At 64.4% G+C, this 103,244-nt stretch carries 104 protein-coding genes; 55 read left to right on the top strand and 49 right to left on the bottom strand.

Annotated features, from left to right (window positions below; translation table 11 throughout):
- The 4 genes from AUL36_RS07370 to AUL36_RS23180 all read right to left on the bottom strand — a co-directional run.
- The coding region (locus tag AUL36_RS07370) for an efflux RND transporter permease subunit (RefSeq protein WP_062219390.1) at nucleotides 1–3,040 on the bottom strand (3,040 nt) is incomplete at its 3' end.
- A complete protein-coding gene (locus tag AUL36_RS07365) occupies nucleotides 3,037–4,281 on the bottom strand; it encodes an efflux RND transporter periplasmic adaptor subunit (protein ID WP_062219364.1) in 1,245 nt (414 codons plus the stop codon). The genes AUL36_RS07370 and AUL36_RS07365, both read right to left, overlap by 4 nt.
- A 198-nt stretch (nucleotides 4,282–4,479) precedes the next feature.
- Nucleotides 4,480–6,000 carry a PRC-barrel domain-containing protein gene (locus tag AUL36_RS07360; protein WP_062219362.1) on the bottom strand — a complete coding sequence of 507 codons (1,521 nt, stop codon included), beginning with the start codon at nucleotides 5,998–6,000 and terminating at the stop codon, nucleotides 4,480–4,482.
- A gap of 130 nt (nucleotides 6,001–6,130) precedes the next feature.
- Nucleotides 6,131–6,295, bottom strand: coding sequence for a DUF1328 domain-containing protein (locus tag AUL36_RS23180; RefSeq protein WP_082640304.1), 165 nt, complete (start codon nucleotides 6,293–6,295; stop codon nucleotides 6,131–6,133).
- Nucleotides 6,296–6,469: 174 nt separating this feature from the next.
- Between AUL36_RS23180 and AUL36_RS07350 the strand changes: the two genes are divergently transcribed.
- Entirely contained in the window at nucleotides 6,470–7,381 is a 912-nt protein-coding gene (locus tag AUL36_RS07350) for a diacylglycerol/lipid kinase family protein (RefSeq protein WP_062219360.1), read from the top strand.
- A gap of 43 nt (nucleotides 7,382–7,424) precedes the next feature.
- Here AUL36_RS07350 and AUL36_RS07345 read toward each other — a convergent pair whose 3' ends face one another.
- From AUL36_RS07345 to AUL36_RS07320, 6 genes are all read right to left on the bottom strand, one after another.
- Nucleotides 7,425–7,796 (bottom strand): hypothetical protein, encoded by a 372-nt coding sequence (locus AUL36_RS07345; protein ID WP_244497065.1) that lies wholly within the window; start codon nucleotides 7,794–7,796, stop codon nucleotides 7,425–7,427.
- A 147-nt stretch (nucleotides 7,797–7,943) separates the two neighbouring features.
- Nucleotides 7,944–8,210: a hypothetical protein gene (locus tag AUL36_RS07340; RefSeq protein ID WP_058602586.1), complete on the bottom strand. Its 267-nt coding sequence runs from the start codon at nucleotides 8,208–8,210 to the stop codon at nucleotides 7,944–7,946.
- 112 nt (nucleotides 8,211–8,322) lie between these two features.
- A complete protein-coding gene (locus tag AUL36_RS07335; protein ID WP_058602587.1) occupies nucleotides 8,323–8,763 on the bottom strand; it encodes a hypothetical protein in 441 nt (146 codons plus the stop codon).
- Nucleotides 8,760–9,101, bottom strand: a complete 342-nt coding sequence (locus AUL36_RS07330) for a DUF883 family protein (RefSeq protein WP_058602588.1) — start codon at nucleotides 9,099–9,101, stop codon at nucleotides 8,760–8,762. Before AUL36_RS07330 ends, AUL36_RS07335 begins: the two co-directional genes overlap by 4 nt.
- A gap of 145 nt (nucleotides 9,102–9,246) precedes the next feature.
- On the bottom strand, nucleotides 9,247–9,798 hold the full coding sequence (locus AUL36_RS07325) for a sigma-70 family RNA polymerase sigma factor (protein WP_058636925.1): 552 nt from the start codon (nucleotides 9,796–9,798) through the stop codon (nucleotides 9,247–9,249).
- Between the two features lie 6 nt (nucleotides 9,799–9,804).
- Nucleotides 9,805–10,023, bottom strand: a complete 219-nt coding sequence (locus AUL36_RS07320) for a NepR family anti-sigma factor (RefSeq protein WP_058636924.1) — start codon at nucleotides 10,021–10,023, stop codon at nucleotides 9,805–9,807.
- A gap of 292 nt (nucleotides 10,024–10,315) precedes the next feature.
- Between AUL36_RS07320 and AUL36_RS07315 the strand changes: the two genes are divergently transcribed.
- The 5 genes from AUL36_RS07315 (at nucleotide 10,316) to AUL36_RS23710 (ending at nucleotide 13,581) form a co-directional block, all read left to right on the top strand.
- Nucleotides 10,316–11,107: a response regulator gene (locus AUL36_RS07315; protein ID WP_058636923.1), complete on the top strand. Its 792-nt coding sequence runs from the start codon at nucleotides 10,316–10,318 to the stop codon at nucleotides 11,105–11,107.
- Nucleotides 11,108–11,485: 378 nt separating this feature from the next.
- Nucleotides 11,486–12,454, top strand: coding sequence for a sensor histidine kinase (locus AUL36_RS07310; RefSeq protein WP_062219359.1), 969 nt, complete (start codon nucleotides 11,486–11,488; stop codon nucleotides 12,452–12,454).
- A 118-nt stretch (nucleotides 12,455–12,572) separates the two neighbouring features.
- On the top strand, nucleotides 12,573–12,863 hold the full coding sequence (locus AUL36_RS07305; RefSeq protein ID WP_062219357.1) for a hypothetical protein: 291 nt from the start codon (nucleotides 12,573–12,575) through the stop codon (nucleotides 12,861–12,863).
- 72 nt (nucleotides 12,864–12,935) lie between these two features.
- Nucleotides 12,936–13,217, top strand: a complete 282-nt coding sequence (locus tag AUL36_RS07300; protein ID WP_058601805.1) for a glycine zipper domain-containing protein — start codon at nucleotides 12,936–12,938, stop codon at nucleotides 13,215–13,217.
- Nucleotides 13,218–13,362: 145 nt separating this feature from the next.
- Nucleotides 13,363–13,581, top strand: a complete 219-nt coding sequence (locus AUL36_RS23710) for a hypothetical protein (protein WP_156418301.1) — start codon at nucleotides 13,363–13,365, stop codon at nucleotides 13,579–13,581.
- A gap of 3 nt (nucleotides 13,582–13,584) precedes the next feature.
- Here the strand turns inward: AUL36_RS23710 and AUL36_RS07295 are convergent, their stop codons facing one another.
- Nucleotides 13,585–14,577 (bottom strand): HugZ family pyridoxamine 5'-phosphate oxidase, encoded by a 993-nt coding sequence (locus AUL36_RS07295; RefSeq protein ID WP_244497064.1) that lies wholly within the window; start codon nucleotides 14,575–14,577, stop codon nucleotides 13,585–13,587.
- Here AUL36_RS07295 and AUL36_RS07290 point away from each other — a divergent pair.
- From AUL36_RS07290 to AUL36_RS07265, 6 genes are all read left to right on the top strand, one after another.
- Entirely contained in the window at nucleotides 14,489–15,682 is a 1,194-nt protein-coding gene (locus AUL36_RS07290; protein ID WP_062219353.1) for an Mrp/NBP35 family ATP-binding protein, read from the top strand. The two genes, AUL36_RS07295 and AUL36_RS07290, sit on opposite strands and share 89 nt — an antisense overlap.
- 98 nt (nucleotides 15,683–15,780) lie before the next feature.
- Complete coding sequence (locus tag AUL36_RS07285) at nucleotides 15,781–17,376, top strand: ABC transporter substrate-binding protein (protein WP_062219388.1); 1,596 nt, start codon at nucleotides 15,781–15,783, stop codon at nucleotides 17,374–17,376.
- A gap of 134 nt (nucleotides 17,377–17,510) precedes the next feature.
- Nucleotides 17,511–18,518 (top strand): ABC transporter permease subunit, encoded by a 1,008-nt coding sequence (locus tag AUL36_RS07280; protein ID WP_062219351.1) that lies wholly within the window; start codon nucleotides 17,511–17,513, stop codon nucleotides 18,516–18,518.
- 60 nt (nucleotides 18,519–18,578) lie between these two features.
- Entirely contained in the window at nucleotides 18,579–19,472 is an 894-nt protein-coding gene (locus AUL36_RS07275) for an ABC transporter permease subunit (protein ID WP_062219386.1), read from the top strand.
- A gap of 4 nt (nucleotides 19,473–19,476) precedes the next feature.
- Complete coding sequence (locus AUL36_RS07270) at nucleotides 19,477–20,316, top strand: ABC transporter ATP-binding protein (protein WP_082655688.1); 840 nt, start codon at nucleotides 19,477–19,479, stop codon at nucleotides 20,314–20,316.
- Complete coding sequence (locus AUL36_RS07265) at nucleotides 20,313–21,143, top strand: dipeptide ABC transporter ATP-binding protein (RefSeq protein ID WP_062219349.1); 831 nt, start codon at nucleotides 20,313–20,315, stop codon at nucleotides 21,141–21,143. Before AUL36_RS07270 ends, AUL36_RS07265 begins: the two co-directional genes overlap by 4 nt.
- Nucleotides 21,144–21,173: 30 nt before the next feature.
- Here AUL36_RS07265 and AUL36_RS07260 read toward each other — a convergent pair whose 3' ends face one another.
- Complete coding sequence (locus tag AUL36_RS07260) at nucleotides 21,174–21,662, bottom strand: Lrp/AsnC ligand binding domain-containing protein (RefSeq protein ID WP_062219347.1); 489 nt, start codon at nucleotides 21,660–21,662, stop codon at nucleotides 21,174–21,176.
- A 101-nt stretch (nucleotides 21,663–21,763) separates the two neighbouring features.
- Here AUL36_RS07260 and putA point away from each other — a divergent pair, with 101 nt between their 5' ends.
- The 9 genes from putA (at nucleotide 21,764) to AUL36_RS07215 (ending at nucleotide 34,850) form a co-directional block, all read left to right on the top strand.
- Complete coding sequence (putA, locus tag AUL36_RS07255; protein ID WP_062219384.1) at nucleotides 21,764–24,853, top strand: bifunctional proline dehydrogenase/L-glutamate gamma-semialdehyde dehydrogenase PutA; 3,090 nt, start codon at nucleotides 21,764–21,766, stop codon at nucleotides 24,851–24,853.
- A 254-nt stretch (nucleotides 24,854–25,107) separates the two neighbouring features.
- Complete coding sequence (locus tag AUL36_RS07250) at nucleotides 25,108–26,787, top strand: formate--tetrahydrofolate ligase (RefSeq protein ID WP_062219345.1); 1,680 nt, start codon at nucleotides 25,108–25,110, stop codon at nucleotides 26,785–26,787.
- A gap of 196 nt (nucleotides 26,788–26,983) precedes the next feature.
- On the top strand, nucleotides 26,984–27,244 hold the full coding sequence (locus AUL36_RS07245; protein ID WP_062219343.1) for a hypothetical protein: 261 nt from the start codon (nucleotides 26,984–26,986) through the stop codon (nucleotides 27,242–27,244).
- A 98-nt stretch (nucleotides 27,245–27,342) separates the two neighbouring features.
- Entirely contained in the window at nucleotides 27,343–27,969 is a 627-nt protein-coding gene (locus AUL36_RS07240; RefSeq protein ID WP_062219335.1) for a glutathione S-transferase family protein, read from the top strand.
- A 268-nt stretch (nucleotides 27,970–28,237) separates the two neighbouring features.
- A complete protein-coding gene (locus tag AUL36_RS07235) occupies nucleotides 28,238–30,427 on the top strand; it encodes an anthranilate synthase (protein WP_062219333.1) in 2,190 nt (729 codons plus the stop codon).
- Nucleotides 30,428–30,430: 3 nt separating this feature from the next.
- Nucleotides 30,431–31,357, top strand: a complete 927-nt coding sequence (locus AUL36_RS07230; RefSeq protein WP_062219331.1) for a cation diffusion facilitator family transporter — start codon at nucleotides 30,431–30,433, stop codon at nucleotides 31,355–31,357.
- Between the two features lie 289 nt (nucleotides 31,358–31,646).
- Nucleotides 31,647–32,018, top strand: a complete 372-nt coding sequence (locus AUL36_RS07225; RefSeq protein WP_058601818.1) for a hypothetical protein — start codon at nucleotides 31,647–31,649, stop codon at nucleotides 32,016–32,018.
- Nucleotides 32,019–32,400: 382 nt separating this feature from the next.
- Nucleotides 32,401–34,086 (top strand): 2-isopropylmalate synthase, encoded by a 1,686-nt coding sequence (gene leuA / locus AUL36_RS07220; protein ID WP_062219330.1) that lies wholly within the window; start codon nucleotides 32,401–32,403, stop codon nucleotides 34,084–34,086.
- Nucleotides 34,087–34,265: 179 nt separating this feature from the next.
- Nucleotides 34,266–34,850, top strand: a complete 585-nt coding sequence (locus AUL36_RS07215) for a hypothetical protein (RefSeq protein ID WP_244493432.1) — start codon at nucleotides 34,266–34,268, stop codon at nucleotides 34,848–34,850.
- 93 nt (nucleotides 34,851–34,943) lie between these two features.
- On the opposite strand, the gene AUL36_RS07210 is transcribed toward AUL36_RS07215, so the two are convergent.
- The gene (locus AUL36_RS07210; RefSeq protein ID WP_062219328.1) at nucleotides 34,944–36,095 is read right to left on the bottom strand and encodes a benzoate/H(+) symporter BenE family transporter; all 1,152 of its coding nucleotides are present in this window, start codon (nucleotides 36,093–36,095) and stop codon (nucleotides 34,944–34,946) included.
- 171 nt (nucleotides 36,096–36,266) lie between these two features.
- On the bottom strand, nucleotides 36,267–37,247 hold the full coding sequence (locus AUL36_RS07205) for a metallophosphoesterase family protein (protein ID WP_062219326.1): 981 nt from the start codon (nucleotides 37,245–37,247) through the stop codon (nucleotides 36,267–36,269).
- A gap of 45 nt (nucleotides 37,248–37,292) precedes the next feature.
- On the opposite strand from AUL36_RS07205, the gene AUL36_RS07200 reads away from it, so the two are divergent.
- Nucleotides 37,293–37,757, top strand: coding sequence for an NUDIX domain-containing protein (locus tag AUL36_RS07200; protein ID WP_062219324.1), 465 nt, complete (start codon nucleotides 37,293–37,295; stop codon nucleotides 37,755–37,757).
- 3 nt (nucleotides 37,758–37,760) lie between these two features.
- Here AUL36_RS07200 and AUL36_RS07195 read toward each other — a convergent pair whose 3' ends face one another.
- Complete coding sequence (locus tag AUL36_RS07195; protein ID WP_062219322.1) at nucleotides 37,761–38,747, bottom strand: glutathione S-transferase family protein; 987 nt, start codon at nucleotides 38,745–38,747, stop codon at nucleotides 37,761–37,763.
- A 312-nt stretch (nucleotides 38,748–39,059) separates the two neighbouring features.
- Here AUL36_RS07195 and AUL36_RS07190 point away from each other — a divergent pair, with 312 nt between their 5' ends.
- Nucleotides 39,060–39,572 (top strand): GNAT family N-acetyltransferase, encoded by a 513-nt coding sequence (locus AUL36_RS07190; RefSeq protein ID WP_062219320.1) that lies wholly within the window; start codon nucleotides 39,060–39,062, stop codon nucleotides 39,570–39,572.
- A gap of 15 nt (nucleotides 39,573–39,587) precedes the next feature.
- On the opposite strand, the gene AUL36_RS07185 is transcribed toward AUL36_RS07190, so the two are convergent.
- From AUL36_RS07185 to AUL36_RS07165, 5 genes are all read right to left on the bottom strand, one after another.
- Nucleotides 39,588–40,601 carry a patatin-like phospholipase family protein gene (locus AUL36_RS07185; protein ID WP_062219318.1) on the bottom strand — a complete coding sequence of 338 codons (1,014 nt, stop codon included), beginning with the start codon at nucleotides 40,599–40,601 and terminating at the stop codon, nucleotides 39,588–39,590.
- 76 nt (nucleotides 40,602–40,677) lie between these two features.
- A complete protein-coding gene (locus AUL36_RS07180) occupies nucleotides 40,678–42,753 on the bottom strand; it encodes a hypothetical protein (RefSeq protein WP_062219316.1) in 2,076 nt (691 codons plus the stop codon).
- Between the two features lies 1 nt (nucleotide 42,754).
- On the bottom strand, nucleotides 42,755–45,619 hold the full coding sequence (locus AUL36_RS07175; RefSeq protein WP_062219314.1) for a DUF4159 domain-containing protein: 2,865 nt from the start codon (nucleotides 45,617–45,619) through the stop codon (nucleotides 42,755–42,757).
- Nucleotides 45,619–46,533, bottom strand: a complete 915-nt coding sequence (locus AUL36_RS07170) for a DUF58 domain-containing protein (protein ID WP_062219312.1) — start codon at nucleotides 46,531–46,533, stop codon at nucleotides 45,619–45,621. Before AUL36_RS07170 ends, AUL36_RS07175 begins: the two co-directional genes overlap by 1 nt.
- A 4-nt stretch (nucleotides 46,534–46,537) precedes the next feature.
- Complete coding sequence (locus tag AUL36_RS07165; protein ID WP_062219310.1) at nucleotides 46,538–47,548, bottom strand: AAA family ATPase; 1,011 nt, start codon at nucleotides 47,546–47,548, stop codon at nucleotides 46,538–46,540.
- 200 nt (nucleotides 47,549–47,748) lie between these two features.
- Here AUL36_RS07165 and AUL36_RS07160 point away from each other — a divergent pair, with 200 nt between their 5' ends.
- The 3 genes from AUL36_RS07160 to AUL36_RS07150 are packed head-to-tail and all read left to right on the top strand — an operon-like array spanning nucleotide 47,749 to nucleotide 50,184.
- A complete protein-coding gene (locus AUL36_RS07160; protein ID WP_062219382.1) occupies nucleotides 47,749–48,312 on the top strand; it encodes a DUF1285 domain-containing protein in 564 nt (187 codons plus the stop codon).
- Complete coding sequence (locus AUL36_RS07155; protein WP_062219308.1) at nucleotides 48,305–48,937, top strand: CoA pyrophosphatase; 633 nt, start codon at nucleotides 48,305–48,307, stop codon at nucleotides 48,935–48,937. Before AUL36_RS07160 ends, AUL36_RS07155 begins: the two co-directional genes overlap by 8 nt.
- Nucleotides 48,934–50,184, top strand: coding sequence for a CCA tRNA nucleotidyltransferase (locus AUL36_RS07150; protein ID WP_062219306.1), 1,251 nt, complete (start codon nucleotides 48,934–48,936; stop codon nucleotides 50,182–50,184). Before AUL36_RS07155 ends, AUL36_RS07150 begins: the two co-directional genes overlap by 4 nt.
- Nucleotides 50,185–50,237: 53 nt before the next feature.
- On the opposite strand, the gene AUL36_RS23175 is transcribed toward AUL36_RS07150, so the two are convergent.
- Both AUL36_RS23175 and hemF read right to left on the bottom strand, forming a co-directional pair.
- Nucleotides 50,238–50,414: a DUF1059 domain-containing protein gene (locus AUL36_RS23175; protein ID WP_082640309.1), complete on the bottom strand. Its 177-nt coding sequence runs from the start codon at nucleotides 50,412–50,414 to the stop codon at nucleotides 50,238–50,240.
- A gap of 314 nt (nucleotides 50,415–50,728) precedes the next feature.
- On the bottom strand, nucleotides 50,729–51,637 hold the full coding sequence (gene hemF / locus AUL36_RS07145; RefSeq protein WP_062219304.1) for an oxygen-dependent coproporphyrinogen oxidase: 909 nt from the start codon (nucleotides 51,635–51,637) through the stop codon (nucleotides 50,729–50,731).
- Between the two features lie 221 nt (nucleotides 51,638–51,858).
- Here hemF and AUL36_RS07140 point away from each other — a divergent pair, with 221 nt between their 5' ends.
- Entirely contained in the window at nucleotides 51,859–52,116 is a 258-nt protein-coding gene (locus AUL36_RS07140; RefSeq protein ID WP_062219380.1) for a hypothetical protein, read from the top strand.
- Between the two features lie 3 nt (nucleotides 52,117–52,119).
- On the opposite strand, the gene AUL36_RS07135 is transcribed toward AUL36_RS07140, so the two are convergent.
- A complete protein-coding gene (locus AUL36_RS07135; RefSeq protein WP_062219302.1) occupies nucleotides 52,120–52,578 on the bottom strand; it encodes a tRNA (cytidine(34)-2'-O)-methyltransferase in 459 nt (152 codons plus the stop codon).
- Between the two features lie 156 nt (nucleotides 52,579–52,734).
- On the opposite strand from AUL36_RS07135, the gene AUL36_RS07130 reads away from it, so the two are divergent.
- The 6 genes from AUL36_RS07130 (at nucleotide 52,735) to AUL36_RS07105 (ending at nucleotide 61,510) form a co-directional block, all read left to right on the top strand.
- On the top strand, nucleotides 52,735–54,633 hold the full coding sequence (locus tag AUL36_RS07130; protein ID WP_062219301.1) for an ABC transporter ATP-binding protein: 1,899 nt from the start codon (nucleotides 52,735–52,737) through the stop codon (nucleotides 54,631–54,633).
- Complete coding sequence (locus AUL36_RS07125; RefSeq protein WP_062219300.1) at nucleotides 54,630–56,513, top strand: ABC transporter ATP-binding protein; 1,884 nt, start codon at nucleotides 54,630–54,632, stop codon at nucleotides 56,511–56,513. The genes AUL36_RS07130 and AUL36_RS07125 overlap by 4 nt, the downstream gene beginning before the upstream one ends.
- Before the next feature lie 196 nt (nucleotides 56,514–56,709).
- Nucleotides 56,710–57,273 (top strand): ubiquinol-cytochrome c reductase iron-sulfur subunit, encoded by a 564-nt coding sequence (gene petA / locus AUL36_RS07120; RefSeq protein ID WP_062219378.1) that lies wholly within the window; start codon nucleotides 56,710–56,712, stop codon nucleotides 57,271–57,273.
- 17 nt (nucleotides 57,274–57,290) lie between these two features.
- The gene (locus tag AUL36_RS07115) at nucleotides 57,291–58,589 is read left to right on the top strand and encodes a cytochrome b (protein ID WP_062219299.1); all 1,299 of its coding nucleotides are present in this window, start codon (nucleotides 57,291–57,293) and stop codon (nucleotides 58,587–58,589) included.
- A 20-nt stretch (nucleotides 58,590–58,609) separates the two neighbouring features.
- A complete protein-coding gene (locus AUL36_RS07110; RefSeq protein WP_062219376.1) occupies nucleotides 58,610–59,557 on the top strand; it encodes a cytochrome c1 in 948 nt (315 codons plus the stop codon).
- Nucleotides 59,558–59,695: 138 nt separating this feature from the next.
- A complete protein-coding gene (locus tag AUL36_RS07105) occupies nucleotides 59,696–61,510 on the top strand; it encodes a GGDEF domain-containing protein (RefSeq protein WP_062219298.1) in 1,815 nt (604 codons plus the stop codon).
- A gap of 3 nt (nucleotides 61,511–61,513) precedes the next feature.
- Here the strand turns inward: AUL36_RS07105 and AUL36_RS07100 are convergent, their stop codons facing one another.
- The 5 genes from AUL36_RS07100 to AUL36_RS07080 form a co-directional block, all read right to left on the bottom strand.
- Nucleotides 61,514–61,930 (bottom strand): hypothetical protein, encoded by a 417-nt coding sequence (locus AUL36_RS07100; protein WP_062219296.1) that lies wholly within the window; start codon nucleotides 61,928–61,930, stop codon nucleotides 61,514–61,516.
- Nucleotides 61,927–62,406 (bottom strand): MaoC family dehydratase, encoded by a 480-nt coding sequence (locus tag AUL36_RS07095; RefSeq protein ID WP_058636820.1) that lies wholly within the window; start codon nucleotides 62,404–62,406, stop codon nucleotides 61,927–61,929. Before AUL36_RS07095 ends, AUL36_RS07100 begins: the two co-directional genes overlap by 4 nt.
- Before the next feature lie 263 nt (nucleotides 62,407–62,669).
- On the bottom strand, nucleotides 62,670–63,773 hold the full coding sequence (ychF, locus tag AUL36_RS07090) for a redox-regulated ATPase YchF (protein WP_062219294.1): 1,104 nt from the start codon (nucleotides 63,771–63,773) through the stop codon (nucleotides 62,670–62,672).
- 72 nt (nucleotides 63,774–63,845) lie between these two features.
- Nucleotides 63,846–64,574: an aminoacyl-tRNA hydrolase gene (gene pth / locus AUL36_RS07085; protein WP_062219292.1), complete on the bottom strand. Its 729-nt coding sequence runs from the start codon at nucleotides 64,572–64,574 to the stop codon at nucleotides 63,846–63,848.
- Nucleotides 64,575–64,668: 94 nt separating this feature from the next.
- Nucleotides 64,669–65,289: a 50S ribosomal protein L25/general stress protein Ctc gene (locus tag AUL36_RS07080; RefSeq protein WP_062219290.1), complete on the bottom strand. Its 621-nt coding sequence runs from the start codon at nucleotides 65,287–65,289 to the stop codon at nucleotides 64,669–64,671.
- A 233-nt stretch (nucleotides 65,290–65,522) separates the two neighbouring features.
- Here AUL36_RS07080 and AUL36_RS07075 point away from each other — a divergent pair, with 233 nt between their 5' ends.
- Nucleotides 65,523–66,224, top strand: a complete 702-nt coding sequence (locus AUL36_RS07075; RefSeq protein WP_062219287.1) for an HAD family hydrolase — start codon at nucleotides 65,523–65,525, stop codon at nucleotides 66,222–66,224.
- Between the two features lie 65 nt (nucleotides 66,225–66,289).
- Here AUL36_RS07075 and AUL36_RS07070 read toward each other — a convergent pair whose 3' ends face one another.
- The 5 genes from AUL36_RS07070 to lgt form a co-directional block, all read right to left on the bottom strand.
- Nucleotides 66,290–67,222, bottom strand: a complete 933-nt coding sequence (locus tag AUL36_RS07070; RefSeq protein ID WP_058602261.1) for a ribose-phosphate pyrophosphokinase — start codon at nucleotides 67,220–67,222, stop codon at nucleotides 66,290–66,292.
- Between the two features lie 172 nt (nucleotides 67,223–67,394).
- Entirely contained in the window at nucleotides 67,395–68,546 is a 1,152-nt protein-coding gene (locus tag AUL36_RS07065; protein WP_062219285.1) for a M24 family metallopeptidase, read from the bottom strand.
- Nucleotides 68,547–68,575: 29 nt separating this feature from the next.
- Nucleotides 68,576–69,376, bottom strand: a complete 801-nt coding sequence (gene pgeF, locus AUL36_RS07060) for a peptidoglycan editing factor PgeF (protein WP_062219374.1) — start codon at nucleotides 69,374–69,376, stop codon at nucleotides 68,576–68,578.
- A 47-nt stretch (nucleotides 69,377–69,423) separates the two neighbouring features.
- The gene (locus AUL36_RS07055; RefSeq protein WP_062219283.1) at nucleotides 69,424–70,512 is read right to left on the bottom strand and encodes a class I SAM-dependent methyltransferase; all 1,089 of its coding nucleotides are present in this window, start codon (nucleotides 70,510–70,512) and stop codon (nucleotides 69,424–69,426) included.
- The gene (lgt, locus tag AUL36_RS07050) at nucleotides 70,509–71,378 is read right to left on the bottom strand and encodes a prolipoprotein diacylglyceryl transferase (protein WP_062219280.1); all 870 of its coding nucleotides are present in this window, start codon (nucleotides 71,376–71,378) and stop codon (nucleotides 70,509–70,511) included. The genes AUL36_RS07055 and lgt overlap by 4 nt, the downstream gene beginning before the upstream one ends.
- Before the next feature lie 146 nt (nucleotides 71,379–71,524).
- Here lgt and AUL36_RS07045 point away from each other — a divergent pair, with 146 nt between their 5' ends.
- The 4 genes from AUL36_RS07045 (at nucleotide 71,525) to AUL36_RS07030 (ending at nucleotide 73,960) form a co-directional block, all read left to right on the top strand.
- Complete coding sequence (locus tag AUL36_RS07045) at nucleotides 71,525–71,812, top strand: accessory factor UbiK family protein (protein ID WP_058602265.1); 288 nt, start codon at nucleotides 71,525–71,527, stop codon at nucleotides 71,810–71,812.
- A 466-nt stretch (nucleotides 71,813–72,278) separates the two neighbouring features.
- Nucleotides 72,279–72,779, top strand: a complete 501-nt coding sequence (locus AUL36_RS07040) for a YbjN domain-containing protein (protein WP_062219372.1) — start codon at nucleotides 72,279–72,281, stop codon at nucleotides 72,777–72,779.
- Nucleotides 72,780–73,604, top strand: coding sequence for a pyrroline-5-carboxylate reductase (gene proC / locus AUL36_RS07035; RefSeq protein ID WP_062219278.1), 825 nt, complete (start codon nucleotides 72,780–72,782; stop codon nucleotides 73,602–73,604).
- Nucleotides 73,601–73,960 (top strand): tRNA-binding protein, encoded by a 360-nt coding sequence (locus AUL36_RS07030; RefSeq protein WP_062219276.1) that lies wholly within the window; start codon nucleotides 73,601–73,603, stop codon nucleotides 73,958–73,960. The genes proC and AUL36_RS07030 overlap by 4 nt, the downstream gene beginning before the upstream one ends.
- An 18-nt stretch (nucleotides 73,961–73,978) precedes the next feature.
- Here AUL36_RS07030 and AUL36_RS07025 read toward each other — a convergent pair whose 3' ends face one another.
- Genes AUL36_RS07025 through AUL36_RS07015 form a run of 3 tightly spaced genes read right to left on the bottom strand, consistent with a single transcriptional unit; the run spans nucleotide 73,979 to nucleotide 76,683 of the window.
- Nucleotides 73,979–75,397, bottom strand: coding sequence for an ATP-binding protein (locus AUL36_RS07025; RefSeq protein ID WP_244493435.1), 1,419 nt, complete (start codon nucleotides 75,395–75,397; stop codon nucleotides 73,979–73,981).
- A 25-nt stretch (nucleotides 75,398–75,422) separates the two neighbouring features.
- On the bottom strand, nucleotides 75,423–76,136 hold the full coding sequence (locus AUL36_RS07020; protein WP_082640311.1) for a response regulator: 714 nt from the start codon (nucleotides 76,134–76,136) through the stop codon (nucleotides 75,423–75,425).
- A 10-nt stretch (nucleotides 76,137–76,146) separates the two neighbouring features.
- Nucleotides 76,147–76,683: a MarR family winged helix-turn-helix transcriptional regulator gene (locus tag AUL36_RS07015; RefSeq protein ID WP_058602269.1), complete on the bottom strand. Its 537-nt coding sequence runs from the start codon at nucleotides 76,681–76,683 to the stop codon at nucleotides 76,147–76,149.
- Nucleotides 76,684–76,893: 210 nt separating this feature from the next.
- Between AUL36_RS07015 and AUL36_RS07010 the strand changes: the two genes are divergently transcribed.
- Nucleotides 76,894–77,535, top strand: a complete 642-nt coding sequence (locus tag AUL36_RS07010) for an MBL fold metallo-hydrolase (protein ID WP_062219274.1) — start codon at nucleotides 76,894–76,896, stop codon at nucleotides 77,533–77,535.
- 33 nt (nucleotides 77,536–77,568) lie between these two features.
- On the opposite strand, the gene AUL36_RS07005 is transcribed toward AUL36_RS07010, so the two are convergent.
- Entirely contained in the window at nucleotides 77,569–78,426 is an 858-nt protein-coding gene (locus AUL36_RS07005; protein WP_062219272.1) for a hypothetical protein, read from the bottom strand.
- Between the two features lie 381 nt (nucleotides 78,427–78,807).
- Nucleotides 78,808–79,023, bottom strand: coding sequence for a cold-shock protein (locus AUL36_RS07000; protein WP_058602272.1), 216 nt, complete (start codon nucleotides 79,021–79,023; stop codon nucleotides 78,808–78,810).
- A 512-nt stretch (nucleotides 79,024–79,535) separates the two neighbouring features.
- Here AUL36_RS07000 and AUL36_RS06995 point away from each other — a divergent pair.
- The 6 genes from AUL36_RS06995 to AUL36_RS06970 all read left to right on the top strand — a co-directional run bounded on the left by AUL36_RS06995 (nucleotide 79,536) and on the right by AUL36_RS06970 (nucleotide 83,618).
- Nucleotides 79,536–79,892 carry a hypothetical protein gene (locus AUL36_RS06995; protein ID WP_062219270.1) on the top strand — a complete coding sequence of 119 codons (357 nt, stop codon included), beginning with the start codon at nucleotides 79,536–79,538 and terminating at the stop codon, nucleotides 79,890–79,892.
- Between the two features lie 130 nt (nucleotides 79,893–80,022).
- Nucleotides 80,023–80,385 carry a hypothetical protein gene (locus tag AUL36_RS06990; protein ID WP_058602274.1) on the top strand — a complete coding sequence of 121 codons (363 nt, stop codon included), beginning with the start codon at nucleotides 80,023–80,025 and terminating at the stop codon, nucleotides 80,383–80,385.
- 76 nt (nucleotides 80,386–80,461) lie between these two features.
- Nucleotides 80,462–80,770, top strand: coding sequence for a hypothetical protein (locus AUL36_RS06985; RefSeq protein WP_062219268.1), 309 nt, complete (start codon nucleotides 80,462–80,464; stop codon nucleotides 80,768–80,770).
- Between the two features lie 183 nt (nucleotides 80,771–80,953).
- Entirely contained in the window at nucleotides 80,954–81,796 is an 843-nt protein-coding gene (locus AUL36_RS06980) for a MetQ/NlpA family ABC transporter substrate-binding protein (protein ID WP_062219370.1), read from the top strand.
- Nucleotides 81,797–81,904: 108 nt separating this feature from the next.
- Complete coding sequence (locus tag AUL36_RS06975) at nucleotides 81,905–82,981, top strand: methionine ABC transporter ATP-binding protein (protein WP_062219266.1); 1,077 nt, start codon at nucleotides 81,905–81,907, stop codon at nucleotides 82,979–82,981.
- Nucleotides 82,962–83,618 (top strand): methionine ABC transporter permease, encoded by a 657-nt coding sequence (locus tag AUL36_RS06970; RefSeq protein ID WP_062219264.1) that lies wholly within the window; start codon nucleotides 82,962–82,964, stop codon nucleotides 83,616–83,618. Before AUL36_RS06975 ends, AUL36_RS06970 begins: the two co-directional genes overlap by 20 nt.
- A 62-nt stretch (nucleotides 83,619–83,680) precedes the next feature.
- On the opposite strand, the gene AUL36_RS06965 is transcribed toward AUL36_RS06970, so the two are convergent.
- From AUL36_RS06965 to AUL36_RS06950, 4 genes are all read right to left on the bottom strand, one after another.
- Nucleotides 83,681–84,397: a Bax inhibitor-1/YccA family protein gene (locus AUL36_RS06965; protein ID WP_062219262.1), complete on the bottom strand. Its 717-nt coding sequence runs from the start codon at nucleotides 84,395–84,397 to the stop codon at nucleotides 83,681–83,683.
- 64 nt (nucleotides 84,398–84,461) lie between these two features.
- Entirely contained in the window at nucleotides 84,462–85,232 is a 771-nt protein-coding gene (locus tag AUL36_RS06960) for an anti-sigma factor family protein (RefSeq protein WP_062219260.1), read from the bottom strand.
- Nucleotides 85,222–85,764 carry a sigma-70 family RNA polymerase sigma factor gene (locus tag AUL36_RS06955; protein WP_062219258.1) on the bottom strand — a complete coding sequence of 181 codons (543 nt, stop codon included), beginning with the start codon at nucleotides 85,762–85,764 and terminating at the stop codon, nucleotides 85,222–85,224. Before AUL36_RS06955 ends, AUL36_RS06960 begins: the two co-directional genes overlap by 11 nt.
- A 57-nt stretch (nucleotides 85,765–85,821) precedes the next feature.
- The gene (locus tag AUL36_RS06950; protein ID WP_062219256.1) at nucleotides 85,822–86,451 is read right to left on the bottom strand and encodes a hypothetical protein; all 630 of its coding nucleotides are present in this window, start codon (nucleotides 86,449–86,451) and stop codon (nucleotides 85,822–85,824) included.
- Between the two features lie 566 nt (nucleotides 86,452–87,017).
- Here AUL36_RS06950 and AUL36_RS06945 point away from each other — a divergent pair.
- The 3 genes from AUL36_RS06945 (at nucleotide 87,018) to AUL36_RS06935 (ending at nucleotide 88,123) form a co-directional block, all read left to right on the top strand.
- Entirely contained in the window at nucleotides 87,018–87,155 is a 138-nt protein-coding gene (locus AUL36_RS06945; protein ID WP_156418299.1) for a hypothetical protein, read from the top strand.
- 173 nt (nucleotides 87,156–87,328) lie between these two features.
- Nucleotides 87,329–87,649, top strand: coding sequence for a hypothetical protein (locus AUL36_RS06940; RefSeq protein WP_062219253.1), 321 nt, complete (start codon nucleotides 87,329–87,331; stop codon nucleotides 87,647–87,649).
- 150 nt (nucleotides 87,650–87,799) lie between these two features.
- Nucleotides 87,800–88,123, top strand: coding sequence for a hypothetical protein (locus AUL36_RS06935; RefSeq protein WP_156418298.1), 324 nt, complete (start codon nucleotides 87,800–87,802; stop codon nucleotides 88,121–88,123).
- A 107-nt stretch (nucleotides 88,124–88,230) separates the two neighbouring features.
- Here the strand turns inward: AUL36_RS06935 and AUL36_RS23705 are convergent, their stop codons facing one another.
- The 3 genes from AUL36_RS23705 to uvrB form a co-directional block, all read right to left on the bottom strand.
- Nucleotides 88,231–88,749, bottom strand: coding sequence for a hypothetical protein (locus AUL36_RS23705; protein WP_156418297.1), 519 nt, complete (start codon nucleotides 88,747–88,749; stop codon nucleotides 88,231–88,233).
- 2 nt (nucleotides 88,750–88,751) lie between these two features.
- On the bottom strand, nucleotides 88,752–90,122 hold the full coding sequence (locus tag AUL36_RS06930) for an HD domain-containing protein (protein ID WP_082655686.1): 1,371 nt from the start codon (nucleotides 90,120–90,122) through the stop codon (nucleotides 88,752–88,754).
- 93 nt (nucleotides 90,123–90,215) lie between these two features.
- Nucleotides 90,216–93,206, bottom strand: coding sequence for an excinuclease ABC subunit UvrB (gene uvrB / locus AUL36_RS06925; RefSeq protein ID WP_082655684.1), 2,991 nt, complete (start codon nucleotides 93,204–93,206; stop codon nucleotides 90,216–90,218).
- Between the two features lie 209 nt (nucleotides 93,207–93,415).
- Between uvrB and AUL36_RS06920 the strand changes: the two genes are divergently transcribed.
- The 3 genes from AUL36_RS06920 to AUL36_RS06910 all read left to right on the top strand — a co-directional run bounded on the left by AUL36_RS06920 (nucleotide 93,416) and on the right by AUL36_RS06910 (nucleotide 95,842).
- Nucleotides 93,416–94,681 carry an extensin-like domain-containing protein gene (locus AUL36_RS06920; RefSeq protein WP_244497063.1) on the top strand — a complete coding sequence of 422 codons (1,266 nt, stop codon included), beginning with the start codon at nucleotides 93,416–93,418 and terminating at the stop codon, nucleotides 94,679–94,681.
- 140 nt (nucleotides 94,682–94,821) lie between these two features.
- Nucleotides 94,822–95,073: a DUF2164 domain-containing protein gene (locus tag AUL36_RS06915; RefSeq protein ID WP_062219249.1), complete on the top strand. Its 252-nt coding sequence runs from the start codon at nucleotides 94,822–94,824 to the stop codon at nucleotides 95,071–95,073.
- A 115-nt stretch (nucleotides 95,074–95,188) separates the two neighbouring features.
- On the top strand, nucleotides 95,189–95,842 hold the full coding sequence (locus tag AUL36_RS06910; RefSeq protein WP_058602285.1) for a hypothetical protein: 654 nt from the start codon (nucleotides 95,189–95,191) through the stop codon (nucleotides 95,840–95,842).
- Between the two features lie 220 nt (nucleotides 95,843–96,062).
- Here AUL36_RS06910 and AUL36_RS23700 read toward each other — a convergent pair whose 3' ends face one another.
- On the bottom strand, nucleotides 96,063–96,323 hold the full coding sequence (locus tag AUL36_RS23700; RefSeq protein ID WP_156418296.1) for a hypothetical protein: 261 nt from the start codon (nucleotides 96,321–96,323) through the stop codon (nucleotides 96,063–96,065).
- Between the two features lie 186 nt (nucleotides 96,324–96,509).
- On the bottom strand, nucleotides 96,510–96,905 hold the full coding sequence (locus tag AUL36_RS06905) for an acyl-CoA thioesterase (RefSeq protein WP_062219247.1): 396 nt from the start codon (nucleotides 96,903–96,905) through the stop codon (nucleotides 96,510–96,512).
- A 302-nt stretch (nucleotides 96,906–97,207) separates the two neighbouring features.
- Here AUL36_RS06905 and AUL36_RS06900 point away from each other — a divergent pair, with 302 nt between their 5' ends.
- The 3 genes from AUL36_RS06900 (at nucleotide 97,208) to AUL36_RS06890 (ending at nucleotide 99,465) form a co-directional block, all read left to right on the top strand.
- Nucleotides 97,208–98,221: a DUF1176 domain-containing protein gene (locus tag AUL36_RS06900; RefSeq protein ID WP_244497067.1), complete on the top strand. Its 1,014-nt coding sequence runs from the start codon at nucleotides 97,208–97,210 to the stop codon at nucleotides 98,219–98,221.
- A gap of 117 nt (nucleotides 98,222–98,338) precedes the next feature.
- Nucleotides 98,339–98,875, top strand: a complete 537-nt coding sequence (locus tag AUL36_RS06895; RefSeq protein WP_058602288.1) for a superoxide dismutase family protein — start codon at nucleotides 98,339–98,341, stop codon at nucleotides 98,873–98,875.
- A 140-nt stretch (nucleotides 98,876–99,015) separates the two neighbouring features.
- The gene (locus AUL36_RS06890; RefSeq protein ID WP_062219244.1) at nucleotides 99,016–99,465 is read left to right on the top strand and encodes a PRC-barrel domain-containing protein; all 450 of its coding nucleotides are present in this window, start codon (nucleotides 99,016–99,018) and stop codon (nucleotides 99,463–99,465) included.
- Nucleotides 99,466–99,530: 65 nt separating this feature from the next.
- On the opposite strand, the gene AUL36_RS06885 is transcribed toward AUL36_RS06890, so the two are convergent.
- The gene (locus AUL36_RS06885) at nucleotides 99,531–100,148 is read right to left on the bottom strand and encodes a glutathione S-transferase family protein (protein WP_062219242.1); all 618 of its coding nucleotides are present in this window, start codon (nucleotides 100,146–100,148) and stop codon (nucleotides 99,531–99,533) included.
- Between the two features lie 210 nt (nucleotides 100,149–100,358).
- On the opposite strand from AUL36_RS06885, the gene AUL36_RS06880 reads away from it, so the two are divergent.
- Nucleotides 100,359–101,564, top strand: a complete 1,206-nt coding sequence (locus AUL36_RS06880; protein WP_062219240.1) for a pyridoxal phosphate-dependent aminotransferase — start codon at nucleotides 100,359–100,361, stop codon at nucleotides 101,562–101,564.
- Nucleotides 101,565–101,621: 57 nt separating this feature from the next.
- Here AUL36_RS06880 and chrA read toward each other — a convergent pair whose 3' ends face one another.
- The gene (gene chrA / locus AUL36_RS06875) at nucleotides 101,622–102,836 is read right to left on the bottom strand and encodes a chromate efflux transporter (protein WP_062219238.1); all 1,215 of its coding nucleotides are present in this window, start codon (nucleotides 102,834–102,836) and stop codon (nucleotides 101,622–101,624) included.
- Nucleotides 102,837–103,244: the final 408 nt, after the last annotated feature.

Here is a 103,244-nt window from a genome sequence, read left to right as displayed (position 1 = left end):
GGAATAGGGTCGCCAGCGTCGCAAGGCCGAGCCCGCCGACGATGACATAGCCGAGCGTCACGCGCGCTTCGGCCCCGGCCCCGGTCGAGAAGATCAGCGGCACGCCGCCGACGATCGTCGCGATCATCGTCATCAGCACCGGGCGCAGGCGGATGATGGACGCTTGCTCCACGGCCTCGCGCACGGACAAACCGTCCTCGCGCAGCTGATTGGCGAATTCCACGATCAGAATGCCGTTCTTCGCCATGATGCCGACCAGCAGCACCAAGCCGATCTGCGAGTAGAGGTTCAGGCTTTCGCCGAAAAAGCCCATGGAATAGATCGCGCAGGCGACGCCGAAGGGCACGGTGGCGATGATGATGAGGGCCGAGACGAAGCTTTCGAACTGCGCCGCCAGCACCAGAAACACCACGATGATGGCGAAGCCGAAGACGAGCGCGAGGCCGCTCGAGGTTTCCTGAAGCGTCGCCGCTTCCGCCAGTGGCACGAGGCGCATGGAGTCGCCGATCTTGCCGGCCGCGAAGCTCTGGAGATCCGCCCAACCTTCGCCGATCGAATAGCCCGGCCGAAGGTCGGCCGACAGCGCGACGGAACGCGACTGGTTCTCGCGCGCCAGCGAGGGCGCGATGGCCTCCTCCGTGACGCTTGCGATGGACGACATGGGAATGAAGCGTCCGTCGGTCGTCTTCACGAAGATATTGGAGAGGTCGCTCGGGTCGTTGATCGGGTGCGAGGTCGAGACGATGTGGATCGGTACCGAGCGATCCTCGACATAGGTCGTGCCGATCTCGCGCCCATCGAGAAGCGACTGCATGGCGGCCGACAGGCCGTTGATGTCGATGCCGAGGTCGGAGGCCTTCTGCCGGTCGATCGAAACTGAAAGCTGCGGCTGCGTCGTGTCGAAGGCGAGCTGCACGCGGCCCCAACGCCCGTCTTCGTTCATCGCCGCTTCCAGCGCCTCGGCCGTATCCGACAGCGCCTGATAGCTCGGGCCGGCCAACGCGAACTGAAGCCCGCGCCCGCCGCCGCGAATGCCGAGCGAGTTCGGCTGGATCGCGCGGGCCTGCACGCCCGGAATGTCGCGAAAGGCGCGGTTGAGTTCTGTGGCGATCTCCTGCTGCGTGCGCACGCGCGCGCCCCAGTCGGTCAGCGTCATCACCATGAAGGCGCCATTGCCGGTGCCCGTGCCGATGCGGGCATAGACGCTGGTCGCCTCGCCGCTTTCGACATAGGGCAGGACGATCTCTTCCACCTGTCGCATCTGCTCGTTCGTATAGTCGAGGCTGGCGCTCTGGGGGGCGGAAATGCTCATGAGCACGGTGCCCCGATCCTCCGCCGGCGTCAGCTGCTGCGGCAGGCCCGCGAAGACACCCAGCGCGCCAACGGCAAAGACGATGGACGCGGCGAGAACGGGGAGGGGATAGCGCAGGCAGAGGCGCAAGAGCGCGGCGTAAATGGCCGCGAAGCGGTTGCCCAGCGCGCTGAGACCGCGCTTGAGCGGCCCCGCCTTCCGCTCCTGGTCGGGCAGCATCGCGGCCGCCAGCATGGGGCAAAGCGTCAGCGCGATGAAAGCCGACAGGGTCACCGAAATGGCGAGAACGAAGCCGAACTCACGGAACAAACCGCCCGCCACGCCCGGCAGGAACGAGATGGGGATGAAGACGGCGGCGAGCGTCGCCGTGGTGGAGACCACCGCGAAAAAGACCTCGCGCGTGCCGATCACGGCGGCGGCCTTCACGCTCATGCCCCGGTCGCGCTGGCGGATGATGTTTTCCAGAACGATGATCGCATCGTCCACCACCATGCCGGTCGCCAGAACCAGCGCCAAAAGCGTGATGATGTTGACGGAAAAGCCGACAAGATAAATGCCCGCGACGACGCCGATCAGCGCGATCGGGATGGTCAGCGTCGGGATCAGCGTCGCGCGCGCATTCATCAGGAAGGCGTAGATGACGGCGACCACGATGACGATGGCGAGGATCAGCGTTAGCTCGACCTCGTGCAGCGAGCCGTTGATGAAGGTCGCCTCGTCCGAGGTGACGACGATGCGCGTCCCCTCGGCCAAGCTCGCGTTCAGCTCCGCCACGGCGGCGCGCACGCCCTCCGAAATGGCGATGGTAGAGGAGCCCGCCTGCCTGACGACATCGAGGCCGATGCCGGTTTGGCCGTTGACGCGCAGAAGCGAGGCTGCCTCGTCCGGGCCGAAGCGAATATTCGCGACATCACGAAGCCGCGTGTTGTCGTTGAGGAGGACCGCGCCGAAATCCTCGTGCGTGACGAGACTGGCGCTCGCGCGCACGACGAGGTTCTGCGTCGGCGATTCCAGCGAGCCCGCCGGCTGGTCGAAGGAGGCGTTGGTCAGCGCCGTCGAAACATCGGCCAGCGTCAGGCCGCGCGTCGCCAGTTCGTCCGGGCGGATATCGATATAAACGAGCTTTTCGCGGTCACCCGAGAGTTCGACATTGGCGACCCCTTCCACCGCTGCCACACGATCGGCGATCCGGTCGTTCACCAGCGTCGTCAGATCCTCGATCTTCATCGTGGAGGAAAGGATGGCGAGCCGCATGATGGCGTCGGCGTCGGCATCCGCCTTGACGATGCGCGCTTCGTCCGCATCCTCGGGTAGCGAATTGGCGATGCCGGCCACGGCGTCCCGCACGTCGCTCGCCGCGACATTGAGGTCGGTCGTGTCGGTAAATTCGATCGTCACCCGGCTTTGGCCGAAGCGGGATGAGGAAGAGATCGAGGCGATGCCAGGCACGCGGGCGACCGCGCTTTCGATCTCGTCCGTCAGCTGACGATCCACCACTTCGGGAGACGCGCCCTCGAAACGGGTCGTCACCGTGATGACCGGCCGATCGACATTGGGCAGCTCGCGGATTTCCACCGCGTTGAAAGCCGCCAGCCCCGCCACGATCAAAAGGAGATTGATGACGATCGTGAAAACGGGGCGCCGAATGAAGAGCGAGGTAAGGGCGGTCAGCCCGTCCATGCGCCCCTCGCTGGGGGGCGGCGCGCCAGGCTCGGCTCCTCCGCTCATCGGGCCAGCTCCGCGCGGCGGCCATTGGCCGGGTCGGCGGCGGCCGAGGGGATGGGGGCCGGCGCGTCGGTCGCGTCGGCGGGTACGGGTGCTTGAACCGGCTCGCGTACCCGCACGGGCAATCCGTCGCGGAGCTGTTGCAAGCCTTCGCGCACCACGGAGTCGCCGGCCTTCAGCGTATCGGACGCGACCAGCACCCGGTCCACATTGCGCTCGATAATGCTCACGGGCTTCTTCAGCGCCTTGTCGCTCGCAACTGTCCAGACATAAGGGCCAGCGCGCTCCCACTGGATGGAGAGCGGATCGACGGAGACGTAGTTCTGGCCGGGAAATTCCATGGATACGCTGAAGGACATGCCGGGTCGCAGAAGGTCCTCGCCATTGTCCACGACGGCCTCGGCGCGCAGCGTGCGGCTCGCCTCATTGATGCGGCTGTCGAGCGCCGAGAGACGGCCTTCGAAACTGCGGCCCGTGCGCGTCGTCGGTTCGACCGCGACCGGCTGACCCAATGCGAGTTGCGAAGCATAGGCTTCCGGCACGTTGAAGAGGATTTTCAGCGTCGTGCGGTCGTCCACCACGGCGATCTGGGTCGTGCTATCCACGAGATCGCCGATGTCGAGATCGAGGAGCCCGACGCGGCCGGAGATGGGAGCGACCACGTCCCGCTTGCGCAGCGCGATCTCGGCGGTTTGAAGGTCGAGCGCGGCGGCATCGCGCGCTCGGGCGACGTCATCCAGCTGAACGGAGGTGACGGCGGAGCCCGCCGCCAACGACCGGTAGCGTTTGAGCTGTTCTTCGGCAGCAGCCAGGGCGAGCTTGGCGCGGTCTACGGCGACCCGTTCGGCGTCGTTCTGAAGCACCGCCAGGGTCGTTCCCTCGCGGACTTCGTCGCCCGAGCCAAAGCCGATGCCGGCGACGATGCCGCCGGCATCCGGGCGAATGGCGACGGAGCGAATGGCCTCGCCTGTTCCGAGCGCACGCAGGCGATCCCGCGCCACCGCCGGACTGGCGGGATCGACCACGACAAGTTGGGCTGTCGAACCGCCTTGCGGTGCGCGCGTCGCGCCGGCCTTCTCGGTTTCCTCAGGGGAGATACGGGCGATCAGCGCTTTCGCCTGCTCTGGCAGCGGCATGCCGCTGGACAGGATCAAACGGCCAGGAAGCGGCGACAACATCATCCACACACCGAGCGCGGCGACGAGGACAACAAGGGTAACGACGATCTGCCGGAGAAAAGCCATGGGTGCCTTATGGGTGGGATCGGCGGTTGCATCCGCTTTTGCGATGCAAACTAGGCGATGGCGCGAAGGACCACTCTTTAAATTATGGTAAGTCTGGCTTAACGAGACCTGAACACGGCGATCAAACGGAGAAAGGCCCGCATATACGCGGGCCTTTCGATCTTTGTGCTAGCCTTTCACAAGGCGAACACGGTTTGGTTACTGAGCCTGCGTCGTGGCCGGAATGTCGCCCGGATTGCTCACGCGCATGTTGTCGCGATTCTGCGCGTAGGTGTCCCGGTTATATTCCGGGGCGTTGCGCAACTGGTCCTGCGTGAACTGCGTGGTCAGCGTAATCTTGCCGCCGGAGTCACGCATGAAGTTCAGATTGTCCATCGCGACGGCGACCGGCTTGGCGCCGATACCCAGGAAGCCGCCGACGTCCACGATCACCGCATCGACCTGACCCTGCGGCGTCAGAGCGATGTCACCGATCGAGCCAATCGTCTGATTGTCCGGGCCGTAGACACTCGTGCCCATCAGATTGTCAGCCGACAGCTCTGCTCCCGTCACCGGCGTACCGGTGTTCATCGCCCGCGTGCCGCCGGTGGAAGCGGTCGAGGTCGCGTCCGTCGTGTCGGTCGCCATGCCGGTCGAGGCCGTTCCGGCCGCCATGCCAGCCGTACCTGCGGCTGTTCCGGCGGCCATGCCGGTCGTGCCGGTGGCGGTCGTGTTGGTGTTCGCGGCCATCTGGTCCGCCTTGTCATCCTCGAAGGACGGGGCGTTCTTCAGCTGGTCGCGGCTCGCCGCGAGCATCGCATGAGGCTGGCCGTTCTCGCCACGGGTCATCGACACATTGTCGAAGGGAACGCCGACATCCTTCTCGCCGATGCCGAGGAAGCCGCCGACGCCGATCACGATGCCTTCGACCCGACCATTGGACGAAACGATGAGATTGTTGATGTCGCCGATGCGATCGGAGCTGGTGTTGGCGCCGCTATAGACGCTGTCGCCCACGAGGTTGGATGCCAGGAACTCTTCCGATCCGACGCTGGCGAGATAGCCTCCCTCAGCCGACGTGGCTGCTGCGATGGTCGTGGCAGGCTGCGTTGTGCTCGCGGCCATGTCGCTCTGAGGCGCCATGCCGCCCGCCGCCATATTGCCCGATGCCGTCGCGCCCGGCGCCATGGCGGTCGTGCCCGCGGTGCCGGTGCCCGTACCCATCGCCGCAGCGGTCTCGCTCGGCGTGGTGAAGGTCGGCGCGCCCATCAGTTGGTCGCGCGAGGCCGTCAGCACGGCGCGGGGCTCGTTGTTCTGACCCATCGTCCAGTTGATCTGGTTGAAGGGCACGGCGATCGTCTTGGACTGGTCGCCCAGATAGGAGCCCGTGTCGATGACGACGGCCTTCACCGTGCCGTCAGCGGCCACGATCAGGTTTTCGATCTCGCCGGCTTCCTGAGCATTGGCGTCAGCCGACGCGTAGACGTCCATATCCATCAGGTCGTCGGAGAGATACTGGTTCTCGCCAAGGCTCTGGATATAGGCGATGTCGGCCACGGCTGCGGTCTCACCAGCAGCGGGAGCGGCGGCCGTGGAGTTCTGGCCCTGCATGGCACCCGAGGTCATCCCCTGGTTGCTCATGGCCGGTTCGGTGGTCGTGGTCGGAGCGGCCGACTGGGCGAAGGCGCCCGTAGCAAGAACGCTGGCGATAGCGGTTGTCGCGAGGAGCTTGCGAACCATTCGTGTTCTCCCTGGAATTCCCTACTGGGAAGCTCGAGTGGCGCCTCTTGCGCCACCTTTCGGATTGTTTAACCGCCGGAGCAAAACTCGGTTCCGACCGAATTCGAAAACGCCTTCGTGATAACCGGCCTCAAGCGAAGGCGATCACGCCGAAGAAAAGCAGAAGCAAAAAGCCCACGAGCACGATCAGGATCAGGATCTTGGCAATGCCGGCAGACGCGCCTGCCACGCCGCGAAACCCGAGAAGGCTGGCAATTGCAGCGACGACGAGAAGAATGACAATCCATTCGAGCATGGGGAACGCCTTCACTGAGATGGGCTGCGCCGATCGCGGCCGTGTGTCGCAGAACGGTTCGCGCAACAGCGAGTTCCGGCTTGCCTCGATCTCGGATGGCGTGCTCTCGCGCTTTTTTGACCGCGCTCCATATGCTGCCGGGATCATCATTCAAAACCGGAGCTTGTCGACCCTATGAAGGTTCACGCCATCCTGAATCGCGGGGGAGGGACGCTGCGAACAATGGACCTCGACGTCCTGTCCGCGTTGATCGTCGATGAGTTCAAGCTGCACGGGCATGAGATCGACATCGATATTCTGACCGGTGACGAACTGATCGATCGTATCCGCGCCAACGCCCGGCGCAACGACCTGGACGTTCTCATGGTGGGCGGTGGAGACGGCACGGTGTCGGCCGCTGCCGCAGCCGTCGCGGGAACGCCCGTGTCGCTTGGGGTTCTGCCGGCCGGCACGATGAACCTGTTCGCCCGGTCGCTGGATATTCCCATGGAACTCGAACAGGCCGTTCGCGCACTCGCGAACGGGCGGATCGTCGAGGTCGACATTGCGGCCGTGAATGGCGAACACTTCATCCACCAGTTCGCCGTCGGTCTCCATGCCCGCATGGTGCGCACGCGCGACAAGCTCGACTATGGCTCCAAGGTCGGAAAGATGTGGGCGAGCGTCAAGGCGATCGTTTCCGCCACGCAGAGCCTGCCACTAGTGGACCTGGAAATCGTCATAGACGGCAAGCGGGAGTCGATCCGAACGCCGGCTGTCGCCATCTCGAACAACATCTACGGGGAAGGGCATCTGCCCTTCGCGGACGACCCACAGGCCGGCAAGCTCGGCGTCTATCTCATGCGCTCCACCGATCGGGTGGCCATGCTGAAGATGACGATGGACATGATGCGGGGAGCCTGGAAGGCCAACAAGGATTTGACCGTGACGGAAGCGGATTCCATCCGCATCGTCTATGGCGGCCGCAAGACCGTGAAGCGCGCCGTGATGGATGGCGAGTTGAAAGATTTGGCGCGCGTGTCCGACGTGACGATGCACCGCCGGGGGCTAAAAGTCCTCGTGCCTGAGGATAGCAAGCTGCCATAACTTGAAGCGGCAGGGCCTCACTGCCCTGCCGCTTGATACTCTCTCAGCGAAGCTCGGTCGAAAAATCATCCGGCGCGCGCGCATCACTGCGGCTGTCGGGGTCCATGCCGACGGATTCCGGTTCGCCATAGGCATGACCGCCATCGGCCAACATGGCAATGGCGTCACGGATCTGCATTTCCAGCGGCTCGAACTCGCTGCCGCGATCGATGTCTGACCGCGTGTCGATTTCCCCAGCTAGGGCCGCGAGATGAGCCTGCTTTTCCTCCAATGTCATGGCAGGATTGTTCAAGATATCGTCGATGTCGTCCTGCGTCACAGGTTGGGAGATACCCGGCCGATCATCGTCGGCCCCGACCTCCGTGTTGAAACCCGTAACGCTGCGGTCGAAACGCCTGATGTCACTCATGGTCATACTCCCGTTGTCTTCGCAGAACGCCTGAAAGGCAGGGAGAGTTGCCTCCGGTGGCACGCGAGCGTGAGTTGGAAATGAAAAAGCCCGGCACGGTGCCGGGCTTGATGTCGTGTATCTCCGCCTGTGCAGCGGTGTCCGGTCAGCTTACTACTGGCTGGAGCCGCTCGGCGTTGCCACGCTGTTATTGGCCTGCGATGGCGAGACCGTGGAACTGGTCGTCTCGGTCGATGTCGCGGGCGCTGCGCTCACGTCGGAATTCTGAACGCCGTTGATGTTCTGATCCGGCAGTACGCTGCCATAGATGCCGAGCCCCGCGAAAACGACCAGAGCCAGCGCTAGACCTCCGAGCAGCACATAAAGAACCGGGCGTCCGGTTCGCCCCTGCCGCGCCTTATTGGTATTCAGTTCGGCCATGTTCTTCTCCCGTGGATTTACTTCGTGATGAAGGAATTCGCGGATGGAAAGAACGATCCGTCATCTCTGATGAAAAAGAGCGGAGCGCTCTCGCGCCCCGCCCTCAAACCGATCAATATCGATCGCGATAGCCCCGGAGGGCCATAAAGAGGCCCCAGATGGAAGCCAAGCCGATCGGCACGAGAAGCACCGATTTGCGACGGCGCACCAAGCCGAAGATCGTCGGCAAGTTCGAGATGGCCGCCACGCTGGCGATCGAAGCCACGTCCCGCTGGACACGATCACGAGCCCGCTGCTGCGGGACGCGTCGCGCCATTAGGAGCACGACATACATGATCGCGATGCCGATCAAGCAGACGACACCGAAGCCGATGGATGTCTGAACATGACCGAAGCGGAACGCGAGCCAAGTAAACAAGGCGTTCAGCAAAAAACCGATCGCCCCGAGCGCCAGAATGGCCATCACGATATAGATGGTCATCGCCGTTCGAAGGCGCGCCAGGTAGATCGACGCCTCGCCGGTGAAGAGTTTGGCGATAAGCGGCCCGATCATCTAAAGAGGCGAGCGTAGACGTAGCCCACGGCAGCCGCGATCAGAACGCTCTTGATCGGCTCGGCTCGCACGCGCTCGGTGATCTGCTCTTCGAACTCGCCGGCCGTTTCCTGCGCCTGACGCAGATAACGCTCGCCGCGATCGCGAACTTCGTCGCGAATGGCGAAGGCTTGGGAGCGCGCATCGTCGGCGCGGCCGTTGGCGATGGTCTTCAGCGTCTCGACAACCTGCGCGACGTCTTCGCGAAGCTGGGCTACCTGCGACTCCAGATCGCCCTCCGCCTTGCGCGCTTCCGCGTTGCCGGACTGAGAAAAATCGGAAGGCGTACTATCGGACATGATGCATTCCTCTTGTGGACGAAAAACCAACAAAACTCGCTGAGCCGTTGCAGCGCTTGGGCCGTGCTGGAAATCCACTTCGCGCCCAAACGGTTCCTTGGCCGGGTACGAAAAACGGATCGCGGCGACCCGAAAATTCAGTCGATCAGGCCGCCGGCGCGATGCCGATGATCTGCGACGAGATGGAGTCCGGCCCGAACTCGCCATCGCCCTCAATCCCGAGAAGATCGGCCATGCGAGTGCGCGCGCGAGACACGCGGCTCTTGATCGTTCCCACCGCGCATTTGCAGATTTCGGCCGCTTCCTCGTAGGAAAATCCGGACGCGCCGATCAGGATCAGGGCTTCACGCTGATCGTCCGGAAGCTGGTCCAGCGCCTTACGGAAATCCTGAAGGTCGAGATGGCCTTGCTGCTCAGGGTGGCCTGCCAATTGCATCGCGTGGATACCATCCACATCCTGCACTTCGCGGCCCTTCTTGCGCATCTGCGTGTAGAATTCGTTGCGCAGGATCGTGAACAGCCACGCCTTGAGGTTCGTGCCCGGCTGAAACGTATGCTGCTTGTCCCACGCCTTGACGAGCGTTTCTTGGACGAGATCGTCGGCACGGTCGAACGAACCGGCCAGAGACGCGGCGAACGCGCGCAAGTTGGGGATGATAGCAATCAGTTCACGGCGAAAGTCCGGTTCCTGGCCCATATCGGATCAACCCTGCTTGGGTGTCTTGGATGCGGATTCCGCGGCGTCGAGCGCATCCAGAAGGGAGAGAAAGCGATCGGGAACAGGCTCGCTGGCGACATCGTCGTAATAAGCCTTCAGCCGCTTCGCGATGGCCGAGCTCGAACCCAGATCGGCCGAACCGCCGGGCGCGGGCGCGTCGTCCGATCGAAGCTCGGCATCCTCTCTGTTGTCGCGATCTTCCATTCGTCTTCGTGCCCTTGTCATGCTGGTCGGCGTCGTCGCTAGCCGCATCGTCATGAGAGCTACATGTGGGAGCGTTCCAACTTCTCAAGCCCGAACCCCGTTGCCCGTTCTCAAATATTCCGGAGGCGCACTGGCGTTTCGTGAACCATGAACTAACTAGCGGTAGGCTTGCATCGAAGCGGTTCGTCAGGGCTAGGCTTCCAATGCGGCGCTCAAGTCCTCGCTTGCGCGAGATTGAACCTGTTCCACTCCGGCCTTTCGCCGGTCTTTAGTGAGTCACGAGGGGAATTCCATGTCGATGTCCTCGCGCATAGCGCCGCACATTCCTTATCTTCGGCGGTACGCTCGCGCGCTCAGCGGTTCGCAGACGTCTGGCGATGCCTATGTGGCCGCCGTTCTGGAGGCGTTGATCGCCGAACCCAGCCTGTTCGACACGCAGGAAAGCCCCCGCATTTCGCTCTACAAGCTCTTCTCCTCGCTCTGGCAGTCGCTGGAAGTGAACGTTCGGGAGGATGCGCCCGTTTCCGCCTGGGAGGAGAAGGCCTCCCGCAATCTCCGTGGCATCTCGCCCTTGCCGCGTCAGGCTTTCCTTCTGGTGGCTGTCGAAGGCTTCACTACGGAAGAGGCCGCAACGATTCTCGGCGTCGGCGATGGCGATTTCTCCGAGCTGATCGATCAGGCGAGTTCCGATATCGGGCGTCAGGTCTCGACCAACATCATGATCATCGAGGACGAGCCTCTGATCGCGATGGATATCGAGCAGATGGTCGAGAGCCTGGGCCATGGCGTGACCGGCATCGCCCGCACGCACAAGGAGGCCATCGCTCTGTTCGAACAGCAGAAGCCGGGGATGGTTCTGGCCGACATCCAGCTGGCCGACGGCTCCTCGGGCATCGATGCGGTCAACGAGATCCTGTCGAAGGTCTCGGTGCCGGTGATCTTTATCACAGCCTTCCCTGAGCGGCTGCTCACGGGCGAGCGGCCTGAGCCGACTTTCCTCGTCACCAAGCCGTTCAACCCCGATATGGTCAAGGCCCTGATCAGTCAGGCCCTGTTCTTCGAAACGGAACGCGAGGCAGCTTAATCCGCTTTGAGCGATTCGAATGGTTGGTCGGTCGCGCTGCCTCGACGGCGTGGCCTAGCCGCCATTGCGCGCTGAGAACCCGAAGAGCATTCAACTCGTGGCGTGAATCATGGGCTCTTGTAACATGCGAGCGCAGCCGATGCGAACGGTGGGCGAGCTTTCGGATGACGCTCGCTCGACCTTTCCATCCGAACAGGGAACCGAACAGACGGCAGACAGGTTCTCCCGCCAATGGTTTGGCAAGGTAGGGTGTTACAGGGAATATGGTCTGCGCGGCGGAAGCAGAGGGCGCCGGGCATATGAGGACTCCGGCAAGGAACATATCCTAGACTCAGCGCGGGCGTGGACGCCCTTGCCCTCGGACAAGAGCAACGCGACATGGTAGCCTACAAGGCGCTGAGAGCTTTGGCGAACACGGATATGACCCTGTTCGCTCAGGATCGAGAACTTCGCTATCTCTGGCTTTTCAATGCGGAAGGCTCCTGGCTCTCGTCAGCCCATAATGGCGACACCGATTACGATTTCATGCCGGGCGCCGCAGCCGAGAAGTCCGTCTCCATCAAGCAGGATATTCTGCGCACCCAGAAGCCCGCGCGGTTCGAGCTACCTATCCTGAGCGGCGAGTCGATGCGCTGGTTCGACATTCGTGTCGATGTGGACCGGGACGATTCGGGCGAAATCATCGGTATCATCGGAACGTCGCTGGAAATCACCGAGCAGAAGCGCCGGGAAGACACGCTGAAAACCCTGTTGCGTGAAGTCTCTCATCGCTCCAAGAATTTATTGGCGATCATTCAGAGCCTCGCCAGCCAGACGGCGCGTCATTCGCTGACGGTTCCGGAATTTCTGATCCGTTTTCGCGGCCGCATCCAGTCGCTGTCCTCCTCTCAGGACATCGTGACCGATACGGATTGGCGAGGGGCGGACCTGTTCGGCTTGATCACGCTTCAGGTGGAACGCTACGCGCCCGATGGGATGGACCAGATCCAGTTCGACGGGGTCGATGTGTATCTGTCCCCCACGGCCGCCCTGCATGTGGGCCTCGCCCTGCATGAACTTGCCGTCAATGCGGCCTCCTACGGAAGCCTTTCGGTGCCCGGTGGCCGAGTTGCGATCCGCTCCCGTCTCGACATCAAAAATGGGTTGACGCAGCTTTTGCTGGAATGGGAGGAATCGAAAGGGCCTCGGGTTAGGGTCGATCACGATCCGCGCTTCGGGACCTCGACCTTGGAGAGGATCGTACCCAACTCCGTTGGCGGCGATGCGGAGCTCGACTATCGGCCGGATGGTTTGCAATACAGATTGCGTATACCCTCCAACCAGTTCGAGATCATCGCCGGCTCCTGACCTCTTAGGTATGTTTCGGTTTCGTCGGTCGCTGGAGACGCGAAGGCGATGAAAGTCCGCCTGAAAACGCAGGAACCGGGACCTGTCCAAATCGTTAAAATGGCGAAAGGATTTCGCCATGGAACAGATCGCTGCCATCCTGCTCATCGTGGGCTGCAATGCCGAGATGTCGAGCTGCAGGGAGGTTCCGCTGCCGGAGCCGATCCAGGCTAGTCTGTCCGAATGCGAAATGGCCCGCCCGTTGGCCATGCGAATGGCGGGAGCGGGCGAGCCCAAGATTTTCTCCACCTGCGTGCCCGTCTCGTCTGGCCACAACCCGCGTTCTGTCTCGCTCGCATGGGCTCTGACGCGCGGAGGTGATCTGGCGGTGGAACTGGGTGAGCCCAAAAATCTCGTCGCGGCTCGCTGAACCCCGCCCTAGTCGAATGTTGGCTGGGTGCTATAACGCAACTAGGGACACCTGAATGGAGAAGGCTTTCCGATGAAGTCCATGATTCTCGCCGCCGTTGCGGCAAGCACCCTTGCCTTGAGCGGTTGCCAGTCGGTCGATCGCAATGTGGCGATCCCGGCGGGTATCGGTGCCCTCGGTGGTGCGGCGATCGGTGCGGGTATCACCGGCAATGCGCGGGGCGCGCTGATCGGTGCGGCGGTCGGCGGCGCGGGCGGTGCTCTTGTCGGCGCCGCCACCAATCGTCCCGGCCAGTGCGTGTACCGCGACGGTCGCGGCCAGCGTTATTACGCCGACTGCCCGGCCGGCTACTGAAAGCCCGACTGATGTGAAGACGAGGCCGCCGTTTCTCACGGCGGCCTTATTTCGTTGGGGGTGACGAATGCGAATGCCGACCCGAAACCGTCAAATCGAGGCTTTACGTCGCGTTTCCTTGTTAACCCTTGGGTTGGGAGCGGCCATGGCTGTAGCGGGATGCAGGTCCGACATCCTGCCCGCTGTGTTCGGACTGGGTGAGGGCGGAATATCGGCCTATGCACCGGGTACGCTGCCGACCATCACGGCGCATGAAGGCGACAAGCTGATCGGACAATCGGCGAGCGAGACCGGACGCTGTATCTATCAGAACGATGTCGGAAATCGGTTTCGCGCAGACTGCCCGCCGGGATACAAGCCCTGACAGTCAAGGTTTTGCTCTCGCCTGCTTTGTCCGTGCCTCCTTCACCAATCGAACGAAGGCATGGCGATATCCTTCCGGTTCGACCACCGCCTGCGCAAAGTCGATCCGCACCAGATCGCCTGTGTCCGAGATCGCTTCGAATCCGAGCGGATCGAGTGTTGCGATTTGCCAGCTTGTTTGATCCGTCGTTCGCTGAGATGCGATGAGCTGCGACAGGCTGTCGGCGTGATCCTCGTTCATATGGCGGATGACAGCGCCCTCCCGAGCTTCCATCTCGGGCGACGGATCGCGACAGAGATCCGCGCGGTCCAGCCGATGGGCGCGAGCGAAGCCGGCATTCAACAGCCCGTCCACGATCGTCAGACTGTAGAAGGCGAAATCCGCGAAATCGGCATACAGCGCCGCTTCAGGCAGCCGCGCGAGATAGCGTGCGCGTGCCCTTGCTTCGTCGGCGCCCGGAACCAGCCGGACAACATGGCCTCGCAGCGTCAAGCGTGGCAGCCGCAGCCCATCGCCGGGTGCGGTGTGGCCGACGAGAAGGGACGCTCGCGGATGGCTGGCAAGCGCGCGGCTGTGTTCCGACAGGTTCGAAAGAAGAAGCCCCACATCTCCCGAGGGTAACGTCGAGAGAGCGACGCGCGTGGCGAGCGGCTGTCCATCGGGCATCGTCACCGTGGCCAGCGCGGCATGGCGGCTCTCGCCCAGAAGACGACGCGCCAGCGCCCGGGCCGCGTCATCCGGTTTCAGATAGGGTGCGCGTTCGGACAATGTCGGCTCCGGGTCTTCGCTCATTTTCGCCTCCGTGCGGGAGCCGGCCTCCCCATTTCTCGCCAGATGGACTATCTCACCAAGATGGGAAGCGCGACCGTCCGTTCCGGCCGCTGCGCCTGCTGATGACGGAGCCTGTATGTCCGACGCCCTCAAAACCCGAATCCTCGATGTCCTGCGTTCTCTTCCCGCTCCGGACGGGGGGGCGGATGTCGTGTCGCGGGACATGGTGTCGGACATCTTCGTCGCCGATCGAAAGGCCTTCTTTTCGCTGAGCGTCGCGGCGAGCGATGCGGAACGGTTCGAAGGCTTTCGCCAGGAGGCCGAGCGGCGCGTTGCGGAGGTCGAGGGTATCGACACCGCGATGGTCGCGCTGACAGCCGAGCGAAAGGGCGGTGGCATGGCCGCGCGCCCGGCTCCGGCGCGGCCGCCGCAGCCTGCCGCGCCGCATCCCCATCATCATCCCCGCCCTCGCCAGGGTGGTGCGGCCATGCCGGCGCCCCCTGCCGCTCCTCGCCCAGTGCGCCCCGATATTCCAGGCATTCGCCGCATCGTGGCGGTCGCGAGCGGCAAGGGCGGTGTCGGCAAGTCCACGACGGCTGTCAATCTGGCGCTGGCCTTCTTGGCGCTCGGCATGAAGGTCGGTCTGCTGGACGCCGATATTTACGGGCCGTCCGTGCCGCGTCTTCTGCATTTGTCCGGCAAGCCCGAAACACGCAACGGCCGCACCATGGTGCCGCTGGAGGCCTACGGGCTGAAGGCCATGTCGATGGGTTTTCTCGTGGAAGAGGAAACGCCAATGATCTGGCGCGGGCCGATGGTCATGTCGGCGCTGACGCAGATGCTGCGCGAAGTCGAGTGGGGCGATCTCGACATGCTGGTGGTGGACATGCCGCCCGGCACGGGCGACGCCCAGCTCACCATGGCGCAGTCCGTGCCGCTGGCCGGCGCGGTGATCGTGTCCACGCCGCAGGATCTGGCGCTGATCGACGCGCGAAAGGGTCTCGCGATGTTTCGGAAAGTCGAGGTACCCGTTCTCGGAATCGTCGAGAATATGAGTTATTTCGTCGCGCCGGACACGGGGAAGCGATACGATATTTTCGGCCATGGCGGCGCGAGAGCCGAAGCCGAGCGGTTGGGCGTGCCGTTTTTGGGTGAAGTGCCTTTGGAAATGGTGATTCGCGAAAGCTCTGATGCCGGTCGTCCCGTGGTCGCCGGCGATCCGACCGGACCCCATGCGCAGGTCTATCGCGACATCGCGGCGCGGGTTCTGGCTTCGATCGAGGGCGTTTCGGGCACCACTTTGAAGGCGCCCACGATCGTTTTTGAGTGAATGGTCAGACTATAGACTTGCGCGAAGCTGGATTTGTGGTCTCCATGCGGGCTCCCGGTGGCAATGGCGCCGCCTCGACGTTCATGGAGAACGCATTGATGACATTGGCGAAGAAGCTGTTGGCCGCAACGGCGATCGTTCTGGCTCTCGGATCGGCCGCCTCGGCCAAGACCTTCGTCTTCTGTTCGGAAGGCTCGCCGGAAGGATTCGACCCCGGCCTCTATACCGGCGGCCAGACGTTCGACGCTTCTGCCCATCCGGTCTACAACCGTTTGGCCGAGTTCAAGAAGGGTACGACCGAGACCGAGCCGGGCCTTGCGGAAAGCTGGACCGTCTCCGAGGATGGACTCCAGTATACGTTCAAGTTGCGCCCGGGCGTGAAATTCCATTCGAGCGACACGTTTACGCCGACGCGTGACATGAATGCGGACGATGTCGTTTTCTCGTTCGATCGGCAGGGCAATCCGAAGAATCCCTGGCACCAGTATGTCCCCGGCGCCGCTTGGGAATACTACGCTTCGATGTCGATGCCCGACATCGTGAAGTCCATCGAGAAGGTCGATGATCTCACGGTCCGCTTCACGCTGAACAAGCCCTATGCGCCGTTCATCGCGAATGTCGCCATGCCCTTCGCTTCGATCGTGTCGAAGGAATATGCCGACAAGCTGGCCGCCGCCGGCAATCAGGCTCAGTTCAACCAGCAGCCGATCGGGACGGGTCCCTTCCGTTTCGTTGCCTACCAGCCTGACGCCGTCGTTCGTTTCCAGGCCTTTGCCGACTATTGGGGCGGCAAGCAGCCCATCGACGATCTCGTCTTCGCCATCACCAAGGACGCCTCGGTCCGGCAGCAGCGCCTCTTGGCGAACGAATGCCAGCTGATGGCCTATCCGAATCCGGCGGACGTGCCGGCACTCCAGTCAAATTCCGATCTGAAAGTGTCGGAGCAGGAAGGCCTGAATATCGGCTTTCTGGCCTACAACACGCAGCAGGCTCCTTTCGACAAGCCGGAAGTGCGTCGGGCCCTGAACATGGCGATCGACAAGGACGCCATCATTCAGGCCGTTTATCAGGGCGCTGGTCAGAAGGCCAAGGCTCCGATTCCGCCCACGATGTGGAGCTACAATAACGCCCTGAAGGACGACGTCTACGATCCGGAAGCGGCAAAGAAGGCGCTGGAAGCCGCAGGCGTCAAAGATCTCTCGATGAAGATCTGGGCCATGCCGGTGTCTCGCCCTTACAACCCGAACGCTTCCCGCATGGCCGAGCTGATCCAGTCGGATTTTGCCAAGGTTGGCGTCAAGGCCGAGATCGTCACCTACGAGTGGGGCGAGTATCTCGAGCGCTCCAAGGCCAAGGATCGTGATGGCGCCGTGCTCCTCGGGTGGACGGGCGACAATGGCGACCCGGACAACTTCCTGGCGGTGCTGCTGGGCTGTGACGCCGTGGGCGGCGCCAATCGCGCGCAGTTCTGCAATCAGGACTTCGAGAAGCTGATCCAGGAAGCCAAGACCGTCTCCAAGCAGGAAGACCGTGCCAAGCTTTACGAGCAGGCGCAGGTCGTCTTCAAGGAGCAGGCGCCTTGGGCCACAATCGCCAACTCGGTGGTCTATGTGCCGATGCGCTCGAACGTGGTCGGCTTCGTTCAGAGCCCGCTCGGCGACTACACGTTCGACGGCGTCGATCTGAAGGACTAAGCACGACCCGACGTGCGGAACCCATGGGGGCGGCGCGCAGCCGCCCCTTTTCCTTTTGGTCAAAAATCTGCTTTATGCAGCCAATTCAAACCGATGCGGTGACGCGCGCCCGCTGAACCGTGTAGAGCGCCCCCATGTTTCGCTTTCTTCTGGCTCGTCTCGGCATTCTCGTGCCGACCTTTCTGGGCGTCGCTCTCGTCGCCTTTTCCTTTATCCGGCTTCTGCCCGGCGACCCTGTCACATTGATGGCGGGTGAGCGGGGCGTCAGCCCGGAACGCCACGCGCAGCTGACGGCTGCACTCGGCTACGATCAGCCTCTGCCGATCCAGTTCATGCACTATATCACGCAGCTGTTTCATGGCGATTTCGGCACATCCATCGTGACGCGCCGACCGGTCCTGACCGAGTTTCTGACGCTCTTTCCGGCCACGGTGGAATTGTCGCTCGTCGCGATCTTCCTGGCGGTGCTGATCGGCGTTCCGGCTGGTGTGTTTGCCGCCGTCAAACGCGGCTCTTGGCTCGATCAGACGATCATGGGCACGGCGCTGGTCGGCTATTCCATGCCGATCTTCTGGTGGGGCCTTCTCCTCATCATCTTCTTTTCCGGCACGCTCGGCTGGACGCCCGTTTCGGGCCGCATCTCGCTGATGTATTTCTTCCCGCAGGTGACGGGCTTCATGCTGGTGGACAGTCTCCTGTCCGGCCAGAAGGGTGCTTTCAGTTCAGCGCTCAGCCATCTGATCCTGCCGAGCATCGTGCTCGCCACCATTCCGCTCGCCGTGATTGCGCGTCAGACGCGGTCGGCCATGCTGGAAGTTCTCAGCGAAGATTATGTGCGCACCGCGCGCGCCAAGGGTCTGAAGCCCAATCGCGTCATCGGCATTCATGCCCTGCGCAATGCGCTGATTCCGGTGATCACGACGATCGGCCTGCAGATCGGCGTCATGATGGCGGGCGCGATCCTGACCGAATCGATCTTCTCCTGGCCCGGCATCGGAAAATGGATGGTCGATAGCGTGTTCCGTCGCGACTATCCGGTGGTGCAGGGAGGTCTCCTCCTGATCGCACTCGTGGTGATGGTCGTCAATCTCGTGGTCGATCTTCTCTACGGCCTCATCAACCCCCGCGTCCGCGCGCGATAAGGAGAGGCTCTGATGTCCCATATCGAAGCTCAGGAAGCGGAAGCCGGCATCGGCTCCAACATGCCCGATCGCATTCCGCCGGCCAGCGGCCGGGGGCAGATGCTGCGCGAATTCTGGTACTATTTCTCGGTCAATCGCGGCGCGGTGGCAGGCCTCGTCGTCTTCACCGTGATCGTGCTCCTTGCCATCCTCGCGCCGGTTCTCGCGCCGCATGACCCGACAGCGCAGAACCGCGCGGCGCTGCTCGTGCCCCCGGTCTGGCAGCAGGGCGGGCAGGCGGCCTACCTGCTGGGCACCGACGCGGTCGGCCGTGACGTCCTGTCCCGCCTTCTGTTCGGCGCGCAATATTCGCTCTTCATCGGCGTCGTGGTCGTGGTTCTCGCCGTCTCGACGGGCGTCGTGGTCGGCCTCGTCGCCGGCTACTTCCGCGGCTGGGTGGACACGGTCATCATGCGCGTGATGGACGTGATCCTGGCCTTTCCCTCGCTGCTTCTCGCCCTCGTGCTGGTCGCCATTCTCGGCCCCGGCCTCACCAATGCGATGATCGCCATCGCGCTGGTGCTGCAGCCGCATTTCGTGCGTCTGACACGCGCTTCGGTCATGGCCGAGAAGGAGCGGGAATATGTGGTGGCGGCGCGGGTCGTGGGCGCAGGGCCGATGCGCCTCATGTTCAAGACGATCCTGCCGAACTGCCTCGGCCCTCTCATTGTGCAGGCGACGCTCTCCTTCTCCAGTGCCATTCTGGACGCGGCGGCGCTCGGCTTTCTCGGTCTCGGCGCGCAGCCTCCAACGCCTGAATGGGGCACGATGCTGGCCGAAGCGCGCGAGTTCGTGCTGCGCGCCTGGTGGGTCGTGACCCTGCCGGGGCTTGCCATCCTGATCACGGTTCTGGCGATCAATCTCGTGGGCGATGGTCTGCGCGATGCGCTCGACCCGAAGATGCGCCGGAGCTGATTCCATGTCGCTTCTCGAAATCCGCAATCTCACCGTCAGCTTCGACACCGCCTCCGGCCCCTTCAAGGCCGTGGACGGGATCGACCTTTATGTCGACAAGGGCGAGGTGCTCGCCATTGTCGGCGAGTCGGGCTCGGGCAAGTCGGTCGGCATGTTGGCGACCATGGGCCTTCTGCCCAAGACCGCGACCGTCACGGCCGATCGAATGCTCTTCGATGGGCGCGACATGCGCGCCATCTCGGGCCGCGAACGTCGCCAGCTCATCGGGCGCGACATCTCGATGATCTTTCAGGAGCCGATGGCGAGCCTGAACCCGTGCTTCACGGTCGGCTTCCAGCTCACCGAGACCTTGCGCTTCCACCTCGGCCTCGGCCGGGCGGAGCGCAAGCGGCGGGCGATCGAGCTTCTGGAGGCGGTCGGCATTCCCGACCCCGCCTCGCGCCTTTCGGTATTCCCGCATCAGATGTCGGGCGGGCAGTGCCAACGCGTGATGATCGCCATGGCGATTGCCTGCAATCCGAAGCTCCTGATCGCGGACGAGCCGACCACCGCGCTCGACGTGACCATTCAGAAGCAGATCCTGGACCTTCTGGTCGGTCTTCAGCGAGAGCACGCGATGGGACTCATCATGATCACCCACGACATGGGCGTCGTTGCCGAAACAGCGCACCGCGTCGTGGTGCAGTACAAGGGCCGCAAGATGGAAGAGGCGGACGTCTTATCGCTGTTCGAGGCGCCCAAGCACCCCTATACGCGCGCGCTTCTTTCGGCCCTGCCGGAGAATGCGACGGGCGATCGTCTGCCGACCGTCGCCGATGCCATGGCGCTGGAGGGAATGCGATGAGCGCGGTTCTTGAAGCGCGCGGCCTCAAGCGCGACTATCACGTCGCGCGCGGCCTTTTCGCCCCGGCCAAGACGGTACAGGCCGTCAAGGGCGTCAGCTTTCAGGTGGAGCGCGGCAAGACGCTGGCGATCGTTGGCGAATCGGGCTGCGGCAAGTCCACGTTGGCGCGCATCCTCACGCTGATCGACGCGCCGACGGCGGGCGAGCTCTTCATCGACGGCCAGAAGATGGACGTGACGAAGGGCGTGACGGCCGACATGCGCCGCAAGGTGCAGATCGTCTTCCAGAATCCCTATGGCTCGCTCAATCCGCGCCAGAAGATCGGCGACGTGCTGACCGAGCCCCTGGCTCTCAACACCCCGCTTTCGGCGGCCGAGCGGCGCGAGAAAGCCATGGCGATGCTGGTCAAGGTCGGCCTCGGCCCCGAGCACTTCAATCGCTATCCGCACATGTTCTCCGGCGGCCAGCGCCAGCGCGTTGCCATCGCGCGGGCGCTGATGCTGAACCCGAGCCTTCTCGTTCTGGACGAGCCGGTCTCGGCGCTCGACCTGTCGGTGCAGGCGCAGATCCTGAACCTTCTGGCCGATCTGCAGGACGAGCTGGGTCTTACCTACGTCTTCATCAGCCACGATCTCTCGGTCGTGCGCTACATCGCCGACAAGGTGATGGTGATGTATTACGGCGAGGTGGTGGAATACGGCTCGCGTGACGAGGTCTTCGCCGCGCCGAGCCACGATTACACGCGCAAGCTCTTCGCCTCGACGCCGCGCGCCGATGTCGAAAGCATTCGCGCCCGCATGGCCGCACGCAACGCCTCGGCCGCGTGAGCATAGGCCGCCGCCCTTGGGCGGCGGCTTTCAGACGGGCAGGGCCGTCGTGCTCTTGATCTCTTCCATCACCGCATAGGTGTGCGTCTCGCGGATGCCGGGAAGCTCCAGCAGCGCCTGCGCCAGAAAGGCGCGATAGGCCGCCATGTCCTTGACGCGCGCCTTCAGGAGATAGTCGAAGCCGCCGGCCACCATGTGGCATTCCATGATGTCCGAATTGGCCTTCGCGGCGCGGCCGAACTCGGTGAACACGTCCTCGCTCGTTCGATCGAGCTTCACTTCCACGAAGACGATCAACCCCCGATCGAGCTTCTCGGGCGAGAGACGGGCGTGATGGCCGAGGATGAACCCATCTTCCGTCAGCCGCTTGACGCGCGCGGCGGCGGCGGTCGGCGACAGATGAACCCGTGTGGCCAGGTCCACCGTGGAAAGCCGCGCATCGGCCTGCAGCTCACGAAGAATCTTCCGGTCCTTTTCGTCCAGCTCCGCGTTTTCCAATGCCCTGAACCTCTCGCGCATCCGTTTCCATCGTTCGAAAGCATATAAACGCCGGGAACGAAAGTTGCGATTCTGGTATGTTCCCGCTCGATCCTGTCCCGCCCCTGGAGCCCGCGCTTTCGATGAGCCTCGCCCCCTTTTCCGCCCCCTATGCCCCGAGCGATCGCGAGGCGGTCGCCGCGCTGTTGAAAGCCGCCGAGGCGCTCGGCGCCGATGACGAGAAGGTCAAGGCGCGCGCGCGCAGCTTCATCGAAAGCATCCGCTCGCGCTCCGGCGGCATCGGTGCGGTGGAAGACTTCATGCGCGAGTTCGGCCTGTCCACGCGCGAGGGTCTGGCACTGATGGTTCTGGCCGAAGCGCTCTTGCGCGTGCCCGATACGGAAACGCAGGACCGGCTGATCGAGGACAAGATCGGCGCTGGCGACTGGGCCAATCGCGAGCCCATCGTCGATCAGAAGATGATGGCGGCCTCCGCCTGGGCGCTCGGCCTGTCGGCCCGTATCATCCGCCCGCACGAAACGCCCTCGGGCATCGTGCAGTCTTTGGTGAAGCGCGTCGGCGCGCCGGCCGTGCGCACCGCCACCCGTCAGGCCATGCGCTTTCTCGGCCGGCAGTTCGTGCTTGGCGAGACGATCGAAGACGCGCTTGAGCGCGCGCGCGGCCTCGAGAAGAAGGGCTATCGCTACTCCTACGACATGCTGGGCGAGGGCGCGCGCACGAAGCGCGACGCCGAGCGCTATTTCAAATCCTACGCGGATGCGATCGAGGCGATCGGTCGCAAGGCCGGCAACAAGGCGCTGCCGGAGCGACCGGGCATCTCCGTCAAGCTTTCGGCGCTGCATCCGCGCTACCATCCGACCCATCGCGAGACGGTGCTGCGGGAACTGGTTCCGCTGGTGGTGGATCTCGCCAACCGCGCGCGTTCCTATGATCTGAACTTCACGATCGACGCCGAGGAAGCGGAGCGTCTGGAGCTTTCGGTCGATGTGATCGAGGCCGTGATCGCGCAGGTGAAGTTCGACGGCTGGATCGGCTTTGGTCTGGCGATCCAGGCCTATGGCAAGCGCGTGGTGCCGCTGATCCGCCATCTCGACGCCCTGGCCGAGAAGGCTGGCATCCGCATGATGGTGCGCCTCGTGAAGGGTGCCTATTGGGACACCGAGATCAAGCAGGCGCAGGAAAAGGGCTTGGCCGGCTTCCCGGTCTATACGGTGAAGCCCGCGACGGACCTGTCCTACCTTCAGGCGGCGAGCGAGTTGCTCCAACGCCGCGCGCGCCTCTACCCGCAGTTCGCCACCCACAACGCGCTGACCGTCGCCAATATTCTGGAGATGGCCGGGCCGGACCTGGATGGCTTCGAGTTCCAGCGCCTGCATGGCATGGGCGAGTCGCTCCACGAGGCGCTACGCGACGACACCAAGGGCAAGGTCTCCTGCCGCATCTACGCGCCGGTCGGCGGCTATAGCGACCTTCTCGCCTATCTCGTGCGCCGTCTTCTGGAAAACGGCGCCAACTCGTCCTTCGTCGCCAAGGTCGGCGATACCAAGGTGCCGGTGGACGAACTCCTGACCCATCCGCGCGACATGCTTCAGGCCGGCCGCACGACGCATGGCGGGGTCGTCGTTCCGACCGAACTCTTCGGCCTGCGCAAGAATTCCAAGGGCACGGAGTTCGGCGACCGGTGGGCACTGGCCGCGCTGGTGAAGGCGCGCGACGGCGCGAAGATCTCCGCCCTTGCCGCCGATCCGGCCAAGGGCCTGGCGACGCGCGAGCCGCTCGACATCCGCTCGCCTGTGGATGGGCAGGTGGTCGGCACCAGCCGCTTCCTCACCAAGGAAGGCGCGAGCGCGCTGATGGAGCGCGCCAGGGCGAGCGTGCGCGCCGCGGAAGCCGTGCCGGCAGCCCAGCGCGCCGCGCAGCTTCGCCGCATGGCCGATCTCCTGGAAGAGCGGGAAGGGGAGTTCCTGCAGCTTCTGACCCGCGAGGCCGGCAAGACGCTGGATGACGGGATCGCAGAAATCCGCGAAGCCGTCGATTTCTGCCGCTTCTATGCGGCGGAAGCCGAGCGGATGCTGGTGCAGCCTCTCGCTCTGCCGGGACCGACGGGCGAGGAGAACCGACTGATCTACCGCTCGCGCGGCGTCGCCGTCTGCATCTCACCCTGGAACTTCCCGCTCGCAATCTTCCTGGGCCAGGTCGCGGCGGCGCTGGCCGGCGGCAATGTCGTGATCGCAAAGCCGGCCGAGCAGACGCCCCTCATCGCCAAGCGGGCGGTCGATCTCTTGCACGAGGCCGGTTTCGGCACGGATGTCGTCCATCTCGCGCCGGGCGATGGCGAGGCGGGCGCGGCGCTTGTCGCCCATCCCGCTACCGCGCTCGTCGCCTTCACCGGCTCCACCGAGACGGCCTTTGCGATCAATCGTTCGCTCGCCGCGCGCAACGCGCCGATCGCACCGCTGATCGCCGAAACGGGCGGCCTCAACGCCATGATCGTGGATGCGACCGCCCTGCCGGAGCAGGTGGCCGACGATGTGGTGCGCTCGGCCTTTCGCTCGGCTGGCCAGCGCTGCTCGGCGCTGCGGCTTCTTTTCGTGCAAGCCGATGTCGCGGACCGGATGCTCGCCATGATCGAGGGCGCGGCGGCCGAGCTTGATATCGGCGACCCCGCCCATCTCGAAACCGATGTCGGCCCGGTCATCGACGCGGCGCAGGCCGAGATGCTGACCGGGCATGTCGCCGAGATGCGTTCCAAGCAGAATGTCCGCTTCGAAGGCCAGCTTCCCGCCAGTCTGCCGGCGGCCGGCCACTACGTCGCGCCGACCATCATCGAGCTGGACCGCGCCGAGGCGCTGACGCGCGAGGTCTTCGGGCCGGTGCTTCATGTCGTCCGCTGGAAGGCGGGCGAGTTGGAGAAGGTCTGCGACGCAGTGGATGCGACGGGCTTCGGTCTGACGCTCGGCGTTCACTCGCGCATCGACGAGACGATCCGCTTCGTGAAGGAGCGCCTGACGGTCGGCAATGTCTATGTGAACCGGAACATGATCGGCGCCATCGTCGGCTCGCAGCCCTTCGGCGGCTCGGGTCTGTCAGGCACCGGGCCGAAGGCCGGCGGGCCGAACTATCTCGCCCGCTTCGTGCGCGAGCAGGTCATCTCCACCAACACGGCGGCGGCGGGCGGCAATGCCAGCCTGATCGCATCGGGCGGGGATTAAGAGCACCTAACAAAAATCTCTCGGGGTCGGCTGGTCGGGCCTTTTCGTCATGGTCTTCGTCGCGAATGCTCGCCGATGCTTCCGGCATCGACTGCGCTTCGCTTCTCGTCCATGAGCGAAAATCCTTCGACCATCCTCCGCCCGGAGATTTTGTTAGGCGCTCTAAGCGCCCGTGCGCTTGCGCCCGGCGCCGCCCCTCGTATGGTGGCGCCGGGCCCGATGGGGCCTTCTGTTCCCGATTGGAGCCCTGATCCGTGGCCGAGCCCCTGTCCGACATCGCCATCGCCCGCGCGGCCCGCAAGAAGCCGATTGCCGAGATCGCCGCGCGGCTGGATATTCCGGACGACGCCTTGATCCCTTATGGCCGCGACAAGGCCAAGCTCGATGCGGACTTCCTGAAGGGTCTGGGAGACCGGCCCGATGGCAAGCTGATCCTCGTCACCGCCATCAATCCGACGCCGGCCGGCGAGGGCAAGACGACGACGACGGTGGGTCTGGGCGACGGGCTCAACCGTATCGGCAAGCGCGCGGCGATCTGCCTGCGCGAGCCCTCGCTGGGTCCGTGCTTCGGCCAGAAGGGCGGGGCGGCCGGCGGAGGCTATGCGCAGGTCGTTCCGATGGAGGACATCAACCTCCATTTCACCGGCGATTTCCACGCCATCACCACCGCCCACAATCTTCTGGCGGCCATGGTGGACAATCACCTCCACTGGGGCAACACGCTGGGGCTCGACCCGCGCCGCATCGTCTGGCGCCGCGTGATGGACATGAACGACCGCGCCCTGCGCGATATGGTTCAGTCGCTGGGCGGCCCGGCCAACGGTCTGCCGCGCGAGTCGGGCTTCGACATCACCGTTGCCTCCGAAATCATGGCCATCGTCTGCCTGGCGGCTGATCTCGACGATCTGCAGGAGCGGCTCGGGCGCATCGTCGTCGGTTATCGCCCCGACAAGTCGCGCGTCACCGCACGCGACCTGAAGGCGGACGGAGCGATGGCGACGCTCCTGAAGGATGCGATGCTGCCGAACCTCGTGCAGACGATCGAGAACAATCCGGCCTTCGTCCATGGCGGCCCCTTCGCCAATATCGCCCATGGCTGCAATTCCGTGGTGGCGACGCGCGCGGCGCTGAAACTGGCCGATTACGTGGTGACGGAAGCGGGCTTCGGGGCCGATCTCGGGGCCGAGAAGTTCTTCGATATCAAGTGCCGGCAGGCCGGGCTGAAGCCGGCCGTCACGGTGATCGTCGCGACCGTGCGCGCCCTGAAGATGAATGGTGGCGTGGCGAAATCGGACCTCGGCACGGAGAATGTCGAAGCCGTGCGGCGCGGCGCGGCCAATCTCAAGCGCCATGTCGGCAACTGCATTTCCTTCGGCGTGCCGGCGATCGTCGCGATCAACCATTTCGGTACGGACACCGACGCCGAGATCGAGGCGGTGCGTGAGGCGGCGGCGGAAGCGGGCGTCGAGGCGGTTCTTTGCAAGCATTGGGCCCAAGGGTCCGCCGGCACGGCGGAGCTGGCCGAGAAGGTGGCGGCGCTCGCTGATTCCGGCCGCGCGCGCTTTAAGCCGATCTATCCCGACGCGATGAGCCTTCTCGGCAAGATCGAGACCGTGGTGAAGGACATCTATCACGGCGCGGCGGTGACGGCGGAGCCCGCCGTACTGAAGGCGCTCGAAAGCTTCGAAGCCGATGGCTACGGCCATGTCCCGGTCTGCATGGCAAAGACACAATATTCCTTCTCGACCGATCCCGCGCTGCTGGGCGCGCCGAGCGACCATATCGTGCATGTGCGCGAGGTGCGTCTGGCGGCGGGCGCCGGCTTCGTCGTCGCGATCTGCGGCGACATTCTCACCATGCCGGGCCTGCCGAGACAGCCGGCGGCCGAGCGCATCTTCCTGGACGCGGAAGGGCGGGTGGAAGGGCTCTTCTGAGTCCGTTTCCACCGCCGGATGAATTCGAGTTCATGAAGCTTTTGTAACTGGCGGACAGAATGACGCAGGCGCAATCTTCTGAGCAGGCGCACGCCACCCAGCCAGCCTCCGACCGCCGGGCCAATTTGATCAGACCCGACCTTCGTGCCGCTTGGACATCTCGTGAGCGCCGATCGAGATCAAGGAGCGAAGTCCCATGCAGAAGTCTTTGTTCGCCACGCTTGCCTTCGTCGGTGCCATCGGCGCCGCTTCGGGCGCTATGGCCGCCACCGATGCCCATCATATCAGGCAGAAGGCTGATGACCCTGTCGTGCAGAAGGTCGCGACCCAGCCCCAGGTGATGACGGAAAAGCCCATCGACCATCCGACGCTGCTCCAGGTTTTTGGGGCGTCCGATGGCGTGTTTTACGACCCCGCGACCAACAACCCGCATACGCACGGCCTGCCGAATTTCTGATGCTGGTGGCCCAAAGGGCCGGGATACCGCCGTAGGATCGGGTTATGTTTCGAAAGCCGGCCTCACAGGTCGGCTTTCGCGCATCTCAAGGAGGCTTCATGGCCGATGATCTGATCTTCTACACCAACCCGATGTCGCGCGGCCGTATGGTCCGCTGGATGCTGGAGGAAGTGGGCGCGCCTTACGAGACGAGAATTCTTTCCTACGGTGCCGACATGAAGTCGGCGGAGTTTCTCACCGTCAATCCGATGGGCAAGGTGCCCGCCATTGTCCATGGCGGCGCAGTGGTCACGGAAGTCGCTGCGATCTGCGCCTATCTGGCCGAGACCTTTCCCGATGCGGGCCTTGAGGCGCGCTCGGCCAAAGAGCGCGCGTCTTATTACCGCTGGATGTTCTTCGCCGCCGGTCCTCTGGAGGCGGCCGTGACGAACCGCGTGCTCGGTGTCGTGGTGCCCGACGAGAAGCGCGGCTTCGTCGGCTACGGGTCCTATCAGTCCGTGCTGGACGCGCTGGAAGGCGCCGTCTCAGCATCGAGCTTCATAGCGGGTGACCGATTTACCGCCGCCGACGTCTATGTCGGCAGCCATCTCTCCTGGGGACTCCAGTTCGGATCGATCGAGCGGCGCGAAGCTTTCGAGGCGTATGTCGAGCGCGTCAAGGCACGCCCGGCGCTTCACCGCGCCACCGAGATCGATGACGCGCTTCTGGCGTCCACCAAGGGGTGAGAGCACTCCGTCCTCGTCCCGGCCGCGCACTTGCGAAGCACTGGCAAATAAGGGTTTGGGGCGAATTTTCGTTGCGGCGGATCGGTCTCTGGGCTAGGTCTCGGTCATGACGAACGCGCACGACAACAAGCAGTGGTGGCAGACCCGCACATAGGCGGCTGCGAACACGTGCGTCTGTTCGAACAACAAAGGCCGCCCCGGAACCCCGGCGGCCTTTTTGCTTGTTCAAGGGCCGCGAGGGCCGGTGCTTCTGGAAGGATTGGATGCGATGACCCTCGAAACCGCCAGCGACGGCGCGTTCAGATACGAGACCGAAGGCGGCGTCACCGTGACGCGCCGTCGGCGCGACGTGGACTATGCCGGCGCCATCGAGCCCTATGTAGACCGCCTCGACACGAGACGAGGCGCGGTTTTTTCCTCCAACTACGAATATCCCGGCCGCTACACCCGCTGGGACACCGCGATCGTCGATCCGCCGCTGGCCGTCACCTCCTCGGGCCGGCATGTGCGCATCGAGGCCCTGAATCCGCGCGGTCGCGTCCTGCTCGGCTTCGTGGCGGCGGCGCTGGAGGGGCATGAGGATATCGCCGAGCGACGGGCGAGTGACGTGCGGCTCGACCTGACGGTCGCCATGCCCTCTCGCGCCTTCACCGAGGAAGAGCGCTCGCGTATGCCCACGGTCTTCTCCGTGCTGCGCGCCATCGTCGCCCTGTTCAAGTCGGATGCCGACAGCGATCTCGGCCTCTACGGCGCCTTCGGCTACGATCTGGCCTTCCAGTTCGATCCGGTGAAGGAAACGCTGGCACGCAGCGACACCAGACGCGATCTCGTCCTTTATCTGCCGGACGAAATCCTGATGGTGGATCACTATTCCGCCCGCGCCTATATCGAATCCTACGAGTTCGAAAAAGACAGCCAGACCACGGAAGGGCTGGAAGGCGGGGGCGAGGACGCGCCCTTCGTCCCGTCCAACCAGAACCCGGAGCGCGGCGACCACAAGCCGGGCGAATACGCCTCGCTGGTGCGGCGCGCCAAGGACAAGTTCATGCGCGGCGACCTGTTCGAGGTCGTGCCGGGGCAGACCTTCTACGAGCGCGTCGAGAGTCGGCCGTCGGCCATCTCGCGCCGCCTCAAGGCGATCAATCCATCGCCCTATTCCTTCTTCATCAATCTTGGCGCCAACGAATTTCTGATCGGCGCGAGCCCTGAAATGTTCGTGCGCGTTTCGGGTCGGCGCGTCGAGACCTGCCCGATCTCAGGCACGATCCGGCGCGGCGAAGATGCGATCTCGGATTCGGAGCAGATCCTGAAGCTCCTGAACTCCAAGAAGGACGAGTCGGAACTCACCATGTGCTCCGACGTCGATCGCAACGACAAGAGCCGCGTCTGCGAGCCCGGCTCGGTGCGCGTCATCGGCCGTCGCCAGATCGAGATGTATTCGCGCCTCATCCATACGGTGGACCATATCGAAGGCCGTCTGCGCGAAGGCATGGACGCGATGGACGCCTTCATGAGCCACGCCTGGGCCGTGACGGTGACGGGTGCGCCCAAGCTTTGGGCCATGCGCTTCATCGAAGAGAACGAGAAGAGCGCGCGCGCCTGGTATGGCGGCGCGGTCGGCATGATGCATTTCAACGGCGATATGAACACCGGCCTGACGCTGCGCACCATCCGGCTGAACGGCGGGATCGCCGAAGTGCGCGCCGGCGCGACGCTTCTCTACGATTCCAACCCGGAAGAGGAAGAGGCCGAGACGGAGCTGAAGGCCTCGGCGCTTCTGGCGGCGATCCGCGAGGCCCGTGCCCCGCAGGCCGCTACGCAGACGGGAGAGCGCCCCAAGGTCGGGGAGGGCGTGCGCATCCTTCTGGTCGATCACGAGGACAGTTTCGTCCACACGCTCGCCAACTATTTCCGCCAGACCGGCGCCGACGTCACCACCGTGCGCACGCCCGTTCCGGAAGAGATCTTCGACCGCGTGTCGCCCGATCTCGTGGTGCTGTCGCCCGGACCCGGCAAGCCGGATGATTTCGACTGCCGCAACACGATCGCCATGGCGCGTCAGCGTCAGGCGCCGATCTTCGGCGTCTGCCTCGGGCTTCAGGCACTGGCCGAGAGCTATGGCGGCACGCTGCGCACGCTGCACGTGCCGGTTCATGGCAAGCCCTCGCGCATTCGCGTGTCCACGCCCGGAACGATCTTCGCCGGCCTGCCGTCGGAGGTGACGGTCGGGCGCTATCACTCGATCTTCGCCGATCCCGTGCGCCTGCCGCGCGAGTTCGAGGTGACGGCCGAGACGGAGGACGGCGTTGTCATGGCCTTCGAGCACAAGCACGAGCCGGTTGCGGCGGTGCAGTTCCATCCGGAAAGCATCATGAGTCTGGGCGGCGACGCCGGCATGAGAATGATCGAGAACGTCGTGGCCAAGCTGCCCCGGCGAACACGGACGAAGGCGGACTGAGCGATGAATGCAGCAACGATCACCATGAGCGACGACGAGGGCGGCCGTCTCGTCAAGCGAACCGCAGTCTATACCGTCGCGATCGCCTGCCTGGTCTTGGGGATCAAATATCTCGCCTATCTCGTCACGGGCTCCGTCGCGCTCTTTTCGGACGCGCTCGAATCGATCGTCAATGTCGTGGCTGGCCTCATCGCCCTTTGGGCGGTGACGGTCTCCTACAAGCCCGCCGATGCCGATCACCCGTTCGGGCATACGAAGGCGGAGTATTTCTCCGCCGTCGTGGAAGGCGTCCTTATCGTTCTGGCGTCGCTGCTCATTCTGCGGGAAGCGTGGTACGCCTATCTCGAGCCGCGTGCCATGGACGCGCCGCTTCTCGGCATGGCCATCAATGGCGTCGCCACCGCCATCAACGCCTTCTGGGCCTCGGTTCTGATCCGCAAGGGGCGCGAGCACCGCTCGCCGGCGCTCGATGCGGACGGACGCCATATCATGGCCGATGTGGTGACCTCGGTCGGTGTCCTGGCTGGTCTCGGTGTGGCTGAGGCGACGGGTTGGGTGATCCTCGATCCGCTGCTGGCCGCGCTCGTCGCGCTCAACATCCTGCGCGAAGGCTGGAAGGTCGTGGCTGCTTCCCTCTCCGGTCTGATGGATCAGGCTTTGGACGGCCCCGACGATACGCGCGTGCGCGAGATCATTTCCACCATGGCCGAGGGCGCGCTGGAAGTTCACGACGTGCGCACGCGCATCGCGGGGCGTGCCATCTTCATCGAGTTCCACATGGTAGTGCCGAGCGCCATGAGCGTCGGCGACGCGCATGTCATCTGCGACCGGATCGAGGACGCCGTGCAGGGCGAATTCCTGAACGCCCGCGTGCTCATCCATGTCGAGCCGGAGGCCGAGGCCAAACAGGTCGGCGTGCCTGTCCTCTAGGCAGGTTTGCGCATTCTCAAGCTAAGCGGTTGAGAGGGCGGCGAATTTCGCTGCCCTTTTATTTTGCGACTGCGAAGGCATTGGGCATTCCTTGCTGCAATGCAAGAGGGCGATCAATAGGAAGTGTGACTTACGTCACGAACGGACTGTTCGCTATTTGCTACTCGTAGGCGCGCACGGGATCGCCTATCTCTCACTCATCGAACGACGCGGGACAGTAAAACTTCAGATCGGGGCGTTAGCCGATCGATCCCCGCCAGTCGCTACGACTTTGATGAGGAATAAAATTATGAAGACTTTCACGTTTGCGTCCGCTGCCGTGCTCTCTCTTGTTGCGCTCACCAGTGTTTCGTCTGCCGCAGGACTGGTCCCCGGATCCGATTTCTACGAAGAGGTCCAGGCTGATCATGCAGCCAACACGGTGATCGTGGGTTCGGCCGCGGCCAAGGGTGCGCCGATCGCAACCTTCGAAACCCGTTCGTTCGGCTATCCGGCTGGCGTCAGCGCCAATGAGGGCATTGTCCCCGGCTCGCGGGGCGAGACCCATGCCGCCGAGGCTCGCGACATCAACGCTGTTGCCAAGGGTGTCTACAACCACGGTGTGACCCCGGCCGCGAGCGTCTCGCAGCTTCTGGTTCCGGGCTCCGACACCGACTTCTAATTCGGTCCGGCGTCGATCGCTGATGCCAAGCCCGGCTTTCGAGCCGGGCTTTTTTGTTTTCTCGGAAAGCTCGATCGCGAACGGGCAGGGGCCTTGTGTTTCGAGGCGAGCCGCGCGAGACTGGGCGCCATGAACCGGATCGAATCCCCTTTCGCCTCTCATGGCGTCGTCGCGGCAAAAGCCGCCACGGGATTCGCTCGACTTCTTCCGGCCCTTCTCGCGCTTACTGGCGATCGTCGGGCCCGTTAAGAAGAGGCGCCCGGCGATCGAGCCGGCGCTTTGCGCCTCCAGTCTCTTCGGCTTTACATCCACCCGAAACTTTGAAAGACGGCTTTACGCGCCCCTTGGCCGACCGTCTTCGCCGAACGAGCAAGGTTCTTCGATGTCCGCATCCTCTCCCGTCATGGCCAAGGCCTTCACCAAGTACCAGCCCTATCCGGCCGTCGATCTGACCGATCGCCAATGGCCTTCGCGTCGCATCGAGACGGCGCCGATCTGGTGCTCGGTGGATTTGCGCGACGGCAATCAGGCCCTGGTCGATCCGATGGGCCACGACCGCAAGTCGCGCATGTTCGCGCTGTTGAAGGCGATGAACTTCAAGGAGATCGAGATCGGTTTCCCCTCCGCGTCGCAGACCGATTTCGATTTCGTACGCTGGTGTGTGGAAGAGGGGGGCGTCGCCGATGATGTGTCCTTGCAGGTCCTCGTCCAGTGCCGCCCCGAGCTGATCACCCGCACCTTCGAAAGCTTGGAGGGCGCGCGCCAGCCCATCGTCCATTTCTATAACTCCACCAGCGAGTTGCAGCGCCGCGTCGTGTTCGGCAAGGATCGTGCCGGCATTCGCCAGATCGCGGTGGATGCGGCCAAGATGATCACCGATATGGCGGCCAAGGCCGGCGGCGGCTTCCGCTTCGAATATTCGCCGGAAAGCTTCACCGGCACCGAACTCGATTTCGCGCTGGAAATCTGTAACGCCGTTGCCGAAGTGGTGCAGCCGACGGCCGAGAACCGGCTGATCCTGAACCTGCCGGCGACGGTCGAGATGTCCACGCCCAATATCCATGCCGACCAGATCGAATGGATGAGCCGCAATCTGGACAATCGCGACCGCATCCTCCTGTCGCTGCATCCTCATAACGACCGGGGCACGGCGATCGCCGCGACCGAACTCGGCCTCCTGGCAGGAGCGGACCGTGTCGAGGGCACGCTGTTCGGCAATGGCGAGCGCACGGGCAATGTGGATCTGGTGACCTTGGCGTTGAACATGTTCACGCAAGGCGTCGATCCCGAGCTGGATGTGTCCGACATCAACCGGATCAAGGACGTCTACGAATATTGCAACCAGCTCGCGATCCCCGAGCGCCATCCCTATGTGGGCGAACTCGTCTACACCGCCTTCTCGGGCTCGCATCAGGACGCGATCAACAAGGGCATGAAGGCGCATAAGGTCGCCAACACGCCGGTTTGGGAAGTGCCGTATCTGCCGATCGACCCGCAAGATGTGGGCCGCTCCTATGAGGCGATCATCCGCATCAACTCGCAATCCGGCAAGGGCGGCATCGCCTATGTCCTGCAGGCCGATTACGGCTTGAACCTGCCGCGCAATCTGCAGATCGAGTTCCGCGAGGATATTCAGCGGATCACCGACGAGGAAGGCAAGGAACTGCCGGTCAAGCGCATCTATGACCGTTTCATCGAGCGCTATGTCGAGCAGCCGGGCGCGCGCCTGCGCTATGTCGAGCATTTCACCAAGGTGGAAGGCGATCGCAACAGCCGTTTGGTGGAGGCGACGATCATCGACAACGGGCAGGAGACGACGATCACGGGGCGTGGCACCGGCGCCATCGACGGGTTCATCAACGCGCTGAACCGGCATTTGGGCTTGTCGCTGAGCGTCGCCGATTATTCCGAACATTCGCTCCAGCGAGGCTCGAATGCCAGCGCGATCGCCTATATGGAGGTCGAGCACGGAAACGGGCGCGTGTTCGGCGCGGGCATCGATCAGAATGCGACGACCGCATCGCTGAAGGCGATCGTCTCGGCGGCCAACCGAGCGTTGGAAGGCTGAGGGCGCGAACGCGCATCGGCATTCGGCTTCCGCTCGTGGTCAGGCTTCGCGAAAGCCTGCTCGATTAAGCACATGAGGTGGGCGGTGGCGAATCATGACGATCCGCCCACGCGACCAGTCGAGGGGGCAAGATGGCCGAGGCCAAGTCCGCTGTGGCGGCGACGAACGGGACGAAGAGATTGGCGGACGCTGTGCGTGCCGCCAAGATCGCCGCCGCTCAGCGCACCGACATCGTGGTGGACATTCGCGAGGCCGACCGCGCTCGACTGGAGATGTTTGCCGATGAACTGCAGCCGATCATGGATGCGGTTCCACTGGATGACGATCTCTTCGATTTCACCTTGTCCAACGGCACCCATCCACGCTTCTGGATCGACGCGACGGCTCATGTTGTGATGGGCCGGGACCGTCGGACCTATCGCTTCGTTCGCGAAACCCGCCTGGGCCGCGTGACACTGGTCGAATCGCCCGAGCTTCGCTTCGTGGTGGACCGCGTGACCGACTATATCGCCGAGCGAATCGTAGAGCGGGACAAGGCCTTGGCCGTGTTCGACGGGCTGGGGTCGCGATTGTCCGCGCCGGAGCGCCCGGTGCAGACGCTGACCGCGCCGATCACCCCCGCCCACGATGCTCCATTGCGCTTACCGCAACGCCCCCGCTCCACCGATTTCGTGATCGCCCTGTCGTGGATGATGATCGGCATCGTGGTCGGCATCGGCGTTCTCCTGGCGATCATCGCGGCGCGCGGAACCCATTTGTTCTGAAGCACCGCCCGCGCCAAGCGGCCGCTTCGTGCGGCCTGCTTTCTCTCCCCATGTCATGCTTCGAGAGCCGTCCCCATCCGCTTGGGGCCGTTTTTATTTCCGGATGCGGGCTGCAAAAAGGGCGATGCCGCCGACCGCCAAGCCCCAGAAGGGCGCGCTGATGCCCAAGAATGCCGTGCCGGATGCGGTCGTCACGAAACACAGGATCGCCGCTTCCCGGTCCTGTGCCTGCGCGATCGTGCCGCTGAGGGCGTTGGTGAAGGCGCCGATCAAAGCCAGCCCGGCCATGGCCTGCACCAGAACCGGCGCCTGGCCTGCGAAAACCGTCACCCAGCCCGCTGCCAAACCGAAGGCGATATAGGCGAGCCCCGATACCACACCCGCCCACCAGCGGCGCGCGCGATCCGGACCCGCTTCGTCGCCCGCGCAGATGGCGGCCGTGATGGCCGCCAGATTGACCGCATGGCCGCCGAAGGGCGCGCAAGCCAAGCTGAACAGACCCGTGACGGTGAACAAGGGGCCGGGTTCGGGCGAGAAGCCGTTCACCTTCAGGACCGCAAGGCCCGGGATGTTCTGCGAGGCCATGGTGATCAGGAAGAGCGGCAGGCCGATACCGACCATGGTCGCCAGAGACCAGTCCGGCGCGACGAAGACCGGTGCGGGGATGATCGACACCTGCTCCATCGGCGCGGGATGCGTTGCGAGGATCAAGAGAACGGTCGCGACGGCTGCGGCCGGCACCGCCAAAATACGGCTCCAACGCCCGACCAGAAACCAGACCGCCACGATGGCAAGACCTGCCAGCGGCATGGCCGCGACGGCTTTGACCGGCGCCAGACACAAGGGAAGCAGAATCCCGGCCAGCATGGCATTGGCAAGCGAAACGGGGATCGCGGACATTGCTCGTCCGATCGGCTTCACCAGACCGGACAGGGTGACGAGCGCTGCGGCCAGGATGAAGGCGCCGATCGCCGCCGCAAAGCCGCCATGCGGCACGCCCGCTCCGGCCAGAAGCGCCGCGCCCGGCGTGGACCAGGCAATGGAAATCGGCATTCTCGTGCGCAGGGTGACGAGGATGCCGCACACCCCCATCGCCACCGATAACGCCAGGATGCCGGACGCGGCCTGTTCCTGCGTGGCTCCCACGCCGACAAGCCCCTGCAGCACCACCGAAAACGAACTGGCAAAGCCGACAAAGGCGGCGAGGAGGCCTGCCGAGATGGCGGGCAGGGGCGGAAGGCGCATGGCGAAGCTTTCGGCGGATCGTCGCGGAGGGCCTGTCGCCTTACGACCGATCCGAAAGCCGCCGCAAGCGGAATTCAACCGAAGGCTGGTCCTCTTCGCCTTCGACACTCAAGTGATGTCCAGGGTAAGTCGAACCAGCCTCCGCCTCCCGACGACCTCGGCAAAAAGTGCCTAAAGCGCTGTTTCCGAATTCATCTCCGGCACCGGCGCTTTCGCGTCTGCGCGCGGTCGGGGATCGATCGCTGTGCCATCGGACAGGAGTTGTCGCTCGCGAATCCAGTCGATGCCCGATCCGTCCAGCCGCAAGCCGCGCTCTCGCTGCGTCAACGACCATTGGCCCGGCCCGCCTTCGATCTCGAACAGATTGTAGCGCGAGGGCGGCTTGGAACTTCCGGCGCTCTGGCTGGCGGAGGGTACGCCGACCACAGGCACTTTCTCGCCGCTTGGACCCGTCAGCCAATAGATCGTGTCGAGATGGGTGTGCCCGTGCAGGACGAGTTCCGCGCCCACATCGTGAATGACCTTGGAGAAGAACTGCTTGCCGATGAGGCGCTTCGACCAGGCTGCCGCGCCCGAGATCGGCGGATGGTGGATCATCACGACGCGGAACAGGCCGCGCTCCTTCGCCTCCGCCAGGAGCTTGGCCGTGCGCAGCGCCTGTCCGCGCTTGAAGGAACCGGTTGCGAAAAAGGGCGCGGTCGCCTCCGCGCTGGACGTACCGATGATCGCGACCGGGCCGCGAACGCGCAGATAAGGGAAGTGCTTGGCTTCGGCCCCTGGACGATGATCGCCCATCATATAGGGATGCCATTCCCGGTAGGCGCGCTTGAGAGCGCCCGGCACATAGGCATCATGATTGCCGGGGATGACAGACACCCAGTCCGGCTTTCCCATGTCTTCCAGCCAGAGGCGCGCGCCGATGATCTCCTGCTTGGAAGCAAGATTCACCAAATCGCCGGTAACGGCCACATGGTCGGGATGCTGCGCCTTCATGTCGTTGACGAGGCGCAGCAGCGTGTCGCCGAACATCGCCCGCTTTCGATTGCGCTGCCAGTTGATGTAGCCTGTGATCCGCTTCGAGGCGAGTTCCCGGTAGGAAAGCTCCGGCAGCGGGCCGAGGTGAATGTCGGAGAGATGGGCGAGTCGGAACATGGGGCAGCAAGTAGCCGATCGCGCCGGGATGGGAAGGGGCGGACCGTGAGGCAACGCGCGCAACGTTGGCTCGGGTGGGCGCTGCGGCGCTGGGCGCTCCTGTCACGCCCCATGACGCTGGGCGTGCGGCTTCTCGCCTATGATAAAGCAGGCCGCGTCTTCTTGGTGCGACACGCCTATCGCGATGGCTGGTATCTGCCGGGCGGTGCGGTGGACCCCGGCGAAACGGCGATTGCCGCCGCGCGCCGCGAAGCCGAGGAGGAGGGACATCTTCTGTGCGAGACCGAGCCTCGCCTCGTCGCCGTGTTCTACAACAGGCGGGAGGGGCGGGACCATGTCCTCCTGTATCGCTGCGATCGCGTCCGGCAGGCGAGGCCGCGTCGGCCGGATCGCGAGATCGCCGAAACCGGCTTCTTCGCGCCAGACGCCTTGCCGGAGGGTACGACGCCGGCCACGCGCCGGCGCATCGATGAAGATCGCACGGGCATGCCGCGCCCCGAAGACTGGTAGCCCTCAGCCTGCCGGCAAGCGCTCCCGGTCATGCGGCTGAGTGAGGTCTTGCTCGGGGCCGAGCGGCACGATGCCTGTCGGATTGATGGTGCCGTGGCTCTCGTAATAGTGATGCTTGATGTGGTGGAAATCGACGGTCTCGGTGACGCCCGGCCACTGGTAGAGTTCCAGCATGTAATGGAACAGGTTTGGATAATCCGCGATCCGTTTCCGGTTGCATTTGAAATGCCCGACATAGACCGGATCGAAGCGGATCAGGGTCGTAAACAACCGCCAGTCCGCCTCGGTGATGCGAGGGCCGGTCAGGTAGCGCTGCCGGCCGAGCCTCTCTTCCAACTCGTCCAATGCGCCGAAGAGCTGATGAAACGCCTCCTCATAGGCGTCCTGCGTCGTCGCGAATCCGCATTTGTAGACGCCGCTGTTCACCTTGTCATAGACGAAGCCGTTCACCCCATCGATCTCCGCCTTCAGATCGACCGGGCAGACATCGACACTGGCGGCACCGAACGCGTCGAAACTCGAATTGAACATGCGGAGGATTTCGGCCGATTCGTTGTTGACGATCGTACCCTCCTTCTTGTCCCACAGGACCGGCACGGTGACGCGGCCCGTATAGGTCGGGTCGGCCTTCAGATAGACCTCGTAGAGCCGCTTCGCGCCGTTGACGCTATCGGGGATGGCACCCTGCCGCTCGGAAAAGACCCAGCCTTCCTCGGCCATGTGCCAGTCCACGACGGAGAGGGAGATGACGTCCTCCAGCTTCTTGAGCTTGCGCAGGATCAGCGTGCGATGGGCCCACGGGCAGGCGAGGGAAACGTAAAGGTGATAGCGCCCCGCCTCCGCAGGGACGGCGTCCTGCCCGTCCGGCCCCGGCGCGCCGTCCGGCGTCACCCAGCGGCGGAAGCTCGTGACCGTGCGTTGAAAGCGACCGCCGGTCGACTTTGTGTCGTACCATGTGTCTTGCCATTGGCCATCGACCAGAAGTCCCATCGCGCGTCTCCGCCGCCATTCTCATCCTCGCGATGATACGCGAAGCGGACGACGCCTGTTCCGCGAAAGCTTTGGAACACTCCGTCACTCCCGGCATTTAATCGCAGCCTCGCGGCAAGCATGGATTTTGCCGAACCAAGGTGCTATGAGGCGCGGCCGGTCTGGCGACCGGGAACACCCGAAAGGTCCATGCCTTGCTGCGACGACGACGAGATGAAGCGGCCAAAGCCGCGATGATCGACGCCGCCACCTGACCCCTTCAAAGGTCCGGTTTCGGGCGGCTTGGTTTCCCACGCCGATCAGGACCTTTCCATGCTGTCCATTCTTCAAGATCTCGACCTCGTTTTCGAGGCGGAACAGTTCGCGCATGCGGACACGATCGAAGCCATTAATGCCGAAGCCTTCGGGCCCGGCCGGTTCACGCGCGCGGCGGAGCGGGTGCGCGAGGCGAGCGCGCACGATCTCACTCTTTCGCGGGTCGCCATGATCCGGGGCGAGGTGGTCGGCTCCGTGCGTCTGACGCCGGTGCGGATCGGAGACGCTCCCGTCCTGATGCTCGGACCCTTGGCCGTCCGTCCCGCCTTCAAGAAGCGGGGCATCGGCCGGATGCTTCTCTCGCTCAGCGCCGACGCGGCGCGCGAGGCGGGTGAGACAGCGATTTTCCTTGTGGGCGATCGCGCCTACTACACGCCACTCGGCTATGTGCCGCTTCCGATCGGCTCGGTGATCATGCCGGGGCCGGTGGACCAGGCGCGGATCCTCGGTCTGGAACTCATTCCCGGCGCTCTTCACGGCGTATCGGGGGCCGTGCTGCCACGCCGCTGAGGCAGGCAGCGAGGATCACGAGAGAATGCTGAACCCGCCAGCGAGCGTGGAGCGCTGGCCGACATGCTCCGCTTTCTCGGCCAGCCACCGCCCGGCTGCCTCTCGGCCGAGGTCACGCAGCGTCGTGAGTTCCGACCAGCGCGTGTCCAGTTTGCCCGCGCCGCTGCGCCGTGACATCTCGTCGTCCGCCGCGATCATATGCAGGCGCAGACCCGCGATACGGCGCAGAACGGGATTCTCCAGATCCTCGCCCTTCACCAGCCTCTGCATCTCGGTCAGCATCCGGAGATCTCGGATCAGCGAGGTGTTGAAGGTGATTTCCTGCACCCGGTCCATGATGTCGCCTGGCGTTTCCGGCGTCCCCGAGCGGTGAAATGGCGTGACCTGGACGATCAGAATGTCGGTCGAGCCGTGGTCGTCCGCGAAGAAGGGCCTCAACATCGGGTTGCCGACATAGCCCCCGTCCCAATAAGGCCGGCCGTCGATCTCGACCGCACGAAAAATATCCGGCAGGCAGGCGGAGGCGAGAAGCGCGTCAGCGGTCAGTTCCCGACCGGAAAAGACGCGCACGTTCCCCGTTTCGACATCGGTGGCCGACACGAAGGTCGGCACGACACGCTCGCTTTGTAGAAGCGGGAAGTCGATGACCGCGTCCACCACCGCGCGGAGCGCATTGTCGGAGGGCAGGCCGAGCGAATAGGGAGATACGAGCTGCCCGAACAGCTTCATCCGTTCGATCGTCTCATGCACCATAGACCGGCTGAACGGAAAGAAGGGGAGGCGGTTCTCGGCTGCGCCCAAGGGCGAGCGGCGCGCGACTTCCAGCCACAGTGCTTCCAGCCTGCGCCGCGCGCCCTCCGGCCCTTCGGCGAGCCCTGTGGCGAGCGCGGCGGCGTTCAATGCGCCGGCGCTGGTGCCGCTGATCGCCGCCGTCGGAAATCGACCGTCTTCCAACAGGCGATCGAGGACGCCCCAGGTGAAGGCACCATGGGCGCCACCACCTTGAAGGGCGAGACAGACTGACGTCATGGGGCGAGCCTCCGCTTCGATCCACCCTATGTGATCTCGGCGAGCGCTCTTCGCAATTGCGAAATCGAGAAAGGCTCTAGCGTCCCTCACGATACCAGGTGGCGGAGAGCGCCAGGAGCAGAACCGCCAGTCCCAGGAATCCCGCAAACAGCGGCGTGCGATCGACCCCGCGCAGCACCGTCTCGTCCGTGGTGCGAAGGCCGATCCAGTCGCGTCCCGAGGCTTCGGCCCGCCCGGCCATGGGCACGATGCGCGGTACGCTGATGCCGCCCGTTTCTCCCGCCAGCCGCCTGACATCGCCGCGCGTCTCGGCCGCGATCGGTTGCAGCTTGGCCGTGGTCGAGATCGCCTCGCGATATTCGCGCGGGTTCACCGGTCCGATATTGGCGAGCGCGCGCAGGTCGCCACTGGCCACTTGATACAGGCCGAGTTCGTTCGCCTGAAGGCGACCCTGCCACTCTCCGTTGCCGCCGTCCGCGAGCGTCACCTGCAAGGCTTGGCCGGTCGGCGTGACGACGGTCGCCGGGCCGGGGTCGCCGCCGATCGTGTGGCGCGTGATTACGAGGTCGGAGCCGGTGCCCTCGGCGTCCAGCGCCTCTTCCTCCAGCTCCGGCTCCTTCATCAACCAATGCGCGAGGCGGCGAAACAGGGCGACATGGGGCCCGCCGCCCTCGTAGCCGCGCGACCAGAGCCAGCCTTGATCCGACAGGAGCAATGCGACGCGACCTTCGCCGGCCCGGTTGAGCACGAGAAGCGGCTTGTTGTCCGGGCCGGTCATGACGACCTCGCCCTTGGTCTCGCCGACATCGACGGTGCGGAACCAGGGGCTCCAGTTGGGAGGCGAGGCCTCCGAGCCCGGCAAGCCCCGCGTCACGGGATGCTTGCGACCCAGATCGGAAAGCGTGGGCCGGAAGGCGCGCAGATCGACTTCGCCCGTCGGGAGGGCCGGCAGGATGGAGGCCAGCGGCGAATTGGCGACCGAATCCGGCCCGGCATATTCCGGCCCGGAGGCGATCAGCATGGCGCCGCCCTTTTCCACATATTGCGCGATATAGTCGTAATAGAGCGTCGGCAGCACGCCGCGCCGCTGGTAGCGGTCGAAGATGATAAGGTCGAAATCCTCGATCTTTTCGACGAACAGCTCTCGTGTCGGGAAGGCGATCAGCGACAATTCGTTGATCGGCGTTCCGTCCTGTTTTTCCGGTGGGCGCAGGATCGTGAAATGCACGAGATCGACCGCCGCGTCGGATTTCAGGAGATTGCGCCAGGTGCGCTCGCCCGCGTGTGGCTCGCCCGACACGAGCAGCACGCGTAGATTCTCGCGAATGCCATCGATGATTGCGATAGCGCGATTGTTGACCGGGGTGATCTCCTGCGGATCGCGCGCGGCGGAGAGTTCGACGATATTCTTGCCGGCGCGCGGCAGCGTGATCTCCACGGATGTCAACTCTCCCGGCACCGCGCTCTGGCGCTGCACGAGATCGCCGTTCAGGAAGACCTGCACCTCGACGGGATTGCGCGAGGCGCGCGGCCCTTCCTCCACGACGCGGTAGGTCAGCGTCTGCGGCTGCGACACGAGCCCGAAGCGCGGCGCGGTGACGATATCGAGCCGGCGGTCGAACTCGCTCGGTCGCCCGGTGATGAGCGCATGGAGTGGCGCGTCGAAGCCGAGCGCGCCGGCATTGGGCGGAATGTCGTGGACCTGCCCATCGGTCACCATGATGGCGCCGCCGACACGCCCCGGCGACACGTCGCTCAAGGCCGAGCGCAGCGCACCGAACAGCGCGGTCGAGACGTCGCTCGTGCCCTCCGAGCGCGCATCGACTTCCCGTACCTCGAATTGCGGGAATGCCGACAGGCGCTGGCGCAGCGTCGCCACGGCCTCGTCCGTCTGCGCCGTGCGCTCGCCGATCGTCTGGCTCTGCGAGCGATCGGCCACGAGCGCGACGACGCTTTTCAAGGGGTCGCGCTGCTCGCGTAGAACGACGGGGTTCAGCAGCGCCAGAAGCAGCGCGGCGATCGCGCAAACGCGCAGAACCGACCCGCGCAGGCCGGAAAAGACCAAAGCCGCCGCCAGAAACAGCGCGGAAATGCAGAGAAGGGCAAGCACCGTCCAGGAGAAAAACGGCGCGAAATCGATCGACCAGTTCATCTCACTGCCCCAGCCGTTCGAGAAGCGCGGGCACGTGAACCTGATCGGCCTTGTAGTTGCCGGTCAGGACATACATCACGATATTCACCCCTGCCCGGTAGGCATATTCTCGCTGGGCCGGGTCGGCGGAATCGGTCGGGCGCACGAAGAGACCGTTATCGTCGATCGCCCAGGCGCTGGCGAAATCATTGGACGTGATCATGATCGAAGATACGCCGTCTCCCGCGCTGGCGGGGCGGGCCTGCGCGTCCGCGCTGCGGTTCAGCGATTCGACCCAGAGATCGGAGCCGGTGTGCCGCCCTGGAAAATTGTCGAGAATGTAGAAGGCCTTGGTCAGAACGTGGTCGCGCGGGACTGGCTCCAGCGGCGGCACGTCGAGATCGGCCAAGATGTCGCGCAGCCGGCGCTGGCCCGGCGAAACACTGGTGCCGGAGAGATCGCCCGCCGCATCGCCTTCGACATCGAAGAGCACGGTGCCGCCCTGCTTCATATAGGCGTCCACCCGGCTGATCGCGGCCGGGCTGGGCATGGCCGCATCGGCGTGCACAGGCCAGTAAAGGATCGGATAGAACGATAACTCGTCTTTCTCGAGATCCACCGCCATGGGTTCGCCGGGCTCCAGCGCGGTCTTCGAGGCGATGAACTGAGACAAGCCGGACAAGCCCTGCCGCGACAGCTGGTCGGTCGCGGCATCGCCGGTCTGGACATAGGCGAGATGCGTCGTCTCGGTCGCGGCGATGGCCTTCTGCGCGTCGACGCCGTCGAGCCCGCGCGTCGCCTCATCCGTGGGGCGGGCCTGCGCCTGTGCCGGGTGCGGAGGGTTGGCCAGGAGAAGCGCACTGACCAAAAGCAGCGGCAGCGCGGAGGAGGGCCGCTTGAGGCCCGCCATGCGGCGGCCAAGCCGCGCGAAGCCGCCGTTCAGCCACAGAAGCGCTAGGGCATCGAGCGTGAACAAAGCCAACGCGCCGGCAAAGAGCCACGGCGTCAGGTCGGTGGCATCTTCCGTGCCATAGGCGCGTGACACGAGAGGCGTGCCAAGGTCGAGTTCGGGAAGCGGGCGAAGCTCGGCGCCGGGGGCGAACAGGTTCAAGGCGCGATAGCCCTCCGATGTGCCGTAGAGACCGGGCGGATGGTCGATGGAGGGCGTGGGCTCCTCGCCGGGGCGAACCGTCAGCGGGCGCACGTCCGGCCCCGGCTGCACCAGCCGACCTTCGCCATTCAGAATGCGATAGGGCGGCAGAACCTGCGCCGCGCCTTCGCCGCCCGCCGCGCTCGTCCCGCGCGAAAGAGTGACGATGCGCCGAAGCATATTCACGAAGGCGCCCGAGATCGGCAGGTTCGACCATGTGGCTTCGGCGGTCGTGTGGACCAGCACGATGCTGCCCCCGCCACGCCGGGCGGCCGTGATGAGCGGCGTTCCATCGGCCAGACTTGCCCAGGTGCGCGCGGGCAGATCGGCCGAGGGCTCAGCCAGGATCTGGCGTGACACGGTCACGTCGTCGGGAATGGCGATGCCCGCCAGAGGGCTTTCCGCCGGAATGGGCGCGAGCTTCTGCGGTTCGGACCAGGACAACGCGCCGCCGAGCTGCCGTTCGCCGCCGCGCAGGCGCACGGGAACGAGATCGTCCTCGGTCGTCGAGGCGGCGAGACGAGGGCCCGCAAAGCGCAGGAGAATGCCGCCCTTGTCGACGAACCCCGTCAGCGCCTCCCGCGCTGCCTGCGGCAGGACGCCGATATCGGCGAGCACGATGATCGACGGGTTCTGTTTCACCAGCGCCGGAACGGCGGTCGCAAGGTCGGCGCTCTCGGGTCGGATTAGATCGGCATAGGGCTCCAGCGCGCGCGTGATGTAGTAGAGCGGCGAAAGGAGGGGCTGCGCCAGATCGGCCGCTTCGCCAGACACGAGCCCGACCTTGCGCCGCTGAAAACTGTCATCCACCAGCCGCACGGAAGCGGCGTCCAGCGCGCTGTCGCGCTCGATCCGCGCAATGTCGTTGCGCAGTTCCACCGGAACCTCGAACCGCGCTTCGCCGGCCGTCGAGCCGGCGGCGAAGGCAAGCGGGGCGCGCCCGATCTCGCGCTCCTGCGCATCCAGCGCGCGCAGCGTGATCTCCGCCGGCGCGCTGGCTTGGTTGGTCGGTCGAACGCCCGAGACCTTCAGCGCCTCGGTCGCATTGTCGGCGGCCGTCAGAGCGAACAGATCGTTGAGAACTGGGCGATAGACGAGCGATTGAACAGGACCGAGCACGCGCAGCGCTTGTGTCGCCTCGGCCGTGCCGGCTCCATCGAGCCCATCGGTCAAGAGCGCGAGGCTGATCCCGCTTTGCCCCGAAAGCACGCCGGCCAGACGCTTGGCAGCGGCCGCGCGATCAACCGAGATCGAACGCGGCTCGGCGGCTGCCAGCCGCTCCAAGGCTGTCGCCGCTTCCACCGGTGCGGGATCGTTGGCATTGCCGTCGGCCGTCAAAACCAGCGAAACCGGCCGACCGCTTTCGCCCGCTTCCCGGATCAGCGCTTCGGCCGCGCCGCGCCGCGCGGTCCAATCGCGCGCGCTTGCCCAGCCATTGTCGAGAAAGACAACCACTGGGCCGTTGCCCGTCAGCGCGCTTTCGCGCGGGTTCAGGATCGGGGCGGCGAGCGCCAGAATGACGGCAGCGGCGAGAAGAAGGCGCAGAAGCGTCAGCCACCACGGGCTTTTCGAAGGCGTTTCCTCGCGTTTCGCGACGCGCTCCAGAATGCGCAGCGGCGGGAAAGTTTCCGTCTGCGGACGTGGGGGCGTCAGGCGCAGCAGCCACCAGATCAAAGGCAGCGCCAGAAGCCCGGCCAGAACCAGCGGCGCACCGAAGGACAGCGACAGTCCCCCCATCAGGCGCGCTGCCCGGCTGGCTGGAACTGGCCGCTCAGACGGCCATGAAGGGCGAGCAGCGGCTCCGAGGCGAGGCGGTCGGTCAAATGAAAGACGTGGCTCCAGCCGATATGCCGGCAATGGTCTGCAAGATGCGCCCGGCGGGCGTCGAACAGGGTGCGGTATTCCTCGCGCAGCGTTTCCGCCCGCCCAGCGGTGAGCTTGGCCCCGGTTTCGGGATCGCGGAACTCCGTGCGCCCGCTATAGGGGAAGGCGACTTCGGCTGGATCGGCGATCTGGACGAGATGCCCGCGCACGCCGCGCCGCGAAAGGTGATCGATCCGCTCGATCAGCGCGTCCATCGGGTCGAGAAAGTCGCTGACGAGAACCAGTTCGCTGAAGCGCTTGAACCGGTCGCCGGAGGGAAAGCCGGAGGCGGGCCGGCCGGTGGCGAGCGCGCCCGCGATCCGCTCGGCGGCGTTGCGCGCGGAGATCGGGTCGAGCACGTCGGGAAAGCCGATGCGCTCGCCCGAACGCGACAGCAACTCGGCCAGCGCCAGCACCAGAACCAGCGCGCGGCTTTCCTTCGATACGATCGCGCCTTGCGAGCGGTAGAGCATGGACGGCGAAGGGTCGGCCCAGAGCCAGACGGTCTGCGCCGCCTCCCATTCGCGGTCGCGCAGATAGACATTGTCGTCGCGCGCCGAACGCCGCCAATCGATGCGCGACACGGGCTCGCCATCCACGAACGGGCGGAATTGCCAGAAATTCTCGCCTGCGCCGCGCCGCCGTCGCCCGTGCCAGCCGCTTGTCATCGTGGCGACGACGCGCCGCGCCTCGACCAGAAGGTCCGGCAGCAGAGCGGCGCGCTGGCGCGCGCGCAAAAGCGCTTCGCCGCCGCGCGTGGTCTCGGTGATCTGACCGATCGCGACCATGGCGTCAGTTCAGCCCGCGCACGAGCGCCTTCACCACATCGCGAACGCCGACGCCCTCGGCGCGCGCCGCGAAGTTCAAGGCCATGCGGTGCTGGAGGATGGGTTCGGCCAGCGCCCGCACATCGTCGATCGAAGGGGCTAGACGCCCTTCATAAAGCGCGCGGGCGCGGACACAGGTCATCAGAGATTGCGAGGCGCGCGGGCCGGGACCCCAAGCGATATGCGCGTCGGCCTCGGCCGAGCCGTGGCCCGGGCGCGCGGAGCGGACCAGCGACAGGATCGCGTCCACCACCGTGTCGGGCACCGGCATCCGGCGCACCAAGCCTTGGATTTCGCGCAGCCGCTCAGCCGTCATGACGGGGCTCGCGCGCTCTTCCGAAACGCCCGTCGTCGCCATGAGAATGCGCCGCTCGGCGTCGAGCGATGGGTAGTGCACGTCGATCTGACAGAGGAATCGGTCGAGCTGCGCTTCAGGCAGGGGATAGGTGCCCTCCTGCTCCAGCGGGTTCTGCGTTGCCAGAACATGGAAAGGCGCGGGCAGATCGTGCCGCTCGCCCGCGACGGTCACGTGATATTCCTGCATGGCCTGAAGCAGGGCGGACTGCGTGCGCGGGCTGGCGCGGTTGATCTCGTCAGCCATCAGAAGCTGCGCGAAGACCGGGCCGCGCACGAAGCGGAAGGAGCGACGGCCCGTCTCGTCCTGATCCATGACTTCGGTGCCGACGATGTCGGAGGGCATGAGGTCGGGCGTGAACTGCACGCGGCGCGCATCGAGCCCGAGCACGGTTCCGAGCGTTTCCACCAGCTTGGTCTTGGCGAGACCCGGCACGCCGACCAGCAGCGCATGGCCGCCCGCCAGGATCGCCGTCAGCGTTTGCTCCACCACGCTTTCCTGGCCGAAGATCACGCGGCCCACGGCTTCGCGCGCACGCGCGATGTCGGCCAGAGCCGCCTCGGCCTGCTCGACCATGGCCTTCGGGTCGAGAGCGGCGCTGTCCGGTGCGAGGATCGTCATGATGGCGGGAGTCCTTTTTCGCTCGTCACCCGGGCCTGAGTGCCGCTCCTTATAGAAAAGGAGTGGCGCGATGGTGCGTTGGCAAGCGCCGGGCGCGCAACTATTTCGTGACGATGAAGCCCGACCAAAATAAGACCGGTGCCAGCGAAGTGATGGGCCGGATGGCCCGCGTTCCGTCGCGGCATAGGACAGGGGACAGCATGTCGCAAGCAACCGAGATCAGCCCGGAGGCCTTGGCGTCCCGCGCCGAGCGGGCCGGGCAGGGCGCGCCGCCTGTGGAACTCTGGAATCCGCCCGATTGCGGCGCGATGGATATGCGCATCGATCGCGAAGGCCATTGGATTCACGAGGGCCAACCCATTCATCGCGAAGCCTTGGTTCGACTGTTCTCGACCATCTTGCGGCGCGAACCCGATGGGCGCTTTTGTCTCGTCACGCCGGTCGAAAAGCTGGGGATCACGGTCGAGGACGCGCCATTCCTCGCGGTGGAGATGAGTGCGGAAACGCGGGACGGCGTGCCGATCCTGAGCTTTCGCACCAATGTCGGCGATCTCGTGGAAGCCGGGCCGGAGCATCCCTTGCGCTTTGCCGCAGATGCGGAGGGTTTTCGCCCCTATCTCCTCGTGCGCGGCGGTCTCGAAGCGCGGCTGACGCGCCCGCTCGCCTATGACCTCGCCGGCCTTGCCGAGGAGCGGGACGGGCGGCTCGGCATCCGATCGGGCGGGAGCTTCTTCGACTTGCCGGATGCGAGCGACCATGCGTGAGACCCTGACCGACTGGAGCGCCGAGGATGTGCGCCGCCGTGTCTTGGCGCGTGGCGCGAGCGATCTGGAGCATGATAGCGGCGACCACATTCTCAATCCCGATCTGGAGCAATTGGTGGAGCGCGCGGCCGCGCGCGAGGCGGCGGTCCTCGTGCCGGTCGTAGACCGGCCCGAAGGGGCGAGCGTGATCCTCACGACGCGCGCCAGCGGGCTTCGCAAACATTCCGGCCAGATCGCCTTTCCCGGCGGATCGGTGGACCCGGAGGACGAGAGCATCGAGGCGGCGGCGCTGCGCGAGGCGCGCGAGGAAATCGCGCTGGAAGAGCGCTTCGTCGAAACGCTCGGTCGTTTGCCGCGCTATCGCACCACGACGGGGTTTCGCATCACCCCAATCGTCGCCATCGTGCGTCCCGGCTTTTCCCTGCGCCCCGAGCCCAGCGAAGTCGCGGATATTTTCGAAGTGCCGCTCGCCTTTCTCATGAACGAGGCCAACCATCGGCGTGACAGCCGGGAATGGGGTGGGCATACCAGATCCTTCTATTCGATATCCTTCGGGGACCGGCTCATCTGGGGCATAACGGCGGGCATTCTGCGCACGCTCTACGAAAGACTGTACAGATCATGACACGCATCGACGCCGATTGGCTTCGCGACGAGACCCTGCAACGCCTCCTGGCCTGTCTGTCGGTGGAGGGCGATGAAGCACGGGTCGTTGGCGGCGCGGTGCGCAACCATCTGATGGGCCGTGCGATCACCGATATCGACATCGCCACCACCAGCGAACCGGCAGAAACCATGCGCCGCGTCGAGGCCGCCGGCTTCAAACCGGTGCCGACCGGGCTCGAGCACGGAACGGTGACGGCCGTGATGAACGGCCGCCCCTTCGAGGTGACGACGCTGCGCCAGGATGTCGAAACCGATGGACGCCACGCCAAGGTGCGCTTCGGCAAGGACTGGCGCGCCGATGCCGAGCGACGCGACTTCACGATGAACGCCCTTTATGCGCGTGCCGACGGTGGAGTGGTGGATCTCGTCGACGGTGTCGCCGACATCGAAACGAAAACCCTGCGCTTCATCGGCGATGCGGCGCGGCGCATTGAGGAGGATTACCTGCGCATCCTCCGCTTCTTCCGCTTCTTCGCCTGGTATGGCGAAGGGCGGCCGGACGCGGATGGCCTTCGCGCGGCGACGCGCCTCAAGGACGGGCTGGACCAGCTCTCGGCCGAGCGCGTCTGGGCGGAGCTTCGCAAGCTCTTCGCGGCGCCCGATCCCGGCCGCGCACTGCTCTGGATGCGCCAGACCGGCGTTCTCACCCGTGTGCTGCCGGAAAGCGAGAAATGGGGCATCGACGCTATGCCGTCGTTGGGCGAGACCGAGCGCGCGCTCGGCTGGGACCCCGACGCGCTGCGCCGGCTGGAGGCGATCGTGCCGCCAGACCCGGAGCGCATGGCCGCGCTTGCCAAGCGCCTTCGCTTGTCGAACCTGGACCGCGACCGGCTGACGGCCTGGGCGCTGACGGACGAGCCCAAGGTGGACGAGTCGGACGGCGCGTTCCGCGTCAGGCTTCTCTTTGGAAACCGAGGCGCGATCATGGATCGCCTTCGGCTGAAACTGGCCGTCTTGCGGGGGAAGGCGGGAAGCGACGCGGCGGCGCTTCAAACGTTGGCGCGTCTCTCGACCCGGCTTCAGGAGGCCGAGCGCTTTGCGCCGCCGGAGTTTCCGGTCTCGGGTCACGATCTGTCGCAGCAGGGCATCTTGCCCGGCCCGGACATGGGCCGCCAGCTGGAGGCGCTGAAGCGGCGCTGGGCGGAAAGCGGTTTTACCTTGAAGCGTGAGGCGCTGCTGGCGATGACGGATAGCGACCGGTCGTAAGACACGAAAAAGCGGGCCGCATGCGGCCCGCCCCATGACGTCGGACAGGATGGTCAGTGCGCGGTTTCGTGCGTGCCGTCGCGGAACGCGTCCATCATGCGCGGGGTGATCTGCGGCACGCCAAGCTGTTTGGCTTGTTCGACGGCGCGGCGAATGACTTCAGCCTGCGAATCCGCCCGGATTACGCGGCTGCAGCCTGGAATGACACCGGAACAATTGAGTTCGAACATGGATAGCCTCCCTAATCGCGAATGATCAGGCGGGACCGGCGGAAGGGTCGCGCGTGATGATCGTCAATACGGTTTCTGGAGTCGGGTGACGCACACGCTCTCTCCAAAGCCGTACGCACTACCCACGGTTATGTGGGATAAGGCATGTTAACATTTAGAAATGACTTGTGAAGGGTCAGGCTCACTAAAGCGTGGGGCTTTTTCAGAATTTTTTGTTGTAGGGCTCCAAGTGTGCCCCTGTAAAATCCAATCATCAGACAAGTTCAGGCGTGAACGTTTGTTGTCATGCCAAGCAAATCCCACGAAACAGGGGATTAGGGCCACTTCACCAACGGTGGGAGCGAGGAGAGAATCGAGTTCACATTGCCACCCGTGCGCAGGCCGAACAGCGTCCCGCGGTCGTAGAGCAGGTTGTACTCGACATAGCGCCCGCGCCGCACCAGCTGCTCGTCGCGGTCGGCCTCGGTATAAGGCTTGACGACGTTCTGCCGGATGAGATGCGGATAGATCACGAGGAAGGCCTTGCCCACATCCTTGGTGAAGGCGAAATCCGCATCCCAACCACCCTTTTCGTCGGGCGAATGCAGCCAGTCGTAGAAAATACCGCCGACGCCGCGCGCTTCATTGCGATGAGGCAGAAAGAAATACTCGTCGCACCATTCCTTGAAGCGAGTGTGATCGGCGACATCTGAATGCCGGTCGCAGACGAATTTTAGCGCCTTGTGGAAAGCCTGCGTGTCCGGGTCTTCGGCCGTGCGCCGCCGGTCGAGCGTCGGCGTCAGGTCCGCTCCGCCACCGAACCACTGGCTCGTGGTGACGACCATGCGCGTGTTCATGTGAACGGCCGGCACATTGGGATTGCGCATATGGGCGATCAGCGAAATGCCAGAAGCCCAGAAGCTGCGATCGCCCGAAGCGCCGGGGATCTGCTTGGAGAAATCTTCCGACAATTCGCCGAAGACGGTCGAGGTGTGGACGCCGACCTTTTCGAACACGCGGCCATGCATCATCGACATGACACCGCCGCCGCCATCATTGTCCCGGCTCCAGGGCGTGCGCTCGAAGCGTCCGGCCGAAAGGCCGGTTTCCTCGCCGAACTCGTCTTCGAGCTGTTCGAAGCTCTGGCAGATTCGATCGCGAAGCGCCTCGAACCAGACTTTCGCCATGTCCTTCTTTTCGTCGATCCCTGCGGGAAGGCCTTGGGGCAGTTCGGGACGATCCATCCTGCTGGTCTTTCCTATGCCTCAGCGGGCTCAGCCCCCGCGAATCTCGTTTCGGCCTAGCAGCAAGTTTCCGCACGGAAAAGCCGGGACAAGCCCTGTCATGAAGAGCGTTCGAGTTTTACACAGGGGCTGTCGCACAAAGGCAGCAACGGACTCGCCAATTCGCTCATCGTCACCATATGGTAAGCACGGATATACTGGGATCGAGACCGGCCTTGACCTTGCAGACCTATCCCAAGCCACCGCTCGACGGGCTCCGGCGTCAGTTGCGCCGCGAGCGCTCGCCGCGTGCTGGCTCGGCGGTCGATCCGTTTCTGCGCGAGACCTACACGCTGCCGCGCGACGAAGCGCGCTGCAAGGCGCGCGAATGGTTCGATCGGTTTCCCAAGGCCGCCTATTGGACGCAGGTCGAAAGCTGGCGTCTCCTGCCGGGGGACCGGGTGGAATTCACCATGCGACGCCTGCCGACCGCGGACTGACGCTCACGAGACGCGAAGCTGCCGCATCGCTTCGCCAACCACCATGGCGGCGCTGACGGCAAGGTTCAGCGAGCGCGCGCCGGGCTGCATCGGAATCACGGCACGGATATCGGCGAGATCGTGCACCCGATCCGGCACGCCCGCGCTTTCTCGCCCGAAAAGCAGCACGTCGTCCGGACCGAAGGCGACGTCGCGATAATCCGTTGCGCCATGGGTGGTCATCAGCACCATCCGTCGCCCGGCCTCGCGCCGAGCCCGCTCGAACGCGTCGAAATCCACATGCCGCACCAGCCGCACCATCTCGAGATAATCCATGCCCGCGCGCTTGAGGTTGCGATCCGATAGATCGAAGCCGGCCGGCTCGATCACCTCCACATCGACCCCGAGGCAGGCGCCGAGGCGCAGCAAGGTTCCGGTGTTGCCGGCGATGTCGGGCTGATAAAGAGCAAGGGATAGGGGCATTCTGGCTCCGTCGTCCTATGGCCCGGCGTGGCATCGCAGCCCGACCTTGAGCTTTTGTCATGAAAGCGCGACGAGCCTGCCTATATGAGCCTCGTCGTCCCGTCCCGTCCCTTGCGCGAGGGGAGGGCGAGCGTATGGCAGCATCGGATCGGTTTCATGTTTTCCTATTTCGAACGCCTCGTGGACGCCTTTCCCTCGGAGCGGACCAGTCCGCCCTCGAGCCTATTCGGCTTCATCTGGCACTATGCCCGGCCGGTGTGGCCGCTGCTGCTGCTTTATGCCATCGGAACGGCGCTGGTTTCGGCCATCGAAGTCTCGCTCTTCGGCTTTCTCGGCCAGATCGTGGACTGGCTGTCCTCCACGCCGCGCGAGACCTTTCTTCAGAGCGAGGGCTGGCGGCTGGCGCTGATCGGCGCGGTCGTTCTTCTGGCGCTGCCGCTCCTGACCTTCGCCTCATCGCTCATTTCGTTTCAGGCGATCTTCGCCAATTTCCCGATGCGCTTTCGCTGGAGCGTCCACAACTGGCTGCTCAACCAGTCGCTCGGCTTCTTCCAGGATGAGTTCGCCGGCCGCATCTCCACCAAGCTGATGCAGACCGCGCTGGCCGTGCGCGAAACGGTGATGAAGTCGATCGGCGTGATGCTCTACGTCACGGTCTATTTCAGCGGCATCCTCTTCATGATCGCGGCGGCGGACTGGCGGCTCGTGCTCCCCTTTGTCGCCTGGCTCTTCTTCTATGTCCTGCTGCTGCGCTACTTCATCCCGCGCCTGATGCGCGTTGCCTCCGAACAGGCCGGCGCGCGCGCGGCGATGACGGGCCGCGTCGTGGACGCCTATTCCAATATCGGCACGGTGAAGCTTTTCGCCCATACGGAGCGCGAGGCGGTGCACGCCCGGCGCTCGATGGAGGAGTTCCTTCACACGGTTCATGGGCAGGCGCGCCTTATCAACCTTTTCTTCTCGACGCTCTATTTCCTCAACTCGCTGCTTCTTTTCTCGGTCGGCGCGGTCGGGATAGCGCTCTGGATCGACAATCTCCTGACGGTCGGCGCGATCGCGGTCGGTATAGGCCTCGTCCTGCGTCTCAACGGCATGAGCCAATGGATCATGTGGGAGGTCTCGGAACTCTTCGAGAATATCGGCACGATCCGCGACGGCATCGCGACCTTCACCCAGCCGATCGCGCTGATCGACGCGCCTAAGGCTCAGCCGCTGATCGTCTCGAAGGGCGAGGTCCGCTTCGAGGCTGTCGGCTTCTCCTATGGTTCGGCCGTGTCGCACCGCGCGGCCGGACCGGTGCTGCGCGACTTCTCGCTGACCATCCGCCCCGGCGAGAAGATCGGTCTGGTCGGCCGTTCGGGCGCGGGCAAATCCACGCTTCTGAACCTGCTCCTGCGCTTTTACGACGTAGAGAGCGGGCGCATCCTGATTGACGGGCAGGATATCTCACAGGTGACGCAAAACTCGCTGCGCTCGCAGATCGGCGTCGTCACGCAGGACACCTCGCTTCTCCATCGCACGATCGGCGAGAATATCCTCTACGGCCGACCGGACGCCACGACGGATGATCTCAGCCGCGCCATCAATCGCGCCGAAGCCTCGCAATTCATCGCGGCGCTGGCCGACAGCGAAGGCCGGCGGGGCCTCGACGCGGAAGTTGGCGAGCGCGGCGTCAAGCTGTCGGGCGGGCAGCGCCAGCGCATCGCGATTGCCCGCGTCATGCTGAAGGACGCGCCGATCCTGCTTCTGGACGAGGCGACCTCCGCGCTGGATTCCGAAGTGGAAGCGGCGATTGCGGAAAATCTCTATCGCCTGATGGAGGGAAAGACGGTGATCGCCGTCGCCCACCGCCTGTCCACCATCGCCGCGCTCGATCGTCTCGTCGTGCTCGACAAGGGGCAGATCGTGGAGGAGGGCTCCCATGCCGAGCTTCTGGAGCGTGGCGGCCTTTATGCGTCGCTCTGGCGCCGGCAGGTCGGCGGATTCCTCGACGCCGGCGATGACGATACGGACGCCCGGCCCGGCCGTATCGGCGCCAAGCGAGCCGCCGAATGATGGAGCGCTTGCTGGAGCGCTTCGAGCGCGTGATCGACCCCTATGACGACGAAGGCGGAAAGAGCGAAGGCGCGCGGCGCGTCGGCACGCTGCGGCCGCTCCCTTCAAGCACCAACGCTTTCATCTGGCATTTCGCCCGCGAGGCCAAAGGTCCGTTCATCGCGCTGCTCATCACGGGCGGGCTGACGGGCGGTGTCGATGCCTTGCTCTATGCCGCCGTTGGCTGGGTGGTGGATGCGCTCGGCTCGTCCTCACCGGTGACGCTTCTGGCCGACCATTGGGCGCTGCTCGCCGGGCTGGCCTTTCTGACGCTGGTTCTGCGCACGGTGATTCTCTTCGCGGCGGCCGTGCTGGAACAGCAGATCGTCACGCCCTCCCTCTACAATCGCATTCGCTGGCAAGCCTACCGCCGGCTGATGGACCAGTCCTACACCTTCTTCCAGAACGATTTTGCCGGGCGCATTTCGCAGAAGGTTCAACAGGTCGGCGAGGCCACGGGCGATTTCATCGTGACCACGCTCCAGACCTTCTGGAGTTTCATCACCTTCGCCATTCTCGCGGTCGCGATTCTGGGCGCGATGGATGTCTGGATGGGCGCGGTGCTGGCCGTCTGGTCCCTCGGTTATGGCTGGATCGTGTTCCGTCTCCTGCCGCGCCTGCGCAAGGCGGGGCGCGAAACCGCCGATGCGCGCTCGGTCATGTCCGGCCGCATCGTCGATAGTTTCACCAACATCCTGGCCGTGAAACTCTTCGACACGTCGCGCCGGCAGGACGCTTTCGTGCTCGACGGGTTCCGCCGCTTCGTGGAAGCGGTTCGAGCCATGACCCGGGCGGTGACGGCCGTGCGCACGGCGGTCGCCATTCTGAACGGCGCGATGATGACGGCCATCGGCGCCATCGTCGTTCATTCCTGGACGGTCGGCGGCGCCTCCACCGGCGATGTCGCGACCGCTCTCGGGCTTGTCCTGCGGCTCAATCAGATGAGCGGCTGGATGATGTTCAACATCAACGGCCTCGTGCGCAATTACGGCACGATTCAGGATGCCGTCGCTACGGTGTCGCTCCAGCCGAGATTGACCGACCAGCCCGACGCGCCGGACCTTCGCCCTTCGGGCGGCACGGTGGAGTTTCGCGACGTCACCTTTCATTACGGGAAGGGCGGCGGCGTCATCCAAGGGTTCAACCTTTCGATCCGCCCCGGCGAGAAGGTCGGGCTCGTCGGGCGCTCGGGGGCTGGCAAGACCACGCTCGTCAACCTCTTGCTGCGGCTCTACGACGTGGAAGGCGGGTGCATTCTGGTGGACGGGCAGACGATATCCGATGTCGCGCAAGCCTCGCTGCGCGGGACGATCGGTGTCGTCACACAGGACACGTCCCTGTTCCACCGCTCGATTCGCGACAACATCGCCTATGGCCGCCCGGACGCCAGCGAGGCCGAGATCGAGGCTGCGGCCCAGCGCGCCGACGCGCTGGATTTCATCCAGACCGTGCGCGATCCCAGCGGGCGCAGCGGCATGGACGCCTATGTCGGCGAGCGCGGCGTCAAGCTGTCCGGTGGCCAGCGCCAGCGTATCGCGATCGCCCGCGTGTTTCTGAAGGACGCGCCGATTCTCGTTCTGGACGAGGCGACCTCAGCGCTGGATTCGGAGGTCGAGGCCGCCATTCAGGACAATCTCGCCGCCATGATGGAGGGAAAGACGGTGATCGCCATCGCCCATCGCCTTTCCACCATCGCCAGTCTCGACCGCCTCGTGGTGATCGATGCCGGGCGAATCGTGGAAGAAGGCACGCATTCCGAGCTGATCCGCAGGGGCGGATTGTATGCGTCGCTCTGGCGCCGGCAGTCTGGCGGGTTCCTCGGCGAGGAAGCGGCCGAATAAAAGCTTTCCCGGGTCGCGACAGAGTGGCTTGTGTTGCCGTCACAGTCTGGACAAGTTCCAAACCGACGCATAAAAATTTGGCGCAAAACGGGTCTGCGGACCCGAGTTTGCCGGAATGGCTTATGGGGGGCTTTCCGGCTCAGAAATCCGGCTCCTGGGTTCGAACCCTCGGGTCTTCAAGGAGGGGGAGGGGCCCGTGAGCGTCGACCATAGCAGCAGCGAACCCACTCGACGGGATTTTCTCTTCATTGCCACAGGAGCAGCGGGCGCCGTGGGAGCGGTGGCGGCGGTCTGGCCGTTTATCGATCAGATGAATCCCGATGCCGCCGCGCTGGCCTTGGCGCAGGTGGATGTGGACGTGGCGCAGGTGGCCGAAGGGCAGTCGATCACCGCCAAATGGCGTGGCAAGCCGATCTTCATTCGCCAGCGCACGGCGAAGGAGATCGATGAGGCCAAGGGCGTTCCGCTCGCCGATCTGAAGGATCCGATCGCGCGCAACGCCAATATTCCATCCGACGCACCGGCGACCGATCCCAACCGCGCGGCGATCGGTCAGGAGAAGTGGCTGGTGATGATCGGCGTCTGCACGCATCTCGGCTGCGTGCCGAACGGGCAGTCGGGCGATTTCGACGGTTGGTTCTGCCCCTGCCACGGGTCGCATTACGACACGGCGGGCCGCATTCGTAAGGGCCCAGCCCCGGAGAATATGGCGATCCCGCTCTACCAGTTCACGACACCCACCAAGATTCGTATCGGCTAAGGGAGAGATAACCGATCATGAGCGGTCATTCGTCCTATGTGCCGTCGAGCGGCGTGATGCGCTGGCTCGATGCGCGCCTCCCGCTGCCGCGGCTTCTCTATGATTCCTTCGTGGCCTTCCCGGTGCCGCGCAACCTGAACTACGCCTATACGTTCGGCGGCATCCTGGCGCTGTTCCTCGGCCTTCAGATTCTGACCGGCGTCGTGCTGGCCATGCATTACGCCGCCAATTCCGCCATCGCATTCCAGTCCGTCGAGAGCATCATGCGCGACGTCAACTGGGGCTGGCTCCTGCGCTATATGCATGCCAATGGCGCGTCTTTCTTCTTCATCGCCGTTTATCTGCATATCTTCCGTGGTCTCTATTACGGCTCCTACAAGGCCCCGCGCGAAGTCCTCTGGATTCTCGGCGTCATCATCTTCCTTCTCATGATGGCGACCGCCTTCATGGGCTACGTTCTCCCCTGGGGCCAGATGTCCTTCTGGGGCGCCACGGTAATCACCGGCTTCTTCACCGCCTTTCCGGGTGTCGGCCACGCGATCCAGACGTTGCTTCTGGGTGGCTTCGCCGTCGATAACGCGACGCTGAACCGATTCTTCGCGCTGCATTACCTTCTGCCATTCATGATCGCGGGCCTCGTGATCCTGCATATCTGGGCGCTGCATGTGACCGGGCAGACCAACCCGACCGGCGTCGAAATCAAGTCGTCCAAGGACACAGTGCCCTTCACGCCTCATGCGACCATCAAGGACGGTCTCGCGATGGTCGTGTTCCTCGCAGTGTTCTGCTACTTTGTCTTCTATATGCCGAACTATCTGGGCCATCCGGACAACTACATCCCGGCCAACCCGATGCAGACGCCGGCCCATATCGTGCCGGAATGGTACTTCCTGCCGTTCTATGCGATGCTGCGCGCCATCACCTTCAATATCGGCCCGATCGACTCCAAGCTCGGCGGGGTCCTGGTGATGTTCGCCTCGATCATCATCCTTCTTTTCCTGCCCTGGCTGGACACGAGCCGGGTGAAGTCGACGAACTACCGGCCTATCTATAAGATCTTTTTCTGGATCTTCGCGGTGAACGCCGTGATCCTGGGCTGGCTCGGGTCGCGTCCGGCAGAGGGCATCTATCCGACGCTCGCGCTGATCGGCACGATCTACTATTTCTCGCACTTCCTGATCGTTCTCCCGGTTCTCGGGCTGATCGAGAAGCCGCACAAGCTGCCGAACTCGATCACCGAAGCCGTTCTCGCCAAGCATGGCGGCGGCCGTTCCGTGCCTGCGGGCGCGACGGCGACACCGGAAACCAAAGGCTGATGGCGCGGGAGAGTTCGACCATGAAGAGACGTCTGTCAGCGCTCCTCGCAGCTCTGCTGCTGACCGCCAGCATGCCGATCGTCAGTCTGGCGCAGGAGCCTGCTCCTGCTGCCGAAGCCGGCAAGGCGCCGGGTGCCGCTCCTGAATCCGGGCGCGGTGCGGAGGCGGCCGAGGCAGGTTCGGCAGGTGCCGAACACGCAACCCCGCATTACCCCCTCAAGAAACCCCCGCATATGAGCTGGAGTTTCGCGGGTCCGTTCGGCCATTGGGATCTCGGTCAGCTTCAGCGCGGGCTGAAGATCTACAAGGAGGTCTGTTCGGCCTGCCATTCCATGAACCTTGTGTCGTTCCGCAACCTCACGGCCTTGGGGTATTCGGATGCACAGGTCCGCGCGCTGGCTGCCGAGTATCAGGTCACGGACCCGGCACCGAACGCGCAGGGCGAAATGTTCCAGCGGCCGGGCATTCCCGCCGACCGCTTGCCGGCGCCTTTCCCCAACCCTGAAGCGGCGGCAGCGGCGCTGGGCGGTGCTCATCCACCCGACCTGTCGCTGATCGCCAAGGCGCGCGCTGTCGAACGTGGCTTCCCCTATTTCGTCTTCGACATCTTCACCCAATATGCCGAAGGGGGGCCGGACTACATCCATGGCCTTCTGACCGGTTATGGGCAAACGCCTCCGGAACACACCACCATCGCGCCCGGCACGCATTACAACCCGTACTTCATCTCGGGTCCCGCCCTCGCCATGGCGCAGCCGCTGACGGACGGGCAGGTTACGTTCGACGACGGCGCGCCGCAGACGGTCGATCAATATGCCCGCGACGTCGCGGCCTTCCTGATGTGGGCCGCCGAGCCCCATCTCGTAGCCCGTAAGGCGACCGGTTTCGTGGTCATGATCTTCCTGATCGGTTTCGCGGTGATGTTGTATCTTGTCAAAAAGCGGATCTGGGCTGCAACGCCGCACTGATCCTGCCGCAGAGGCATTTCGAAGAAGGGGGCGTCTTTGCCCCCTTTTTTATTGGGCATCCGCAACGGAAGGTGCTCGTCTCTACCCTTCGTTTACCGATCTTCTGCAAACTGACGATCGTTCGTTCGGAGGGTTTTGATGCGCCGCCCCAATGCGCTCCAATTGTTCCGTGCGGGGATGCTGGCGTTGGTTCTGGCATCGACCGCGCTCGGAGCCATGACTCTGACCGGGGCTTTCGAGCAGAGGGCACGCGCGAACGCGAGTCTGGAGGAACTGGCCACCTTCTCCCTTGCCTTCGATGCGGCCGTGGCGATCGCCGAAGAGCGACGACCTCTGGAAACCGCGTTGTCGATCACGCGTAATACGGATGGTCTTGCGACAGATCTCATCGCGACGTCGAGGGCGCATTCAGACGCTGCGCTGCTCCGTTTCGAACACCGAGCGAAGGCGACTGGGCTCGACCAGCAGCTCAACTTCAATTTTCTGCGGATGCGTTTGAAAGCCGAGCGCGCGCGGGTGGACTCGCTCTTGTCTATGCCGCTGACGGCGCGGCCGGTCGGACTTCAGGTCTCGATCGTTCGGGGCATGTCGTCCATCTCCGAAACGATCGCGCCGATGATCGTCGCTGTGTGCCGGCGCGTCGAAAAGGCCGATCCCAACCTCGGCGGCAAGGTCGGGGTGGTTTGGCTGCTTGCATCGATGTACGAGTCGGCGCTGAGGCTCCCTTCAGAAGTGGTGCCCTATCTTGCGACCGGCGCGATCCTGTCCACCGATGCGCAGATGCAGGCGCAGCGCATCACGCAGCGCATTCGCTCGCTCTGGGACGTTGGTGAGCCCCAGTTGGGATTTTCTCGCGATGAAGCCGATATCGGCCAGCTCATTGCCCGAATTCAGGGAGACTATCTCAATCGCGGGCTGCCGTATCTGACGAGACAGGTCGAGTTGAACTCCTACAGGGTTTGGAAGGCCACGCCTTCCGCCGCCCAAATTCTTGAAGTCTATCAGGGTACGGCCGACTCGATCGCCGAACTTCGTGACGTCTATCTCGCCAAGATGGTCGAGAAGGCGAAGGCGCACGACCAAGAGGCGCTTGTCCGCATGATCATGAGCTTTGCGATGACGCTCCTGATCCTTCTCGGCCTGCCGCTTCTGGTCTGGAGCGCGCTCCGGCAGATCCTGCGTCCGCTTCTCGACTTTCGCGATCAAATTCTCGCGGTGAGCGAACGGCGCGAGGTGGAGACGAAACCCTATACGGGGTCCGTGCCTCAGGTGCAGAGCCTGTTTCAAGCGCTCCAAACCCTGCGGGAACGCGAGCGGGAGAGGATCGTGGCCGATACGCATCGCGCCGCTTTGTCCGAGCGCCTCCGGCTCCTATCGGTGACGGACGAGCTGACGGGACTTTTGAACCGCCGGGGCTTCGATGCGGCGCGTCAGAGCGGGCCTCCATCTCATTTGGCACAGAGCACGAAACTCGCCCTAGTGACCCTGGATATTGACCATTTCAAAGCGGTCAACGACACGTTCGGCCACAAGAGCGGGGATCTCGTGCTCCAAGCCATATCGCGCGTTCTGGACACGGAAGTCGGTCTGAACGGTTTGGTCGGACGCTATGGGGGAGAAGAGTTCGTGGTGCTTCTCTGGCACGGCGAACTGTTCGAAACGCAGATGCTGACCGAACGCCTGCGCGCCCGTATCGAGGCGACGGATGTGGCGATCGGCGACGGGCTGAAGCCCATTCGCGTGACCGCCAGCTTCGGAATCGCCTTCTCCACGCGCGACGAATTGGACTGGAATAGCCTCCATCAATATTCGGACGAGGCCCTTTATGCCGCTAAACAAGCTGGCCGAAACCGCGTGCGGATCACCAACCGCATCGTTTCGACTTGGTCGGACCGAGCGCCGAGAACATCGACCATCAATCCGCTGAATGCCAAGCGGCGGTCCGGTGGGTGATCGTCAGTCGGTCCGAAGATAAACGCGAGCCCGCATCTCGAAGACGAGTTTTCCGGCCTCGTCGTGAGCTTCGATCCGGGTTGTCACGATGCCCCAGCCCGGCCTACGCGGGGCCGAGCGCTTGTCGAGTACCGTCTGGCGATAGGTGAGCGTTTCCCCTGCCTGAACGGGGCGGTGCCAGATCATGTCCGAGACGCCGGGGGAGGGGCCGAACACCGACGCCTCGCCGACTGCGGCTTGGCGTCGATGGAACTCGACATTCAAGCGCATGAAGGCCGCGCAGATATGCAGTGGCGATACGGTGGGAGGACGAGTCAGCGGATCGAACTCGGCTGAGAAGGCTGCGACCTCCGCACCGTCGAACCGAGCGCGCCCGAGATCATCGACACGCCCGATATCCATGGCCTCGAACGCGCTCATCCGGCGCTTTCGGCTCCGGCGGCCTTCAGCATCACGGCATAGTCGCAGGTCAGCAGCGTCTCGCCCGTGCTCTGCTCCCGCAGCGTGTTACGCATCCGGCAGATGCCGAGATCTGGCCGCGTGGAAGAGCGGCGAGCCTCCAGCACTTCCGCTTCGCCGACCAGAATATATCCGGGGCGCACGGGCCGGATCCATTTGAGTTCTGAAATGCCCGGCGAGCCCTGCGAGGTACTGTTCAGGAGGAAACTGTCGCACATCATGCGCATCATCATCGCCGCGCTATGCCAGCCCGACGCGGACAGGCCGCCGAGAAGCGAACGGGCGGCGACTTCCTCGTCGAGATGAAAGGGTTGGGGATCGAAGGCTTCTGCGAAAGCGAGCACCGCCTCGCGCTCCACAGGGTAGGGGCCGAGCGCAAATATCGTGCCGGGCGTGAAGTCTTCGTAATGGCGCACTTTGACGGCCTCCCCATCCATAATGCAGCAGGATCTCCCTCCCTGCCGCTCGGCACTTGTTTATCATGTGTTGCGAGCGGCGGTCGCCATGTCTCTTCGACGTTCAGTTTACACTCCCGAGCCAGCACCAGTCGGTCGACCCCGAACACAAAAGGCCGCACCAAACGGCGCGGCCTTCTTAAAAAAAGTGGGACAGGTCACAGCGAGCCTAGGGCCACCGAGTTGTCGAACGCCAAGGCGATCCTGCCTCGGTCGGAAACGCTAGGGACGAAGCCCGTCCCCGATCAGACGTTGAACTTGAACATCATGATGTCGCCGTCCTGCACGACATATTCCTTGCCTTCGTCGCGGGCTTTGCCGGCTTCCTTGGCGGCCACTTCTCCGCCCAGCGTCACGAAGTCGTCGTAGCCGATCGTCTGGGCGCGAATGAAGCCCTTCTCGAAGTCGGTATGGATCACGCCGGCCGCTGCTGGCGCTTTCGCGCCGCGCTTCACCGTCCAGGCGCGCGTCTCCTTCGGCCCCACCGTGAAATAGGTGATGAGGTCGAGAAGCGCGTAGCCTTCGGAAATCAGACGGTCGAGGCCGGGCTCCGTCAGGCCCATGGCCTCCAGATATTCGCTGACCTCGTCTTCGCCGAGCTGGGCGATCTCCGCCTCGATCGCGGCCGAGATCACCACGGCGCGCGCGCCCTGCTTCTTCGCCATATCATCCACGGCGCGGCTATATTCGTTGCCGGTCGCCGCATCCGCTTCCGCCACGTTGCAGACATAGAGAACGGGCTTGGAGGTCAGAAGGTTGAGGTTGCGCAACTCGCGCCTTTCCTCGGCATCGAAGCTCGCCAGGAGAACGCGCGCCGGCTCGCCGTTCTGAAGGCGCGCGAGCACGGCCTCCATGATCGGCACCTGCGCCATGGCTTCCTTGTCCTTGCCCTGCGCCTTCTTGCGCACGCCGACGATGCGGCGCTCCAGGCTTTCGAGGTCCGACAGCATCAGCTCGGTCTCGACCGTCTCCGCGTCGGCCACCGGATTGATGCGGCCCTCGACATGCGTGATGTCGTCGTCTTCGAAGCAGCGCAGTACGTGGACGATGGCGTCCACCTCGCGGATATTGGCGAGGAACTGATTGCCGAGCCCTTCGCCCTTCGATGCGCCGCGCACGAGGCCGGCGATATCGACGAAGGTGATGCGGGTCGGAATGATCTGTGCGGACTTGCCGATCTTGGCGATGGCGCTCATGCGCTTGTCGGGCACGCCGACATCGCCCGTGTTCGGCTCGATCGTGCAGAACGGATAATTGGCCGCCTGCGCGGCGGCGGTCTTGGTCAAGGCGTTGAAGAGGGTCGATTTGCCGACGTTCGGAAGACCCACGATGCCGCAGCGAAAGCCCATGCTCACTCCTATAGGGGCGCGTGACGCACCCATCGCCGCGCCGCGAGGGCGGGCATTTGCGTTACGAAACTGTCAGTCCCCGCCGAAGAGCTTCTTCAACATGCCCGCCATCGGGCCGCTCGCGGGGAGGCTGGCCTTGCCGCCTTGGCGGGCCTGCCGGATATGGCTCTGGCCTTTGACGGCGGCTGCGGGCTTGGCGGGTGCAGCGCCCTTCGCGCCGGCGGGCTCCTGCGACCCACCCGTCGCCAAGGCGAGCTTGTTCATGAAAACCGCATCCTCGCCCTTGGCGAGAGCGCCGGCGTGGCGCGCGATATCGGAGAGAAGCGGCTCCAGCCATTCGCGGTCGACTTTGGCGAAGTCACCGAGCACATGCGGATTGACCCGCTCCTTCGAGCCGGGATGGCCGATGCCGAGACGCGCGCGGCGATACTCCTTGCCGAGATGCGCGTCGATCGAGCGAAGGCCGTTATGACCGCCATGGCCACCACCGAGCTTCACGCGCACCTTGCCGGGCGGCAGATCCAGCTCGTCGTGGAACACCACGATCTCGGCGGGGGCGATCTTGTAGAAGCTGGCGGCGGCCTGCACGGAGCGTCCGCTGTCATTCATGAAGGTGAGGGGCTTGAGCAGGAGGACCTTTCGGCCGTCGATCATGCCTTCGGCGATCTCACCGTGAAACTTCTTGGTCCAGGGGCCGAAGGAGAAGGCTCTCGCGATCTCGTCCACCGCCATGAAACCGATATTGTGCCGGTTTCCCTCGTATTGCGGGCCAGGATTGCCCAATCCGACCATCAACAGCATAGTGCGGGATCCCTCGCGCCTTGACCTTGCGCGTTCAAGCGGACGGTGCGGGCGAGAAGTTTCCCGCCCGCACCGTATGGCAAGCCGAAACGGCTTACTTCTCTTCGGTGTCTTCCGCTTCGCCGGCTTCGACTTCGTCCGCTTCTTCGCTCATCGGAGGAACGATCGTGGCGATCACGAAGTCTTCGTCGGTGGAGAGCGAAACACCCTTGGGCAGCTTGAGGTCCGACGCATGGAGCGCGTCACCCATGTCGAGCTTCGACGCGTCGAGCGTGAAGCCTTCCGGGATCGCCTCGGCCGGGCAGTGCACTTCGATGTCGTGATGGACGACGTTCAGCGTGCCGTTCTTGGCCTTGATGCCCGGCGCCGCGTCTTCGTTCTCGAAGTGGACGGGAATGCGGACCGTGACCAGCGTGCGGTCGGAAACGCGCAGGTAGTCGACGTGGGTCAGCGTGTCCTTCACGACGTCGAGCTGGTAGTCCTTCGGCAGCACCTTGATCTGCTTGCCACCGACGTCGATCGTGATGACCGTCGTCAGGAAGCCGCCAGCGTGCAGCTTGAGGAAGGTCTCCTTGTAGGGGACCGCGATGGGGAGGGCGTCCTGCTTGTCGCCATAGATGACGGCAGGAACCATGTTGTTCCGGCGCAGATACCTGGCGGCCCCCTTGCCGACCTTCTCGCGCAGCTCGGCCTTGACCGTGTAGCTCTCGCTCATGATGAGTTCCTTTGGTTTGTTCAGAGGTTGTCGAGGCGGTATCCGCCATTGCGGACCGAAACGACGAAAAGCGGCCATGGCAGGCCGCTTCTCGTCCGCGCTGCCTCCAAGGGTGTCCGCGCGGACGCCGTGCCTATAGCGCGGGGCGGCCGGTTTCGCAAGAACGGGGCGTCTTGCGAGGGAGGAGGCGCGCGGCTACGCTTCTCGTCTCAATCTCTTCGGCCTCGCTTTCCATGACTCATCTCACCACGATCGGCTTCGACGCGGACGATACGCTCTGGCAGAACGAGACGTTCTTCCGGCTGACCGAGGAGCGCTTCGCCGCTCTGCTGGCCGAGCACGGCGATCTGCCGAGCATACGCGCCCGGTTGCTCGAGACCGAAAAGCGCAATCTCCAATTCTATGGTTTCGGCATCAAGGGTTTTACCCTTTCGATGATCGAGACCGCTCTGGAGTTGACCGACAACGACGCCCCTGCGAGCCTCGTTCGTGACATTCTGACTTTCGGGCGCGAGATGGCGCGCCACCCTGTGGAGCCCCTGGCAGAGGCTGCGGAGACGCTGGAGCGTCTGGCCGGGCGGTATCGGCTCGTTCTGATTACCAAGGGCGACCTGTTCGACCAGGAGCGCAAGCTGGCAGCGTCGGGGCTTGGCGAGCTTTTCCAAGCCGTCGAGATCGTGTCCGACAAAACCGAGGCGACTTATGCCAAGGTCTTCGACCGGCATGGGGATGGGCCGACGCGCGCCATGATGGTCGGCAATTCGCTCCGCTCGGATGTTCTGCCCGCGCTCGCGGCGGGCGCCTGGGGCGTTCACGTGCCCCATGAGCTGACCTGGGAATACGAACATGCCGAAGCGCCGCTGGAGGCGCCACGCTTTCGGCGGATCGAGGGGCTGGCCGATCTGCCCGGCTTGCTCGAAGAGATCGAAGGCTGACGGTTCTCAGCCCTCCCTCAGGCCTTTGCGCGATGCCGAAGCCGTGTCGCTTCGGCGGCGAGACGTCAGTCGAAGAGCGAGGAGACGGACTGTTCCGTCGTGGTGCGCGAGATGGCCTCGCCGAGCAGGGTTGCGATCGTCACGACGCGGATGTTGCGGGCTTCGCGGATCGCCTTGGTGGGCTCGATCGAGTCCGTGATCACGAGTTCCTCGATGCTGGATGCCGCGATGCGGGCCACCGCGCCGCCCGAGAGAACGCCATGCGTGATATAGGCACGGACGCCCTTGGCGCCGGCCGCCATCAAGGCGTCGGCCGCGTTGCAGAGCGTGCCGCCGGAATCGATGATGTCGTCGATCAGGATGCAGTGACGCCCCTTCACGTCACCGATGATGTTCATGACCTCGGATTCGCCGGGCTTCTCGCGGCGCTTGTCCACGATGGCGAGCGGCGCGTCGAGGCGCTTCGCTAACGCCCGGGCGCGCACGACGCCGCCGACGTCGGGCGAGACGACCATCACATGGTCCGTCTCCAGATGTTCCTTGATGTCGCGTGCCAGCAGCGGCACGGCGAAGAGATTGTCGGTCGGGATGTCGAAGAAGCCCTGGATCTGCCCGGCGTGGAGATCCATCGTCATGACGCGGTCGGCACCGGCTTCGGTGATCAGATTGGCGACGAGCTTGGCCGAGATCGGGGTGCGACCGCCCGCCTTCCGATCCTGCCGTGCGTAGCCGAAATAGGGCAGAACCGCCGTGATGCGACGCGCCGAGGCCCGGCGCAGCGCGTCGATCATGATGAGCAATTCCATCAGGTGATCGTTGGCGGGATAGGACGTGGACTGAATGACGAAACAGTCCTCGCCACGAACGTTTTCCTGGATTTCGACGAAGATTTCCTGGTCGGCGAAGCGCTTGACGGATGCGAGGCCGAGAGGCAGCTCCAGATACTTGCCGATGGACTCGGCGAGGCTGCGATTGGAGTTGCCCACAAATAATTTCATCGTGTCCCGCACCCGTTCATGAGGGGTCGCTTCGAGCCGCAGGGCGCGGTCGATGGCGGCAGGAACGCCGCCTGTATAAGGGCGCTCTTAGCAAGATCATGGAAAGATTCAAGCTTCGAGCACGCAAAAGGAAAGCCTGTGGCAAACGCCTCGAAATCCAAGGTTCTGACGCTCACGCCGTGAAGGCGAGGTCCAGCGGGAGGCGAGACAGGGTTTCGGGCGCGCCGTCGGTCGTCAGATAGGTTTGCCCAAGCGACATGGCCGTTCCGCTGTCCGGCTCCATGATGATCATATGGGCGAACAGCGTCATGCCCTGCCGGATGGGCTCGGCATTGCCGGCGACGAACATCTGCGGCTCCATCCAGGAGGGCGCGAAGCGCGCGCCGACAGAGTAGCCGCAGGCCGATAGCCGGTGACGCACGAGATCGTGCTCTTCCATGACGCGGGCATGAGCGTCGAACACATCCCCGAAACTCTGGCCGGGCCGCATCGCCTCTTCCACGGCGCTGAGGCCTTCCCGTGCTGCGGTCCACAATTCCTCATGCCGGATCAGCGGACGGCCGACGATCATGGTGCGCATCGCGGGCGCATGGTAATGGGCCCGAACGCCCGACCATTCCACGGTCAACTGGTCCTGCGCACCGAGCGTCCGGCGACCGGAGCGATAGCGGCACAGAAGCGCATCCTCGCCCGAGCCGAGAACGAAGGGATTGGCGGGATAGTCGCCGCCGGCACGGAGAATGGAGCCTTGCAGCGCATGGAGCAGGGCGGATTCGTCCGCGCCCTCGCGCACCAGCGGCAGCATCTCTTCGAACGCGTCGTCCCCCATGCGCGCGGCGTCGCGGATCAGAGCAATCTCCGCGTCGCTCTTGATCAGGCGCAGGGCAGGCACGAGGTCCGACGCATCGGTCAGTGTACCGAAGGAGGCGAGCTTCTCCTCGACCAAGCGACCATTGGCTGCCGTCAGGCCATGGGTCGCCCATTCGACGCCGATCCGTGCACCGAGCAGGCCCATATCGTCCATGATATCGCGAAGCTCGATCGCCGGGTTCGCGCCGACGCGATCGCGCCAGAGCACGATCGTCTCGATATTGGAGGTCTGGCGCGCTTGTGGCAGATCGGCGGAGCGCGTGAGAAGGCGCATCTCGCCATCGGCCTTCACGACGAGGCACTGAAAGAAGCAGAAGCCGAAGGTGTCATAGCCTGTCAGCCAATATATCGAGTCCTGTGCGAACAAGAGCAGCGCGTCGAGCTTGCGCTCCGCCATCTCGGCCTGGAGGCGGGCGCGGCGGTTTGCGAATTCGTCAGGCGAAAAATGCAGCATGGATCTCGCTCAAGGGCTGAGGGAGCGGGTCAGGCGAGGGTGATGGCCGAAAGTTGGCGACCATAGTCCGGCTCGCCGCGATGGGTGGTGCGGCGAAACGAGAAGAAGCGGTTCTCGTCGGCATAGGTGCAGGCACCGACGAAGGACGCTTGCGCGCCGAGACGCGTCAGCCGCGCGACGATATATCCGGGGAGATCGAACTGGCGCTTGTCTGCCGTTCGGCCCGGCGCGAAGAAGCGCTCGCTGGCCGGATTTTCTTCCAGGAAGGGAGCTATCATCGAGGCGTCGACCTCGTAGTTCGGCTGCGTGATGGTCGGTCCGAGCACGGCGATGATCCGATCGCGCCGTGCGCCGAGCCCTTCCATCGCCTCCAGCGTGCGATCCAGAACACCGCCGAGAGCACCGCGCCAGCCCGCATGGGCCGCCCCGATCACGCCGGCTTCCGCGTCCGCGAAGAGCACAGGCCCGCAGTCAGCCGTCACGACCCCAATCGGTAATCCGGCGACAATCGTTACCACGGCATCGGCCTTCGGCCGCTCGGTGCCGAACGGTTCCGTCACGACAGCCACATCGGGCGAATGAATTTGCCAAGGCGTCGCAATCACGCCATCGGCCGAGCCCAGAAACGCGGCGGCAGTCTGGCGATTTCTCTGCACGGCTTCAGGCTCGTCGTTCGAGCCGACCCCGACATTCAAGCCGCGATAGATGCCCTCGGAGACGCCGCCCGAGCGCGTGAAGAAGGCATGATGGACTCGGGAACGCGAGAGCGCATCCGCCTGGAGAACGTCGTCGGGCCGCAGTGCGGCTGATGAGGCGGTGCGACCGGACATGTCGGAGATGGTGGGCGAGGGGGACGTGGGAGTCAATCAAACTCTCCTCAAATGCGAAAAGGTGGGAGGGAGAGACGCGCGCTGGAGAGCGCTGCGACCTTGAACAGATCGCCCATATCATCAGGCCCGTTGCCCGCCAGGCGATGTACGGCCGCCGCCAATTCCTGCCGCCCTGCCTCGTTCATGGTGGACCCCAGCGCGCCCGCGCGCTCCAAAAGGCCGAGCGCCAGGAGAAAGGCCGCTTGCGTCATCGCGCCCACATGGGCAACGCCAAGCGCAGATCCAAGCGCCAGCACACGCTCGAAATCGACATGGCTGGTGATGTCGGCTTCGCCCACGGTATCCAATGCTGAGGCGAAGCGGTGCCGGCGCAATGCCTGGAGCGTGTCGCCGAAACCGGTCGCGAGGTGGCCGTAATCGATGATCAGCGCCGCGCCGTTCTGGCTCGCGATATGCCCGGCGAGCGCGCCGATGAGGGCATCGCGCTCGGGCGAAAACTCGAACACCGCGCCCTCACTTGGCCGCCCGAGGGCGGCTAGCGACGCAGGCACGGCCCGCAGCGCTGCGCCGTCACACACGACCAAAGCGCCATCCGCCAAACCGATTTCCCGCTCGCGCCATGCGCCATCCGCAAAACGGAGCTGACGAATGGCGATCGCGTCCAGAAGCTCGTTGCCGACGAGAATCAGCGGCAGGCGATCCAGCTCTTCGATCCGGCGATGCCGCGCGATCGGCAGGTCGAAGCGCGACACGCGCTCGATCTGCAGCGTGGCCAGACGATCGCTGGTTTCCACGATCCGCACCCGCGCCGCCCGCAGCATATCGGGGTCGATCTGGCGGATGCTGCGCAGCATGTCGTGAAGCAGCGTTCCGCGCCCCGGCCCGACCTCGCAGAGCACGAAGGGCGAGGGGCGTCCGAGTTCGCGCCATGCGGCGACCAGCCATGCGCCGATCAGCTCACCGAACATCTGGCTGACCTCGGGCGCGGTCACGAAATCGCCACCCGCGCCGAACGGGTCGCGCGTCGCGTAATAGCCATGCTCGCGGTCGAACAGCGCGATGTTCCAGAACCGGTCGAGCCGCATCGGCCCGCTCGCCGCGATCTCCTCGCGAATGCGCCGGTCGAGCGGCGTCAAACGCGGCTCGGCTCGGCGTCGGCGCGCGGCTCATACGCGCGCGGCTTGGCGGTGAGAACGGCCCAGATCCCGACGAGCAGCATGGGGATCGACAGGATCATGCCCATGGTCACCCAGCTCGTTCCTAGGAGATAGCCGAGCTGCACGTCGGGCATTCGGAAGAATTCCACGAAAATGCGCGCGCAGCCATACAAGAAGATGAAGACGCCCGCCGTCAGGCGCGGACGGCCGAGGCCCTTCAGTGCGTGTGTCACGAAGCGCAGCGCGAGGAAAAGCACGATACCCTCCAGTGCCGCTTCATAGAGTTGGCTGGGATGGCGCGGTTCCGGTCCAGCGTGCGGAAACACCATGGCCCAGGCCACATCCGTCGGTGCGCCCCAAAGCTCGCCATTGATGAAATTGGCGATGCGGCCAAAGAAGAGACCGAAGGGCACCGAGGCCGCGACCACATCTACCAGCGAGAAGAAGGGCACTTTTTGCGTGCGGCAAAAGAGGAGCATGGCGATCGTCACGCCGATCAACCCGCCATGGAAGGACATGCCGCCCTCCCAGATTCGGAAGGCCGAGAGCGGGTCTTCGGCGATGCGCGCGAAATCATAGAAGAAGATCGAGCCGAGACGCCCGCCGGCGACGATGCCGATTGTGATCCAGACGATGAAGTCGTCGATCTGCGTCTTGGTGATCGGAGAGACGCCATTCGGCCAGAGGCGCGGCGTCGAGACGAGATATCGCCCGTACATCCAGCCGCACAGGATGCCCGCGACATAGGCGAGCCCATACCAGCGCAGCGCGATCGGGCCGATCTGAAGAAAGACGGGATCGATCGCGGGATAGGTCAGGACGCCAAAGGCGGCTTGGCTCAGCATAGGGCGGTATCCTCAAGGCTGCATGACAGGGCATGCGCGGGGAGGATGTGCGACGGTGTGCCGTCACGGTCAACCCATGCCGGCTCCATTGCCAAGCGCGGCCCGACCGCCTACCTCAAGGTGAGTTGCAGCCATCGGAGCCAGCCATGACCAACCGAGGACCGAACCGCATGTTGGACGAGTTCGCCCGCATGATGACGGACGCTGCGGGCGCGGCCCAGGGCGTGCGGCGCGAGATGGAGACGGTGTTCCGCACCCAGGGTGAGCGCTTCATCAACCAGATGGACCTCGTGCAGCGCGAGGAGTTCGAGGTCGTGCGCGAAATGGCGGCCAAGGCGCGCATGGAGAACGAGGCGCTGAAGAAGCGCATCGCCGATCTCGAAGCCAAGCTCGGCGGCGGCGTGAAGCCGGCGGACGTGCCGGACGCGATGTAAGCGCGACCTTCTGTTCGAGTTTGAGCGAGGCGATTCGGAGGCGATCCGGGTCGCCTTTTTTGTTGCCGCATGGGGCATTCCCCACGTGACCTCCGGTCGCGCGAAGCCTGTTTCCGTCTCGTGGAAACCAAGGGGAAAGCCTCTCGAATTTTATCCACAGGCTTTGCACAGATTTGTTGGGCGAAGCCTCCGCCAGCTTGCGAATCGGAAAGTGCTTTTCGGGGAGTCGCTTACGCTTCACGCCGTCTGGCGAGGGATGGGGAAAGGCGTTTGAAAACGATTAAAATGCCCGCTGCCGTCTGGCATCCGGAATCCCGCTCTATACACTGATTCATAAGGTTGATTCGCCGCGGCGGCGGATCGGCCGGAATGCGGAAGCGGGGCGTGCGAGGAACGCGCCTTGCGGAGGGCGGGTCGCGTGCGGCGCCTGCTGATCCCGCATCGGGTGCGGCTTGTGGGGAATGTAATGCAACTCGCGGAATGGGAACCGAGACGTCACACCAATCCGGTGGACGTGATCGAACATGTCGCGGCGCGGCGCGACTGGGCCTTCGAGCGCCCTTGCGACAATGAGATCGAAGTCTCCGTCGCGGGCGTCTGGTCGGACTACGCCGTGTCCTTCTCCTGGATGGAGGATGCGGAAGTCCTACACCTCGGTTGTGCATTTTCTATGAAGGTGCCGGCCCGCCGCGAGGGCGAGGTGCTGCGTCTTCTCGCCAAGATCAACGAGCAGCAATTGCTCGGCCATTTCGACCTTTGGCCGTCCGAGGGCGCGGTCATGTTCCGCCACACCATGCTTTTGCCGGGTGGCGCGCAGCCGACGGGTCAGCAGGCCGAGCGGCTTCTGGCTGCAGCCCTTCAGGCGTGCGAGCGTTATTATCAAGCCTTCCAGTTCGTGCTCTGGGCGGACCGCGACGCCGAAGGTGCCCTAGCCTGCGCAGTGTTCGATACAGTGGGTAATGCCTGAATGAGTCAGAAGAGCGGTTTCTCGGCGGGGCGGCTGACGCTGCTGGGCGGTGGCAATATGGGCGGCGCGATGCTGCGCGGTTGGATCGCGGCCGGGCTCGACCCCGCCAGCGTCACGGTGGTGGATCCGAGCCCGAACGACGCCTTGGCGGAACTCTTCGAAGCGGGCGTCCACCATCGAACCGCCGCGCCGGACGAGGTGCAGGATGTGATCGTCCTCGCCGTCAAGCCGCAGATGCTGGACGAGGCAGCCTCTCAGCTGGGCGCGGCTCTCGGCGCGGAAACGCTGCTGATCTCGGTAGCGGCCGGTCGCACCGTCGCCTCCATCGAAGGCCTGCTCGGCGCGCATCCCGTGGTTCGAGCCATGCCCAACACGCCCGCGCTCATCGGCCGGGGCGTCACCGGCGCCTTTGCCAATGCGCGCGTGGACGAGAGCAAGCGCGCTTTGGCCGACCGGCTCCTCTCCGCCAGCGGCCCGGTGGAATGGGTGCCGGGCGAAGCCGAGATCGACATGGTGACGGCCGTGTCCGGCAGCGGGCCGGCCTATGTCTTCCTGCTGGCCGAAGCTTTGGCGGAAGCGGGCGTTGCGGCCGGTCTCGAACCCGCGCTCGCGATGCGCCTCGCTCGCCATACCGTGGCCGGGGCAGGCGAGCTGATGATCCGCTCTACGGACGAGCCGGCCCAGCTTCGCCGCAACGTGACCTCGCCCAAGGGCACCACGGAAGCGGCCTTGAAAGTTCTGATGGCCGACGATGGGTTCGGCCCGCTTCTCACGCGCGCCGTCGCCGCCGCGAAAACGCGCGCCGAAGAGTTGGCGCAGGGATGAGTGACGCCAGCACGCCCTCCGCATCCATCACCTACGGCGATTTCGAGAAGGTGGATATTCGCGTCGGGACGATCGTCTCGGCCGAGCCCTTTCCCGAGGCTCGCAAGCCTGCTTTGCGCCTCCTGATCGATTTCGGACCCGAGATCGGGCAGAAGAAGTCGTCGGCGCAGATCACGGTACGCCATAGCCCGGACGAGTTGGTCGGGCGTCAGGTCATGGCGGTCGTCAACTTCCCGCCCCGTCAGATCGGGCCGATGCGTTCCGAAGTGCTGACGCTGGGTTTCCCCGATGCGGACGGACATGTCGTGCTCGCCGCCCTCAGCCATCCCGTGCCGAACGGCGGCCGTCTTTTCTGATCAGGGCGCGCCATCCCGTCAGACGGGAAGGCGCACCATGGCTTTGAGTCCGCCCAGTGTGGATTCGGACAAGAGGATGTCGCCGCCGTGGCTGCGGGCGATGTCTCGGGCGATCGCGAGGCCAAGGCCCGTGCCGCCCGCGTCGATATTGCGCGCCTCGTCCAGCCGAACGAAGGGTTTGAACACGTCCTCGCGCCGGTCGGCCGGAATGCCCGGCCCGTCATCCTCTACGGAGATCGTCAGCCAGCGGTCGTCATGCCGGGCGGTCAGGCGCACCCGCGTTCCATGCCGCATGGCATTGGCCACGAGATTGCCGATGAGGCGGGTGAACGAGTCCGGCCGAACGGTGATCAGCGGATCGCCCAGGATGTCGGTTTCGATCAAGCGCTCCTTCAGCGCCGCTTCGCTTTCGAAACGCGCGAAGAGCCGTTCCAAATCGAGTTCGCCCACATCCTCGCCCGCTTCTCCCTTGGCAAAGGCGAGATAGCCTTCGAGCATCCGGCCCATCTCGTCGACGTCCTGCTCGAGTTCCTGACGGTCCTCGTTTTCATCGAGCAAGGCGAGTTGGAGGCGGAAGCGAGTCAGAACAGTGCGAAGGTCGTGGCTGACGCCGTTGAGCATCTGCGTGCGCTGCTCGATCTGCCGCTCGATCCGGTCTCGCATCTGAATGAAGGCGACCGACGCGCGGCGCACTTCAGAGGCGCCCCGAACGCGAAAATTCTCGGGCATCGGAAGCCCGCGCCCGAACCCCTCGGCGGCCTGAGCCAGCTTCTGAATGGGCCGGATCTGGTTGCGGAGGAACAGAATGGCGATCAGCAGAAGCACCGCCGACGTCCCGACCATCCAGACCAAGAAGATATGAGTGTTCGACGCATAGGCCGAGTTTCGCGGCGCAAAGACGCGCAGGAGATGATGCGGCAGCTGAATGCGGATTTCGAGGATGCGCGACTCGCCCACGGAGTCGATCCAGAACGGACGCCCGATCTGGCGCGTCAGCTCCTCCGACAGAATGCTGTCGAGAATATTGAAGAAGGGCTTGGGCGCCGGTGGGGGCAGGGGCTCGGGCGGCAGGACGAGCACGTTCAATCCCAGCCTTTCCCGAGCGATCCGGTTGATGGTCAGAAATTCCGGGTCTTGCGGGTATTGATCGATAATATCGATGATCGCCGCGATGTCCTGCACCACGGCGGTGGACAGGCGCTGCGTCACCGTCTGCCAGTGCCGCTCCATGAAGACGAAGGCCAGGACGGATTGCAGCAGCACCATGGGCGCGATGATGATGATCAGCGAGCGCGCATAAAGGCCCTTGGGCGTGCGGCGCGAGACAAAGCGCGGCACGTGCCGAAAGGGTCCGCGCCAGATGCGGGGCTTCTTCAAAAAGCTCAGGCCGGGCAGGGAGGGCCACCGCTCCGTGCGCCAGCGCTCGAACAGCGTCATCGCGCCGAAGCTCCTGTTGCCTGGGTCAATCGACGTTCAGCCGGTATCCGATGCCGCGCACGGTCTGGAGCCAGAGCGGGTTGGCAGGATCGCTCTCGATCTTGCGGCGCAGCCGGTTGATCTGCACGTCCACCGTCCGCTCCCCGACATCGGCCTCACCGCCGAGCAGGTCCTGACGGTGGATCGTATCACCTGCCTTCTGGGCGAACTGAACCATGATGTCCTGTTCACGCTCCGTCAGGCGGATGATCTCGGCGCCGCGCTTCAGCTCGCGGCGCGACAGGGAGAAGCTGAAGGGTCCGAAGCGCACATGCTCCACCTTCTGAATCGGCTGCGTGTTGCCGCGCTTCAGGATGTTGTTGACGCGCAGCAGCAGTTCGCGCGGGTCGAAGGGCTTGGACAGATAATCCTCCGCGCCCGCTTCCAGCCCCAGAATGCGGTCGTCCGTTTCCGAGCGCGCCGTCAGCATCAGGATCGGAATGTCTCTGATAGCCGAGAGCGAACGCGTGAGATCCAGCCCGCTTTCGCCGGGCATCATCACGTCCACGATCATCAGGTCGAAGTCGAGCCCGGTCAGGATGCGCCGCGCCTCGGCGGCGTCGGCTGCGACCGACACGCGAAAGCCGCGCTCGCTAAGGAACCGCGATAGGAGACTGCGGATGCGCCGGTCGTCATCCACCACGAGAAGATGCGGTGCGTCGTCATCGAGAGCCGCATGGCGCGCCACGCTTTCGGACAATGTCACGGCCTCATGTCTCCCTTCCGATGCCCTGTCGCGTAAACCAGTCGCGCGTCGCCTTCCGGTCATTGCTCATTTCCAGAAGGAAATCGTTCACTCGGCCCGGATCGTCCACCGCCGCCTCGCGAAACGCCGCGTCGATCCTGCGAACCTGAGCGCGCGACAGTTCCAGCGTCAGAGTGCGGCCTTTTTCCGTCGGATAGAGCCGCCGCTGCCTTCGATCGTCGCTTCCCTGCACCTGGACGACGAATTCCTCGTCGATCAACTGGCGCAACACGCGCGACAGCGACTGCTTGGTGATCTGCAGAAGCTCCAGAAGATCGGCGACCGTCATGCCCGGCGCGCGATTGACGAAATGCAGGATGCGGTGATGCGCCCGTCCGAACCCGTAGCGCTCCAGAATGGAATCCGCATCGGCCGTGAATTCGCGATAGGCGAAGAAGAACAACTCGATCAGGCGAAAGTCCAGCTCGCCGCGCGTCGGCAGGGGCTCTTCCACGATGCGAGGGCTCTCTGGCCGGAGAGTTTCGGGCAATGCGGCATCCATCGATTCAGTCAGCAACCATGACGTCGTGTTGGTCCATTGTTACACCCTGCCATTCCCTTGGAACAGCCTGTCGCCGAGAGCTCGCATGGCAGGCCAAAGGAACGGGGGGTGTACCGTTTTGAAACATGCCACCGATATGGCCGCCGCTCGTTTGTCCCCGCCCGCCGCTCCATGTTAGGCCCAAGAAGCCGCGAATGCCGGAGGATTGCCATGAGCCGCCTGTCGATCGAGATCGTTCCTGTCACGCCCTTCCAGCAGAATTGCTGCATCCTCTTCGATGAGAGTGAGAAGCGCGGCGTGGTGGTCGATCCCGGCGGCGACGTGCCCGATATTCTCGCGGCGCTGGATCGTCTGGGAGTCTCGCTGGATGCGATCTGGATCACCCATGGCCATATCGACCATGCCGGCGGCGCGATGGACCTGAAGGATGCAACCGGCGTCGACATCATCGGCCCGCATCGTGACGACCAGCCGCTTCTCTCCCGACTCGAAGATCAGGCGCGCATGTTCGGGCTTTCGGGGGGCGTGCGCAACGCCGTGCCCGACCGCTGGCTCAGCGAGGGCGAGACGCTGGCCATCGGCTCGCACCTCTTCGAAGTCCTGCATACGCCGGGCCATTCGCCGGGCCATGTCGTCTTCTTCAACCGCGCCGCCCGCTTTCTTCATGCGGGCGACGTTCTGTTCGCGGGCTCGATCGGGCGGACCGATCTCCCGGGCGGAGACCACGCCACGCTTCTGCGCTCGATCCGCGAAAAGGTTCTGCCCCTCGGAGACGATGTCGGCTTCATCTGCGGACACGGTCCGGGAAGCCGCCTCGGCACCGAGCGCCGAAGCAATCCGTTCCTGGTCTGAGACCGCGTTGTTCCGTTTTGAAACAGAGCCTCGTCAGTTTGCGGCGTCGCCCGTGCAGAAGCGGCGGCGACCGGTTTCGTCCGTATAGGTGCCGAGCGAGGCATCGAAGTTCGGATAGCGAGACACGCAGTCGCGCAGCCAGTCCTCCGTCCAGGGCTCGAAGCCGGACGAGGCTTTGGCTGGCGTCGTCGGCGTGGCGGTGGGCGCGGCACGTTGCGCTACCCGTCCACCCTCCGGAGCGGGCGTGGGCACGGGAACGCGCATGGCGTCCGGCATCTGGGCCTGCGGACGAGCGGGCTCGGGCTTATCCACCGGCACGTCCGGGTCCGGATAGACGGTGACGGCCTGTTCGGCCGGGCTGAGCTTGGCGAACTCCACCGAACCCGGCGCGCGGCCGAGATGCACATCGTCCTTTTCAGGTGACGCGCGGCGGAAATCCGGGCTGATGCGAATGATCTTGGTGGTGCCGGAATACACGATGTCCAGCCCGTCCGGGCCGTAGGGTCGCCGGTCGAGACGAGCCGTTTCCACATCGATGATCTTCGGCGCATGTGCGCCGGGCATCGTATGGAAGCTCGGCGCGATCTGCTTCTCGTCCAAGGCGCGATTGATTTGGATCACCGAAATGCTGCCGCCCCCGGTTCCGGAGGTTCCATACGGCGCGCCCTCCGATCCCGGCCAGCCACCATCCTCCAGACGCGACACCGAGCCATGGTGACGGCGGCCGCTATACGAGCCGTAGCCGCCATGGGGATCGTGAAGTCCGGGATAGCGCGCCAGTTCAACGCCGTCCGAAATGGAGCCGACCGAACCCACGGCTTGGCCCGCCATCGCCGAGGGCGCTGCCGACACGGCCATGGCCATGGAAAACAGGAGGTGCTGGAGCCGCATGTGCTGATCTCGTGTTAACGATTCGTTAACAAGGATACAGCAAGGCGCGTGCCAGGAAAGCCGTTCCGATCTGGAACGGGGCGGTGGCGTCTATGGCCGGTATGGGGTGGAGGAGCCGGCCTGTCGACCGGTGGCGCAGATCGGGCAGGGGCACCGCATGGTGTTGGACGCTGCCGCCGTGAACCGTTGAGCGACGGCGATGTGATCCTTGTCACGATCGACGTCCACGGTGAACCGTCCTTCGCGCCGGAGCCGCAGAGCGATCTCGAGTTCACGGGGCGGAAAATGGTTCGGCGTCAAACGAAAGGCGGCCCGTTTGACGAGGTCAAACGAGCCGCTGAAACTGTGGAACGCTCGCCGAGGCGGCGTCTTGTTCGGGTGTCAGCCCGCCATCTCGAGGTTCACAGCCTTCGGGCCCTTGCCGCGCTTGTCCGGCTCGGTGTCGTAAGACACTTTCTGGTTTTCCACGAGGCCGGGAAGGCCGGAGGCCTGAACAGCCGAGATATGGACGAAGATATCGGCGCCGCCATTGTCAGGCTTGATGAAACCGAAACCCTTTTCGGTATTGAAGAACTTGACTGTACCGGTCTGTGACATGTGGAACCTTTTTCCTTATGCTTTTCAGGTTTCCCTGATCTGTATTGCAGGCAAGTCTTGATGCGAGGAAAAGGAACCGATACATCGCGACCCGCTTTCGCGGACCACCCGGAGGATGCGCCTCCGATACGCAATTCGTCCATTACCCGAGTTCGCGAATTTGCCCGAACACGAACTTTGTGAAACGAGTTTCTAGACTTTGCAAGCAAAAGTTTTTCGACGCCCACTTGTCCTATACGTCATCTGACAAATGGAGATTTGAACCGCTCGGTAAAAAATCCGCGCAAACTTCTGATATGTCATCGAGTTTTACTCCAGACAGATAAGAGGCCGAAGAAGCGCTTTGGGGAATAGACGCGCGAAGCTTGCATGAATCGTTTCTCGAAAGAGCGTTCACGTTGCTTTCCGGGAAGCGTGAAGTCGCCCTTCTTGATATGTGGAACTTATCGATGCGGGAGGCCTTCCTCTCTCGAACGTTCGCAAGCCGAACAGAGATCAGAAGGAAGCTCCCCATGTTGAAGACCATTCTCGTCGCCACCGGGTTTGCCGCGATCGCGGCCTTCCCCGCTCTTGCGCAGTCCACCGATGGCGCGTCCACCTCCGCAGCGCCGGTCATGCCGCAGGCCTCGCAGACAACGCCGGATCAGATGGGCCGCGCCGCCACGACGGGTAACACATCGGCTGCCCCGTCCACCGGCACCATGTCGGATGGAGCTATGGCGCCGCAGGGCTCGGACACGATGTCCACCGGCTCGGTCGATCGTGACCCGAGCGAAATCCAGACCCAAGGCATGGACTCGAATGCGGCCGCAGCGGCCCAGGAAAGCACCCCATCGAACGGCCTCGTTCCGGGTCAGAGCCCGAACTGATCTCACGTCAATTCGCGGATGGGGAGGCCGTCTTTCGGGGCGGCCTTTTCTTTTGGCTTTCGTCTCTCTCGCAGGAACGGCAGGCCGACGGCGACCGTTTCCTCGCATATGTTTTTCGAAGGATCAGATCATGAATCGTCCCATCGGGATCGTAGCTCTGGGTCTATGGACCGTTGCCATGGCCTTGCCTGCGGCTGCACAGGATTCCGCGCCCATTCCCCGCAATGGAGGCGTGGTGCAGGTCGAAGCCGGCCGCAGCGTCGCGCGGGAAGCGCCCGGACTACCGGGTGTCGGCCTCGATGGCGGTAGCGCGGAGCGGGATTTGCCGCGTGGACCGGGCGGCCTTGCCAATGGTGTCGGCGCCTATGGCGTCATGGCCCCGGACGCATCGGGAACCGCTGGCAATACGCTGACCCGCATCCCCGGAGCCATCCCGGATACGAACGACAGTTCGGGCATTCCGCTCGCGTCACCCGGCGCACCGGTGCGCTGATGTCTCGAAGCTGACGCCTTACAGCCGCGCGCCAGCGTGCGCGGCGTCGGACCCCAGCCCAGGAAAGGCATATATCATGAAACATTCTCGGTTCTGGTTCGCCGGACTGGCGATCCTCAGCGTTGTGGCAGTGGTGGATAGCGCGGCCGCATCGGAAGAAACGCTCCAGCTTTCGCCGCGCGAGCGCGAACAGGTGGTCGGCCATTATGTGAGGCCCGATGGTCGCGTCGTGCCGCTTGTGGAGAACAATGGCATTCCGTTCCTGTTCGGGCTCGGCGATGCGCGGGGAAAGCCGTCGAGCGTTCCGCTCGTGAATGGCCGAACCGCGACGGTCGAAGCTTCAACGGCATCGGGAGGGATCGTTCCGGGCCAAGACCCCGAGTAACGGTCGCCTGCACTCGTCCCGATCCGCGAAGCTGCTCGGAGAGCGGCAGGTCTTTTTTTGCGCAAAGGGCACAGAAAATAGGCGATGGTTGTTGGAAAGATCGCAGGGCATCCTTTCAATTGTCCGACGTCCAGTGTCAAACCCGCTGGAGATCGTGTTCCAAAGCCGATGAAGAAAGTTCCGATGCGTTTTCCTGTCGCCTTTTCGCCCCTTGCCGCGACTCGTCGCTCCGTCCTGAGCCTCTTGACCTTGTCTGCCGTCATGATCGGTGGCGGCGCCATGTTGGGCTCCGAGGCCAAGGCCGCGGAAACCGTGAAGGTCGGCATCATGGCGGGCGAGGATGAAGAGGTCTGGAAGGTCGTAGCTGCGGAAGCGGCAAAGAACGACCTCGACGTCGAACGCGTGGTGTTCTCGGATTACGTGCAGCCGAATGAGGCACTGGCGAATGGTGAGATCCAGGCCAACGCCTTCCAGCATCAGCCCTATCTCAACGCGCAGGTGCAGCAGCACGGCTACAAGATCGTGCCGGTCGGCTACACGCTGATTCAGCCGATCGGCCTCTACTCCCGCAAGCACAAGAGTGTTGCCGACCTGCCCGAAGGGGCTTCGATCGGCATTCCCAACGACCCGTCGAACGCCGGCCGCGCGCTGAACCTTCTCCAAGCTCAGGGGTTGATCAAGCTGCGCGATGGCGCGGGCATTCTTGCAACCGCGATCGATGTCGAAAGCAACCCGAAGACCATCCAGATTCGCGAGCTGGATGCCGGGATCGTGGGGCGCTCGATCGACGATCTCGACGCTGGCGTCGTCAACACGGATTGGGCACTGAAGAGCGGTATCGATCCCCAGAAGGAGCGCATTGCGCAGGAGCCTCTGGAAAACAATCCCTACCGCAACTTCATCGCCGTCCGCGAGCAGGACAAGGACGCGCCTTGGGTCAAGACGCTCGTCAGCGCCTATCAGACCGACGCGGTGAAGCAGGCTCTGGCCACATGGTACAAGGGAACGACCCTGCCGGCTTGGTGATCTCAAGCCCGTCCTGAACGAATCCACCCGTTTTGAACGGGCGGTGGCTGCCCTGCCGGGCAACCGCCGCCCGCTTCTCGTTTTAAAAAGGCCTGTGATCGCATCGCCATGACAATCTCACCTCTTGGCTCCTCGCCCAGCCCGGATAGGACGACCCCCATCCTTCGGTTGGCGGGTGTTTCCAAACGTTTCGGTTCCCATCAAGCTCTGCGAGGGATCGACCTGTCCGTTCAAAAGGGCGAAATCCTCGGCATTATCGGCCGTTCGGGTGCCGGCAAATCGACGTTGATCCGTTGCATCAACGGGCTGGAACAGCCGGATGAAGGCCGCGTGGAGGTCGAGGGGCGTTCGATCGAGCGCCTCAGCGAGCGTGCGCTTCAGCCGCTGCGCCGCCGCGTCGGCATGGTCTTCCAGCACTTCAACCTTCTGGCCAATCGCACGGCCGCCGAGAATATCGCCCTGCCGCTCAAGATCGCCGGTGTTGGGCGGGCCGAGCGCACGCGGCGCGTTGCCGAGCTGCTCGATCTCGTAGGGCTCGGCGGGCGCGGCGAGCGCTTTCCAGCGCAAATGTCGGGTGGGCAGAAGCAGCGCGTCGGCATCGCGCGCGCCCTCGCGGCCGACCCGGCTCTGCTTCTGTCCGACGAGGCGACCTCCGCGCTCGACCCGGAAACGACCGAGCAGATTCTGGCGCTTCTCGGCGACATCAACCAGCGGCTCGGCCTCACCATCGTTCTGATCACGCATGAGATGGAAGTCGTGCGCCGCATCGCGAACCGTGTCGTGGTTCTGGAAGGCGGCGTCGTCGCGGAAGAGGGGCCTGTCTGGCAGGTTTTCGCCGAGCCGGCTTCCCCGGTCACGCGCGGCCTTCTCCAATCCATCACGCCCGAGCTGCCTCAACGCATCCTCTCTACCCTCTCATCGGAGCCGCCCGGCGAGGCCGTACTGCGCCTCGACTTCGGCGGAGAACGCGCGGACGATCCGGTGATCTCGGATTTCACGCGTGCCTTTGGCAGGCCTGCCCGCATCGTCGGCGGCCATCTGCACGAAATCCAGTTCCGTCCGGTCGGTCGTCTCTTCATCGGCGTCGAGCAAAGCGGATCGGACGACCTGAAGGCCGTCATGGATTTCCTCGCCGCCCGAACCCTCAAGACGGAGTGCCTCGGCTATGTCCGCCGCGCTGTATGATCTTCTCTGGCGCTCCACGTGGGAGACGCTGCTCATGACCGGGGTCTCGGGCCTCGCCTCGCTTGTCTTCGGTCTGCCGATCGGTCTGCTTCTCGTTCTGACCGATCGGGGCGCGATCCTGCAGAACCTCTGGCTGAACCGTACCCTAGGCGGGGTCGTGAACGCCTTCCGCTCCGTGCCCTTCATCATCCTTCTGGTGGCGCTGATTCCCTTCACGCGTCTCGTGGTCGGCACGTCGATCGGCACATGGGCGGCCATCGTGCCGCTCTCGGTCGCCGCCATTCCCTATTACGCGCGGATCGCAGAGGTCTCCTTGCGCGAGGTCGATCCGAACCTGGTGGAAGCGGCGCGCGCCATGGGGGCGGGGCGCTGGACGATCGTGCGCGAGGTGCTGATCCCCGAGGCCTTGCCCGGACTGGTGTCGGGCTTCGTCGTAACGCTGGTGACGCTGATCGGCGCGACGGCCGTGGCGGGCGCCATCGGCGCGGGCGGCTTGGGCGATCTCGCGATCCGCTATGGCTACCAGCGTTTCGAGACCAGCGTCATGGTCGCGGTCGTTGCGATCCTGATCGTCATGGTCTGCCTGCTGCAATGGGGCGGCGACAGGTTGGTGGCCCGGCTCGACCATCGCAAGTGACAAAGGAAAGGCCGCCGCGAGGGGATCGCGGCGGCCTCTTTTCTAGTGTGGGTGAGCGGCGATTACTCGCGCTCGCCCGTGAAGTTCAGCAGGAGCTGGAAGATGTTGACGAAGTTCAGGTAGAGCGAGAGCGCACCGAACACGGCCATCTTCTGCTGCGACTCCGCCGAGAAGTTCTCGGCATACTGCTCCTTGATCGTCTGCGTGTCCCAGGCGGTCAGGCCGACGAAGACGATGATGCCGATCACCGACACGGCGAACTGAAGCGCCGAGGAGCCGATGAAGTAGTTGGCGATCGAAGCGATGATGACACCGATCAGGCCCATCATCAGGAGCGAGCCCATCTTCGTCAGGTCACGCTTCGTTGTGTAGCCGTAGAGGCTCGTCGCGCCGAACATGGCGGCGGCGATGAAGAAGGTGTTGGCGATGCTGGCGCTCGTGAACACCAGGAACACCGACGAAAGCGACAGGCCCATCACGGCGCAGAAGGCCCAGAAGGTCATCTGCGCGGCACCCGCCGACATGGCCTGGATGCGGAACGAGAAGAACAGAACGAAGCCCAGCGGGGCCAGCATCACCACCCACTTCAAGGGCGAGTTGAAGATCGGCACATAGAGCGCCGGGGTGTTGCCGACGACGAAGGCGACAAGGCCCGTGACCACGAGGCCGAGGCCCATATAGTTGAAGACGCGCAGCATATGCTGGCGCAGGCCCTCGTCGAACAGGGCGCCGGAGGCAGGCGCGGCCTGCGTGCCCCAGCCATAATGCGGTGTGTTCATCGGTGTAACTCCATGAAACGCGGGTGAGAGGTCTGAGCCGTTCCGCCGGGGAGGGGCGTCGGGCTCAGTAGAGGCTGCGAGCGAGCCGCTCGGCGGCATCGCTCAACTCGTCACGCTCGCCGGCAGGGCCGACCAGCGCGTAGGCGATGGGCCCCTGCTGCCAGAAGGCGGCGGCGAGCGGACCGGATACGGTGGTCTGCGGCTTCGTCACCTCGAACGTGCCGGGGCGGATGCCGTAGAGCGAAAGCGCCTCGCCCGAGCGATCGGCCAGCGCGATCTCGACGCTGGGGCCGGAGGGCGAGGGAAAGACCTGAACGTCGCGCACCGTCCAGCCGCGCGGCGCGTCCGGCATGGTGATGGCGGTCGCGGCGCTGATTTCGGCCGGGTCGTAGCGCGGTGTCTCGACCTGCGAAGCCATGTCCGCACGCAGGACGCTGGTGCGATGGGCGGCCAGCGCCTCGTCCACGAAGCTCGGCGGCGCGGAGGACGCCACGCTCTGGCGCACGGCGAGCGGCCCGGTGCCCTCATGGGCGAGCCAGCCGAGCGCGACGAAGACGCCGATGGCGGCAACGCGGCGGAGCACATCCAGCTTGCGGCGACGGCCGAGGCCGCCCTGGAGCCGGCGGGCAAGGTCGGCCAGCTCGCGGCTGCCCGGCGCATCCGGCGCGGTGACGGCGAGGCGCAGCTCGTCGCGCAGGCGCAGGTCCGCCATGATGCGGGCCGCGTCGTCCGGGCGGGTGGCGAGCCAGGCCTCGACCTCGATGCGGCGCAGCGGGGGTAGGCGGTCGTCCACATAGGCGACGAGATCGGCCTCGAGGATGGGATCAACGGCCATCGGAACCTCCTGCGGACTTGAAGGGAACGACGTTGCTCTCGGCCGACGCACCGTTCTCCATCTCGCGAAGGCGGGCGCGGGCGCGAGAGACGCGCGAGACCAGCGTGCCGACGGGGATGCCGAGCGAGGCGGCAGCGTCCTCGTAAGAGAGGCCCTCGATCGAGACGAGATGGAGCGCGGCGCGCTGCTCTTCGGGCAGGGTCAGGAAGGCGCGGCGCACTTCGGAGAGGCGCAGCGCGTGATCCTGCGACGGACCGAGTTCGGCCGAGCCCGCATAGGAGATCTCGGCGTCGCGGCGGGACTCGGCGCGGCGGGCGCGCAGGCGGTCCACGAACCCGTTGTGCAGGATCGTGAGCAGCCAGGGCCGCAGCGCGAGGCCGGGGCGGAACTGGTGCTGGCGCTCGATAGCCCGCACTAGCGTGTCGTGAACCAGATCCTCGGCGTCGTCACGATTGCGCGTGAGCGTCAGCGCGTAGCGGCGCAGGGCGCCGAGCTGGCCAACGACATCCGGGGGCGAAGATTTCGTCGTCATCACCCGGGTATACGGAGGGGCGCGGGAATCCATCCCGCACCCCCGCGCTTTTTTCGATCACACCCGCGTGAGGCTCTGGAGGTCCACGTCGCCCTTCTGGCTGGTGAAGCGCAGGCTGCCCGCCCCGCCGCCGCTCTGGCTCTGCGAAACGCCCGAGATCTGGTGGTCGCCCGTGTCATAGAGCGAGACCTTGCCGCCTTCCTCGATGGCGAGGCGGCGCGAAGCGGGGAAGGCGGCGTAGCGCACGCCGTTCTGCGCGCCCGAGGACGAGGGCGAGCCGAGATCGCCCGGCCACCACTGGCCCGAATTGCCGTTGGAGGCCTGACGCGGCGCGCTTTCGGTGGCATCGCCCGGCGCGCGATTGTCGTTGAGACTGTCGGCCTGCGCCCAGGGGCTGCTGGAATTCGGCGCGCTGTCCGGCTGGCCGCCGCCGCCGCTTCCCGTAACGCCGCCCGCCGCGATCTCCTCGGCCAGACGCCCGACGCGGGCTTTCAGGTCGTGATCGTTCATGGCCGAGATCATCAACATGCCGCCGCGCGACCATTGCCCCATGCCGCCCAGCTCGGGATGGGAAAACTGCGCCATGGTGCCGCCGCCGGAGCGGATCGCATCCGCCATGGCGCGCGCTGCGCCTTCCGAAAAGCCGTTGCGCTCCGCGATCTCCTTGAGTGCCGTCTCGTCGCTCATGCCGAACCCCTCTTTGGCTGACTGGTCGTGTCAGCCTCCATATAGGGCGCGCGCGGAAACGGCCCGTGCCTGTGACGGCCGGGGGCGAGCAAATGACCCTTCATGGTGAAGGGCGGGCGGGACGCCGGAGGCGAACCTCCGTTGTGTTGTTTATGTGGTCCGCTTCCGGCGTCCCGCGCGGTGTTTTCCGGCCCACGAGGCGCTGCCAACGCCCCGTCCGCTTTCCGGGCCGCGCTTGCTCTGCTCCTCGGCCCGCGCCTCGGTCATCCCGAGGGAGGGCTGTCGCCGGAACAGGGCGCCGCTGATTGCGAACCCCTTCGTTGTGAGAGGCCGCCCGGCATGCCAGAACCGTCCGAGCCGCGCCGCCTCCGGAAGGCGACGCACCGCGGACACCGCCCCACAGCCCCCGAACGATCCCGGTGATCATTCGCGCTCCTTCGCGAGCCGCAGGTGAGGGCAAGAATGACGCGCTTTCCGGGGACGGGGAGAGATGGGGGATGGATTCGCCTTGCCCCCGCCGCAAGAGCCCTGCATTCGCGGGACTGTTCCTTTCACGGAGTTCCGATTTGTCCCTCATCAAACCCCTTTGCGCCCTCCTCGGCCTCGTGCTTCTCGCGGGCTGCGCGGAAATCAACAAGCCGATCACCCCCGGCGACAGCTGGCGCGAAAAGGCCACGAGCGAACTGAACGCCCCGCCTCGCTGAACGGCCCCTCTCGGGCTGATGTCGCCCACGGCCCCGCCCGCATCTGGCGGGGCCAGCCGACCGCCCGTCCGGGTGGGTTCGGCTTAACCATCATCCCGGCTGAATATCCGGTTCAGGAACCATTCAGGCGGGAGGGGCTTTCATCGGGTCAGTTCAGTTGGAGGAACGAACCTATGAAGAAGTCCCTCATCGTCGCGATCGCCGGATTGCTCGTCGCGACCGCCGTGCCCGCCAGCGCGCAGAGCTACCATTCCGACGCCCGTCAGTATCGCCAGCAGGAGCGCATCGAGCGCGGCTACCGCCACGGCCGCATCAGCCCGCGCGAGGCCGCGCGCCTGGAGCGTCAGCAGCGCCGCATCGACCGCGTCGAACGCCGCGCCCGCTATTACAACAACGGACGGATCGACCCGCGCTCGGCGCACAAGATCAAGCGGATGCAGGACCGCGCCAACCACGCGATCCGCCGCGCCAATCGCGACGGCTACTACCGCTAAACCGGCCGCTCACGCCCGGAAGAGGGCGTGACGCCTGCGGGAGATGGGGAGGGCGGCACGGTCCGCCTTTCCCTTCGCCCAAGCCTCTGCCGCAACCCTTCGCAAGCCGGGGCGTTCTACGCTCCGAAGCCAAGTTCAGGAATGGGTCCGATGAAGAAGAGCATTCTCCTGTCCCTCGCCATGCTCGGGTTCGCGAGCGCCCCGGCCCTCGCGCAAGAGCTGATGCTGCCCTCCGGCCCGCCGCGCAACGCGGCCGAGCAGCGTTTGCAGGATCAGGTGAACGCGCAGATCCAGCTCAACCGCGCGCGCGGCCTGCAAAGCTCCGACGAGGTGCGCCGTCAGGGCTACCGCTACCAGCCGCCGCAGCCGCGCTACGACCGCCGCGAACGGGCGGAGCGGCGTTGGGAGCGCGAGGACCGGCGGCGCTGGGAGCGACAGGAGCGCCGCCGGGATCGGTATTGGGATGGGTGGTGATCGTCAGTAAAGAATCTTCAAGATATATGTAGAGCTAGATATCCAATTATCTTGCAAAGTAGATTTTTATTTAAAAGGCCGAAGATGTACAAATCTTCGGCCTTTTTTCAGTTCGTTGTTCCCGGCAGGTTTATACCCAAATCCTGAAGTAGTTTTACAGCCTTATCGAGTCGGCCAGCTTCAGTTTTTGAACCTTTACGTTGAATTATTTCCGAATGCCAATCGCCCACTTTCTCTTCGAACGCGAGCCAATGCGCTGTTGCAGCCAACTCTAAAACCGTAACGTTGACCTTTGAGAATTGGCTTACAAGGCTCTTTTGTTTTGCAGATAGTGGTGGTGCAAGAGATTGCGTTTCCTCAAGCGTTTTAAAAACGCTATAGCGCGCTCCATCACTTTTACGACGCTCATAGTTTTCTTCGATTAGGCCGAATGCTTCTGCATCTAGGATGGCATTATCTAAATCGCGAGAGTACGGACCATAATGATGATAAGTGTAATGAAATTTCGAATCTGCGGTTATTTTATCTAAAAGATAAGCAATCTTTTGAAGACGGATACGACTAACCAGAGATCCACCGGCCGAACTGATTATCGCAGAGACGTAGGCTTCGGGTTCGATAGACATTTCTACGCTTTCTGTGTCTTTGCCAAATCTCTGTCAGTCTCGTTTTCAAAGTAAAAACGTGTAAACTGCTCTTTTCGTTCCAGCGCGGGTATCATTTTAGATAGAAGACTAATCTCAACGGGCTTCTTCCCGTTAAGAACATGCAATTTCTTGTGTGCTCTATCGTCGTCTCCACCAATCTCTGCGTAAATCCCTATAGATGCTTTGTCGTCCAGTATGACCGATTCATCGTTAATTTTTCCTCTAAAATTTGTTTCGATCCGGCGCTTGTGCTGCCTTTGCGTACCCTCATCTTTTCCGAAAAAAGCCGTATCTAAAGTTTTGTACAAATCTCTATTTAGTAGACGCTTAGATAGATCCGATATTGTTTGGTCTTCTGCTTTAGTCATTGAAGCTAGGGCGCCGGTGATAACAACGTCGTCAAGCTCGAGATAGTTGGAAATCGACTCGCCGTTTTTCGCAAAGAACCGGATAAGGATGTGATCCTTTTTAAGGCCGGTGTTTTTCTCTATAGCCTTCCCGGCTCCAGCATGAAAAGCAACGCGCCGTAGGAGCTTTGAGATCATATGCTCCACGCAGCGAGTGGTTTTGTGGAAATAAACCTGCTGATGTAGAGTATATCGCGCAAGTAGAAATTGCTCCGCCGCCGGCAAAGCCTTAAGAGAGAGACAGAAAGTATCGACTTTTTTAATCGTCTCATCTTCACTATCGGGTGCGCCAATATCTATCTCACCGACACGCACGTTATCCATAAGCCAGTCGAAATCGATTGCGCCAGCGCCAGTTCCCGTCATCAGCTTATCGCGCCTGATATAGTCTAAGCGATCCGCATCAAATGAACTAGACACAACGGCATGATAGATATCTTTGGGATCCTCAGCCGCAAGCAGCTCAGCAACCTCTTTGCAGAAGCCAATCCTGTAACCGTCGAGAAGACCTCTGATCTCGCCCTTTGGGTTCTGAATTATTTCGGCCGTCCAAGATTCGTGGCGCTTCTTCACACCTCTAGCTTCTTGAACGCTTTCGAACGTGTGGCTGAACGGACCATGCCCAAGATCGTGCAGTAATGCTGCTATTACTGCAACCTCGCTTTTGGGGATACTAAAGGTCTTGCCGGAGTTAGTAAGTTCACGTTCGATAACATCAACGAGCAAGCGCGCGCAAAAGAACACACCTATGGAATGCGCAAAGCGCGTATGGACGGCACCGGGGAACGTGAATTCTGATACGCCAAGCTGATGAATTCGGCGTAGCCTTTGAAACTCAGACGTACCAATGAGCCGCCAAGCAAGCTGATCTATGGCGGAACGACTCTTGAATACAATCAAGCCGTGTATGGGGTCGCGAATGCGCTGGTTTCTTGATTCCGCCATAAACGGAGTCGTAGCAGCTTTCAGAAAAAATTAATAGGAATAAATTCCATCCACAACTATGAATTCAAGCCATGGACGTTCGATGTAATTGCATCACCGCCCCGGCCGTCCCGTCTTCCCCGGCCGGCGCTTCCGCCGCTTCTCGTCCCCCGCATCCTCATAACTCCCCACGCCGATCTTCTCGCGGCGGATCGGCTTGGCGTCCTCGCCGGCGCTCGGGCGCGCGGGGAGGGGGCCGTCGTGCTTGGGCTTTTCCGTGCGGCCGACGGTCATCTCGTCCAGCGAGTTCTTGCGGAAGAGCGAGCGGTTGGGCGTCGGCGTGTCGGTGCCCGGTCCCATGTCGTCCAGCGTCGGGCGCTGGAAATAGGAATGGCTTTCGTCCGCACGTGTGTCGTCCGCGTCCTTCGGGCGCAGAGCCTTCACGCTCGCATGGTCGCCCTGGATGCGCGCGGCGAGGGGCTCGCCGTTCGGCCCGAAGCGCGGGTTCTGGTGGTTGGCCCCCTTGCCGCGCGCGGGGCGCTTGCCGCGTGAGGGCTCGCCGCCGCCAAAGAGCGCGATGTCCACCTCACGCGCCATCGGATCGTCCGCGACGGCCAGTTCGGTCGCCTGAAGGCGCTTGATCTCGTCGCGCAGGCGCGCGGCCTTCTCGAAGTCGAGATCGGCGGCGGCATGGCGCATCTCCTTTTCGAGATGCTCCAGATGGCTCTTGAGATTGTTGCCGACCAGCGCGCCTTCCTTGGCGGTGGGGCCGGCGCCGACGCGGACGTGATCCTTCTCGTAATAGCTGTCCAGAATGTCCGCGATCTTGGCCTTGACCGATTCCGGCGTGATGCCGTGCTCGCGGTTATAGGCCTCCTGCTTGTCGCGGCGGCGGTTGGTTTCGGCGATGGCGCGTTCCATCGAGCCGGTGGTGCGGTCGGCATAGAGGATGACGCGCCCGTCCACGTTGCGCGCGGCGCGGCCGATCGTCTGGATCAGCGAGGTTTCCGAACGCAGGAAACCTTCCTTGTCCGCATCCAGAATGGCGACGAGACCGCATTCGGGAATGTCGAGACCCTCGCGCAGGAGGTTGATGCCGACCAGAACGTCGAAGGCGCCCAGCCGCAGATCGCGGATGATCTCGATGCGCTCCAGCGTGTCGATGTCCGAGTGCATGTAGCGCACGCGGATGCCCTGCTCGTGCAGATATTCGGTGAGGTCCTCGGCCATGCGCTTGGTGAGCACGGTGCAGAGCACGCGGTAGCCGTTGGCCGTGACCTCGCGGATTTCGCCCAGGAGATCGTCCACCTGGGAGCGAGCGGGGCGAATGTCGATCGGGGGATCGGTGAGGCCGGTCGGGCGGATGACCTGCTCGGCGAAGACGCCGCCGGACTGCTCCAACTCCCACGAGCCGGGCGTCGCCGACACGGCGACGGTCGGCGGGCGCATGGCGTTCCACTCCTCGAAGCGGAGCGGGCGATTGTCCATGCAGGAGGGCAGGCGGAAGCCGTATTCGGCCAGCGTCGCCTTGCGGCGGAAGTCGCCCCGGTACATCGCGCCGATCTGCGGAATGGTGACATGGCTTTCGTCGATGAAGACGAGCGCGTTGTCGGGCAGGTATTCGAACAGGGTCGGCGGCGGGTGGCCGGGCTGGCGGCCGGTGAGATAGCGCGAATAGTTCTCGATGCCGTTGCAGGCGCCGGTCGCCTCGATCATCTCGATGTCGAAGGTGACGCGCTGCTCCAGCCGCTGCGCCTCCAGAAGGCGGCCGGCCTTGTTCAGCTCGATCAGGCGAAGGCGCAACTCCTCCTTGATCGACTTCACGGCCTGCTGCAGCGTCGGGCGCGGCGTCACATAGTGCGAGTTGGCGTAGATCTTCACCGACTTGAGATCGTCGGTCTTGGCGCCCGTCAGCGGGTCGAACTCGTGGATCGCCTCGATCTCGTCCCCGAAGAGCGAGATGCGCCAGGCGCGATCCTCCAGGTGGGCCGGGAAGATCTCGATCGTGTCGCCCCGGACCCGGAAGCTGCCGCGCGTGAAATCCATGTCGCGGCGCTTGTATTGCTGGGCGACGAGATCGGCGAGAAGCTGGCGCTGGTCCAGCCGGTCCCCGATCGACATCTGAAAGGTCATCGCCGTGTAGGTCTCGACCGAGCCGATACCGTAGATGCAGGAGACCGAGGCGACGATGATCACGTCGTCGCGCTCCAGAAGCGCGCGGGTGGCGGCGTGGCGCATCCGGTCGATCTGCTCGTTGATCGAGGATTCCTTCTCGATGAACGTGTCGGAGCGCGGGACGTAGGCCTCCGGCTGGTAATAGTCGTAGTAGGAAACGAAATACTCGACCGCGTTGTCCGGGAAGAAGTTCTTGAACTCGCCATAGAGCTGGGCCGCCAGCGTCTTGTTGGGCGCGAGGATCAGGGCGGGGCGCTGCGTCTTTTCGATGACGTTCGCGACCGTGAAGGTCTTGCCCGAGCCGGTGACGCCGAGCAGAACCTGCGTCATGTCGCCGTCCGACACGCCCGACACGAGGTCGGCGATCGCGGTCGGCTGATCACCCGCCGGCGTGTAGTCGGAGGCGATGCGGAAGGCGTGGCCGCCTTCGGACTTTTGCGGGCGGGCGGGGCGGTGGGGAATCCACAGCTCGCCGTTCTTGTGCAGCGGGTTGCCGGAGGTGATGAGGTCCTGCAGCGCCTGAACGGTCGCCGTGACGCCGCTTTCGGGCAGGGCGGCGGCGTCCTCCAGGCTGACGTCGAGGCCCGCCACGGGGTTGAGGCCCGCGCGCGCGCGCTCGGCCGGCGTCGCCGCAACGCCCATGGAGGTGCCGCGCGCGGTCTTGGACGCGCCGGCCTTGGACGGCTTGGTCTTCGGGGCATCAACGGGCGCGGAGGGCTTCTTCGCCTTCGCCGGCTTCTGCGCGGCCTTGCGCTGCGCCTCTTCCTCGAGGTTCTGCGCGATCTCGTCGGCCCAGCCGGACAGGGGGCCGGAGAGGGGCGTGCCGGTCAGCTCGGGCTGCGGGCTTTCGCCGAAGCCCGGATGCAGGCGCTCCGACGCGTCGGCATAGTCGAGAATGGGAGAGCGGCGGGGCTTCTTGGGATCGGGCATGGGGCGAATATGGCCTCGCGCTGCGGCAGAATAAAGGGGGAACGAACCATCGCCGCGAAACGCTCCGGCGGGCGTTTGAGACAAGGTGCGACAAAAGGGTGGTTCGGAATCTCACGCATTCGCGATTCCGCGTTCATCATTCGCTTACCAAATTAACCCATCCTGCTCCTGTCCGCTCGAGTTTCGCGGAGGATGTAAAGGCCGCCCCGATGGTTCTGCGTAAGACGGGTTGGCGCATCGTCACGCTCGCCGTTGCCGTGTATGCGACGGCGAGCGCCGATGATCTGGCCGAGGCGCTCGACTCCGGTTTTCCCATGCCGCCGGTCTCCGCGCCAGAGCCTACAAACATGCCGACGGCGCGCGATGCGCGCACGGGCGGCCGCCTCGTCTGGGGCGGTGCCGCGCCGGCCGAGGGCGGATATGTTCCCAGTCCCGCCTTCGGCGATCCGCCGCCGCGCAAACGGCCGGCCCGCTCGGCCGATCCTGCTCCGCCGCCGGTGGCCGCCGCGCCCGAGCCCGCCGAGCCGGCCGCCGAGCCCGTACCGGAGCACGAGCGCGGCCCCGGCGATTACGGCCGCACCTATCCCGTGCGCGATGCCTCCACCAGCCTCGTCAGCCCCGCGAGCACCCGCGACGATCCGATCCGCCGCATGATCGAAGAAGCGTCGCTGCCCGATGCGATGCCGGGCGTTGGAGGCTCCTATGGCGCGCGGCCCGAGGCGGAGTTCGACCCGTGGGAAGGGCTGACCGAGGCCGAGCCGTCCGAGATCGAGGCCGAGCCGGATGCGAGCCCCGCGCCCGCCCGTAAGCCGCCACCGGCGCGAACGCCGCTGCCCTCCTATGCCTCACTTTCGGCGCGTGTCCCGCCACCCTCGATCGTGCGCCCGCCGCGCGGCGCGCTGGAGCGCGAAACGCCCCCCGGATACCGACCGCTCGCCAGCGACGAGGCCATGTGCCGGCGCGAGTTGCGCAAGCTCGGCGTGCGCTTCACCGACGTTTCGCCGATCGAGACGAGCCGATCCTGCGGCATTTCCAACCCGGTGCGCGTCACCGAGGCGGTCAAAGGCATCGCCATGACGCCGGCCGCGACGATGAATTGCGAGGCGGCGCTGCGCGTGGCCCGCTGGCTCGACAAGGATGTGAAGCCCGCCGCGCGCTGGAAGCTCTGGAAGAAGCCCACGGCGCTGATCAACATGTCGTCCTACCGCTGCTCGCGCATTGCGGGTTCGCGCACGATCTCCGAACATGCCAGCGGCAATGCGCTCGATGTCGGCGGCTTCCGCTTCAGCGACGGCTCCACCATGCGCGTCAGCCGCAAGGGCATGTTCTCGTTCCGCGAGAAGGCGTTTCAAGCCGCGATCCGGCAGGGCAGCTGCCGCTATTTCGGCACGGTTCTGGGGCCGGGATACAACCGCGCCCATGCCGACCATCTTCATCTCGACGTGAAGGCGCGGCTGCGGCCCATCTGCAAGTGAGTGCGAGCCGCAAGCACGGCGGCCCATGCGGGTTGATATGCGACTGTCCGTCGAGGCCGGGCAAAATGGCTTCAGCGCCCCGGTCCAGGATTGGACGGCTCGGCGTATGAGCTGTCGCTGAACTCTTGGGAGTCCCCACTATGAAGCCAATCCAGTTCAATCGCGACGAGACCAAGGCGATCGTCGCCGACATTCAGGACTATTTTCGCGAGGAACTGGACCAATCGATCGGCGCCATTCCGGCGGAGATGCTGATGCGGTTTTTCGCCGAGAAGATGGGCGGGTACTTCTACAATGGCGGGCTGCACGATGCGCAGGCGCTGGTGCGCAGGAAAATCGACGACGTGAGCGACGAAATTTTCGGCCTGGAGCAGCCGACCGGGCGGCGCTGAATGGGCGGTCTCCACGACAATCGGAGTCAGCTGATCTCGAAGCGCAGCAACGCTTTGGCCCATCACGCGTTGAGGGCGCGCGGAACCCGATCCGCACGGAGATAAGGAACCAGCCATGCTGAAACCCTTGACATTGGCCGCCGTGCTTCTTGCGGCCGCGTCGCCTTTGGCGCACGCGCAGGAAGACGGCCCCGACCGCGAGGATCGCGGCGGACGATACGAACGGGACGTGCGCCCGGACGACGACCTGCCCCCCTATCGCGACCGGAGCGACATCGACCGCTCACGCGACATGCGCCATGGCGATCGTTGGGCGCGGACCAATGACGGCGATGACGAGGCGGGCGACCGCGATCGCGACATGCGCGATCTCTACCGGGATCGGGACGACAAGGATCGCGACCACAAGGGCAAGGACAAGGATCGGGAGAAGCGCGACCGGGACCGCGATCGTGAAAAGGGTCCGCGCGGCGAACGCGGTGGCCCTGACGGCCGTCATGGCCCGCCCATGCCCGCCCGCGCCGGCTTCGAAATCAATATGGGCCCAGGCCAGACGCTTCGCGTGACCTGTGGCGACGAGGATCTGGCGGACTGCATGGCGGCCGCAAAGCCCATCCTCGACGCCTTCACCAAGAAGGTCGAGGATGCCGGCACGCGCGTTCCGCCTCCGCCGCCCAGCCTCGTGAACGGCGACGCACCGCCTCCGCCGCCGCCAGCTGGCGATCGTCCGGCTCCGGCCGGCGCGACACCGCCGCCGCCGGCGAACTGAGACATCGTAGGATAGGGGCCGGGCGAGATGATCGCCCGGCTCCATGGCTTGATCCCGGTCTGACACCGGAAGGACGGTGAGGCCGGCGGAGGCAGCGTTTCGATAGAAGGCGGAAACCTCACAACGAGCGGGGCCTCTCAAACACGGCCGCGACAGGTTCGAGTGGCGCGTCTGCCTATCTCACGCTCATCGGAGGTGAGGGGCACGATCCCGGGCTTCCTTATCGATCATCGCAGGAGCCAAAACCGCCCTTGCCGCCCTTGCCACCTTTTCCTCCGCTCACCCCTTTTCCGTCCTGACCATCACGCCCGTCAGTCCCGGATTTGCCGCATTGTTTCGTAGGGGCGTTGCTCGTTTTCAGTGAAGCCTTTGGGTCATCACTCTTGCTGGTCTGTGTTTCGGCTGGCACCGGAATCTTTTCGCCAGCTTCCTGCGCCCTGGCTTCGATTGCCAACGCGCCGACAGACGAAATGGCGATCATCAGGAGTAGCCTTCCGAAGATGCGATTGCTGAGCATCGATCTTGATTCCCTCATTGAGCGACCGACGGCGCCGCGCTGGCACCTTCGATAGGGCAGCGTGACGATGCCGCCGTCTCCGGTTCGATGCCGGATCCGTTGCCGAAGTGAAGCGCGACCGTGGCGCGTTTTGCGGCGGGTAGAAGGCCTTCAGTCGTCCGAAACCGGAACGGGCGTCGGCCTGCCCTCTTCATCCAGCGCCACCATGACGAAGACGCCCTCCGTCACCTTCACGCGTTCGGAGGTGAGGTAGCGGCGCGCCCAAGCCTCGATCTTCAAGCGGATCGATGTGCGCCCGACCTTCTCGATGGAAGAATAAACGCAGAGCGTGTCCCCCACCTTCACAGGGCGGCGGAATGCCAGCGTTTCGACGGCAACCGTGGCGACCCGCCCCTGCGCGCGCTCGGCCCCTCGAATGCCGGCGGCCAGATCCATCTGCGACATCACCCAGCCGCCGAAAATATCGCCGGCGGCATTGCGGTCGGCCGGCATGGCCAGAATGCGCACCGTGAGTTCGCCGCTCGGATGCTCTTCGTCTTCGATCATGCTGGCGCCTCGAATTGAACCTGCCGCAGGTGTGCGCGAGACGACCCGGCGGCGCAAGCGCGATCCCGCGATGTGAACGCCTGCCGGGTGGTCCATGCCAAAATACGGTACGATCGGCTGGGGAAATAGCGCGCATACGTTGAGATGTCCGGGCGGGATCGACTATCTTCCGCACCGGCCCTAGCCGGTGAACCCCGTCGAAGCAGTCTTCGCCCGTCGGCGAGAATGGTCGCGAGATCGCCAAAGGCTTGCGGGACAGACAGGGCCTTGTGGGCGGGCGAATGGGAGGACGGAAATTGCGTGTGACACGAATGGCCATCGCCTTGACTGGGCTTGCTGTGACCGGAGCGCTGGCCGCCACGGGCGGCATCTATCGCGACTGGTCGTTGACCTGCACGTCAGGACTCGACTGCGACGCTTCCACCTTTTCGAAAGGGAACGCCCCGCTCATCGCCCTGGGGATTCGGCGGGGACCCGGCGCGGCGGACGTGCCGAAGCTTGCGATCGGGTTGCGCGAGGCCGCTCCGTTGTCCGGCCCGGTAACGCTGCGCTTCGACGATGGCGCGAGCCGGGAGCTGCCGGCGAGCGCCTTTCATGCCGACAAGGAAGGCCAAGCCGTCAGCGCCGATCTCGGTGATCTTCTGGCCGATCTCAAGCGCGCCTCGACTGTCGAGATCAGCCTGACGCCGGCAGGCAAGACGCAGAGCACGACATTCTCGCTGTCCGGGCTGGTGGCGGCCCTGCGCAAGATGGACGAGGATCAGCAACGAACCGGCACCGCCAATGCTCTGATCGACAAGGGCGATAAGGCGCCGACCAAGCCCAGCCTGTTGGCGAGCGATATCACCGATGCGGCCGCGCTGCCGGCCAGCGTGCGCAGGCTTTGGAGCGAAGGCCCGGGGCAGTGCTCGGACTTCAACGGCTTTCCGCCATCGATTCTGGGTTTCTCCGTGCCGATGGGCGATCAGGCGCGTCTCTACGTTCTGGCCTGCGGGAGCCCCGGCGCGTACAACGAGCCGTCCCGCCTCTATCTTCAGGAGGGGGACTCGGCGGATGTGTTCCCCGTGGTGTCCATGGCCGCCGATGGCCCGGTGGCCACGATGACGATCTGGAACGCGGGCTGGGACGGGAACCGGCTGATCACCTTCCTGAAGGGGCGTGGCATCGGGGATTGCGGCATCTCTGCCGAATATGAACTCGATCCGGAAGCGCTCCAGTTGCGGCTGGTGGACGCTCGGGAGCAATCCGAATGCAACGGGCAGGACGATATGAGCCGGTGGCCCCAAACCTGGCCCTTGCGGACCTCCAAACGCTGAGCGGCGGCCTTCACGCTCGCGCGAGGACGCTGATCGGCTGGGAACGGCTCCGGCAAGGTGGCGTTGGCCCGGCATGGCGGAGCCGGCTCGGCTTGCCGCCCCGACCGGAGACACCCGATGAAAGCCCTCCTTCTTTCCGCCACCGCCATAGCCCTGTCGGCCGCTCTGCCGGCCTTCGCGCAGACCCCGGCGCCTGCTGCGACGAGCGAGCCGATCGGCGTGACCATGCGCGGTGCGGACGGCCAGCCGCATGGCACGATCCGTATCACGCAAACGCCGAACGGCGTGATCGTCGATGGCGACCTCACGGGAATGCAGGACGGGGAATATGGCCTGCATTTCCATGCCAAGGGCCTCTGCGAAGGCAATTTCGACTCGGCTGGCGGCCATCATAACCCGACGAACAAGCAGCACGGGTTCGAGGTCGAGGGCGGACCCCATGCGGGCGACATGGCCAATATCTATGTGCAGGGCGGTGTCGCGCGCTTCCAGCAGTTCAATCCCATGGTTCGCTTCGAGGATGGCGACGCACCGCTGAAGGATGCGGACGGCACGGCCATCATGGTGCACGGCGCGCCGGACGATCATCACTCGCAGCCGACCGGCAATGCCGGCTCGCGCATGGCCTGCGGCGTGGTCTTCCCCGCCTCCTGAGGCCTGACGTGTGCGGTTCGGTTCCTGGCCATGAAATGCGATCGTGGCCGGGAACCGATCCCTTATCGCGACATTCTGTCTCCGTGATCCGAAGCGCGTTTCTTGTCTTCGGAGCCTTTTGTAAAAGGAATGATCCGCGTATGAAGTCCCTCGTTCTCGCCGCCGGTTTCGCCACGCTTCTCGGCTCCGCCGCTTTCGCGCAGACGGCCACGACGACCGCTGCTCCCGCAGCCACCGGAGCTGCCAATAGCGAAGTGATCATCGTCCTTCCGGACGTCGTCACGGGCGCAGCTCCGGCCCGCTTCTTGGCCGACAAGCTCGAAGGCAAGGACGTCTACGGCGCGAATAACGAGAAGATCGGTGAGATCGAGGATTTCGTGCTCGGTTCCGACGGAACGGTTCAGGCCGTCGTGATCGAAGTGGGCGGCTTCCTCGGCATCGGCGAAAAGGACGTGCTGGTCAGCTGGTCGGCCCTGCAGATGACCATGGACGGCAGCAAGACGCGCGTGACCGCGCCGACGCTGACGCGCGACATTCTCCAGAACGCGCCGACCGTGGACCTCGACAAGATCGTCCCCGGCGACGATTGATATCGAACGCGTGAGTTGAGCCTTTGGCGGCCTGCCCGATCCTCCCTCGGGCAGGCCGTTTTTCGTTAGGGCGAGGGCGCCCAACCGACCGGCTGGAAACCCGGCAGAGCTTCCACACTGGCCAGCCAGCGGCGAATGGCGGGGAAGCCGTCGAGCGAGAAGCCGCCATCGGCGGCCGTGGCGGTGTAGGGATAGAGCGCGATGTCGGCGACGCTGGGGCGGCCCGGTCCGAACCAGGGCGCGGCCGTTAAATGGCGTTCCATCACGGCGAGGGCGCGCATTCCATTCTCGAAGGTGAGCGCCATGCGCTCAGGCGTAGCGGCGCTCTTGCGCTCCGGGTAGACCGTCAGCGAGCGGCGGACGGCGATGCTGCCCTCATGCGCGTTCTGCTCGAAGAACATCCAGCGCAACGTTTCGGCGCGCTCGAACGGGTCTGTGGGGAGGAAGTCCGTGCCATCAGCGAGATACGCCAGAATGGCGTTGGACTCGGCGAGGAGCCGGCCATCCTCCAGTTCCAGAAGTGGACATTGGCCGGCCGGGTTGCGCTTCAGGAACGCTTCCGTGCGGGTGGAGCCATCGCGTGTCGAGACCTCGACATGGCGGAACGGGCGACCCATTAGCGACAGAAGAAGGCGCGGCTTGTAGCAATTGCCGCTGTCGCTCATGCCATAGACGGTCAGCATTCCCGGAGGTCTCCTTATTGATCTCCCCGTATTGGAGCCAAGCGCGGCTCGAACGGCCAATTCCTTTTTGTGCGCCTGGCATCAACGATCTTGATGGGTCTTCGCCTTGCGCCGAGGCGGGTGCGGGACTAGGGTCCGCCGATTTTCGCGCTCGGCCGGCCGCGGGCGAAAGTCGAGTGAAGATTCGATGTCGTTTCCCGGAGCCTGATCATGGGTTTTCTCGCCGCTTCCCTGGACCGCGTGAAGCCGTCCGCCACCATTGCCGTGTCGCAGAAGGCGCGTGAGCTGAAAGCACAGGGGCGGGACGTCATCGGCCTCGGCGCCGGCGAGCCGGATTTCGACACGCCCGACAATATCAAGCAGGCGGCCGTCGAGGCGATCGCGCGCGGCGAAACCAAGTACACGCCCATCTCCGGCATTCCGCAGCTGCGCGAGGCGATCTCCGCCAAGTTCAAGCGCGAGAACGGGCTCGACTACAAGCCCGAGCAGACGATCGTCTCGACGGGTGGCAAGCACGTTCTCTTCAACGCTTTCATGGCGACGCTGAACCCCGGCGACGAGGTCATCATCCCCGCGCCGTACTGGGTGAGCTATCCCGAGATGGTGTCGCTGTGTGGCGGCACGCCCGTCGTCGTCGAGACGCGGCAGGAGGATAATTTCAAGCTGACGGCCGAGGCGCTGGAGCGCGCCATCACGCCCAAGACGAAGTGGTTCTTGTTCAACTCGCCGTCCAACCCGACCGGCGCGGCCTATACCCATGCCGAGCTCAAGGCGCTGACCGATGTGCTCATGCGCCATGAGCATGTCTGGGTCATGACCGACGACATGTACGAGCATCTCGTCTATGGCGACTTCACCTTCGCCACGCCCGCGCAGGTCGAGCCGGCGCTCTATGAGCGCACGATCACGATCAACGGCGTGTCCAAGGCCTATGCCATGACCGGCTGGCGCATCGGCTATGCCGGCGGCCCGCTGAAGCTCATCAAGGCGATGGACATGATCCAGGGTCAGCAGACTTCGGGCGCCTGCTCGATCGCGCAATGGGCCGCCGTCGAGGCGTTGAACGGCACACAGGACTTCATCCCGAAGAACCGCGCCATGTTCGAGCGCCGCCGCGATCTCGTGGTGTCCATGCTCAACCAGGCAAGCGGCATCGAATGCCCGTCGCCCGAGGGCGCGTTCTATGTCTACCCTTCGGTGCGCGGGCTGATCGGCTCCACCACCGAAGCGGGCAAGCGCATCGAGACGGACGAGGATTTCGTCACGGCTCTGCTGGAGCAGGAAGGCGTCGCGGTCGTTCACGGCACGGCCTTCGGCCTCGGCCCCAACTTCCGCCTGAGCTACGCGACCTCGGACGCCCTGCTGGAGGAAGCCTGCACCCGCATCCAGCGCTTCTGCGGTTCGCTCAAACGCTGATCCGGACCAGACTCCGATCGATCGAGGCGGCTGGGCAACCAGCCGCCTTTTTCGTGCTCATACGATGAAGCCCGCCGCGATGAGTGCGAGCGCGACCTGCCAGGGCGGACGCGACCAGAGGACCAGCAGCAGGAAGCCGGTGACGGCGAGCAGCATGTCGCGCGGGCTCGTCACGGCATGGGTCCAGACGGGATCGTAAAGCGCGGCGGCGAGCACGCCGACCACGGCAGCGTTGGCTCCGCGCAGGGCGGCGCGCGCGGATGGGCGCTGCCGCAGCTCGTCCCAGAAGGGCAGGGCCGCCAGCACCAGGAGCAGGCCCGGCATGAAGATCGCGAGCGTTGCCAGAGCCGCGCCGACGAGGCCGCCCGGCGCGGGGGCGAGCGCGCCGAGATAGGTGGCGAAGGTGAAAAGCGGGCCAGGCACGAGCTGAGCCGCGCCATAGCCCGCGAGGAAGGCATCGGCCCCGACGAAGCCCGGCCGAACGGTCTCGGCTTCGAGGAGCGGCAGCACCACATGGCCGCCGCCGAAGACGAAGGCCCCCGAGCGTAGGAACCCATCGAAGAGATGCAGCGCAGGCGAGGGCACGAGCGGGGCGAGAAGGGGCAGAATGAAGACCAGTGACGCGAAAAGCGCGAGGGCCGCAAAGGCGAGACGCCGGCGCGCCGGCGGGGTGTCATGGGTCGGAGAAGACACCGTTTCCATCGGCTCGCGGCAGAAGAAGAGCCCCAGAAGCGCGCCAACCGCGATCGACAAACCCTGCGCCAGCGCGCTCGGCCCGAGGGCGACCAGCGCCAAGGCCACGAGTGCGATGGCGGCGCGTTTGCGATCGGGTGTCAGCGTCCGGCTCATACCCCAGACCGCCTGCGCCACGACAGCGACGGCGAGGATCTTCAGCGATCGAACGAGATCGCTGCCGCCGCCAGTGTTGAAGCGTCCGGCACCGAGCGCGACGACATACATGAGAAGGGCGGAGGGCAGGGTGAAACCGGCCCAGGCGGCAAGCGCACCGCGCAGGCCCGCACGCTGAAACCCGATGGCGAAGCCCACCTGACTGGAGGCCGGGCCGGGCAGGAACTGGCAAAGCGCCACGAGATCGGCATAGCTGGCTTCGTCCATCCACTTGCGCCGCTCGACGAAGGCCTGCCGGAAGTAGCCGAGATGCGCGATCGGGCCGCCAAACGAGGTGAGACCCAGAAGAAGAAAGACGCGAAAGACGCTGAAGGCTCTCGCTGGCTTTGCGGCGGCGGGCGAGACGGAGGGAAGCGCGACCATGCTGCGGTTTAGGAGACCAGCAAGACAAACCGATGACAAGTCGGCTCGTCGGTTTTGCGCAGCCTGTGGGCCATTGTACCTAAAAGAAAAGCCGAGCTCGAAAGCCCGGCCTGAAAGTTGGAATGCCTGGAGCATCCCTGGGAGGAAACGGCCGGAGAAGAAAGCTCGGGAGGAGGTAAGCTCCCTTCCGTCCGACTGAGATCCAAATTAAATCGATTTTGTGGGTATCACCAGACGCAAAGCCACATGCCTGCTATGCAGGCAATGCATGAAACTTCTCAGCTTCTGATCAGCTTGCCATGCCTTGCTGGACGGAGTTGCCTAGCGACGATGCAATCTGGTTCGAATCTCGTCGCGTAGCGCCGCGGTTCCAAGCAGTCTTCGGCGCTGCATAGCACTGTGCGGCGG

Source organism: Aureimonas sp. D3, assembly GCF_001463805.1.
In the GTDB taxonomy this organism is placed as follows: domain Bacteria; phylum Pseudomonadota; class Alphaproteobacteria; order Rhizobiales; family Rhizobiaceae; genus Aureimonas; species Aureimonas ureilytica_A.
This window is presented reverse-complemented; position numbering and strand designations above follow the sequence as displayed.

Bases quoted from the DNA above. Each gene is read 5' to 3' on its own strand.
- AUL36_RS07365 (WP_062219364.1), bottom strand. From the start codon at position 4,281: ATGGCTTTTCTCCGGCAGATCGTCGTTACCCTTGTTGTCCTCGTCGCC.
- AUL36_RS07360 (WP_062219362.1), bottom strand. From the start codon at position 6,000: ATGGTTCGCAAGCTCCTCGCGACAACCGCTATCGCCAGCGTTCTTGCT.
- AUL36_RS23180 (WP_082640304.1), bottom strand. From the start codon at position 6,295: ATGCTCGAATGGATTGTCATTCTTCTCGTCGTCGCTGCAATTGCCAGC.
- AUL36_RS07350 (WP_062219360.1), top strand. From the start codon at position 6,470: ATGAAGGTTCACGCCATCCTGAATCGCGGGGGAGGGACGCTGCGAACA.
- AUL36_RS07345 (WP_244497065.1), bottom strand. From the start codon at position 7,796: ATGACCATGAGTGACATCAGGCGTTTCGACCGCAGCGTTACGGGTTTC.
- AUL36_RS07340 (WP_058602586.1), bottom strand. From the start codon at position 8,210: ATGGCCGAACTGAATACCAATAAGGCGCGGCAGGGGCGAACCGGACGC.
- AUL36_RS07335 (WP_058602587.1), bottom strand. From the start codon at position 8,763: ATGATCGGGCCGCTTATCGCCAAACTCTTCACCGGCGAGGCGTCGATC.
- AUL36_RS07330 (WP_058602588.1), bottom strand. From the start codon at position 9,101: ATGTCCGATAGTACGCCTTCCGATTTTTCTCAGTCCGGCAACGCGGAA.
- AUL36_RS07325 (WP_058636925.1), bottom strand. From the start codon at position 9,798: ATGGGCCAGGAACCGGACTTTCGCCGTGAACTGATTGCTATCATCCCC.
- AUL36_RS07320 (WP_058636924.1), bottom strand. From the start codon at position 10,023: ATGGAAGATCGCGACAACAGAGAGGATGCCGAGCTTCGATCGGACGAC.
- AUL36_RS07315 (WP_058636923.1), top strand. From the start codon at position 10,316: ATGTCGATGTCCTCGCGCATAGCGCCGCACATTCCTTATCTTCGGCGG.
- AUL36_RS07310 (WP_062219359.1), top strand. From the start codon at position 11,486: ATGGTAGCCTACAAGGCGCTGAGAGCTTTGGCGAACACGGATATGACC.
- AUL36_RS07305 (WP_062219357.1), top strand. From the start codon at position 12,573: ATGGAACAGATCGCTGCCATCCTGCTCATCGTGGGCTGCAATGCCGAG.
- AUL36_RS07300 (WP_058601805.1), top strand. From the start codon at position 12,936: ATGAAGTCCATGATTCTCGCCGCCGTTGCGGCAAGCACCCTTGCCTTG.
- AUL36_RS23710 (WP_156418301.1), top strand. From the start codon at position 13,363: ATGGCTGTAGCGGGATGCAGGTCCGACATCCTGCCCGCTGTGTTCGGA.
- AUL36_RS07290 (WP_062219353.1), top strand. From the start codon at position 14,489: ATGTCCGACGCCCTCAAAACCCGAATCCTCGATGTCCTGCGTTCTCTT.
- AUL36_RS07295 (WP_244497064.1), bottom strand. From the start codon at position 14,577: ATGTCCCGCGACACGACATCCGCCCCCCCGTCCGGAGCGGGAAGAGAA.
- AUL36_RS07285 (WP_062219388.1), top strand. From the start codon at position 15,781: ATGACATTGGCGAAGAAGCTGTTGGCCGCAACGGCGATCGTTCTGGCT.
- AUL36_RS07280 (WP_062219351.1), top strand. From the start codon at position 17,511: ATGTTTCGCTTTCTTCTGGCTCGTCTCGGCATTCTCGTGCCGACCTTT.
- AUL36_RS07275 (WP_062219386.1), top strand. From the start codon at position 18,579: ATGCCCGATCGCATTCCGCCGGCCAGCGGCCGGGGGCAGATGCTGCGC.
- AUL36_RS07270 (WP_082655688.1), top strand. From the start codon at position 19,477: ATGTCGCTTCTCGAAATCCGCAATCTCACCGTCAGCTTCGACACCGCC.
- AUL36_RS07265 (WP_062219349.1), top strand. From the start codon at position 20,313: ATGAGCGCGGTTCTTGAAGCGCGCGGCCTCAAGCGCGACTATCACGTC.
- AUL36_RS07260 (WP_062219347.1), bottom strand. From the start codon at position 21,662: ATGCGCGAGAGGTTCAGGGCATTGGAAAACGCGGAGCTGGACGAAAAG.
- putA (WP_062219384.1), top strand. From the start codon at position 21,764: ATGAGCCTCGCCCCCTTTTCCGCCCCCTATGCCCCGAGCGATCGCGAG.
- AUL36_RS07245 (WP_062219343.1), top strand. From the start codon at position 26,984: ATGCAGAAGTCTTTGTTCGCCACGCTTGCCTTCGTCGGTGCCATCGGC.
- AUL36_RS07240 (WP_062219335.1), top strand. From the start codon at position 27,343: ATGGCCGATGATCTGATCTTCTACACCAACCCGATGTCGCGCGGCCGT.
- AUL36_RS07235 (WP_062219333.1), top strand. From the start codon at position 28,238: ATGACCCTCGAAACCGCCAGCGACGGCGCGTTCAGATACGAGACCGAA.
- AUL36_RS07230 (WP_062219331.1), top strand. From the start codon at position 30,431: ATGAATGCAGCAACGATCACCATGAGCGACGACGAGGGCGGCCGTCTC.
- AUL36_RS07225 (WP_058601818.1), top strand. From the start codon at position 31,647: ATGAAGACTTTCACGTTTGCGTCCGCTGCCGTGCTCTCTCTTGTTGCG.
- leuA (WP_062219330.1), top strand. From the start codon at position 32,401: ATGTCCGCATCCTCTCCCGTCATGGCCAAGGCCTTCACCAAGTACCAG.
- AUL36_RS07210 (WP_062219328.1), bottom strand. From the start codon at position 36,095: ATGCGCCTTCCGCCCCTGCCCGCCATCTCGGCAGGCCTCCTCGCCGCC.
- AUL36_RS07205 (WP_062219326.1), bottom strand. From the start codon at position 37,247: ATGTTCCGACTCGCCCATCTCTCCGACATTCACCTCGGCCCGCTGCCG.
- AUL36_RS07195 (WP_062219322.1), bottom strand. From the start codon at position 38,747: ATGGGACTTCTGGTCGATGGCCAATGGCAAGACACATGGTACGACACA.
- AUL36_RS07190 (WP_062219320.1), top strand. From the start codon at position 39,060: ATGCTGTCCATTCTTCAAGATCTCGACCTCGTTTTCGAGGCGGAACAG.
- AUL36_RS07185 (WP_062219318.1), bottom strand. From the start codon at position 40,601: ATGACGTCAGTCTGTCTCGCCCTTCAAGGTGGTGGCGCCCATGGTGCC.
- AUL36_RS07180 (WP_062219316.1), bottom strand. From the start codon at position 42,753: ATGAACTGGTCGATCGATTTCGCGCCGTTTTTCTCCTGGACGGTGCTT.
- AUL36_RS07175 (WP_062219314.1), bottom strand. From the start codon at position 45,619: ATGGGGGGACTGTCGCTGTCCTTCGGTGCGCCGCTGGTTCTGGCCGGG.
- AUL36_RS07170 (WP_062219312.1), bottom strand. From the start codon at position 46,533: ATGGTCGCGATCGGTCAGATCACCGAGACCACGCGCGGCGGCGAAGCG.
- AUL36_RS07165 (WP_062219310.1), bottom strand. From the start codon at position 47,548: ATGACGATCCTCGCACCGGACAGCGCCGCTCTCGACCCGAAGGCCATG.
- AUL36_RS07160 (WP_062219382.1), top strand. From the start codon at position 47,749: ATGTCGCAAGCAACCGAGATCAGCCCGGAGGCCTTGGCGTCCCGCGCC.
- AUL36_RS07155 (WP_062219308.1), top strand. From the start codon at position 48,305: ATGCGTGAGACCCTGACCGACTGGAGCGCCGAGGATGTGCGCCGCCGT.
- AUL36_RS07150 (WP_062219306.1), top strand. From the start codon at position 48,934: ATGACACGCATCGACGCCGATTGGCTTCGCGACGAGACCCTGCAACGC.
- AUL36_RS23175 (WP_082640309.1), bottom strand. From the start codon at position 50,414: ATGTTCGAACTCAATTGTTCCGGTGTCATTCCAGGCTGCAGCCGCGTA.
- hemF (WP_062219304.1), bottom strand. From the start codon at position 51,637: ATGGATCGTCCCGAACTGCCCCAAGGCCTTCCCGCAGGGATCGACGAA.
- AUL36_RS07135 (WP_062219302.1), bottom strand. From the start codon at position 52,578: ATGCCCCTATCCCTTGCTCTTTATCAGCCCGACATCGCCGGCAACACC.
- AUL36_RS07130 (WP_062219301.1), top strand. From the start codon at position 52,735: ATGTTTTCCTATTTCGAACGCCTCGTGGACGCCTTTCCCTCGGAGCGG.
- AUL36_RS07125 (WP_062219300.1), top strand. From the start codon at position 54,630: ATGATGGAGCGCTTGCTGGAGCGCTTCGAGCGCGTGATCGACCCCTAT.
- AUL36_RS07115 (WP_062219299.1), top strand. From the start codon at position 57,291: ATGAGCGGTCATTCGTCCTATGTGCCGTCGAGCGGCGTGATGCGCTGG.
- AUL36_RS07110 (WP_062219376.1), top strand. From the start codon at position 58,610: ATGAAGAGACGTCTGTCAGCGCTCCTCGCAGCTCTGCTGCTGACCGCC.
- AUL36_RS07105 (WP_062219298.1), top strand. From the start codon at position 59,696: ATGCGCCGCCCCAATGCGCTCCAATTGTTCCGTGCGGGGATGCTGGCG.
- AUL36_RS07100 (WP_062219296.1), bottom strand. From the start codon at position 61,930: ATGAGCGCGTTCGAGGCCATGGATATCGGGCGTGTCGATGATCTCGGG.
- AUL36_RS07095 (WP_058636820.1), bottom strand. From the start codon at position 62,406: ATGGATGGGGAGGCCGTCAAAGTGCGCCATTACGAAGACTTCACGCCC.
- ychF (WP_062219294.1), bottom strand. From the start codon at position 63,773: ATGGGCTTTCGCTGCGGCATCGTGGGTCTTCCGAACGTCGGCAAATCG.
- pth (WP_062219292.1), bottom strand. From the start codon at position 64,574: ATGCTGTTGATGGTCGGATTGGGCAATCCTGGCCCGCAATACGAGGGA.
- AUL36_RS07080 (WP_062219290.1), bottom strand. From the start codon at position 65,289: ATGAGCGAGAGCTACACGGTCAAGGCCGAGCTGCGCGAGAAGGTCGGC.
- AUL36_RS07075 (WP_062219287.1), top strand. From the start codon at position 65,523: ATGACTCATCTCACCACGATCGGCTTCGACGCGGACGATACGCTCTGG.
- AUL36_RS07070 (WP_058602261.1), bottom strand. From the start codon at position 67,222: ATGAAATTATTTGTGGGCAACTCCAATCGCAGCCTCGCCGAGTCCATC.
- AUL36_RS07065 (WP_062219285.1), bottom strand. From the start codon at position 68,546: ATGCTGCATTTTTCGCCTGACGAATTCGCAAACCGCCGCGCCCGCCTC.
- pgeF (WP_062219374.1), bottom strand. From the start codon at position 69,376: ATGTCCGGTCGCACCGCCTCATCAGCCGCACTGCGGCCCGACGACGTT.
- lgt (WP_062219280.1), bottom strand. From the start codon at position 71,378: ATGCTGAGCCAAGCCGCCTTTGGCGTCCTGACCTATCCCGCGATCGAT.
- AUL36_RS07045 (WP_058602265.1), top strand. From the start codon at position 71,525: ATGACCAACCGAGGACCGAACCGCATGTTGGACGAGTTCGCCCGCATG.
- AUL36_RS07040 (WP_062219372.1), top strand. From the start codon at position 72,279: ATGCAACTCGCGGAATGGGAACCGAGACGTCACACCAATCCGGTGGAC.
- proC (WP_062219278.1), top strand. From the start codon at position 72,780: ATGAGTCAGAAGAGCGGTTTCTCGGCGGGGCGGCTGACGCTGCTGGGC.
- AUL36_RS07030 (WP_062219276.1), top strand. From the start codon at position 73,601: ATGAGTGACGCCAGCACGCCCTCCGCATCCATCACCTACGGCGATTTC.
- AUL36_RS07025 (WP_244493435.1), bottom strand. From the start codon at position 75,397: ATGACGCTGTTCGAGCGCTGGCGCACGGAGCGGTGGCCCTCCCTGCCC.
- AUL36_RS07015 (WP_058602269.1), bottom strand. From the start codon at position 76,683: ATGGATGCCGCATTGCCCGAAACTCTCCGGCCAGAGAGCCCTCGCATC.
- AUL36_RS07010 (WP_062219274.1), top strand. From the start codon at position 76,894: ATGAGCCGCCTGTCGATCGAGATCGTTCCTGTCACGCCCTTCCAGCAG.
- AUL36_RS07005 (WP_062219272.1), bottom strand. From the start codon at position 78,426: ATGCGGCTCCAGCACCTCCTGTTTTCCATGGCCATGGCCGTGTCGGCA.
- AUL36_RS07000 (WP_058602272.1), bottom strand. From the start codon at position 79,023: ATGTCACAGACCGGTACAGTCAAGTTCTTCAATACCGAAAAGGGTTTC.
- AUL36_RS06995 (WP_062219270.1), top strand. From the start codon at position 79,536: ATGTTGAAGACCATTCTCGTCGCCACCGGGTTTGCCGCGATCGCGGCC.
- AUL36_RS06990 (WP_058602274.1), top strand. From the start codon at position 80,023: ATGAATCGTCCCATCGGGATCGTAGCTCTGGGTCTATGGACCGTTGCC.
- AUL36_RS06985 (WP_062219268.1), top strand. From the start codon at position 80,462: ATGAAACATTCTCGGTTCTGGTTCGCCGGACTGGCGATCCTCAGCGTT.
- AUL36_RS06980 (WP_062219370.1), top strand. From the start codon at position 80,954: ATGCGTTTTCCTGTCGCCTTTTCGCCCCTTGCCGCGACTCGTCGCTCC.
- AUL36_RS06975 (WP_062219266.1), top strand. From the start codon at position 81,905: ATGACAATCTCACCTCTTGGCTCCTCGCCCAGCCCGGATAGGACGACC.
- AUL36_RS06970 (WP_062219264.1), top strand. From the start codon at position 82,962: ATGTCCGCCGCGCTGTATGATCTTCTCTGGCGCTCCACGTGGGAGACG.
- AUL36_RS06965 (WP_062219262.1), bottom strand. From the start codon at position 84,397: ATGAACACACCGCATTATGGCTGGGGCACGCAGGCCGCGCCTGCCTCC.
- AUL36_RS06960 (WP_062219260.1), bottom strand. From the start codon at position 85,232: ATGGCCGTTGATCCCATCCTCGAGGCCGATCTCGTCGCCTATGTGGAC.
- AUL36_RS06955 (WP_062219258.1), bottom strand. From the start codon at position 85,764: ATGACGACGAAATCTTCGCCCCCGGATGTCGTTGGCCAGCTCGGCGCC.
- AUL36_RS06950 (WP_062219256.1), bottom strand. From the start codon at position 86,451: ATGAGCGACGAGACGGCACTCAAGGAGATCGCGGAGCGCAACGGCTTT.
- AUL36_RS06940 (WP_062219253.1), top strand. From the start codon at position 87,329: ATGAAGAAGTCCCTCATCGTCGCGATCGCCGGATTGCTCGTCGCGACC.
- AUL36_RS06935 (WP_156418298.1), top strand. From the start codon at position 87,800: ATGAAGAAGAGCATTCTCCTGTCCCTCGCCATGCTCGGGTTCGCGAGC.
- AUL36_RS23705 (WP_156418297.1), bottom strand. From the start codon at position 88,749: ATGTCTATCGAACCCGAAGCCTACGTCTCTGCGATAATCAGTTCGGCC.
- AUL36_RS06930 (WP_082655686.1), bottom strand. From the start codon at position 90,122: ATGGCGGAATCAAGAAACCAGCGCATTCGCGACCCCATACACGGCTTG.
- uvrB (WP_082655684.1), bottom strand. From the start codon at position 93,206: ATGCCCGATCCCAAGAAGCCCCGCCGCTCTCCCATTCTCGACTATGCC.
- AUL36_RS06920 (WP_244497063.1), top strand. From the start codon at position 93,416: ATGGTTCTGCGTAAGACGGGTTGGCGCATCGTCACGCTCGCCGTTGCC.
- AUL36_RS06915 (WP_062219249.1), top strand. From the start codon at position 94,822: ATGAAGCCAATCCAGTTCAATCGCGACGAGACCAAGGCGATCGTCGCC.
- AUL36_RS06910 (WP_058602285.1), top strand. From the start codon at position 95,189: ATGCTGAAACCCTTGACATTGGCCGCCGTGCTTCTTGCGGCCGCGTCG.
- AUL36_RS23700 (WP_156418296.1), bottom strand. From the start codon at position 96,323: ATGATCGCCATTTCGTCTGTCGGCGCGTTGGCAATCGAAGCCAGGGCG.
- AUL36_RS06905 (WP_062219247.1), bottom strand. From the start codon at position 96,905: ATGATCGAAGACGAAGAGCATCCGAGCGGCGAACTCACGGTGCGCATT.
- AUL36_RS06895 (WP_058602288.1), top strand. From the start codon at position 98,339: ATGAAAGCCCTCCTTCTTTCCGCCACCGCCATAGCCCTGTCGGCCGCT.
- AUL36_RS06890 (WP_062219244.1), top strand. From the start codon at position 99,016: ATGAAGTCCCTCGTTCTCGCCGCCGGTTTCGCCACGCTTCTCGGCTCC.
- AUL36_RS06885 (WP_062219242.1), bottom strand. From the start codon at position 100,148: ATGCTGACCGTCTATGGCATGAGCGACAGCGGCAATTGCTACAAGCCG.
- AUL36_RS06880 (WP_062219240.1), top strand. From the start codon at position 100,359: ATGGGTTTTCTCGCCGCTTCCCTGGACCGCGTGAAGCCGTCCGCCACC.
- chrA (WP_062219238.1), bottom strand. From the start codon at position 102,836: ATGGTCGCGCTTCCCTCCGTCTCGCCCGCCGCCGCAAAGCCAGCGAGA.